The 109,324-nt window shown below is 40.7% G+C and carries 100 protein-coding genes, 1 tRNA gene, 4 pseudogenes and 1 riboswitch; of the genes and pseudogenes, 12 read left to right on the plus strand and 93 right to left on the minus strand.

Features of this window, described 5'->3' with window-relative positions:
* Nucleotides 1-300: 300 nt before the first annotated feature.
* From csn2-St to HMPREF2780_RS09845, 14 genes and pseudogenes are all read right to left on the minus strand, one after another.
* Nucleotides 301-1,344, minus strand: a pseudogene (gene csn2-St, locus HMPREF2780_RS09775) (CRISPR-associated protein Csn2-St).
* Complete coding sequence (gene cas2, locus HMPREF2780_RS09780) at nucleotides 1,341-1,664, minus strand: CRISPR-associated endonuclease Cas2 (RefSeq protein WP_001268300.1); 324 nt, start codon at nucleotides 1,662-1,664, stop codon at nucleotides 1,341-1,343. Before cas2 ends, csn2-St begins: the two are co-directional and overlap by 4 nt.
* Before the next feature lie 4 nt (nucleotides 1,665-1,668).
* Nucleotides 1,669-2,577 carry a type II CRISPR-associated endonuclease Cas1 gene (gene cas1 / locus HMPREF2780_RS09785; RefSeq protein WP_061596597.1) on the minus strand — a complete coding sequence of 303 codons (909 nt, stop codon included), beginning with the start codon at nucleotides 2,575-2,577 and terminating at the stop codon, nucleotides 1,669-1,671.
* 171 nt (nucleotides 2,578-2,748) lie between these two features.
* Nucleotides 2,749-6,159, minus strand: a complete 3,411-nt coding sequence (gene cas9, locus HMPREF2780_RS09795; protein ID WP_061598894.1) for a type II CRISPR RNA-guided endonuclease Cas9 — start codon at nucleotides 6,157-6,159, stop codon at nucleotides 2,749-2,751.
* Between the two features lie 295 nt (nucleotides 6,160-6,454).
* Nucleotides 6,455-6,526: transfer RNA gene (locus HMPREF2780_RS09800), tRNA-Arg, on the minus strand.
* A 39-nt stretch (nucleotides 6,527-6,565) separates the two neighbouring features.
* The gene (gene rplS, locus HMPREF2780_RS09805; RefSeq protein WP_008809321.1) at nucleotides 6,566-6,913 is read right to left on the minus strand and encodes a 50S ribosomal protein L19; all 348 of its coding nucleotides are present in this window, start codon (nucleotides 6,911-6,913) and stop codon (nucleotides 6,566-6,568) included.
* Nucleotides 6,914-7,028: 115 nt separating this feature from the next.
* Nucleotides 7,029-7,355: a fluoride efflux transporter CrcB gene (gene crcB, locus HMPREF2780_RS09810; RefSeq protein WP_061596604.1), complete on the minus strand. Its 327-nt coding sequence runs from the start codon at nucleotides 7,353-7,355 to the stop codon at nucleotides 7,029-7,031.
* On the minus strand, nucleotides 7,352-7,726 hold the full coding sequence (crcB, locus tag HMPREF2780_RS09815; protein WP_061596606.1) for a fluoride efflux transporter CrcB: 375 nt from the start codon (nucleotides 7,724-7,726) through the stop codon (nucleotides 7,352-7,354). The genes crcB (HMPREF2780_RS09810) and crcB (HMPREF2780_RS09815) overlap by 4 nt, the downstream gene beginning before the upstream one ends.
* A complete protein-coding gene (locus HMPREF2780_RS09820) occupies nucleotides 7,723-7,989 on the minus strand; it encodes a chorismate mutase (RefSeq protein ID WP_045503606.1) in 267 nt (88 codons plus the stop codon). Before HMPREF2780_RS09820 ends, crcB (HMPREF2780_RS09815) begins: the two co-directional genes overlap by 4 nt.
* A 549-nt stretch (nucleotides 7,990-8,538) precedes the next feature.
* On the minus strand, nucleotides 8,539-9,921 hold the full coding sequence (sufB, locus tag HMPREF2780_RS09825) for a Fe-S cluster assembly protein SufB (protein WP_061596608.1): 1,383 nt from the start codon (nucleotides 9,919-9,921) through the stop codon (nucleotides 8,539-8,541).
* Nucleotides 9,922-10,111: 190 nt separating this feature from the next.
* On the minus strand, nucleotides 10,112-12,409 hold the full coding sequence (pulA, locus tag HMPREF2780_RS09830; RefSeq protein ID WP_061596609.1) for a type I pullulanase: 2,298 nt from the start codon (nucleotides 12,407-12,409) through the stop codon (nucleotides 10,112-10,114).
* 18 nt (nucleotides 12,410-12,427) lie between these two features.
* The gene (locus HMPREF2780_RS09835; RefSeq protein ID WP_012130475.1) at nucleotides 12,428-13,384 is read right to left on the minus strand and encodes a diacylglycerol kinase family lipid kinase; all 957 of its coding nucleotides are present in this window, start codon (nucleotides 13,382-13,384) and stop codon (nucleotides 12,428-12,430) included.
* 9 nt (nucleotides 13,385-13,393) lie between these two features.
* Nucleotides 13,394-15,352 (minus strand): NAD-dependent DNA ligase LigA, encoded by a 1,959-nt coding sequence (gene ligA / locus HMPREF2780_RS09840; protein ID WP_060970174.1) that lies wholly within the window; start codon nucleotides 15,350-15,352, stop codon nucleotides 13,394-13,396.
* 146 nt (nucleotides 15,353-15,498) lie between these two features.
* Nucleotides 15,499-16,008, minus strand: a complete 510-nt coding sequence (locus HMPREF2780_RS09845) for a QueT transporter family protein (protein WP_060970173.1) — start codon at nucleotides 16,006-16,008, stop codon at nucleotides 15,499-15,501.
* A riboswitch (PreQ1 riboswitch) is annotated at nucleotides 16,006-16,140 on the minus strand. Its footprint overlaps the gene before it by 3 nt.
* Nucleotides 16,141-16,168: 28 nt before the next feature.
* Between HMPREF2780_RS09845 and HMPREF2780_RS09850 the strand changes: the two genes are divergently transcribed.
* Both HMPREF2780_RS09850 and HMPREF2780_RS09855 read left to right on the plus strand, forming a co-directional pair.
* Nucleotides 16,169-16,606, plus strand: coding sequence for a GtrA family protein (locus HMPREF2780_RS09850; protein ID WP_060970172.1), 438 nt, complete (start codon nucleotides 16,169-16,171; stop codon nucleotides 16,604-16,606).
* A 31-nt stretch (nucleotides 16,607-16,637) separates the two neighbouring features.
* Entirely contained in the window at nucleotides 16,638-17,060 is a 423-nt protein-coding gene (locus tag HMPREF2780_RS09855) for a GNAT family N-acetyltransferase (protein WP_060970171.1), read from the plus strand.
* A 97-nt stretch (nucleotides 17,061-17,157) separates the two neighbouring features.
* Here the strand turns inward: HMPREF2780_RS09855 and HMPREF2780_RS09860 are convergent, their stop codons facing one another.
* From HMPREF2780_RS09860 to HMPREF2780_RS09995, 28 genes and pseudogenes are all read right to left on the minus strand, one after another.
* Entirely contained in the window at nucleotides 17,158-17,865 is a 708-nt protein-coding gene (locus HMPREF2780_RS09860; RefSeq protein ID WP_060970170.1) for a B3/B4 domain-containing protein, read from the minus strand.
* 17 nt (nucleotides 17,866-17,882) lie between these two features.
* Nucleotides 17,883-18,332: a MarR family winged helix-turn-helix transcriptional regulator gene (locus HMPREF2780_RS09865; protein ID WP_048779905.1), complete on the minus strand. Its 450-nt coding sequence runs from the start codon at nucleotides 18,330-18,332 to the stop codon at nucleotides 17,883-17,885.
* Nucleotides 18,333-18,549: 217 nt separating this feature from the next.
* Nucleotides 18,550-19,443, minus strand: a complete 894-nt coding sequence (locus HMPREF2780_RS09870) for a YihY/virulence factor BrkB family protein (RefSeq protein WP_048779904.1) — start codon at nucleotides 19,441-19,443, stop codon at nucleotides 18,550-18,552.
* A 148-nt stretch (nucleotides 19,444-19,591) separates the two neighbouring features.
* Entirely contained in the window at nucleotides 19,592-20,449 is an 858-nt protein-coding gene (locus tag HMPREF2780_RS09875) for a methionyl aminopeptidase (protein WP_008809335.1), read from the minus strand.
* Between the two features lie 21 nt (nucleotides 20,450-20,470).
* Nucleotides 20,471-21,748, minus strand: coding sequence for a CBS-HotDog domain-containing transcription factor SpxR (gene spxR / locus HMPREF2780_RS09880; RefSeq protein WP_008809336.1), 1,278 nt, complete (start codon nucleotides 21,746-21,748; stop codon nucleotides 20,471-20,473).
* Nucleotides 21,741-22,292 carry a GNAT family N-acetyltransferase gene (locus HMPREF2780_RS09885; RefSeq protein WP_048779896.1) on the minus strand — a complete coding sequence of 184 codons (552 nt, stop codon included), beginning with the start codon at nucleotides 22,290-22,292 and terminating at the stop codon, nucleotides 21,741-21,743. The genes spxR and HMPREF2780_RS09885 overlap by 8 nt, the downstream gene beginning before the upstream one ends.
* 47 nt (nucleotides 22,293-22,339) lie before the next feature.
* Nucleotides 22,340-23,602: a UDP-N-acetylglucosamine 1-carboxyvinyltransferase gene (locus tag HMPREF2780_RS09890; RefSeq protein WP_045773250.1), complete on the minus strand. Its 1,263-nt coding sequence runs from the start codon at nucleotides 23,600-23,602 to the stop codon at nucleotides 22,340-22,342.
* A gap of 212 nt (nucleotides 23,603-23,814) precedes the next feature.
* The gene (locus HMPREF2780_RS09895) at nucleotides 23,815-24,564 is read right to left on the minus strand and encodes a PHP domain-containing protein (protein ID WP_061596611.1); all 750 of its coding nucleotides are present in this window, start codon (nucleotides 24,562-24,564) and stop codon (nucleotides 23,815-23,817) included.
* Between the two features lie 33 nt (nucleotides 24,565-24,597).
* Complete coding sequence (gene hisE, locus HMPREF2780_RS09900) at nucleotides 24,598-24,912, minus strand: phosphoribosyl-ATP diphosphatase (RefSeq protein ID WP_061596613.1); 315 nt, start codon at nucleotides 24,910-24,912, stop codon at nucleotides 24,598-24,600.
* 112 nt (nucleotides 24,913-25,024) lie between these two features.
* The gene (gene hisI, locus HMPREF2780_RS09905) at nucleotides 25,025-25,369 is read right to left on the minus strand and encodes a phosphoribosyl-AMP cyclohydrolase (protein ID WP_061596615.1); all 345 of its coding nucleotides are present in this window, start codon (nucleotides 25,367-25,369) and stop codon (nucleotides 25,025-25,027) included.
* A complete protein-coding gene (hisF, locus tag HMPREF2780_RS09910; protein ID WP_061596616.1) occupies nucleotides 25,369-26,127 on the minus strand; it encodes an imidazole glycerol phosphate synthase subunit HisF in 759 nt (252 codons plus the stop codon). Before hisF ends, hisI begins: the two co-directional genes overlap by 1 nt.
* 2 nt (nucleotides 26,128-26,129) lie before the next feature.
* Nucleotides 26,130-26,852, minus strand: coding sequence for a 1-(5-phosphoribosyl)-5-[(5-phosphoribosylamino)methylideneamino]imidazole-4-carboxamide isomerase (gene hisA, locus HMPREF2780_RS09915; RefSeq protein WP_061596618.1), 723 nt, complete (start codon nucleotides 26,850-26,852; stop codon nucleotides 26,130-26,132).
* Nucleotides 26,830-27,453 (minus strand): imidazole glycerol phosphate synthase subunit HisH, encoded by a 624-nt coding sequence (hisH, locus tag HMPREF2780_RS09920; protein ID WP_061596620.1) that lies wholly within the window; start codon nucleotides 27,451-27,453, stop codon nucleotides 26,830-26,832. The genes hisA and hisH overlap by 23 nt, the downstream gene beginning before the upstream one ends.
* A gap of 34 nt (nucleotides 27,454-27,487) precedes the next feature.
* Complete coding sequence (gene hisB, locus HMPREF2780_RS09925; RefSeq protein WP_061596622.1) at nucleotides 27,488-28,072, minus strand: imidazoleglycerol-phosphate dehydratase HisB; 585 nt, start codon at nucleotides 28,070-28,072, stop codon at nucleotides 27,488-27,490.
* 11 nt (nucleotides 28,073-28,083) lie between these two features.
* On the minus strand, nucleotides 28,084-29,376 hold the full coding sequence (gene hisD, locus HMPREF2780_RS09930; RefSeq protein ID WP_081102633.1) for a histidinol dehydrogenase: 1,293 nt from the start codon (nucleotides 29,374-29,376) through the stop codon (nucleotides 28,084-28,086).
* Nucleotides 29,373-30,017 carry an ATP phosphoribosyltransferase gene (hisG, locus tag HMPREF2780_RS09935; RefSeq protein ID WP_048779877.1) on the minus strand — a complete coding sequence of 215 codons (645 nt, stop codon included), beginning with the start codon at nucleotides 30,015-30,017 and terminating at the stop codon, nucleotides 29,373-29,375. The genes hisD and hisG overlap by 4 nt, the downstream gene beginning before the upstream one ends.
* A complete protein-coding gene (locus tag HMPREF2780_RS09940; RefSeq protein ID WP_048779874.1) occupies nucleotides 30,014-31,003 on the minus strand; it encodes an ATP phosphoribosyltransferase regulatory subunit in 990 nt (329 codons plus the stop codon). Before HMPREF2780_RS09940 ends, hisG begins: the two co-directional genes overlap by 4 nt.
* A gap of 55 nt (nucleotides 31,004-31,058) precedes the next feature.
* Entirely contained in the window at nucleotides 31,059-32,117 is a 1,059-nt protein-coding gene (hisC, locus tag HMPREF2780_RS09945) for a histidinol-phosphate transaminase (protein WP_061596624.1), read from the minus strand.
* Nucleotides 32,118-32,590: 473 nt separating this feature from the next.
* On the minus strand, nucleotides 32,591-32,896 hold the full coding sequence (locus tag HMPREF2780_RS09950; protein ID WP_061596626.1) for a DUF4298 domain-containing protein: 306 nt from the start codon (nucleotides 32,894-32,896) through the stop codon (nucleotides 32,591-32,593).
* Between the two features lie 33 nt (nucleotides 32,897-32,929).
* Nucleotides 32,930-36,580 carry a helicase-exonuclease AddAB subunit AddA gene (gene addA / locus HMPREF2780_RS09955; protein ID WP_061596628.1) on the minus strand — a complete coding sequence of 1,217 codons (3,651 nt, stop codon included), beginning with the start codon at nucleotides 36,578-36,580 and terminating at the stop codon, nucleotides 32,930-32,932.
* Entirely contained in the window at nucleotides 36,577-39,858 is a 3,282-nt protein-coding gene (gene rexB / locus HMPREF2780_RS09960) for an ATP-dependent nuclease subunit B (RefSeq protein WP_061596630.1), read from the minus strand. The genes addA and rexB overlap by 4 nt, the downstream gene beginning before the upstream one ends.
* 392 nt (nucleotides 39,859-40,250) lie before the next feature.
* A complete protein-coding gene (locus HMPREF2780_RS09965; RefSeq protein WP_061596632.1) occupies nucleotides 40,251-43,424 on the minus strand; it encodes a CocE/NonD family hydrolase in 3,174 nt (1,057 codons plus the stop codon).
* 644 nt (nucleotides 43,425-44,068) lie between these two features.
* A pseudogene (locus HMPREF2780_RS09970) lies at nucleotides 44,069-45,430 on the minus strand (HAMP domain-containing sensor histidine kinase).
* On the minus strand, nucleotides 45,427-46,083 hold the full coding sequence (locus tag HMPREF2780_RS09975; protein ID WP_008809355.1) for a response regulator transcription factor: 657 nt from the start codon (nucleotides 46,081-46,083) through the stop codon (nucleotides 45,427-45,429). The pseudogene HMPREF2780_RS09970 and the gene HMPREF2780_RS09975 overlap by 4 nt, the downstream one beginning before the upstream one ends.
* Nucleotides 46,084-46,101: 18 nt before the next feature.
* Nucleotides 46,102-47,319: an ABC transporter permease gene (locus tag HMPREF2780_RS09980; RefSeq protein ID WP_008809356.1), complete on the minus strand. Its 1,218-nt coding sequence runs from the start codon at nucleotides 47,317-47,319 to the stop codon at nucleotides 46,102-46,104.
* Nucleotides 47,320-47,326: 7 nt separating this feature from the next.
* Nucleotides 47,327-48,007, minus strand: a complete 681-nt coding sequence (locus HMPREF2780_RS09985; RefSeq protein ID WP_061596636.1) for an ABC transporter ATP-binding protein — start codon at nucleotides 48,005-48,007, stop codon at nucleotides 47,327-47,329.
* Nucleotides 47,994-49,247, minus strand: coding sequence for an efflux RND transporter periplasmic adaptor subunit (locus tag HMPREF2780_RS09990; protein ID WP_061596638.1), 1,254 nt, complete (start codon nucleotides 49,245-49,247; stop codon nucleotides 47,994-47,996). The genes HMPREF2780_RS09985 and HMPREF2780_RS09990 overlap by 14 nt, the downstream gene beginning before the upstream one ends.
* A gap of 30 nt (nucleotides 49,248-49,277) precedes the next feature.
* The gene (locus HMPREF2780_RS09995) at nucleotides 49,278-49,541 is read right to left on the minus strand and encodes a hypothetical protein (RefSeq protein WP_053794510.1); all 264 of its coding nucleotides are present in this window, start codon (nucleotides 49,539-49,541) and stop codon (nucleotides 49,278-49,280) included.
* 275 nt (nucleotides 49,542-49,816) lie between these two features.
* On the opposite strand from HMPREF2780_RS09995, the gene HMPREF2780_RS10000 reads away from it, so the two are divergent.
* Both HMPREF2780_RS10000 and HMPREF2780_RS10005 read left to right on the plus strand, forming a co-directional pair.
* Nucleotides 49,817-50,827, plus strand: a complete 1,011-nt coding sequence (locus HMPREF2780_RS10000; protein ID WP_105026561.1) for a lactonase family protein — start codon at nucleotides 49,817-49,819, stop codon at nucleotides 50,825-50,827.
* Between the two features lie 73 nt (nucleotides 50,828-50,900).
* Complete coding sequence (locus tag HMPREF2780_RS10005) at nucleotides 50,901-51,086, plus strand: hypothetical protein (RefSeq protein ID WP_045503673.1); 186 nt, start codon at nucleotides 50,901-50,903, stop codon at nucleotides 51,084-51,086.
* Between the two features lie 121 nt (nucleotides 51,087-51,207).
* Here the strand turns inward: HMPREF2780_RS10005 and HMPREF2780_RS10010 are convergent, their stop codons facing one another.
* The 3 genes from HMPREF2780_RS10010 to eno all read right to left on the minus strand — a co-directional run bounded on the left by HMPREF2780_RS10010 (nucleotide 51,208) and on the right by eno (nucleotide 53,687).
* Nucleotides 51,208-51,612 carry a PaaI family thioesterase gene (locus tag HMPREF2780_RS10010; protein WP_061596642.1) on the minus strand — a complete coding sequence of 135 codons (405 nt, stop codon included), beginning with the start codon at nucleotides 51,610-51,612 and terminating at the stop codon, nucleotides 51,208-51,210.
* 99 nt (nucleotides 51,613-51,711) lie between these two features.
* Complete coding sequence (locus HMPREF2780_RS10015) at nucleotides 51,712-52,302, minus strand: hypothetical protein (protein WP_061596644.1); 591 nt, start codon at nucleotides 52,300-52,302, stop codon at nucleotides 51,712-51,714.
* Between the two features lie 80 nt (nucleotides 52,303-52,382).
* Nucleotides 52,383-53,687, minus strand: a complete 1,305-nt coding sequence (gene eno / locus HMPREF2780_RS10020; protein ID WP_045503682.1) for a surface-displayed alpha-enolase — start codon at nucleotides 53,685-53,687, stop codon at nucleotides 52,383-52,385.
* 205 nt (nucleotides 53,688-53,892) lie between these two features.
* On the opposite strand from eno, the gene HMPREF2780_RS10025 reads away from it, so the two are divergent.
* Together HMPREF2780_RS10025 and HMPREF2780_RS10030 are read left to right on the plus strand one after the other, a co-directional pair.
* Entirely contained in the window at nucleotides 53,893-54,342 is a 450-nt protein-coding gene (locus HMPREF2780_RS10025; protein ID WP_082307791.1) for a DUF1694 domain-containing protein, read from the plus strand.
* 1 nt (nucleotide 54,343) lies between these two features.
* Nucleotides 54,344-54,682, plus strand: coding sequence for a nuclear transport factor 2-like protein (locus tag HMPREF2780_RS10030; RefSeq protein WP_082307792.1), 339 nt, complete (start codon nucleotides 54,344-54,346; stop codon nucleotides 54,680-54,682).
* On the opposite strand, the gene HMPREF2780_RS10035 is transcribed toward HMPREF2780_RS10030, so the two are convergent.
* The 10 genes from HMPREF2780_RS10035 to HMPREF2780_RS10080 all read right to left on the minus strand — a co-directional run bounded on the left by HMPREF2780_RS10035 (nucleotide 54,679) and on the right by HMPREF2780_RS10080 (nucleotide 67,115).
* On the minus strand, nucleotides 54,679-55,797 hold the full coding sequence (locus tag HMPREF2780_RS10035) for a glycerate kinase (RefSeq protein ID WP_105026562.1): 1,119 nt from the start codon (nucleotides 55,795-55,797) through the stop codon (nucleotides 54,679-54,681). The genes HMPREF2780_RS10030 and HMPREF2780_RS10035 overlap by 4 nt on opposite strands.
* A gap of 9 nt (nucleotides 55,798-55,806) precedes the next feature.
* Nucleotides 55,807-56,454: a phosphoserine phosphatase SerB gene (gene serB, locus HMPREF2780_RS10040; protein ID WP_082307534.1), complete on the minus strand. Its 648-nt coding sequence runs from the start codon at nucleotides 56,452-56,454 to the stop codon at nucleotides 55,807-55,809.
* Between the two features lie 33 nt (nucleotides 56,455-56,487).
* On the minus strand, nucleotides 56,488-57,156 hold the full coding sequence (locus tag HMPREF2780_RS10045; protein ID WP_082307533.1) for a hypothetical protein: 669 nt from the start codon (nucleotides 57,154-57,156) through the stop codon (nucleotides 56,488-56,490).
* Nucleotides 57,157-57,249: 93 nt separating this feature from the next.
* A complete protein-coding gene (ezrA, locus tag HMPREF2780_RS10050; protein WP_105026563.1) occupies nucleotides 57,250-58,974 on the minus strand; it encodes a septation ring formation regulator EzrA in 1,725 nt (574 codons plus the stop codon).
* Nucleotides 58,975-59,059: 85 nt separating this feature from the next.
* On the minus strand, nucleotides 59,060-61,009 hold the full coding sequence (gene gyrB, locus HMPREF2780_RS10055; protein WP_008809371.1) for a DNA topoisomerase (ATP-hydrolyzing) subunit B: 1,950 nt from the start codon (nucleotides 61,007-61,009) through the stop codon (nucleotides 59,060-59,062).
* A 1-nt stretch (nucleotide 61,010) separates the two neighbouring features.
* On the minus strand, nucleotides 61,011-61,589 hold the full coding sequence (locus HMPREF2780_RS10060; RefSeq protein WP_045773226.1) for an HAD family hydrolase: 579 nt from the start codon (nucleotides 61,587-61,589) through the stop codon (nucleotides 61,011-61,013).
* Nucleotides 61,590-61,742: 153 nt separating this feature from the next.
* The gene (locus HMPREF2780_RS10065; protein WP_105026564.1) at nucleotides 61,743-62,291 is read right to left on the minus strand and encodes a DJ-1 family glyoxalase III; all 549 of its coding nucleotides are present in this window, start codon (nucleotides 62,289-62,291) and stop codon (nucleotides 61,743-61,745) included.
* A 13-nt stretch (nucleotides 62,292-62,304) separates the two neighbouring features.
* Nucleotides 62,305-63,537 carry an FtsW/RodA/SpoVE family cell cycle protein gene (locus tag HMPREF2780_RS10070; protein WP_045503701.1) on the minus strand — a complete coding sequence of 411 codons (1,233 nt, stop codon included), beginning with the start codon at nucleotides 63,535-63,537 and terminating at the stop codon, nucleotides 62,305-62,307.
* 12 nt (nucleotides 63,538-63,549) lie between these two features.
* Nucleotides 63,550-64,527, minus strand: coding sequence for a YeiH family protein (locus HMPREF2780_RS10075; RefSeq protein WP_061596647.1), 978 nt, complete (start codon nucleotides 64,525-64,527; stop codon nucleotides 63,550-63,552).
* 116 nt (nucleotides 64,528-64,643) lie between these two features.
* The gene (locus HMPREF2780_RS10080; RefSeq protein WP_061596649.1) at nucleotides 64,644-67,115 is read right to left on the minus strand and encodes a bifunctional DnaQ family exonuclease/ATP-dependent helicase; all 2,472 of its coding nucleotides are present in this window, start codon (nucleotides 67,113-67,115) and stop codon (nucleotides 64,644-64,646) included.
* Nucleotides 67,116-67,303: 188 nt separating this feature from the next.
* Between HMPREF2780_RS10080 and HMPREF2780_RS10085 the strand changes: the two genes are divergently transcribed.
* Nucleotides 67,304-67,939 (plus strand): MBL fold metallo-hydrolase, encoded by a 636-nt coding sequence (locus tag HMPREF2780_RS10085; protein WP_061582996.1) that lies wholly within the window; start codon nucleotides 67,304-67,306, stop codon nucleotides 67,937-67,939.
* A gap of 41 nt (nucleotides 67,940-67,980) precedes the next feature.
* Here the strand turns inward: HMPREF2780_RS10085 and ftsX are convergent, their stop codons facing one another.
* The 3 genes from ftsX to prfB all read right to left on the minus strand — a co-directional run bounded on the left by ftsX (nucleotide 67,981) and on the right by prfB (nucleotide 70,710).
* Nucleotides 67,981-68,907: a permease-like cell division protein FtsX gene (gene ftsX, locus HMPREF2780_RS10090; RefSeq protein ID WP_020992596.1), complete on the minus strand. Its 927-nt coding sequence runs from the start codon at nucleotides 68,905-68,907 to the stop codon at nucleotides 67,981-67,983.
* Nucleotides 68,900-69,592, minus strand: a complete 693-nt coding sequence (ftsE, locus tag HMPREF2780_RS10095; protein WP_008809379.1) for a cell division ATP-binding protein FtsE — start codon at nucleotides 69,590-69,592, stop codon at nucleotides 68,900-68,902. Before ftsE ends, ftsX begins: the two co-directional genes overlap by 8 nt.
* A gap of 22 nt (nucleotides 69,593-69,614) precedes the next feature.
* Nucleotides 69,615-70,710 (minus strand): peptide chain release factor 2 gene (gene prfB, locus HMPREF2780_RS10100; RefSeq protein ID WP_105026565.1). Its coding sequence is split into 2 segments (ribosomal slippage): nucleotides 69,615-70,637 and nucleotides 70,639-70,710, totalling 1,095 coding nucleotides; the frame shifts between segments, so codons are not numbered across the junction.
* Between the two features lie 294 nt (nucleotides 70,711-71,004).
* Here prfB and HMPREF2780_RS10105 point away from each other — a divergent pair.
* Nucleotides 71,005-71,868: a metallophosphoesterase gene (locus HMPREF2780_RS10105; RefSeq protein WP_060970148.1), complete on the plus strand. Its 864-nt coding sequence runs from the start codon at nucleotides 71,005-71,007 to the stop codon at nucleotides 71,866-71,868.
* A gap of 79 nt (nucleotides 71,869-71,947) precedes the next feature.
* On the opposite strand, the gene HMPREF2780_RS10110 is transcribed toward HMPREF2780_RS10105, so the two are convergent.
* From HMPREF2780_RS10110 to rplK, 14 genes and pseudogenes are all read right to left on the minus strand, one after another.
* Nucleotides 71,948-72,643, minus strand: a complete 696-nt coding sequence (locus tag HMPREF2780_RS10110; protein ID WP_061596651.1) for a YwaF family protein — start codon at nucleotides 72,641-72,643, stop codon at nucleotides 71,948-71,950.
* Nucleotide 72,644: 1 nt separating this feature from the next.
* Complete coding sequence (locus HMPREF2780_RS10115) at nucleotides 72,645-73,355, minus strand: YwaF family protein (RefSeq protein WP_061596653.1); 711 nt, start codon at nucleotides 73,353-73,355, stop codon at nucleotides 72,645-72,647.
* Between the two features lie 65 nt (nucleotides 73,356-73,420).
* Nucleotides 73,421-73,909 (minus strand): annotated as a pseudogene (locus HMPREF2780_RS10120) (NUDIX hydrolase); the annotation flags it as partial.
* Entirely contained in the window at nucleotides 73,899-75,269 is a 1,371-nt protein-coding gene (locus tag HMPREF2780_RS10125) for a UDP-N-acetylmuramoyl-tripeptide--D-alanyl-D-alanine ligase (protein WP_061596655.1), read from the minus strand. The gene HMPREF2780_RS10125 and the pseudogene HMPREF2780_RS10120, both read right to left, overlap by 11 nt.
* Before the next feature lie 75 nt (nucleotides 75,270-75,344).
* Nucleotides 75,345-76,391, minus strand: a complete 1,047-nt coding sequence (locus HMPREF2780_RS10130; RefSeq protein ID WP_061596657.1) for a D-alanine--D-alanine ligase — start codon at nucleotides 76,389-76,391, stop codon at nucleotides 75,345-75,347.
* Between the two features lie 128 nt (nucleotides 76,392-76,519).
* Nucleotides 76,520-77,116: a recombination mediator RecR gene (gene recR / locus HMPREF2780_RS10135; RefSeq protein ID WP_008809387.1), complete on the minus strand. Its 597-nt coding sequence runs from the start codon at nucleotides 77,114-77,116 to the stop codon at nucleotides 76,520-76,522.
* 10 nt (nucleotides 77,117-77,126) lie between these two features.
* Nucleotides 77,127-79,193, minus strand: a complete 2,067-nt coding sequence (gene pbp2b / locus HMPREF2780_RS10140) for a penicillin-binding protein PBP2B (RefSeq protein WP_061593301.1) — start codon at nucleotides 79,191-79,193, stop codon at nucleotides 77,127-77,129.
* A gap of 164 nt (nucleotides 79,194-79,357) precedes the next feature.
* Complete coding sequence (gene cvfB / locus HMPREF2780_RS10145; protein WP_061596659.1) at nucleotides 79,358-80,212, minus strand: RNA-binding virulence regulatory protein CvfB; 855 nt, start codon at nucleotides 80,210-80,212, stop codon at nucleotides 79,358-79,360.
* Nucleotides 80,213-80,312: 100 nt separating this feature from the next.
* Nucleotides 80,313-80,870 carry a ribosome recycling factor gene (gene frr / locus HMPREF2780_RS10150; RefSeq protein WP_008809390.1) on the minus strand — a complete coding sequence of 186 codons (558 nt, stop codon included), beginning with the start codon at nucleotides 80,868-80,870 and terminating at the stop codon, nucleotides 80,313-80,315.
* A gap of 21 nt (nucleotides 80,871-80,891) precedes the next feature.
* A complete protein-coding gene (gene pyrH, locus HMPREF2780_RS10155) occupies nucleotides 80,892-81,617 on the minus strand; it encodes a UMP kinase (protein WP_008809391.1) in 726 nt (241 codons plus the stop codon).
* 190 nt (nucleotides 81,618-81,807) lie between these two features.
* Nucleotides 81,808-83,022, minus strand: coding sequence for a glycosyltransferase family 8 protein (locus HMPREF2780_RS10160; RefSeq protein ID WP_061596661.1), 1,215 nt, complete (start codon nucleotides 83,020-83,022; stop codon nucleotides 81,808-81,810).
* A gap of 259 nt (nucleotides 83,023-83,281) precedes the next feature.
* Complete coding sequence (locus tag HMPREF2780_RS10165; protein WP_060553342.1) at nucleotides 83,282-84,748, minus strand: APC family permease; 1,467 nt, start codon at nucleotides 84,746-84,748, stop codon at nucleotides 83,282-83,284.
* Nucleotides 84,749-84,985: 237 nt separating this feature from the next.
* On the minus strand, nucleotides 84,986-85,675 hold the full coding sequence (gene rplA, locus HMPREF2780_RS10170) for a 50S ribosomal protein L1 (RefSeq protein WP_008809394.1): 690 nt from the start codon (nucleotides 85,673-85,675) through the stop codon (nucleotides 84,986-84,988).
* Between the two features lie 97 nt (nucleotides 85,676-85,772).
* The gene (rplK, locus tag HMPREF2780_RS10175) at nucleotides 85,773-86,198 is read right to left on the minus strand and encodes a 50S ribosomal protein L11 (protein ID WP_008809395.1); all 426 of its coding nucleotides are present in this window, start codon (nucleotides 86,196-86,198) and stop codon (nucleotides 85,773-85,775) included.
* 164 nt (nucleotides 86,199-86,362) lie between these two features.
* On the opposite strand from rplK, the gene HMPREF2780_RS10180 reads away from it, so the two are divergent.
* Nucleotides 86,363-86,716 (plus strand): DUF3397 domain-containing protein, encoded by a 354-nt coding sequence (locus tag HMPREF2780_RS10180; RefSeq protein ID WP_061596663.1) that lies wholly within the window; start codon nucleotides 86,363-86,365, stop codon nucleotides 86,714-86,716.
* A gap of 31 nt (nucleotides 86,717-86,747) precedes the next feature.
* Here the strand turns inward: HMPREF2780_RS10180 and HMPREF2780_RS10185 are convergent, their stop codons facing one another.
* The 4 genes from HMPREF2780_RS10185 to HMPREF2780_RS10200 form a co-directional block, all read right to left on the minus strand.
* Nucleotides 86,748-89,087: an HAD-IC family P-type ATPase gene (locus HMPREF2780_RS10185; RefSeq protein WP_061594467.1), complete on the minus strand. Its 2,340-nt coding sequence runs from the start codon at nucleotides 89,085-89,087 to the stop codon at nucleotides 86,748-86,750.
* Between the two features lie 118 nt (nucleotides 89,088-89,205).
* The gene (gene gloA2 / locus HMPREF2780_RS10190; RefSeq protein ID WP_061594466.1) at nucleotides 89,206-89,592 is read right to left on the minus strand and encodes an SMU1112c/YaeR family gloxylase I-like metalloprotein; all 387 of its coding nucleotides are present in this window, start codon (nucleotides 89,590-89,592) and stop codon (nucleotides 89,206-89,208) included.
* A 110-nt stretch (nucleotides 89,593-89,702) separates the two neighbouring features.
* Complete coding sequence (locus HMPREF2780_RS10195) at nucleotides 89,703-92,006, minus strand: DNA translocase FtsK (protein ID WP_061598871.1); 2,304 nt, start codon at nucleotides 92,004-92,006, stop codon at nucleotides 89,703-89,705.
* 143 nt (nucleotides 92,007-92,149) lie between these two features.
* Nucleotides 92,150-92,347: a PspC domain-containing protein gene (locus tag HMPREF2780_RS10200; RefSeq protein ID WP_061410546.1), complete on the minus strand. Its 198-nt coding sequence runs from the start codon at nucleotides 92,345-92,347 to the stop codon at nucleotides 92,150-92,152.
* A 334-nt stretch (nucleotides 92,348-92,681) separates the two neighbouring features.
* Here HMPREF2780_RS10200 and HMPREF2780_RS10205 point away from each other — a divergent pair, with 334 nt between their 5' ends.
* Genes HMPREF2780_RS10205 through HMPREF2780_RS10215 form a run of 3 tightly spaced genes read left to right on the plus strand, consistent with a single transcriptional unit; the run spans nucleotide 92,682 to nucleotide 94,219 of the window.
* Entirely contained in the window at nucleotides 92,682-93,098 is a 417-nt protein-coding gene (locus tag HMPREF2780_RS10205) for an NUDIX domain-containing protein (RefSeq protein WP_061584934.1), read from the plus strand.
* A 46-nt stretch (nucleotides 93,099-93,144) separates the two neighbouring features.
* Nucleotides 93,145-93,948: a peptidylprolyl isomerase gene (locus HMPREF2780_RS10210; protein ID WP_061584935.1), complete on the plus strand. Its 804-nt coding sequence runs from the start codon at nucleotides 93,145-93,147 to the stop codon at nucleotides 93,946-93,948.
* A 34-nt stretch (nucleotides 93,949-93,982) separates the two neighbouring features.
* A complete protein-coding gene (locus tag HMPREF2780_RS10215) occupies nucleotides 93,983-94,219 on the plus strand; it encodes a zinc-ribbon domain-containing protein (RefSeq protein WP_008809403.1) in 237 nt (78 codons plus the stop codon).
* Between the two features lie 84 nt (nucleotides 94,220-94,303).
* Here HMPREF2780_RS10215 and HMPREF2780_RS10220 read toward each other — a convergent pair whose 3' ends face one another.
* The 17 genes and pseudogenes from HMPREF2780_RS10220 to HMPREF2780_RS10300 form a co-directional block, all read right to left on the minus strand.
* Nucleotides 94,304-95,845 (minus strand): ABC-F family ATP-binding cassette domain-containing protein, encoded by a 1,542-nt coding sequence (locus HMPREF2780_RS10220; RefSeq protein WP_060553335.1) that lies wholly within the window; start codon nucleotides 95,843-95,845, stop codon nucleotides 94,304-94,306.
* A 97-nt stretch (nucleotides 95,846-95,942) separates the two neighbouring features.
* Nucleotides 95,943-96,635 carry a 5'-methylthioadenosine/adenosylhomocysteine nucleosidase gene (locus HMPREF2780_RS10225; protein ID WP_060553334.1) on the minus strand — a complete coding sequence of 231 codons (693 nt, stop codon included), beginning with the start codon at nucleotides 96,633-96,635 and terminating at the stop codon, nucleotides 95,943-95,945.
* 51 nt (nucleotides 96,636-96,686) lie between these two features.
* The gene (gene macP / locus HMPREF2780_RS10230) at nucleotides 96,687-96,995 is read right to left on the minus strand and encodes a cell wall synthase accessory phosphoprotein MacP (RefSeq protein WP_020992595.1); all 309 of its coding nucleotides are present in this window, start codon (nucleotides 96,993-96,995) and stop codon (nucleotides 96,687-96,689) included.
* Nucleotides 96,996-97,006: 11 nt separating this feature from the next.
* Nucleotides 97,007-97,558: an NUDIX hydrolase gene (locus HMPREF2780_RS10235; protein ID WP_060553333.1), complete on the minus strand. Its 552-nt coding sequence runs from the start codon at nucleotides 97,556-97,558 to the stop codon at nucleotides 97,007-97,009.
* An 8-nt stretch (nucleotides 97,559-97,566) separates the two neighbouring features.
* Nucleotides 97,567-98,946, minus strand: coding sequence for a bifunctional UDP-N-acetylglucosamine diphosphorylase/glucosamine-1-phosphate N-acetyltransferase GlmU (gene glmU / locus HMPREF2780_RS10240; protein ID WP_060553332.1), 1,380 nt, complete (start codon nucleotides 98,944-98,946; stop codon nucleotides 97,567-97,569).
* An 86-nt stretch (nucleotides 98,947-99,032) separates the two neighbouring features.
* Complete coding sequence (locus tag HMPREF2780_RS10245; RefSeq protein ID WP_046165337.1) at nucleotides 99,033-99,482, minus strand: ASCH domain-containing protein; 450 nt, start codon at nucleotides 99,480-99,482, stop codon at nucleotides 99,033-99,035.
* A gap of 50 nt (nucleotides 99,483-99,532) precedes the next feature.
* Nucleotides 99,533-99,880, minus strand: coding sequence for a DUF7716 domain-containing protein (locus HMPREF2780_RS10250; protein ID WP_061584936.1), 348 nt, complete (start codon nucleotides 99,878-99,880; stop codon nucleotides 99,533-99,535).
* The gene (locus HMPREF2780_RS10255; RefSeq protein WP_061584937.1) at nucleotides 99,877-100,635 is read right to left on the minus strand and encodes a GNAT family N-acetyltransferase; all 759 of its coding nucleotides are present in this window, start codon (nucleotides 100,633-100,635) and stop codon (nucleotides 99,877-99,879) included. Before HMPREF2780_RS10255 ends, HMPREF2780_RS10250 begins: the two co-directional genes overlap by 4 nt.
* Before the next feature lie 4 nt (nucleotides 100,636-100,639).
* On the minus strand, nucleotides 100,640-101,338 hold the full coding sequence (locus HMPREF2780_RS10260; RefSeq protein ID WP_061596677.1) for a 3-oxoacyl-ACP reductase: 699 nt from the start codon (nucleotides 101,336-101,338) through the stop codon (nucleotides 100,640-100,642).
* Nucleotides 101,331-101,567 carry a DUF2829 domain-containing protein gene (locus HMPREF2780_RS10265; protein ID WP_002899859.1) on the minus strand — a complete coding sequence of 79 codons (237 nt, stop codon included), beginning with the start codon at nucleotides 101,565-101,567 and terminating at the stop codon, nucleotides 101,331-101,333. The genes HMPREF2780_RS10260 and HMPREF2780_RS10265 overlap by 8 nt, the downstream gene beginning before the upstream one ends.
* A 134-nt stretch (nucleotides 101,568-101,701) precedes the next feature.
* Complete coding sequence (locus tag HMPREF2780_RS10270; protein ID WP_061596709.1) at nucleotides 101,702-102,667, minus strand: hypothetical protein; 966 nt, start codon at nucleotides 102,665-102,667, stop codon at nucleotides 101,702-101,704.
* Nucleotides 102,668-103,136: 469 nt separating this feature from the next.
* Nucleotides 103,137-103,835, minus strand: a complete 699-nt coding sequence (locus tag HMPREF2780_RS10275) for a TipC family immunity protein (RefSeq protein WP_061598869.1) — start codon at nucleotides 103,833-103,835, stop codon at nucleotides 103,137-103,139.
* A 106-nt stretch (nucleotides 103,836-103,941) separates the two neighbouring features.
* Nucleotides 103,942-104,601, minus strand: a pseudogene (locus tag HMPREF2780_RS10280) (hypothetical protein).
* 76 nt (nucleotides 104,602-104,677) lie between these two features.
* On the minus strand, nucleotides 104,678-105,142 hold the full coding sequence (locus HMPREF2780_RS10285; protein ID WP_061598867.1) for a GNAT family N-acetyltransferase: 465 nt from the start codon (nucleotides 105,140-105,142) through the stop codon (nucleotides 104,678-104,680).
* A 15-nt stretch (nucleotides 105,143-105,157) separates the two neighbouring features.
* Nucleotides 105,158-105,583, minus strand: a complete 426-nt coding sequence (locus HMPREF2780_RS10290; RefSeq protein WP_061598866.1) for a GNAT family N-acetyltransferase — start codon at nucleotides 105,581-105,583, stop codon at nucleotides 105,158-105,160.
* Between the two features lie 195 nt (nucleotides 105,584-105,778).
* Nucleotides 105,779-107,176 carry an amino acid permease gene (locus tag HMPREF2780_RS10295; protein ID WP_061598864.1) on the minus strand — a complete coding sequence of 466 codons (1,398 nt, stop codon included), beginning with the start codon at nucleotides 107,174-107,176 and terminating at the stop codon, nucleotides 105,779-105,781.
* Between the two features lie 122 nt (nucleotides 107,177-107,298).
* Nucleotides 107,299-109,287 carry an ABC transporter permease gene (locus HMPREF2780_RS10300; RefSeq protein ID WP_105026566.1) on the minus strand — a complete coding sequence of 663 codons (1,989 nt, stop codon included), beginning with the start codon at nucleotides 109,285-109,287 and terminating at the stop codon, nucleotides 107,299-107,301.
* Nucleotides 109,288-109,324: the final 37 nt, after the last annotated feature.

A 109,324-nucleotide genomic window follows, 5' to 3' on the forward strand; every position in this document is an offset into this window, starting at 1 on the left:
GTACAGTTACTTAAATCTTGAGAGTACAAAAACTATAACTCAATATCGTACAGCCCAGGGGAAGTTGTACAGTTACTTAAATCTTGAGAGTACAAAAACTTTTAACAGTACAATGAAATCACTATTAGAGTTGTACAGTTACTTAAATCTTGAGAGTACAAAAACTGACCGTGTTGTCCAGTTGCTGACCAATGCGTTGTACAGTTACTTAAATCTTGAGAGTACAAAAACCTCAAATTCGTCAATTTTGGTTTCTGTACCTCAAAAATATTATAAATCCTTACATCACACTCGTCAATACTATTCTTCCAAATATTTCAATAACATTGGATTGACTGCTCCAATACGGAATTTTGTTTTCATTTCATACTGATACAATTTGTTTAAAATCTTTAATACCACTTGATCCTCTATTGATAAACTCATATGAAGAATGTCTGAACTAAATAAATAGGGGCCAACCTTTCTTAAAGAAGTTAAAAATTCTTGTTCATCAGGTATTTGATTTATTGGATACTGATTAGTAAAGCGATCATACATAAATTCTAACGAATAAAAATGATCCACATAATCTGAGACAATATTGATTTCCTATAACACCTCTTTAGTGACGTGGATATAGCCCTCATTGGATGGAAACGAAACAATATATAGTGAGTTACTATGATTAGTAAGAAGTTCCATTTTTTCGCAACACTTAACAAATTCACTGTAGGATAGATAATCATCCATATTTCGTAGCACAAGCAAAAACTTTTCATCACTATCCTTCACCATAGCTTCTAGCATAGAAAGAAATAATAAAAACTTTGTCTTATTATCTACAAATTCAAATGAAATATTTTTATCGTTTTGTCCAAAATAAGGCAAAAAATTCTTTTGAATCAATTGATCTGTGTTAAAGTATTTTGCTTCTGTATGATAGACAATATCATCTATCTGAAGATTCAACTTCTGATTCAATAGTAATGAAATTCTATCCAGATTATCATTGATATTTTCGATTTGCTCTATCATCTTTATGGAATTAATCTTTTTCTTTATATAATGATAAGCTACTGTTCCTTTTTTATACTCCATTTGTTCAATTAAATCATTGATATTCGATATTTGAATAACAATGAACTCTGAACGGGAAGTCACTGTATCATCTATTAATATTCTAGGTTCATTTTGTTCAAACAGAACTAAATCTTCCTCGCTATATTTTTTACCTCCAAAATACCACAATAATATTTGCCAAATATAGTACTTTAATTGCTGATCTTGTCCTACAACTTGAGTAAATTGCCCAAAGCTTAATGAAATATTATCCTTGTATGGATGACTTATGCTCATTTTCATATAACTACCAACTTATTATCACTGACTACTTCTTCTTGTTTTGTTTTTCCACCAATTATTAAAACCATTTCAGAAAATTGCTTCTCAGTCACTGCTAGCAAACGGACATTCCCACTTGGTAAATTACTTTGACTTAATTTTTTGTAGAATTTGCTCGCAAAACTTCGATTAGGACAGGTTCTATAATAGACAGAAAACTGTAACATCTCAAAACCATTTGCTATTAAGTCTTTTCGAAAATTACGATAGACTCTCTTTTCTTGATTAGTTTCCATTGGTAAATCAAAAAAACACAATAATCTCAATGCTTCATACCTCATTTCCTTAGCTCCATTCTACACTCGAAACCATAGGACAGTAAAATTTACTAGTATCCTTATCCGAGATGCATTTTAGAAAACCTTTAACATATTTATCCATTGCTACTGTCACCGAACAAGTTTCTTTCCCATAACGAATCCTTGCGTTCAGTATATCCGTCAAGGCTAATCGGAACTCATATTTCAAATATTCCTCATCTCGTAAATTTTGATATACCCAAACATCCACAATCTGCCTAAAAGGTTCCATTAAGTCATCAACCAAGTTAAATTGGTTATATTCATTCTTATGGAAAATTCCTATTAAGGGATTTAAACCATATCCAGAAACAATACGTGCCATCTGGGCCCTCATGATGGCATAACCATAATTTAGACCAGCATTGATGACATCCGTTTCCTGTTGAGTAAGTCGTACAAATTTCTTACCAAACAGTTCATTAAAATAAACTTTGGCAGCATGACCCTCACGATTCGTTTTATCTCCATATTCAATATGATCTTTATAGTCTGCTAATAACTGAATACAATCAATATTCTTCTCAAACATTGAAAGAACATCTTGCTGATTATTTATTTTGAAATAGGTAACTATCTGCCATAATTTGTCTTTTTGTTCCTGCGTCCACAATAATTGTTCTTGTAATTTTTTATAAGCTCTAAAATGGCCATTTTGTGAATGGTAAATTCCTGTAGGTAAGTGCTCATTATCACATACAATCAAAGCAATATTATACTTACTTAAGGCACTTAACAATCTTAAGGTTACAACTGTCTCCCCTCCCTCTGCTACAATTATCGAAATATCACTCAACGGGATAACATAGTCTTCACCCATTTTCTTAATTAAAAGGTTATCCAACTTTAATTGCATTTTTTCACTCTGACAAACATGCACAATTCTCCAAGTCATAATCTTTTCCTCTTTACAAATCGAAAACACCCCGCCATAAATGACAGGGTGTTGAATTCGGCATGAAGCCTTATCTTTGTAGCTTCTGCAAGATTTAAGTAACTGTGTAAGGCGTCCCTTACAGTTACTATTATAATACTTTGTAAAAGCGTTTGCAACTCTTTTTTAAATTTATTTTTTAAATTTGAGTTTTGGTTCATCACCCTCTTTTTTGATGAAATGTTTATTACCCAAAACATCTGTTTTGACTTTGTAAATAGAAAGATTTTCTATTTGCATATTTTTTTGGAATTGATTAGAGGAAGGTGGTACCTTTCCTAATACTTCAAGTTCTTCTCCTTTCTCAAATTTTGCTTTTTCATAAGGTTTCAATTCTATTTTATGTTTTTCAAAACTTTTTGGATTATCTTTTCCAGTACGAGACCAAAATCTAAAGAATTGTTGACAATTCGTTTCAGTATCCTTAATTAAAATAAGATCATTCTTATACAGTGTAAATTTAAATTCAGATTCCTTACCGATTCCTTCTTTCTCTCTTATTTTATTATATTTAACTTCTGAAATACCGTAAGAACCTCCTTTCCCAAAACACAAATCTGCATACTTCAATCCCAAGAATTCATATTTTCTTGTTTCTGGATTATAGTATACATCTGTTCTCCAAGGATTTAAAGAAAGCAAAGCTACTGGATTTTTACTTTCTGAAGGAGTTATATCAACAAATTTTCCTAGTAGATTATCGTAGTACTTCATACTTTTAATTACTGAACCATTGCCTTTTCGACTATATTTGCGAATAGGCCCATTTTCAATTCTATATTTTTCAAAAGGATTGAAATCAACCTCTTTTCCATTTTTGTCATATTCTTTAAATGGTCGATATTGTTCAATTATCTTCTCTATTACTTCATCCCAAGTTTTCCTATCCTTCTGATACATTAAGAATTGAGATTTATCCGTCTTGTATAAATCTAAAAACTTATAGAATCCTGTTTTAGACGGAGTTTTTGTCCCTAAAGCATAGATATCTTTGATTTTCCCTAAAGTATAAGTATACTCTTTTTTATCTTTGTCTAATTTTGCTTTTCTTGTTGCGTAAATGGTTGCGTCTGAAATTTTTCGGTTATATTTTGAATCCACTTGATATGAAAACAGAATGCTATCCTCAAACTTCTTGCTACGTAATGTATCAACAAAATGGTCATATGGTGCTTTAAATACTAACTCTTTGTATTCTTCATTACTTAATGAAACGATTTCTCCAGTCTCTGAATCAACGAATTGCCCATCTTTATAAGAAATCAAAGGATTATTATGTTTTTTCCATAATCTTAATTGACTGGAAGCAGCAATAATTAATGCATCCACAGCATGATGGTGGTAAGTATCGCGAGATTTTTCAAGTTTCCACTTTCTTCTTAGCTGAGAAGTAAATTGTCCACGCACCACCGAAATAGTTGTATCAAATTGATGTTTCTTATAAAAATCTTGCAAGGCATTTAAAACAACTCGAGAAGAATATCGAGTATCAACTAAATTCTTTTCGATAAACTTCTGCTTCACTTCAATTTTACTAATGTCTTCTTCTGTTAAAAGATAATCTTTCTTTTTATTACCTAATAATTTAGACTCTTTTACATATGATTTAAACTCACGGTAGGACCAGGCATCATCCATACTATCTAAAGCCTGAAACGGTGTACGTTGTCCCTTTTCTTGGTTTGCAGTAGCTAGAACTAATACTTTATTAGATAGACTATCATCAAACGATAAAGAAAGAGGTAAAATATGGTCAATTTCGTACTTGTACTGATTGTGGATTAAATCTGAAATTTGAATATTCTTCCCAGTATAAAGACATTTTTCTCCCTGTTGATGCCATAAGCGAATCTTAGTTGCCAATTCCATATGGCCATGAAAAATGTTATCTGGTAACTCTTTTTTACCATTGTATTGAAACGCTGCTTTTTCCATAGCAGCATTTTTCTCATCTTGGTTTGCTTTTTGTTGCTTGATATAATTTTTCTTCGCATCTTCTTCGTTATTTTCACGGGCCATTTCGATAACGATATTATCAAAGATACCATATTTTTTAGTTGCTTCGTTGATTATCTTTATGGCCTGTCTAACAGATTTTGCTACTACAGGATTATAGATTTCTTCTGTTAATTCTTTTTCATCAATATACTTAGTTCGTTTTGATGTCTCTTTAGATCTTTGTTTTCCCAATCGTGTGAGAATTGTCATTTGCTCTTCTGAAGTTTCATAAAGTTCTGGTATCAACTCCATCATGAGTTTAAGAGAAAAATTATGCCATCCCTTACTAAATAGACTGCTATTATTTTTTCTAAATTGAACCAATTCAAGTACTTGATCTCGATTAAATGTATCCTTTAACTTCGAGTTAATCGCTTCTTCTATACCTTCTCGCTCTGTATTCAAAGTTAGAATATGAGCAAGCTCATCTAGAACTTTTCTAGGCAATTCTTCAACTTTTATCGTTTCTAAAGATTGCATTTTCCGATAAACTTCAAAAGTATGCATTTCAGGTTTATTATTTACATCAACTCGGTAACCACGTATCTGATCTACTGAAGCATCAATCATTTTAGCAATGTACTTCAATAAGGTTGAAGCTCCTAATGTTTTCGCCGACTTCGCATATTCAATGATTGTTTTCTTTTGTTCCTCACTAAGTTTCTTGGTCTCTGTAGGGACTGTTAAATTATTTAAATCATTTAGTAAATTAAACTCTTGAGCAGTATAGGAAGCTTTTGAAGCTCTATACTCCTCAGGATAAAATGTACATTTGCCAATTAAAATACCAAAAATATTATCTAAGGTAGTACCATCTGTTCGAAAACGTCCATAATCTGTCCGAGATTTTTCATTACCTGGTCCATGATAGTATTTTCTTTTACCGGTAAGAATTGTTAAATAATCCTCTATAAACTCATCAGTAATTTTATTATTAAATTCTTGCTGTTTTCTAAGAATTCTTTCAGCTTCTTTTCTATAAGCAGATGTTGAAAAAACATTAATCAATCGACGTTTTTCACCATTTTCTTCAACAGTAAAATCTCCCCTTAATTGACCATATTTTTCAAAACGCTCTAGTTGGATTTGACCAGGTGTCTTTTCAGTAAGTAACCTTCTATTTTCTTCAACTGCCTTACCATAATCAGACGATACTGTACCCCCATCCTCAGAAGCATCATCTAAATAGCTAATACCACGCCTTTTAACAATATTCTTCAATGCAATAAACAACTCTTCGTTTGTGAGTTGATTCTCCATTCCTTGTACACGAAGTTGATAAGGATTAAGATTAATAGACAACTTAGAAAAATCAGTTAACAAACCATAGCTTTCAAATAGATCCTGAAGCCTAACACTACGGTGTTTTTTCCTGCGATTTAAGCGTCTTCCCTGTCTATTACTCCTTCTTTCGACATTATTGTCGGCAGTTGCAGCAGGAAAAAGCCGAGAACTAGCATGAATGATCTTCCCCGTATCTTTTTCTAGAATCCCCACCCCTACAGAGGCAATACCAATATCTAAACCTAAAACTAAACCGTTCATTATATCTCCCTTCTTTTATTTACATATTAACCATATTTTATACCTAATTCTGAAAAAACTCAATAAAAAATGTAAGGGGTTTCTGTTTTTAATCTGTCTATTATTAATTTTTTTCCTGAGCTAATCATTTAGATAGCTTCGTCTTATTCTCATATGTTTTTATCTTATTTCATACCTATTCTTTTTATAACTTTTACAAATATTTACGATAGGATTAAGTAAAAGTTTTTTGGGCGGATTTGGGGCAAACATAACAAAAAACCCTTGGTTTACAAGGGTTCTCTGTTTGATTTTATGTCCCCTGCCGGAATCGAACCAGCAACTACTCCTTAGGAGGGAGTTGTTATATCCATTGAACTAAGGGGACCTAGAGAAAAACTCTGCCATGTGACAGAGCTTTCTAAGATTAACGACGGATTTCTTTAATACGAGCCGCTTTACCTTGCAATGCACGAAGGTAGTACAATTTAGCGCGACGCACTTTACCGTAACGAACGACTTCAATCTTATCAACACGTGGAGTGTGGATTGGGAAAGTACGTTCAACACCTACACCGTTAGAGATTTTACGAACTGTGTAGTTTTCTGAGATGCCAGCACCTTTACGAGCGATAACGACACCTTCAAAGATCTGGATACGTTCGCGAGTTCCTTCGACAACTTTCGCGTGAACGCGGACAGTGTCACCAGGACGGAATGCAGGGATATCAGTACGAAGTTGACCTTCAGTCAAGCTTTGGATTAATGGATTCATTTTTTACTCCTATCTTACTAATCTTATGATTCATGACCAAAGCGGATTAGTCGTTTTTTTGTGCTCCATTTGCACAAAGAATATTATATCAAAATTCCGGTAAATGTAAAGATTTTTAGATAAAAATTCCTAAAATAATAGCTAAAAATCCTAAAAGATAAGTCAGCATCAGATAATGGATGAATTTCTTCTTATTAGAAAAAAGACCTACCAGCTCAGCATTAAAAGTAGACAGGGTCGTCAATCCACCGCAAAAGCCAGTTGCTAGGATAGTATAAAGTTGCTTGTCTTGAACATGGTTATAGAAATACCCAATCAAAAAAGCTCCTAGTAAATTGGCCATCAAAGTCCCTACTGGCAAAACAGCTCTGCTATTGACCTTAGAAAGAAAATAACGGACGAGAGCCCCACCCCCGCAAGCTGTAAGAATAAGCCAAATCATAGGCCCACCTTCTTTCCAGCCCACAAGGCAATCCACAAACTACCGCCAATGCTCAAGACTAGATAGAGGATAAAGTCCGTGTATAGCCCTAGATCCAGCAGTTTAATAGAGTCTAAAAGGAGACTTGAAAATGTAGTCAAGCCACCACAAAACCCTGTCGATATAGCCAGGATAAAACGTTTAGACACTTGCTTATTTGCTAAGTAACCCTTTACCAAATAAACCAGGATGAAGGTCCCCAGATAGTTGACCAAGAGTGTGGCAAAGGGAAAATGTCCAGTGAAGGTGACGAAGGAAGAGATTAAGTAACGAAGCCAGCCACCAAGCATGGCAGCTAAGCAGATGGCGAGAGAATTTTTCACTTCCTTCATGCTTTTTTCTGTTCCTGATAAGCACGGGAGTTTTTCAAGATATCCTTAAAGGTGGCAAGAATCGTATCTTTGTAGACTGGATTTTCAACATGATCAGCCACTCGTCCTAAAATGACTTCTTCTCTCTTTGTGTCCAGCACTGCCTTGCCTGTCTCCTGCTTATAAGTAGCCACTTGGTTAACGAGTTTCATCCGTTTTTCCAGCAAGACTACTAGTTCATCGTCTATTTGATTGATTTCTTGTCTCAGTTCTTCTAGATTCATTCGTTACCTCCTTGTATTTTACCTATCATATCAAAATTCTGGATGATTTTCTAGTTTTCTTGGAAAGTGAGTCCAGTTTGATAGTATTTTGTAAGAAAGAGGACCCTTAGCACGAGCCCTCTTTTATCATCACAATTGATTCTTGTCTACAGATTTCAAGGTTGCCCCGGACCTTATTAAAGAGAACTCGCAAAGGCGAGTTTTTATCTGCAACCTAAAAATACCCGTTAGGTTTGTCTCAGGGTAAACCGACTAACGTCGGTTCTTATCTACAGATTTCAAGGTTCCCCGAACCTTAGATTAAGGGGAACTCGCAAGGGCGAGTTTTTATCTGCAACCTAAAAATCCTTGTTAGGGTATTCTCTAGGTAAACCGACTGCTGTCAGCTTTTATCCGCAACCTAAAACAGTCCGCTGGACCTTAGATTAAAGGGAACTCGCTGGGGCGAGTTTTTATCTGCAACCTAAAACAGTCCCCCGGACCTTAGATTAAAGGTAACTCGCCAGGGCGAGTTTTTATCCGCAGATTAAAAGGGTCCACTGGACCTTTTTAACCAACTGAGCCTTCCATGCTCATGTTGATGAGTTGGTTGAGTTCGACGGCGTATTCCATTGGAAGTTCTTTGGTGATGGGTTCCATAAAACCATTGATAATCATAGCTGTGGCTTCTTCTTCGCTGATACCGCGACTCATCAGATAGTAGAGCTGGTCCTCAGACACTTTGGAAACCTTGGCTTCATGCTCTAGAGCGACATTGGAATTATGGATTTCATTAAAGGGAATGGTGTCGGAACTGGACTCACCATCCATGAGAATGGTATCGCACTCGATATGCGACTTGGAGCCCGCACTATTCTTACCAAAGCGAACCTGGCCACGATAGTCCGTCTTACCTCCGTCCTTGGCCACTGATTTAGAAATCAAGGTACTGGATGTCTTGGGTGCATTATGAAAGACCTTGCATCCTGCATCCAAGTGCTGGCCATAATTTGCAAAAGACATAGAGAGGACAGAGGTTCTGGCATTTCGACCATTGAGGACGCTACAAGGATATTTCATATTGACCTTGCTTCCTAGATTGCCATCAATCCACTCCAAGGTACCGCCCTCTTCGACAGTGCCCCGCTCCGTTACTAGATTATAGACATTGTCCGACCAATTTTGGATGGTCGTATAGCGGAAAAAAGCATCCTTTTTGACTATGATCTCAACAGTCGCGGCATGAAGACTATTGGTCGTATAGGTCGGTGCTGTACAACCCTCGATGTACTGAATGGAGCCACCCTCCTCGATAATCATGAGGGAGCGCTCAAACTGGCCTGCGTTTTCTCCATTGATACGAAAATAGGTCTGAACAGGAATTTGACAGTGCACGTTTTTAGGAACATATATAAAGGTTCCACCTGACCAGACTGCTCCATTTAAGGCTGCAAACTTATGTTCAGCATTTGACACGACTGTCCCAAAATATTGCTTGACTAGCTCTGGATACTCTTGAACTGCTGTATCCGTGTCAGTAAAAATAATTCCTAACTTTTCGAATTCTTCCTTCATATTGTGGTAGACAACCTCAGATTCGTACTGGGCAACAGCACCAGATAGGAATTGCTTTTCCGCCTCGGGGATTCCCAAACGATCAAAGGTCCTTTTTATCTCTTCAGGAACGTCATCCCAACTACGAGCTGGCTCACCGCTTAGTTTCTGGTAATAGATGACATCTTCAAAGCGAATGCCTGACAAATCAGGACCAAAGTCCGGCATAGGCAGTTTGTTAAATAGCTCTAAGGAGCGCAAACGATAGTCTAGCATCCACTGGGGTTCCTTTTTGATGGCAGATATTTCACGAACAACTGCTTCTGTCAATCCTTTTCCAGTCGAATAAAGTGGTGCTATATCATCATGAAAACCGAAAGCATAATCACGTTGTGGCATAAAAGCCTCCTTTCTCCATACAGAAAGAATCACATGGGTTCCTACCCTTATTATACTCCTCTAGATTAGAATTGTCAGAAAATAAGAGACGATTATTCCATTTGATCTAGCAAAAAAAGCAGAAGGGATCTGATTGTTCCCATTCTGCTTCAATGATTTTATAAAGTAAGGTCATCTAAAATGAATCGACTCAAGCTAAGATCTCAAAAACGCTGGCAGTTAAGTTCTCAACTTCTGTATTAATTTTGCTACGGTTATTGCTGACGACTAGTTTGAGCTTGTCCGCATTCTCCAAGCGATAAGGTGTGCCACTAGCATTAAAGACGACTAGATAATGCTTCTTGTCCTTGACTTCAAAAATGATAAGACCACTATTTGTCTGTGCATGACGAACATAGACATGTTGGTAAATTTCTTCATATGTCGAGTAAGAAAATTCTTTCCTGGTCGTTTTTAGCTGAATAATCTTGCGGATAAAATTGACACTATCTTGATGTTTCGAAAGTAGATTCCAATCCACCTGGTTGACTTGGTCTGGCGCATTGTAGCTATTCATAGCTCTTTCTTTATCTGCTTGAGTCACCTGGCCATTTGGTCCTGTTCCCACCAACTTAGTTCGAGAAAACTCCTGCCCCAGCTCCATAAAGGCTAAGCCTTGCATGAGAATATTCATGGCAGTTGCCAGTTCAATCCGCTTGGTAAGCGTTTCTAGATCATCATGTGGATGGAATTCTCTTAGTAAATCATGCAGATTATAATTATCATGAGCCTCAACATAATTGACGACCTGATTTGGCATGAGGTAGCTACCTAACTCACTACTTCCTAAAATAGCCTTGGCAATGATATTTTCAGTCCCCTGACCACTGACAAATCCAGCTTTCAAGGTTCCAAATACCTCAGCACCTTTAATAGCATCTCGCTCATTGTCATTAAAAAATCCAATGTCTAGAAGCTGATAGGCATTGTCTTTCTTGGCTTTATCTTGAGGCAGGAGGCCTATCCCCATATCCCATCCTTCTCCGTAAGTCAGGATACGTGGGTCTACCTTGTCCAATTCATCTCGAATGATCTGCATGGTCTCTACATCGTGGATACCCATCAAATCAAACCGGAAACCATCCACATTATACTCTTTGACCCAATACAAGAGTGAATCAATCATATACTTACGGAACATCTCATGCTCGCTAGCGGTTTCACTCCCGACTCCGGTTCCATTCTGGAAAGAGCCATCTGGATTCATTCGATAGTAATAATCGGGAACACTGGCTTGAAAAGGGGAGTCAAAGGTAGAGTAACTGTGATTATAGACTACATCAAGAATCACTCCGATACCAGCATCATGATAGGCTTGAATCAAGGTTTTTAAATCACGAATAGCCTGAGCTGGATCAGATGAGTTACTAGAAAGGCTAGTTTCTGGGGCATTATAGTTCTGCGGATCGTAGCCCCAATTATAGGTTACCTGCCCATTTTCATCATAGTCTTTATGGCGGTCTGAAATGGGCTGGAGCTGGACATAATTCACACCCAAGTCACGAATATGATCAAAGGTTGTCGCTTGGCCAGTGCGATTTGTCGTACCTGTTTGACAAGCACCGAGGAAGGTTCCGCGGTAAGCTGGTGTGATACCTGAACTTTCTGACTGGCTTAGGTCACGGATATGCATCTCATAGATAACTGCTTGACAGGCATTCTTCACGCGCCAGTGGGCTTCTTGTCCCTGCTTAACTTGAAATCCAAGTGGATTTCGTTCTTGGTCTGTCACGATAGCTGTTCGTTTACCATCAGGACTAGTAGCCTGACTATATGGATCCCGAGTCAAGTATTCTTCATGATCAAAGATCACCCGATATTGGTAGGCACGCTTGGCTAGATCTTCAGAAATGCTCCCTTGCCACACTCCAATTGTATTCTTTGTGTGGTCTGTCGAAAAATCTCGGCCTCTCTTTAGAGAAATAGTTTTCCAAATGCTGGCTTGGTTGCTGGCATCTTTATAGATGACCACTTCAACCGCTTTTGCTGTCGGTGCCCAAAGTTTAAACTCAGTCTTGTCAGCTTGGTAAAAGACACCTAAACTTCCCTGATAGCCCCAATGACGGTCAAATTCCTTGGAAGAAACCGCCATATCAAAAGCGTGAGGATTTCTGTATTTGTAATAGTGGCTAGTGATTGCCGCCTGCCTAGAATAATAGACTTGATGGTCTCCCTCAAGAATCCAAACTTCTGTAACCAGGTGAACCGGCAAGAGACGAATGGTATAATCAATGGTCTGGCTTGACCAGTCTGCTTTTTTTATAATCAAATGGACATAATCCAAGTTTGTCTCACTTTGGTAAGTAACAAGTCCACTTCGCCCAAAATAATCAAAATTAGAAAATGAAGCTTCCTTTCCGATTTGGTTTTCCTGCCACTGCCATATATTGTACGAAAGGTAATCATCAGTGGGGTTATGGTAATGGACTAAGACCTGGTAGTCTGACATTTTTATCTCCTAGGTTCATCATGATTTTTCTGAACAAAGAGCATCGTCGCTGATTTCATCGATATTGGCAAAAAATTCTAAGTGATTGTGGAAGACTTCTAATTCAACTGGGGTGTCTCCACCATATTCGCCATCAAGATTAAGCATAAATGGTTCTTTGCTGTCTAAAACTTCTAGTTTTAGTTTGCTTGTTTTTAAGTATTCGACATTGACATCTGTCACGTGTTGGCCACCATTAATGGCCTGAATCAGTAGGGCTAACATTTCAAAAAGTTTGGCTGTTTTGACCAAAATCAAGGTAAAGTTTCCATCGTCTAATTTGGCATCTGGAGCAACTTGCTCAAAGCCTCCTATAGAATTGGTCAGTGCTGCAAACATGAGTGAAATCTTACCTTCAAAAACACCATGATCATGTGTAATGCGCACCTTGCGGAATTTAGAACGTGGCAACATTTCCGCACCTTTGGCAACATAGGCAAAGTAGCCCAAGCGAGATTTAGCTTCACTTGGAACACGATAGGTTAGCTCACTCAAAGTACCAGCCGCTGCTATGTTAATGAAATATTTTTGTCCAAAGGCTCGGCCGATATCCATTTTGATGGTCTGATTCTTAGCAATGATTCTCGCAGCTTCGACAGGTTTTCCCATAGGAATCTTCAGCGCACGCGCGTAGTCATTGGTCGTACCTGTCGGGATGAAGGCCAAACGGGGCCGATTTTCCAAGGGGGCTACTCCATTTACGACTTCATTGATGGTGCCGTCCCCTCCTGCCGCGATAATCAAATCAAAACCAGCCTTAGCTGCCCGCTCTGCTTCTTTTTGCGCAGAAAGAGGCTCTGGCGTCGTTTGATAAGCACTGGTTTCATAGCCTACGTCCTCTAAAACGTCCAGCACTTCCGCAATATTCTTTTTGATAATTTCCTGACCAGATGTCGGGTTATAAATGAGTCTTGCTCTTTTTATTACATCTTTCATACAGCGCCTCTATAACTGTTCAAGCCATGCTTCATCTTGGATTTCGATTCCCAATTCTTGGGCCTTGGCCAACTTGCTACCTGCATCCGCTCCAGCAATAACCAAGTCCGTTTTCTTGGAAACACTGCCAGCAACATTGGCTCCTAGACGAAGAAGTTTTTCTTTAGCTTGTGTTCGTGTTAATGTTTCTAATTTCCCTGTTAAAACAACTGTTTTACCCGATAGGACTGCATCTGCCGCCACCTTTTCACCAAGGTAGGCCAGATTAACTCCTGCTTCTTCTAGTTCCTTCAGCAGGATCTGTGTCCCTTCTTGGGCAAAATAGCTGTGCAGGCTTTTAGCAATCACCATGCCAAGACTATCAATGCTGGCAATCTCTTCTTGCTCTGCCTGAGCAAGGCTTGGTATATCATGGAATTTCTCCAGTAAAATCCGACTGGCCTTGCTACCAACATGGCGAATACCTAAGCCAAACAAGAGTTTTTCGGCTGAGTTTGACTTAGAAGCCTGAATAGCATTATATAATTTATTAGCTGATTTTTCCTTAAAGTTCTCTAACTGGAGTAAATCTTCGATGCTTAAGCGGTAAATGCCTGCCACATCTCGAACCAAATCCTTAGCAAAGAGCTTTTCAACCACTGCCGGCCCCAGGCCACTAATATTCATAGCATCACGACTGGCAAAGTGAGCCAATCCTTCCATGATTTGGGCGGGGCAGAGCGGATTGATACATCGCAAGGCGACCTCATCTTCAAAATGGAGCAAGTCGCTCTGGCAACTCGGGCACTGGCTAGGTACATCCAAGTGTTCATCTGAAACACGCTTGCTTTCTACCACACGCAAGACGGCTGGAATGATATCTCCAGCTTTATAGACAATAACTGTATCATCTTTGCGAATGTCCTTTTCCCTGATGTAATCAACATTGTGTAGAGTCGCACGGCTAACAGTTGTCCCTGCCAACTGAACTGGTGTTAGATTAGCTGTAGGTGTTACCACTCCGGTCCGACCCACTGTCCAGTCTACAGATAAAAGCTGGGCTTCCTTTTCCTCAGCTGGAAACTTATAAGCGATGGCCCACTTAGGCGCCTTAACAGTAAAGCCTAGCTCCTCTTGCACAGCTAGGTCATTGACCTTTATGACAATACCGTCAATCTCATAAGGAAGACTGTCCCGCTCCTGACCAATCTTTTCGATAAAGTCCCAGACTTGGTCTATAGTACTAGCCAGTACCCGTTTTTCATTAACAGAAAAGCCAAGTTGACTCAGTTTTTCAAGGACATCTTCCTGAGTCGCTTCAGTTGTCGGGTTTGCTTCTTGGTAAAGGAATGTCGCTAGATTACGCTTGGCCACAACTGATGTATCCAGCTGTCTCAAGGTTCCTGCTGCAGCATTTCTTGGATTGGCAAATTCTGCCTCCCCATTTTCCTGACGAAGCTGGTTTACCGCATCAAAAGATGCCTTTGGCATATAGCATTCCCCACGTACTGTAATAGTCAAGGGTTTTGGTAAGGTCAAAGGAATATCCTTGACACGCTTGAGATTCTCCGTAATGTTCTCACCAATGGATCCGTCACCACGAGTCGCTCCTGCTACCAAAATACCATTTTCATATGCCAGGGAAATAGATAGACCATCAATTTTCAGTTCACAAAGGTAGGACGCATCTGGAAATTCTTTTCTTACTCGTTCATCAAAGGCAACTAATTCTGCACGCGAAAAAGCATCCTGCAAACTATAGAGAGGATACTGGTGTTGGTATTTTTCAAAACCATCTAAAACTTTTCCACCCACTCGGTGAGTTGGGCTTTCTGGTAAAATCTCGTTTGGATATTGCTCTTCCAATGAAACCAGTTCCCTGTATAGCTGATCATACTCACTATCTGACACACTTGGCGCATCTTTTGTATAATATTCATGAGCATAACGATTGAGCAGGGAAACTAACTCAGACATTCTATCTTTCATACTCTTATTTTATCATAAATATCTCTATTCGCCCTATTTTTTCCCTTAAAAAGCGAAGAAAAAGGCCTATCAATCAAAGTTTCTCTTAGCCTTAACGGCAACAAAAAAGGCCTCAGATTTCACAAACCTAATAAGCCTTTTCGTTTTTATTGGGTTAGGTCAATGCGCTTACTGATTTTATCAATCAAGATAGCTCCGACAAGTAGAGATGCACATTCTCCAATAGCTGTTGTAAACCATGTAAGTAAGAATGGTGCTCCAGTAACAATATTCAATTCAATAGCAATTGTCACCATTGAAATCGAAAAGAAAATTGAAAATAGAAAGAAGTCTTTTCGAAGCCAACCGTTGAGCAGATAGCCCGGCTTAACTTTGCTAAATAGGACAACCCCAAGAGTTAGAAAAACTAAAGTTGACCCCCCTCCGACAAAAACATCAATCCAAAGTGGACTAAATAGATTCGCAATCATACATCCGATTGTCACACCAATAATGTATTTACGATTATAAAAGGCCATAAAGTTCATCATTTCAGAAATTCTAAACTGATAAGCGCCAAAGCTAATCACATTGAAGGGTGGTATGATTGTAAGAGCAATGTAAATAGCTGCTACAAGAGCAATTTGCACCATATCACGGGCAGTTAATTTTTTCATCAAATTCTCCTTTAGCGGTTTTACCGCGTGTAATATGCTTGGCGAAAGAAGCTAAGCGCCAAGGGTTGCTAGGAAAAAGAAGAAAGACAAGCCTCTCCCTTACAAACTCGGCAACTCAACTAGTATAGCATAAATATTTGAAATATGATAGACTATCTTTATGAAATCCTTAATAAAAAAATTCTTTGATAATGAGATTCTATCCTATCTCTTCTTTGGTGTGGCAACAACTATCGTTTCTGTTGCCAGCAGGATGATCTGTTATGAATTAACTAGCAATGAAATCTTGGCAACCGTCATTGGTGATGTTCTTGGTATTCTCTTTGCCTTTGCAACCAATGACACCATCGTTTTTAAGCAAAAAAGAAAGGGCTGGCCTGCTAGATTAGTCAAGTTTTTCACAGCTCGATTGGCTACGATGGGTTTAAATTTACTCTTGACCTTTATCTTTGTGACTAGTTTTCCGCAGATTATTGGCCAGTTTGTTAATCATAATATCAAATTGGTCAATACTATTGAAACCCTTACCGCTCAGGTGCTTATTATTGTTCTCAACTACGTTTTCAGCAAACTCTTTGTCTTTGAGAAAAAGAACTAAAGACCTCGGAAAGAGCTCCATGGAGGCAGAAATGAACTTAAAATTTGAAAATGGTGACTCAGCTAAAAGAGAAGAACTGAGAAACTTACTCAGAACCTATAACCGCTCAAAAAGAGAACCATCAGAAAGCCAAGCTCTGGACATTTATTTAGAGGATGAAGAAGGAAATCTCATAGCTGGCTTGACCGGAGAAACTTTTGGAAATTGGCTTGAAATCGAATATCTATTTGTCAAAGAAGACCTTCGTGGGCAAGGTATTGGATCAAAAATTTTGGAGCAAGCTGAAAAAGAGGCTCGAGTCAGAAACTGTACCTATTCATTCGTCAATACCTATCAGTTTCAGGCGCCTGATTTTTATAAAAGACATGGATACCAAGAAGTATTTACCCTGAAAGAATATCCTTATAGCGGAAAGAGGTACTATTTTACGAAAGACTTAGGACCTGAGAACTGATGATAAGGGCGACATTCTGGCAACTATTTATAAAAAAAGGATCCACCCTACATAAATTAATCTGGACCAGATAATTCTGATCCAGATTTTTTTATTTTTAAATTTCCAGATTGTAATGTTCAGCAGTCAGATGGGTGATTTCACCTTTAACGCCAAAATAGTCCTCAATCAAGGTCTGGAGTTCTGACATCGCTGCTCGAGCACGCACTGCTTGCTCTTTATTGATGGCCTCAATGACCAAGATAGCATCCTTGGTCTCCTCTGTTAGCATGGTACGCTGGGCTTCTCGCCAGTTAAGACAACGACAGACAGCTCCCTCTTCATCGTAGTAGATGATTTCTTCTGGCAGTGCCGGTGCGTCACTCTCAGCGCCCAATGGGAAAAAGGCTTCCCCACCCTTGGCTTTTCCTAGATGAAGACCTCCGACAATCTTATCCAAATCCTCTCCGCCACATGGAACCGCATAAGAGAGCGAGACACTGTTGTAGATATCAACCAAAGGATTGATTGGCTGGAACCCTCGTCCCTGACTAACCCGCTTGAGCAGAGCTTCGATAGAGGAACGCGCTCCTTTCTTGGTCTTGAATTTGCTGAAGGCCTGCCGCCACTCTTGAATGACTTCATTTTGAGTGAAGTTCTCATCTAAAATAAAGTCCTCAGCTCGTTTCGCTCCCTTATCTAGTAAGGATTTGAAATATGGATCCTTACTTTCATCCACTCGATTATCCAGTCCTTTGACTACTAAAACACTAATCTGAGCTTCTGGAAATACTTGCCAAAATGCTTTTTCAACTGTAACTTTCATGATGCACCTCTTTAATCTTAATAGTTTCTTTTTTGTCCTTTTTTGACTGCTTCCCAGTCACCTGTGATATTTTCACGCACTCGTACCAGCATTTTCTCCAAGGCTTTAACTTCCGCCTGAGAAAAGCCCTGCAGGGATGTCTCTTCAGAATAGTTATTCTCTGCTAGGATAAAAGGATAAAGTTTTTCTCCTTTTTCCGTCACAAACCATTCCTTGTTCTTCTTGTTGCCCTTGGCTGCCTTCTGCTGAACCAAGCCCTTGGACTCTAGCTTCTTGACAGAACGGGCGACCGTTGAGCGATCCACCTTGAGCAGCTCCGATAGCTCCTCTTGGATAATTCCTGGATTCTCCGCGATTCTTACCAAATAAAGATATTGCCCCCGCGCCAGCTCTATGTCACGGAACTCAATATTAGCAATGGAATCCAAAGCTCGTGCGATAATCCCAATTTCCCGCAATACTGACATATCCCCTCCTTTAAACTTTTATTTGAATCTATTATACCACATTTTATTGCAAATGCAATAAAATAGAATGAAAAAGAAAAGAGGAAAATTCCTCTTTAAGAAATCAATATCAAAATCCTTACAAGTAAAGGAGTTTCTTATTCTTATTAAGATTAGTAATGATACTAGAGAAAAATGCAGAATTCAGTTCTTGACCATCCGTTAGGTTGCCATTTAGCTAGTTCTTCTTTTTAAAGGAAAAACTTCCTATTCTGTCTAGTTGGAACTCCGACTCAGAACAACTTTGAATACTCGCATTGAGAATAGCACCGATAATCAATATTTTAGAAACAATGATAAACCATAACATAATGATGATCACAACTACTGATCCGAAAAAACGGACATTAATAAAGTGGTGCATATACGCTTCTAAATAGGCACTAAATAAATTCAGTAGGCCAAAGAGAATTCCCACTACAAAGATGGTTCCTGGCAAGACGTACCGAAGTTTGTTTATCTTAACATTAGGCAAAAGATAATAGAGGGCAACTAAGGTTAGAAAGAGAACCAGGAAAACAAGTCCCTCAGTTATAGTAGTGATTTGTCTATAGAAAGAGACATCTAAATCAAAAACATTGTAAACCACAGTTAGGATACTTCGACCAAAAACAGATAGAATCATAGAAAGAATCAAGAGGATCTGTAAACCGATACTCACCACAAAACTAAACAGACGGTTTCGAAGCAGGCCATGCCCTTTTGTAACACCATAAGCCTTATTAAAAGCTTTTTGCAAAAATGAGATACATTTGGAAAAAGCCCAGAGAGCTGATAAGATGGAGAAACCTAGTAAACCAGAAGACGGCTGACCAAAAACGGCTCTCACAGCTTTAGCCACCATGGGGTAAAGCGAATCTGGTAGTATTTCGCTTAACAAATTCAAGAGAGCGTCCGTTTGGACTTGAAAATAGGGTAAAATATTGGCTAAAACCAGCAATAAAGGAAGGGCCGAAATCAAAAAATAGTAGGCTACAGCTATACTGGTCATACCTATTTCAGACTTATCATAAAATTCTATAAAAGCCCGTAAAAACTGCTGTTGTTTTAGTTTTTCGACTATTTTTTTCATGAGCTTCCTTTCTAAAACTAGGGCAAAGGCCCATCATTTATTTCTTTTTTATTTTCTAATAGCAAGAAGTCTTTTTTGCTACGGTTCTCAGTCTCTACCGGACAAAGTTAAGAGGCTAGGAACGCCTTATCCCAACCTCCTATGTTTTTTAATAAGTTCCTTCTTCACCCTGACTGGTCAAAATCACTGGGCCATCTTTTGTAATCACAAACTGATGTTCGTATTGGCAAGATAAGCCACCATCTAAGGTTTTATGAGCCCAGCCAGTTTTAAAATCAGTGTCAATTTCCCAAGTACCGGTATTGATCATTGGTTCAATGGTTAATACCATTCCTTCTCTTAAGCGCAAGCCACGTCCTGCACGTCCATAGTGGGGTACCATTGGTTCCTCGTGCATAGTTGGACCAACTCCGTGACCAACCAAATCTCGCACAACGCCATAACCGTGACTTTCAGCATATTCTTGAATCGCTGCACCAATATCGCCAATACGATTACCAACTTGTGCTGCTTCAATTCCTCGGTAAAGACATTCTTTGGTCACATCCATGAGTTGCTGTGCTTCTGGACTGACTTTCCCAACTGCATAAGCCCAGCAAGAATCCGCAACACCGCCACGAAAACTTTCTGTGTATTTTTTAACTTCTGAGACCTTATTAAAATCCAGTTTTGAAACATCTAATTCAGCCTTATCAACCAATCCGACAACCATATCTACACAGATAATGTCACCTTCTACCAGCTTTTGATGACGGGGAAAAGCATGAGCCACTTCATCATTTAGAGAGCAGCAAGTAGCATACGGATAGTCCATGATGCTGCCTTCTACACCAATCTGCAAGGGCAAAGCATTTGCTTCTTTACAGCGTTTGCGGACGTATTCTTCAATATCCCACATATCGATCCCTGGCTTAATCAAGTCTCTCAAACCTCGATGAATAGAAGCGAGAAACTCCCCACTTTTTGCCATTAAATCAATTTCGCGTTGCGATTTTATTGTAATCATTCTTAGATTTTATTCCTCTTCTTAGTTTATTTTCACTGTCATAGTTGCCTTAGCTACTAATTGATGGTCTAAATAGACATCGTAATCTATAATTGCTGAACGTCTTGTTTCATGCACCACACGGGAAGTCAAAGTCAAGTAGTCATCCAATTGAACAGCCTGTAAAAAGTATATCATCATCTGTTCAATAATTAAACTTCGTCCATTAGAAGCTACCAGCTGATGAGTTGCAGTATTTAAGATTTCTGTTAGAACTCCATGCGATAAAACCCCGTTATTTTCCAGCATAAAAGGCTCTACTGTAAAGGAGAAACCATTAGCGTTCTGGACTAACTTCTGAGCAATCTGGTCACTAAAGGTTGGCAGACTCGATACCTGCTCCCGACTCATTTTTTCCAAAATATCCCGCCGAGTAATGACTCCTAGCAAGGTTTGATTGCTTCGTATAACAGGAATCATCTCAAAATCTTCTGCAATCATCCTTTGACTAATATTGGCAATATTCGTCTTCAAGCCTGTCATAAAAGGATTTTTTGTCATGATTTTATCAAGATTTGTATGGGGCGATTTATCTCCAGCGTCACGCATTGTCACTACTCCAACTACCATTTGATGTTGGTTAATGACCGGAAAGCGACTGAAACGATTTTTACGCACCAGCTCCAAATAATCACGAACTGTATCCGTTTCCCTTAAAAAGCCATATTCATGACTAGAACGATAGACCTGTTCAACTGTTAAAATATCTGTTTTTATTTGAATATTGGAAAGCGCACGATTAATGATTGTCGCTACTGTATAGGTATCATGCTGGGTCCGCATGACCGGGATTCCCATCTGATCTGCAAGAGTTAAAATATCCTCTTCAACTCGAAATCCCCCTGTAACCAAGACAGCATTTTCATTCTTTAGAGCTAAGCGTTGAATCTCTGTCCGATCTCCGACAATCAAGAGACCTCCTTCAGTCAGATAACGCATAATATTTTGCTCTGTCATAGCCCCAATAGAGAACTTACTGAATTCCTTATCTAAACCAGCCTGTCCAGCTAATACTTCTGAACGAGTAATTTCAGCGATTTCATGATAGGTCAGATGCTCTAGAACAACTTTTTTAGATTTCACTCGAACAGTACCGCTACGAGGACGAGTCTCAACCAATCCTCTGTTTTCAGCTTCCTTAATCGCTCGGTAAGCCGTTCCATCACTGACTCCTAGATAGTTCGAAATACTACGAACACTGACTCTTTTACCAATAGGAAGTTTCTCCAAATAAGCGATAATTTCCTGGTGTTTACTCATAAAAATCACCTCTTTCATAGCGAAATTCGATATAGTCTCTCATCTTGCGTGTATAGCGGTCACTTCCTTTAAATTGTCGACACATTTTAAAACCCGCCTTTTGAGCAACACGCTGACTAGCCAGATTTTCCAAATGAGTGACAACGCTTAGCCTTTTTAGGTCAAATTCGCTAAAAGATAGAAAGAGAATCTCTTTGACACATTCAGTCATTAGTCCTCTTCCCCAATAATCCTTTTTTAAAAAATAGCCCAGCTCAGCTTCTTGCTTAATTTCATCTAACTTTTCAAACTTGATAGAACCGATCATTTGCTGGCTCTCTTTATCACAGATTGCCCAAACACCAAGAGGATTCTTCATAAAAAAGTTAGCCACTACATACTGGCTCTCCTGCAGACTGGATTGACTTGGAAAGATAAACTCCAGATTCTGTGGATTAGAGGCTATAGCATAGAAATCTTCTGCATCCTGGTAAGAGAAGGGTCTTAGTAGCAGGCGGTCTGTTTCAATAAAAGCAAATTCAGCTAGTTTTGTCCAAATATTCATAAGCTACCTTTAGACAATACTTTCGTATATATCCTATTCTTGTATCCTTACGCTTCCTCAACCAACTCAATATCGGCACCCAAATTTTTCAGCTTCTCAATAATATTAGAATAGCCACGAAGGATAAACTCAATATTGGTAATCTCTGTCCGGCCTTTAGCCATCAAACCTGCAATAACCAATGCCGCTCCCGCGCGTAAGTCAGTAGCTTTTACGGCAGCACCATGTAGCTGATTTGGTCCTTCATAGATAATTTGATGACTGGTTGATGAGATTTTAGCTGTCATTTTAGCAAGCTCAGGCACATGATTAATTCTCTTCTCATAAATCGTATCCATTATCATGCCCCGTCCTTTGGCTTTCAACAAAAGCGGAGTGATTGGTTGCTGTAAGTCAGTAGCAAACCCTGGATATGGAGCAGTTTTAATATTGATAGCTCTGAGTTCTCTTTGCTCTTCAACATAGATACTGTCTTCTGAGACAGTCATTCTAACACCCATTTCTTCTAGCTTAGCGATAAAACCTTCCAAGTGCTCATACAAGACATTATTAATCTGAACCCCTTGGCCGACTGCTGCTGCCAGTGAAATGTAAGTCCCTGCTTCGATTCGATCTGGAATAACCTGATGACGAGTCCCATGAAGCTTATCTACACCTTCGATTGTGATAATATCTGTACCAGCACCACGAATATGGGCACCCATATTATTCAAAAGAGTAGCAACATCAATAATTTCAGGTTCACGGGCTGCATTTTCAATAACTGTCCGACCGGATGCTCGAACAGCAGCTAACATAGTATTAATCGTCGCACCGACACTTACTGTATCCATGTAAATGCTTGCTCCTCGCATGCGTCCAGTCTCGGCTTCCAGATGCATGGCATTGCCTTCTTGAGTCATCTGAGCTCCCATAGCTTCGAAAGCTTTCAAATGAAGGTCAATCGGACGCGGTCCAAGGTCACATCCACCTGGAAGACCGACTGTTGCTTTTCCAAAGCGCCCTAAAAGACTTCCGTAGAAATAATAGGAAGCGCGGAGGCTATTGATTTTACCATAAGGCATCGCCATACTTTGAACCTGGCGCGGATCAATCTCAAGACTGTCTCCATCCCGCTTCACACTAGCTCCCATGGTTACCATGATGTCAATCAAGCTATCAACGTCTGAAATAGCTGGCACTCCATCTAAAGTCACAATGCCATCTGCCAAAATAATAGCTGGAATTAAAGCTACAACACTATTTTTTGCACCACTAATCGTAACCTCACCTTTTAAAGGACGGCCACCATTTATCACTATTTTTCTCATTTTATTTCTCTCTCAAGCTTTTTCATACATAGAATTCCTATCTATTATATCACAGATACCTGTTTTTGCCTATTCTTTTCATAAGCTAGAGATTTTAAAAAGAGAGAAGACTCTTTCTTCTCTCTTGAATAACAGTTAGGTAAACTGGCACTTTTTAGAATGACCTATTTCATATTTTGTTTCTTTATTAGCATAGGCAGGTCTAACAGATGTCAGATAAGCTCATCTTCCCCAATTTCAAAGGCTTCCAAGATTTTCTGGATCTGATTGAAACCCAGCCTAAAATGCTCCAGCTTGTGGCCATCTGATCCCACTGAAAAGCGCTGGCCACCCAGCTCCTTGACTAGAGAAAGAGCGTAGATATAGAGTTCCTCATGACCGTAAAGATACATGGACTTGCAGTTGAGCTCAAAAGCCAGATCATAATCAATCATCTTTTGAAAAAGCCGTCGCAACTCTGGTTCAAAAGTTTTTAACTCCTCTACGGTAAGCGCAAATTTTCGGAAACCATAGTCAAAGTGAGCTAGTACATCTGCTGGAACAGCCTCAATAGCCTCCTCTAACTCTCTCAGATAGGAGGGAATTAGCTCCATCTTATCCAGCTGCAAGACTGGCTCTTCCAGATAGTCAAAACTGCCATTGTGGTGGACAGATAGGAGTTTCAAATCGTAGTCCTTGTCCGCTAGGAAAGCTAGGATATCGTCTTTGCGCGGAGCGTAATAGCCAATTTCAATGCCCTTTTTGATGCGGTTGCCATATTGCTGGTTCAGCTCTGCTATTTTTGCTGAATAGGCCGCATAGTCAGGCACATCATCGTGGGGAGAGGCAGCTTCGTAAGGGTAGGGATTGGACAAATCATAGTGCTCAGTGGTGACAATCTCGCCCGCGTAATGGTCCAGATAGTCACAGAAATCTGCCTCAGAATCATAGGAAAAATAGGTATGAAGATGGTTGTCGCGCATGCTGGACCGCCTTTCTGCAAATCTTGTGTCACTTTAGTATTGGTCAATTTCAGGTCGGTCATGAATCCGGCTCTGCTTGCCCTGACGGGCCTGGAGGACGGCCTCTACCTCTTCCAGACTGACGCCAGTCTCGACGAGAGCGACCGCCAAATGGTAGAGCAGATCAGCTGTCTCATTTGCCATCTCGTCCTTGTCAGCATTTTTAGCCGCAATAACCACTTCTGTCGCTTCTTCACCGACTTTTTTGAGAATCTTGTCCAGCCCCTTGTCATAGAGATAGCTGGTATAGGAGCCTTCCTTGGGCTTTTTTTTGCGTTTGAGGGCTTCTTGATAGAGGGTTTCTAGCATAGTATCTCCTTGTTACTGTCCTTATTTTACTATAAAAAGCAATTCTTTCCAATGGCAGGCTGACTTCTTAGTTTTATTTTTGCATTAACCAAGTAATAAAGCAAGGGAGCTTTTAGTCAGTTTTGTTGTCTTCTTCATCCCAGATTGTATGAAAAAAGCAGGATTTAGCACCGGTGTGGCAGGCTGCTCCCAGCTGGTCTACCTCGATCAGCAGGGTATCTAGGTCGCAGTCAGTTGTGATTTTTTTGACAGTCTGGTAGTGGCCGCTGGTGGCTCCCTTATGCCAAAGTTCCTGACGTGACCGGCTCCAGTACCACATCTGACCGCTAGTGCGGGTCAGATGGTAGGCTTCTTCATTGAGATAGGCCAACATGAGAACTTCTTTGCTGGTGTGGTCTAGGATAATGGCAGGTATAAGACCGCCTTGTTTTTGAAAATCTAACTTTACTTCTGTCATCAGATGCGAACCTCCAATCCAGCTGCCTGCATGGCTTTTTTGGTCTCTGAGATGGAGACCTGACCATAATGGAAAATTGAAGCTGCCAAGGCACCTGTCGCTGCAGTCTTTTCAAAAACTTCTAGGATATGCTGGCTACTGCCAGCGCCACCAGAAGCGATGATAGGAACGGAAACTACTTGAGAAACAGCTTCCAACATTGGCAAGTCAAAACCAGACTTGGTCCCGTCCTTGTCCATACTGGTCAGAAGAATTTCCCCCGCTCCGAGACCAACGGCTTCCTGCACCCAGTCTAACAGGTCACGACCGCTGTCCTTGCGGCCACCAGCCAGATAGACGTGCCAGCTGCCATCCGCTTCTTTCTTAGCATCTACGGCCAGCACCACACATTGGCTGCCGAATTTCTCAGCGCAGTCAGCTAAAAGTTGAGGATTTGCCAGTGCTGATGAATTAACGGCGACCTTATCCGCCCCAGCCTGGAGCATCCGCTTCATGTCCTCAACCGTGCGAATGCCGCCCCCGACGGTAAATGGAATGAAAACCTGCTCTGCCACGCGCCGGACCATCTCAACCGTCGTGTCCCGCTCCTCATGGGTAGCTGTGATGTCCAAAAAGACCAACTCATCGCAACCAGCTTCATAGTAGGCCTTGGCCGCATCGACTGGATCTCCCACATCAGTCAGATTGACAAAGTTGATGCCCTTGACCACCCGGCCGTCCTTGACATCCAGACAGGGAATAATTCGTTTTTTCAGCATGGCTAACCCCTTTCTGCTTCCTTGATCTGCTCTAGGCTAATTCGTCCACTGTAATAGGCCTTGCCTACAATGGCTCCAGCCAAGCCCAGTTTTTTCAGTTCATCTAAGTCATCCGCTGACTGGATACCGCCAGAGGCAATGACTTGAGCTTGCTTGAGAGACGCCAGCAATTTTTGATAATGCTGGATATTGGGGCCAGTCAGAGTCCCGTCTCGATCCACATCCGTATAGACAAAGAGACGGACGCCAATCCTTTCCATGGCCAGCGCCAGACTGATATAGTCTTGATTGCTGGTTTCCAGCCACCCCTCAGTTGCAACCAGACCTTCTTTCGCATCAATGCCAATCACGATTTTGCTACTTCCAAAGCGCTCCAGCGCAGCCTCAACAAATTCAGGATTCTTAACAGCCATAGAGCCAATAATGACACGATCAATACCGACCGCCAGGTAATCTTCAATCTGATCCAGACTGCGAATGCCGCCCCCTACTTGGATAGCTAGACCAGTCTCCGACTTAATCTGGGCAATCAAATCTCGATTGGCCGCACGACCTTCTAAGGCTCCGTCCAAGTCAACCACATGAATCATGGTAACCCCGGCTTCTTTGAAAACTCGAGCTTGCTCCAAAACATCAGGATTGACTACCGTCTTCTGGCTAAAATCCCCTTTAAAAAGGCGGACGGCCTGACCGTCTTTGATATCAATAGCAGGCAGTATTTTCATAGACATACTCCTTAAACTTTTCTAGGATACCGAGGCCAACTGCACCTGACTTTTCTGGGTGAAACTGGCAGCCAAAGACCGATCCTCGGTGAATCATGGCAGGGATAGGTCGCCCATAATCAGACGTCACATCCAAGTACTCCTCCGGAACATCTGTATAGTAGCTATGGACGAAATAGACTGACTGGCCCTCAAGATCAGCTGTCAAAGCAGACGACTGCTGGATCTGTAAGTCATTCCAGCCCATGTGAGGAACAGGCAGACCAGCCTGGTCCGGAATCCGGCGGCAAACACCCGGAATCAAGCCCAGTCCAGAGTTTTGACCATTCTCCAATCCAGACTCCAGCAGGAGCTGCATGCCTAAGCAAATGCCCAAGAGAGGCTTGCCATCGGCCACAGCCTGCTGAATAACTGAAACCAGCCCTCGCTTTTCCAACTCCTGCATGGCAGTAGGAAAAGCACCGACACCTGGTAAAATCAAGCCATCGGCAGCTAAAATTTCCTGCGGATCAGCTGACAGGCGCGCTTCTACTCCGACCTGAGCCAGAGCACGGAGAACATTGGCAGTATTTCCCGCGTCATAATCAATGACAATCATCATCTCTACATCAACTCCTTTCACTCAGAAAGACAAGCTAGAGCAAGCCCTTGGTGGAGTTGACTCCATGAATCTCTGGATTTATGGTAATAGCCTCTCGCAGAGCTCGTCCAGTCGCCTTAAAGAGACTTTCCGCCTTGTGGTGGCTATTCTTACCATGAAGGATTTTCAAGTGCAGGTTCATCTGCAGATTAAAGGCTAGGGCTTGAAAAAATTCCTCTACCAGCTCGGTATCAAAATTCCCAAGCTTGGGATTGTCAAAATCCGCCTCAAAGACCAGATAGGAGCGACCGGATAAGTCCAGACTAGCCATGCCTAACGTTTCGTCCATAGGCACAAAACTAGTACCGTAGCGGTTGATACCTGCCTTGTCTCCCAAAGCCTGATGCAGAGCCTGCCCTAATACGATGCCCACATCCTCGACCGTATGGTGGCTGTCCACCCAAAGGTCGCCTTCAGCCTTAACCGTCAGAGAAATTCGACTGTGGCGGGCAAAAAGGGTCAGCATGTGGTCAAAGAATCCGACACCAGTCTCAATAGCTACCGGCTCCTGTTGATCAAGATTGACAGCCAGTTCAATATCGGTCTCCTGTGTTTTACGCTTGATTTCAGCTTGTCTCATGGCAACTCCTTTTATTTTTCCTGTCTGCGGGCTTCGATGGCCTTGGCATGTCCCTGCAGGCCTTCTGCATAGGCCAGACTGGTAATATCCTTGTCAGCCGCTCCTACAGCAGTACGGCTGTACTGGGTGTACTGGATGCGCTTGATGAAGTCATAGACTCCCAGAGCTGATGAAAAGCGGCTAGTGCTGGTAGTCGGCAAAACGTGATTGGCTCCCGCATAGTAGTCACCGATTGGCTCGCTAGTATAATGCCCCAGAAAGACAGAGCCAGCATTTTCAACCTGATCCAGATAGCTATAAGCATCATCCATGGCAATTTCCAAATGCTCCGGTGCCACCTGATTCATGAGCTCGAACATAGCTTCCTTAGAAGGCGCAAGGATGATACGGCCGTTGTTCTCAATCGAAGCACGCGCGATTTTCTCTCGCGGCAGCTCTTTCAGCTGTCTGTCCAGCTCTGCTTCGACTTGGTCCGCCAACAAGTCCGAGTCGGTCACCAGAATAGCCCGAGCTAGCTTGTCGTGCTCGGCTTGCGACAGAAGATCGGCCGCCACATAGACTGGACTGGCTGAACGATCCGCAATGACCCCAATCTCCGAAGGCCCAGCAATCATATCAATTCCCACGATGCCATAGACCATTTTCTTGGCAGTAGCCACAAAGATATTGCCCGGACCAGTTATTTTATCCACCTTGGGAATGGTCTCCGTTCCATAAGCCAGGGCTGCTACACCTTGGGCTCCGCCAATTTGGAAAATCCGATCCACACCAGCCAGCTTGGCAGCGACCAAAATCGCTGGAGTAAAATGCTCCTGAGGTGGTGTAATCATGATGATTTCTTTGACACCAGCAATCTTGGCTGGAATGACATTCATGAGAACGGAGGATGGATAGGCTGCGGTGCCGCCAGGTACATAGGTGCCGACCCGCTCAATCGGCCGAATCAACTGACCACGGACAACGCCCTCGCTGGGACTGTCCTCAAAACCAGTCTCCAACTGCTGGCGGTGGTAGGATTCGATATTGGCTTGGGCATTTTTCAGGGCGGCCAAGACCTCTGGATCAATCTCCTCAAAAGCCTGATCAATCAGCTCCTGCCCAATCTCAAAATCTGTCACCTCAACCTTGTCAAAGAGCATGGTATAGTCTCTTAAAGCTTGGTCACCGTCCTGTTTGACCCTTTCAATAATCTCAGACACCGCTTCTTCCACATCTAAGTTCTGCTGGCTGAGCTGCAGTTGCTCTTCGTATAAAATCCGTGAAATTTCTTCGTTACTTCCGCTTAAACGCTTGATGATTGTCATTTAAAAGCCACCTCTCTTCTTCCTACTAGGGATTCAATCTTTGCCACAAAAGGCATGATATCCGGGTTATTTTTCAGGGAAGCCTGATTAGCAATGAGCCGGGCAGATACCCGACAAATGTCTTCAAAAACCAGCAGGCCGTTAGCTGACAGGGTATGCCCCGTTTCCACAATATCAACAATGGCATCCGCCAGACCCAGCACCGGTGAAATCTCCACACTGCCTTGGATGGAGATGATTTCCACATCTTCCCCTTTTTGATTAAAATAATCAGTCGCCACCGTCGGGTACTTGGTCGCAATCCGCTTACGCTTGTGATCATGAGGGTTATAGCTGGGAACCGAGGCCAGTGAGAATTTACAAAGGCCAAAGTTCAGATCCAGCAGTTCTAGATAGCCGGTCGGATGCTCAAAGAGAATGTCCTTACCTACAATACCCAGATCAGCGACTCCATGGCGCACATAAGTTGTCACGTCAGGCCCCTTGACCAAGAGAAAGCGAAAGCGACTGTCAGGACTTTCAAAAATCAAGCTGCGTCCCTTGTCTGCCATGAAGGACATATCAAAGCCAGCCTGGGTCAAGAGCTTGACCGTATCTTCCTCAATCCGCCCCTTAGTCAGGGCAATGGTAATCTGACTCATCTGCTGTCACCTTCCTTTCCGCCCTCGTCTGGTAGGTCATCATGAATAGCCTGATAGACACTATCAATATCTAAAGACCAGCCGATAGCTGTCAGTTCTGCTGCCCCGAAGCGCTTGAAAAGCTGATCATAGCGACCACCTGATAGAAAAGCATCTGGCACTCGGTCACCAAAGACCTTGAAGGTCAGGCCGGTATAGTAAGGCATGGATGCTACCTGCCCCAAGTCCATAGTTGTCTGCTCCAGCAAGCCTGATAGGCTCTGCAGAACCTGCTCTATATCATCTAGAGCCGTCAATATCCGCTCGTTGTCAACTATCTCTCTAGCCCTAGCTAAAACCTGTTGGCTAGGACCAAACAGATAGGGCAGTTCTTGTAAAAAATCATCAAACTCACTCGATCTAGCCTGGGTGAATTCAAAGAGCCCTGTCCTGTTTTTCTTGCGAATATAATCTAGCAACTGGGCCTCCTCCTGCGAATCCAAGGTCAAACTCTCTAGGATTGTCTGCAGGATTGCTGCATGGGAAAACTCAAACTGATAAGACTTAACCTGCGCCAAATCCAGCGACTGCTTGGCTGTCTTGATAGCCTCAAGCACTGCCTCGCGAGCTGGATAGCCGATAATCTCAATACCAGCTTGGCTGAGCTCGTTGGCAAGACCGCGCAGCTCTTCTTGATAGTGAAAGACCTTGCCCGAATAGGAAAACTTGGTCGGCGTATGCACCCTGGTCGAAGCAATAACCCGACCAATCTGGCTGGTCACATCCGGTCGTAGCACCAATAGCTCGCCTTTTTTATCGAAAAGATGATAATGATGGGGCTCCACATGGTCACTGAAGACCTCGAAGTGCTCCAAAGTCGGTGTATCAATCCGATTGAAACCCTGAGCCATCAGAAAATCACTGATGTCCCGCTCAATCTCATAAGTCACACGCGCCCTCTTGAAAAGCTTGTCGTGCATGCCAATCGGAAGGGTGATTTTATTCATAGGCTGCTTTCCTTTCTAGATCTATTTTTACACTGTATGGCTTTGAGTCTAACTCTCAGCTACTGCAAATGTCCTTGATAGCTGCTAAGACTGTTTCCATCTCCTCTCGCCGTCCGATAGAGATGCGCAGGAAGTCCTTGATTCGTTCTGCTTTTGGAAAATATCGCACATAAATCCGACGCTCCTCTAACTGCTGAAAAAGCTCTGCTGCAGAGATTCTAGTAGGCTGGGCTAAGACAAAGTTGGTCTGACTAGGCAGGACTTGGAAATCCAGCCCAGCCAATTCTCCAGCAAACCAATCTCGGGTCTCTTGGATGGCTCTGCCGGTCTCCAAATAATAATCCCAATCTTGCACCGCAGCAAGAGCCAAGCGCTCTGCCAACAGATCCACCGAGTAAGGATTAATGGAATCCTTGACAGCTTTCATGACAGCTATTAAGTCTGGATGACCGATACCGTAGCCCACTCGCAGACCAGCTAAGGCAGCATCCTTGGAAAAGGTCCGTGTGATAAAGAGGTTGGGATAGGTGTCTAGCAGAGGCAGGGCAGATTGACCGCCAAAGTGAATGTAAGCCTCATCCACAACCACTACTACATCCTGATTGGACGCCAGAATTTCCTCCAACTGATTCAGTGGCAGATAAATCCCCGTCGGGGCATTGGGATTGGCTAAGATAATGCCACCATTATCTCCAAAATAATCTGACGGATGGACCTCAAAATCATCTGTCAGAGAAATTTCTCGAAAAGGCACTTGGTAGAGGTCTGCCCAGACCTTGTAAAAACCATAGGTCAAGTCTGGAAATAAGACCGACTCGCCACTGTTAAAGAAAGCCCGGAAAGCCATGGACAAGATGTCGTCACTCCCGTTACCGATAATGAGCTGGTCAGGTGATACACCCAAATTTGTAGCCAAAGCCTGACAGAGCTCCGCCTGATCCAAACTGGAATACTTGCGCAACTCCTGGGCATCAAAGTTCTGCAGGGCCCCTGCCACCTTAGGACTTGGCCCATAAGCATTTTCATTGGTATTGAGCTTAATCATGTCTGGCTCATTGGGCTGCTTCCCCGCTACATAAGGATTGATCTGCCTGAGACCTTTTAGCTTAACCATCTTGCCACCTCTCTTTCACACACTAGCCATTATCTGACTCTGATTATCTTTTAGATCTTCCAATAAATGAAAGACGAAATTTACCGCTTTGCTAAAGGAAAATAGGGGAATCTTCTGGTTTAAATATAATAAAAAGCCCTCGCAAAAAAACTTTGCAAGGACGTTGACACGTGGTTCCACCTTTATTCGGACCCCAGTCGCCTGAGGACCCTCTGGGAGTACGAGACTCCAGATTGATAACGGTAATCAGCCGTCGGATACTAGTCTCGGTCTACTGACAAATTTCGCACCCGCACTCAAGAATGTGTCGTCTAAGGATTGGATGCCGTCTCACCAATAGGCACTCTCTGTTTCTTGTCTTAGACTTTTTCTCTCATCGCTTTCAATTTATTGTTGAATATTCTACATGAATTTTAAATAAAAAGCAAGAGAAAAATGAAAATTATTAATTTTATTTGTATTTTTAAAACATACTATCGTTCTTTTAGCATGGAACTGGACAAATCCAGCAGACTAATCGCTGTTTCAAAATGCTCCCCCATTAGGTCATAGACAGCATCTTCGCTTAAGACACCGCAAGCTATATTTTCAGGGAAATCTGGACTATTTGAGTATTCTAAATCATCAAAAAATTTCTGACCAGTATAGTAGTCCCTCAGCTGGATATAATCTGACTGGCAGCGCTCCAGTTGATCTAGAGCTTTCTGAGCATCTGCTAGGACTTGAGCATATTTATTCAGATGTTCTTCCATTTTTTGAATTCGTTCTAACTGCTCCATCTAATTCTTTCCTTTCTGAAATTAACCAACCAATCAGTCCACCTGAAGCAACTGAAGCTTCTCACCGCCCAGCAGAATTAAATATTTTTCAATCTGAGAAATACCGTAAGAACGACTGAGAGCTTGAGCGTATAAGTCTAGCTGGCTTCGGTAGCGAGCAATCAACTCAGATGGCTCTTTGTATTTATCCGTCTTGTAGTCAAAGAGGATAATCCGATCCTCAAAGAGCAGATAGCCATCCAGAATCCCCCGAAGAACAAATTCCTGACCGCTGGTTTCGTCCTTCTTAAGCATGGCAAAAGGCGCTTCTCGATGCAACTTATCTGAGTTAGCTAGCAAGATTTCACCAAGCTGAGTCTCAAAGAAACTTGCAATCTTGTTGAGGTCAATCTGTTTTTTCACAGACTCTTCTGCTTGGACCTGTTTTAGACTTGATTTTAAAACAGACAAGTCCGGCTTCTGATCTAAAGGAATCCTTTGCATAAGTTCATGAACAGCGCTACCGACTTGGGCTCCGGTCACCTTGGTTTTCCGGCTAAAATCAGGTAAGTCGAAGTTAGGCTGAGGCCGAAAAGCTACTCGCTCATCAATGATATCCAGGCCTTCTGTGTCCATAATCGGCTCATAGAACTTCTTAATTTGGCTTGGCGTTCGCACACTAGGTAGCTCAATAGCAGAGCGGTATTGGCTATTTAGTCGATCTACACTTTCTAAGATATCCAGAGCCCTGCCGATATCATCGGACTGACGGTTGTCTGTCAAATCATCCGCATCAAAGGGATTTGAATGGTGGATCTGGCCAATCTTGTCAGCAGTCAAATCTTCGTCACTGACAAATCTCAAATCAAAAGCAAGGTGATCTTCTGAAAAAACAGCCTGTATAGCATAGATCCAATCTTGGAAAGAAGTTAGCTGACTACGGATAGAAGCTGATAAACGCCCCTCTTCGACCTGTCCCCAGCTTCGTTTCTCAAGTTTTTCTTGACTACCTTTTCCAACTAAGTAAAGCTTGGTTTCAGCCCGTGTCATAGCTACATAAAGTAAGCGCATCTGCTCAGAAAGACTTGCTAGCTTGATCTCTTCTAAATTTTGCTGGTAGGGTAGCGTGTCCATTGACAAACGGATTGATCTTGTTTTTACTTCTTCTGGATATTCAACCTCTACATCAGCGATATATTTAATCCCAATCCCATTTTTACGACTCAAGATAATGCTAGAACTGGTATCTTGGCGGTTAAAGGCCTTGTCCATATTAAGCAGAAAGACATACTTGAACTCTAGTCCCTTACTCTTGTGGACTGTCATCAAATGAACCGCATCTTGCGGTGCAGCATAAGGAACGCTAGCCAAATCGTGCTGGTTCTCTAAAATTTTATCAATCATGCTAATGAATCGAGACAGGCCTTTAAAACTTGATTTCTCGTAGTCATTAGCTCTGAGTGAGAGGGCATAGAGATTGGCTTGACGCTGGGCTCCATTGGGCAAGGCACCAACATAGTCATAATAAAAGCGGTCTTGATAAATCTTCCAAATCAAATCGTACAGAGAATGAGTTTTAGCAAAGGTTCTCCACGATAAGAGTGTCTTTTGAAAGAGCACTAGTTTCTTTTTAAGGTCTGGCAAGATTAAGTCTGGATGCAATCCTTGATTAGTCAAGGCATTTTCTAACTTCTCATAGAGATTTTCCTGCGATTTTTCCTGACTTTTCTGTAGCGCTATTCGAGCCAGCTCATCTTCTCCAAAGTCAAACATTGCTGATTTGAGTAAGGCTGTCAAGGCATAATCATTTAGAGGATTATTGATAGTCCTCAAGGTGTCCAACATAACCATGACTTCGACAGACTGGAGGTAATTGTCTTCTCCTCCATCTGGTACAAGAGGGATATTATACTTGTCAAACTCAGCCAAGATTATATCATTTCGAGTCCGAGAAGCCGTTAAAAGAGTAATGTCCTTAAAGGCAACCGCTTCTTCCTCATGCAGGCGAATGATTTCCTTAATAACTAGAGACACTTCTCCAGCAGAGATACTTTCCTCACTTAGTTCCTCGCTTGCTACCGTCGAATCATAAAGGAGGAATTCAGCCCTATTTTTTGGATTAGGTGATGCTTTCGTCGGATTTCCCGCCACCAAATAATGGGTCTCATCATAGTTAATTTCCCCGACCTGCTCATCCATCAGTCTCTTAAAGACATCATTGGTTGCTTCCAGTACCTCTACATGACTACGGAAATTCTCCTTGAGGACAATCAGTTTCCCTTGGCTTGGATCTGCTTGATAAAGCCGAAACTTATCATTGAAAATCTGAGGATCTGCTTGACGAAAACGATAGATGGATTGTTTGATATCCCCCACCATAAATCGATTATGGCCGTTAGATAAGAGCTCCAACATTCGCTCCTGAGTGTGGTTTGTGTCCTGGTACTCATCAACCATGACCTCATGGTAACGCTCTTGATAAAAGCTTCTTACCTGTGGGAAGTCCTCTAAAATCTGTATCGCAAAATGGCTGATATCCCCAAACTCAAAAGCATTCTCAGTTTTTTTACGTTCTAGATAAGTTCGAGTAAAGTCACTCATGAAATCACGTAGCAAATCTAAGAGAGGCAGACTGTCATCCTGGTACTTCTCAAGGAACTCAAATTGATAAAGGCTGGACTCAAGACCTCGCAAATGCTCGATTCTTTCTTTACGTCCTTGGTTAAAGGTATCAGCTAACTCTTTTAATTCTTCCTTGCGAGTAGTGATGGTCAAGGCTCGGCCACCGCTAGCCCGTGATAGAAGAACCACGTCTTTTAAGACACGGAAATAGTCCTGCTCAGAGGACGATTCCTGCAAACTCCCCAATTTATCTAGCGCAAGCAACACATTTTCTTGGTATTTAGCTCCCGCAAATTCACGTCCCTCATGATCCAAGTGAAAACGGAAAAAATCTTCAAGGTCAAAAAGAGCACCTTTCACTTGCTGTAAAATTTTGTCTCTCTCGCGAGAAAAATCTGTCTCTTCATAGCCTTTAAGGAAAAAGTCCTGCAACCATCTCTGAGGATTGCTGGTTGATTGGAGAAACTGGTAAATGGCGTAAACTTGCTGGCGAAAACCAGAGGTGTTCTTTTTCTTGCCCGTGAAATTTTTGACTAACTTTTCAAAAATATCCTTCTGATCACCAGTATAATATTGTTCAAAAAGCTGCTGAAAGACTTCATTTTGTAGCATAGTTTGCTCACTAGCTGACTGGAGAATACGAAAATTTGGGGCCAGGCCCAGGAGATAACCATACTTGTTGAGAAGCTTTTGTGTAAAAGAGTCCATGGTCCCAATATCAGCCGTGGCAATAGCCGCTAACTGCTGGGCTAGGTGTTGTTTAAGTTCTTCATCCTGACTTTCTTTGAGGACTTTACTTAACTCTTTTTCTAGACGCTCCTTGAGTTCTCCAGCCGCTTTTACGGTAAAGGTTGAGATGAAGAGTTCCTGGACGGACACTCCACGGAGAATCTGGTCAATAATCCTCTGAACCATGACAAAGGTTTTCCCTGACCCAGCTGATGCAGAGACTAGGATGTTTTGACCTGAGGAATAAATAGCCTCAATCTGCTCAGCAGTTCGTTTTTGTTCCTTATTAGAAGTGGCTTCAAAATGCTGTAGCTGACTGATTTCTTCTGGGCTTAAAAAAGACTTCTTCCTCATTTTTTCAACTCCTCCCTCATCTTTTCTATCCATGCTTGGCGCAGTTTCTCACCAACTGGACGTTTTTCAAATTTACTCAAATCTAATTTATCTAACTGTCTGGCTTGGCCTAGGTGGCGATTGGCTTCAAAGCCGGTAATAGCCTTAAACTGATCGACATAAGGTGCTATATTCCGGCCATTTTCTGTATAGGGATTAACCTCAAAGTGACCAGCCAGAATGCCTTTAGCTACTTTTTTATAGAGAATTTCATTATAAGCTAGTAAAATAGCCAGTTCTTCTTGACTGAGACTATTAACCTTGCTCTTTTCATAAACAGGACCCAAAGAGGCCAGCTTATCTGCTAAAAAGAGTCCCTTGTACTGCATGGTTTTCGCAACTTCCTTGACCGCATCTCCTAGCTCTTTGGTATCTTTAAGGGCAACAATAGGCTCTGTCATTTGCAAGTACATGGCACCGAAAAGATCTCTACCTTCCTGCTGACCTTGGAGTTCCTGGATAGCCTCTAGATAAGTCGGAAGCTGAGAATTCAGACCATTAAAGAATTTTTCATAGCTAAACTTAGTCTCGCTAGACTTATAGTCCACGACTCCCATACTCCCATCAGCTAGCAATCGGTCAATTCTATCCACCTTGCCTCGAACACTAACAGCTCTGCCATCTTCCAAGATAAGGAAAGGCTCTTTACTGTTCCCAAAGACTGTTTCTTCTCCAATCGTTTCAATCCCAGCTGACTGAGCCAGAACTTGACCAGTTGACTTAGCAGTATCTAGTAGCAATTGACGAGTAAAGAGACTCTCGCTAGATTCATTGTATAGACTTTCAAATTCAGTCTCCCGCATGGTTTCGTCTATTGCCACTTCTAGTCGCTGGTCAAAGTCTCGACTAGTATTCTCCTGAAGTACTTTCTCAAAAATTCGATGCAGAAAATTTCCGTGGCTTCTAGCATCTGGATGAATAGTCCACTCTTCCTGTAATCCTAAAATATATTTGATGAAATAGCCATATTGATTTTTGAAGTATTCGTTTAAAGCAGAGGCTGAAAGTCGGAGAGGCTGATCTTTTGGATAAAGAGCTTGCAGAGTTTCCGGTTGCAGAGACTCCGTTTTCAGTTCCTTGCTGATTTGCGGAATACTGATGCCTTCTGCTGCTAACTTCTTGCGGAGAACCCGCACAGCCACCGCCCAAAAAGTTTTCTCCTCTGCTGTCCACTCTCGGTCAATCTCCTCTTGATGAAGCTCGATGATCTGAGACAAGAGAGCTCGGTAGCTACCAATATCGTCACTGGAAGCCTGAGGCTTTTTGACAATGATGGGCAAGGACAGCGGTGCTGCAGTCAATTCCAATAGATAGGTCGACATGCTGTCCTCTACTTCATTGACTAAGGCCGGCGCAGACAAGACCAGCTCTTTGGTAGCAGAATTCATCAGCGACAGCGCTGTGTAGCGATTCTTCTTGAGATTTTCTGAGCTAGCAATCTGCAGTTCCGCCTGAGAATCCGTTGCGTCATTGAGCCGAGCCCGATCTTCATCACTGAGCAAACTCTTGTTTTGCGCGATTTTCGGAAAACGCTCTTGAGTCAGTCCGATTGCATAGACGTAAGGAGCGGCTAAAGGTTCTATCAGGTCATAAGACTGGACCTTGACCACATCTACCGTCGCCGGTACTGTCCGATAGTTGGACAAAAGCATGCCTGAGAGGACCAAGGCCAGAAAGTCGTCTAGTTTGACCTTACTATCTGCAAAAACCTGAGCAAACTGCTCTAAGACATGGCTGAAAGCCTTCCAGACTTCCTCATGACGCTCCTGCTCCTGCTGACTTTCTCCCTGCAGCAGAGCTGTCAAATTGTCAGACAAACGAGCTGCTTGTACGAACTCCGTAAACTTAGCTAAGAGTCCCGATGCCGTCTGGCTGCGGGATTTGAAAAAGTCTTGCAGCGGAGTCATGACTCGGCGACGAATATGATTGAGACAGTCTAGGTCAAATTTCCCTTGGCTATTGGCCGTGAAATCCTTGGCTAGCTTGCCTGCCCCCTTAATGTCCGCAAAGCGCAGATATTGCTCAAAATGATCCAGCTCTTCTTGAGTCAAATCGCCATAGAGCCCCGTCTTTAAGAGATTGAGCAGGTCTTCCAGTTGGAAATTATAGCGTTTTAGCCGCTCCAAAGATTCGACAAACTGGACCAGCGGATGCTGCGCCATCGACTCACTCCGACCCAGATAGTAGGGAATCTGATATTGGTCAAAAATAGTCTTGAGCTGAAGCTGGTAGGCTTCCACATCTCCCAAAAGCAGGCGAATATCCTTATAACGCGCCCCATCATGAACCCGCTGTCGGATGGACTTAGCCACATACTCCAGCTCTTCTTTCTGATTCATAGTAGCCCAGATTTGAAGCTGGGAGCGGTCTAGATCACTCAGACTCACCGTTGATTCTGAAAAGTCATAACGACTCTCCAAGATATTGGAAATCCGTCCAAAGGCATCTTCTGCTTCCGCATGAGGGATATAGTCAGGCTTGACCTGATAGTCCTCGGCCAGCTTTCTCAGAAAATCCACGCTGGCCTGATAGAGATTGCCCTCACGAAAGGCTGCTCGATAGGCTTTTTGGCTAGCATAGGTCCCGATAACAATCTCCACACCTTTCCGATGTAGGAGACCGACCAGGTATTCCTCTTCAGCAGAAAAACGCGTAAAGCCATCAATGACCAGAGCTAGATTCTCCAATTCCTCATCTGTATCACCTGACAGAATATGCTGGGCAAAAGTCGCAATCTGAGAGGATGAATCAAAATCACCCTTATTTAGAGCCGTAGCCACAGCTGTAAAAATCTTGACCAGATCCTCCCCCTTCTCAGGCTCCTCAAGAAATTCCAAATCCTCAAAGGACATCTGGGCTGTCTGCAGTTCATGGTAAAGATCCATCAGCTGCTGGATAAACTGGGGATCCTTCTTAATCCTACCATAGACCTTAAGCTCTCCATCATCTAACTCTGTCAAGGTCCGATAAATTAGCATTCCCAGACCAATATCGTCCAAACTCTGCCCTTTCCGGACATCATTGAGGACAAAATACCGAGCCATCTGGGCAAAGCGCGTCACCGTAATAGCAAAGGATGCCTTGTTCTTCAGGCACTCCAAAACCGCCCGCTCCTTCTCAAAAGAAAGCGAATTTGGCGCAATATAAAAGACTCGCTTACCAGCCACCACCAAACTCTCAGCCTCAGCCACTAAAACCTTGGTCAAAGAATGGCGAATATCTGTATAAAGTAATTTCATAGCCTGCCTTTTCCTCTAGAAAATATAGGTTTATTATATCATTTTTGAAGGGATTTGACTCTTAGCTATACACATTCAACTAATCCTTTTTCATCCCCTAACAACTAGATGAGACGTTTTGCATCTACTTATTTTTCCTACTTTTTTAAACAGCAGAAACTTCAACCAGCTTAGAATATTTCAAATGAAAACACCCCGAAGGTTAGATTATTTCTAACTTTCAGGGTGCGATTTATCAACTAGATTGCAAAACCAGTCTTTTTTCTATAAGAAACGGTTTGCTCCAAACTACTGAAGATTCTCTAGAGTTCGGTATTTCCTATTTAGGCTTAGAATTTAATCTAGTAAGCAAGAAGTGAAAAGCCAAGTGTAAATAAAATGATTCAATCCTATTATTTCTCTTCTTTACGTCCACTAATCACTTTCCACAAGCCGGCTAAAAGTAAGCTTAGCATACCATAGATTGACCAAGAATTTTCTTTTTGACCAGTTTCAGGAAGTCTTGCTTCTCTTGAAAGAGCCACTTCTTTTGAAGAAGCATCATTTTCTTTGTGTTCAAGATTAGCGATTTCAACCTTTTGTTCCTTACGGAATTCCATAGAGTCCCGTCCTACTGGTGGTTGTTGATCCATTTGTCCTCCTGGCTTAAGATCAGAGCCACTTCCCTTGTCCTGCTGATTGTCCTTTTCTACTGCAGGGTTCTTTTTAGCAATTGCTAGAATACGGTCTGCTAACTTAGCGTACTCGGTATCTTTCTCATTTGGCTGATAACGAAGTAAGAGAGATTGACTTTCTTCTACAATTGGTATCGTTGCAGAAATAGAATCTGTCTTAAACTTGACTTCGTACGGATCAGCATAATAAATGTAGTCTGGATCAAAAGCATGTAAGGTTAGGACCAGACGGTGACCCTTTTTAACAGTATACAAGTTTGGCTGCAAGTACATAGTGTAGTTGTGGTACTCATTTTCTTTTAGATCGATTGAATGACTAGAACTTGCAGAATTAAAACCTGAATCTGGGTTAGCCAAGTTCATCCAGCCTCTAGAAATAACCACACTTTTCACTTTATGCGTCTTGTATTCTTTAACCGGAAGACTGTCTAGATTGCTACCATGCCAATCTCCTTTTTCATCAACCGTTTCTTTTTCTAGTGTACGAGTACTATAACCGTTCTTATCATAAGTGATTTCTTCTTTGACAACATCAAATTCCTCATCAGATACATCCATCAAAGTCGCGCTGACATGGGCATGCTTCTTATCACCTTTCAAGAAGGCCGCACTAAAATGAAGAGGAATATGGCCTTTAATGGTAATATCACGATCGACAGGAGCTGCATATGAAGCACTGACGGCGGATGAATGAAAGGCTGCGTCTTGGTTTCTCGTAGTCCAATTTTCACCTGTGCCATAAAAATCACTAGATACGGTCACATCTTCTCTCTTGGAATAGGCACGAGCAGTGATTTTATTGTCTGTTTCCCATTTATCAAATCGACGCCACTTGGTTGGATCTAGGTTGTCCTGAGCAGTCACCTGTGGAAGATGTTCGATGCCATTTTGAAGACCGAATAAATAATGACTATACCATTGATTCATTAAATCATTAAATGCTTGACCAGCCACTGTAGTTCCTGCCCAGCGAGTAGATGGATAAACGTGATTTCCTTGGTGGAGCAATACTTTTGGATCTATACCTGCCTTCTTATATGCTTCTAGCATTAATTCAAAATGTTTTGGTTTGACATTATCATCATTAAGCCCTTGGATCAGCAAGGGAGCAGCTTTTAGATTGGCTGCATTTAAGGTATAGTCACGCTTAGCATATTCTCCATTATAATTATGACCATCCTTGTGTTGCAGCTCGTTGAGTTTTGTGATATAAGCAGCATAGTAGTCTTTAATTTTATCCCAGTCATCCTTGTCTAAGATCCTACCAGAGGTATAAACAGACAACCAAGATAGATCATTTGAAGCACCTGTATCAAGAGGAGAACCTTGACTATTAAAGTGATCATACCAACTGGCAATTCCCGCTGCAGGTACTATTGTTTTAAGACCTTCTACACCAGTAGACGCAACTCCAAAAGTAGTTGTTCCAGCCCAAGACAAACCAGTCATGGCAACATTGCCACTCGACCAATCCGCCTTGACCTCACGATTGCTTGTTTTATCTGCATAAGCCTTGCGTTTGCCATTCAACCATTCGATAATACTCTTGTAGGCAGCAACTTCCAAATCAGAGCCTGTTGTATTGATTCCATCTGAACCTTTTGAGCCCAGTCCACTACTTGTTACAACCGCATAACCACGGACTAGGTAATAATTGTACCAGTTCAGGTTTTCATAATCATAATGAGTATAATCATCAGAACTTTCACGTGGATTGACATAGTACCAATCCTTAGGTTTAGTCGCTTTTGCAACCTCTTCTGTCGAAACTTCTTTGACTGCTTTTCTCTTGTCTGGCTTGGTATAGAGCTTAGCCATATCAAATTTGCCACCTTCTTTGAGACCCAGCCCTTCTAGGGTACGTTCTTCTGTCGTACCTGCAACGTATGGGCTAGCTTCAAAGATTGTCGGAGCTTTATAATCACCTTTAACAGCAGCCTTTGGAACTTGGACGAAAGTCTTTACCAAGTCTGGTTTCCCATCTCCATCTGTATCATAGTCCGTTTCAACATAAACAACATAACGGACAATATCACTATTCTCATATGAATAATGTTCAGGATCATCACCACGAGTAAATGGGAAAATAGGCTGTGCTCTACCATTCATAAAGAGAGGTGTCTTGCGCTCTGCTCTGTAAGCAGCATGGAGTTTTTTCGCTGCAGCAACCATAGTAACAAGGTCTGTAACTGGATCGGATCCTTTCGCCTTTTGGTCAATCATTCCTAGACTCTTAGCGAAGGCTAAACGATCCTGGTCAGTTGAACCAACTTGTCCTTCTTTTGTCGATGCCCATTTCAAAAGTTGATTAACAGCTTCGCTGATTGTTGCTTCCTTCTTAGAATCTTCCTCAGTCCTTGCTTGACCAGTTACTTCTGACAAGTCTGCTAAGGTCGTCTTAGGTGGATTAGACACTCTAGTAGCACTTCTATCATTTCCTGGCTCTTTATTCGAAGTTACAGTTGCTGAATTGTTCTCTTCTCTTGGATCAACTTTCTTTTCAGTATCACTACCAGTATCTGCTACTGGCTTTTCAGGAACCGCTCCCTTGTCCGTAGCTGATTTATCCGACACATTTGAAGACTCAGGGACTGCTTTATCGAAATGATTTTCCTTCTCACCTATAGATTGATTGGAATCGATTGCTTCCTCAACGACCGCTTTTTGCCCTACACCTTCAGTAGAGCTTTCCTTATTAACTTCAGCATTCTCACTTGACGCTACTTGCTCAGATACCGATTTATCGGGACTAGACTCTTGATCCGTACTGGTCGCTAACACTGGCTCAACACTATTTGAGCCAACTTCATCTGCTTGAACGTGACGCGCCAAAACAAGAGGACTAATCAATAAACTTGCAGCTACAATCGAAACAATGGTTGATTTTTTCATAAAATGACTCCTTATACCATGTTTTCAAAATCAGCAGTCAAGGCTAGTAGATACAATTTCCTTCACTGCCGTTTGATAAACAAATAACGAAAAAATTTTTAAATACATTCAGGACTTTCAAAAGCTTGAAGCGCTCCACCCCTCTTTCACTTTATAAAACGCCTTTTTTAAAAAGGCAAGATGACTCCCCCTCCTTATTGGAAATATCTGCTCTATTTCTTAAAATTAAAAAGAAAGCAAGATCATTGAAGAGGAGAAACAATTAGTAAATTAAACTGTAATACACTATTTTAAAAGCCAGTTAGTTCCGCGATGCAAAAGATTGGCTAGGAAGGCTACTGATGAATGGAGCCAAACTGCTAATCGGATTCTCATATGGCTGACTTTTTACTGAAAAATATTTCTTAATCAAATATATCCCAATGACATAAATTTAACTACAGTCAAAGAGGCTTTCTAAGGGCCTCTTACTATTATTCTTCAGCAAAGTACAGCTTCATTCTAACACTATATGTAAGCGCTGTCAATGTATTTTTGTCTATTTTTGCACATAATAAAAAAAATTAAAACACCACATTGTTTGTGGTGTTCTTATTAGATTGTAAAGTTTCTTCCTGCTTGTCTGAGACTTTGATAGGCTTCATTTAAAAGGAAATGCTAAATCGCATCCATTTGCCATCAACAGCTTCAAATTTATATGCAAACTGATGCTTATCCAAAATTTGCTGAACGATAAAGAGTCCCAGACCAGTCCCTCCATCTTTCCGGTTTCGGCTATAATCCGGCCTGTAAAATGGTTGAAAGATCTGCTGGATCTGAGTCTCATCTAAAACACGCTCAGCCTGGTTTTCAATGAACAAGAGGTGTTCTTCAAGGCGGATTGATATTTTCCCATTTTGAACAGTATAGTTAAAAGCATTATCAATGAGATTTTTGATCGCCTTGACCAAGTAGATCTTATTGCCCTTCATCTCAGCCTCTTCTAAACTAACTTGGCACTATCAGTTCCTCATGTCTGCCATCAGTTTGTAGGCGCCGAGATTTTCTTCTAGAACCTGCTTCAATGAAAAGACTTCCTCAGTCACCTCTGTTCCCATCTCCATTTTAGAGATAGCTAAGATGGACTGAACCAGAGCGGATTGCTCTTCTAAAATTTCTCGACATTTATGAAGGTAGGTATCTCGATCCTTGAATTCCCCTACGCCGTATATCATACCGTCAATCATTCCCATCATACTGGTTATTGGCGTCTTCAGCTCATGGGAAGTCATACGAAGGAACTCAGCCTTCTCCCTTTCACTCTCAGCAACCTTTTCATTTTCCACTTTCAACGCTTCCATACTTGTCAGCAAGTTAGCATAAAGGTGATTGATATCCTGAGCGAGTTCAGCGATTTCATCCTTTCCTTTAGCTACACAAACAACATCTGGCGCTAAACTGGTCATCTGACGAGTTGCAGCCGATATATCCTTTATCCGCTGACTAGAGGTCCGGCTGTAAAGATAGGCAGAAAGTCCTCCTAGGCTAAGGGATACGACTAAAACAAAAGGATATAGATTGAGCAAAATATGACTGGCATCACTGACGGGCTGCAGAGAATATTCTCCCTGCAGGGTCAAGATTTTTCCATCAGATGTTTTAAGCTTCTTACTGATACTTTTATGCTTAGCTGTTCCATCAGCCATGGTAGGAAGGATTGTTAGTTGTAAGGAATCTTGGGTCTCACTTACTTCAACAGTCGGGTAAACGACCTGGTCTTTGGCATCTGTCAAATTAAACCAGATACGATTATTTTTATGACTATAATCAGTGAGAAGAGATTTCATTTCGTCAATCGACTTCCCCTTCATTTGCTGAGTTACTTGTTCAAATTCATGATTAGCTTCTCTACTCTTTACTTGCTCATAATAGATTGGCATAGCAAAATAGAGACTAGCAAGCACTACTGTGACAACAACAAAGATAATCGAACTGGTCAGCAGGAAATTCTTTTTTACAATCTTCACGCCTGATCTCCACCCAATTGATAGCCCATACCAGTAATGGTTGACAAAGGAATTCCAGGAACTTTCTTGCGAATATTCTTGATATGATTGTCCAAGACACGACTATCTAGCTCACTATAGCCCCAAATAGTATTCATAAGCTGGTCTCTTGTCACTAAATGGCCCTTACGTTTAGCAAGAACTTCTAGAATTTCGTACTCCTTCTTGGTCAGAGCTAGCTTTTCTCCTTGCCAGAAAATCGTACAATCTTCTAAAACCACGCGCAAGTCACCGATGACAATTTCAGAATAAACAGCAGTCCGACGTAAAATATTTTCTATTCTTTTCACCAAAATGAGGGGTGAAAAAGGCTTAGTCACGTAATCGCTAATCAAGTGATTAAAACTCACTAGCTGGGTATATTCATCATCTAGAGCAGTTAAAATCATGACTGGGATCTGCGATGTCTTACGGATTTCCTTGAGAACATCTAAACCACTAACGGATGGCAACATCATATCTAAAATGACTAAATCAAAAGTCTCTTCTTCAAACTGACGTAGAGCCTCTGCGCCATCATAAACCGGCGTAACACTGTAGTTACTTTCTTTTAAAAATTCACATATGACTTGGTTGATAGTAGTATCATCTTCTACGACCAAAATCTTATACATAACGACTCCTTATTACTTCTATTCAAAGCGCAAAGCTTCGATTGGATCAAGCTTGGACGCCTTGACGGCTGGTAGCAATCCAAATACTACCCCTATTATACAACAAAATAGCAAACTTACAAAGACTGAGAAGAGGGAAAGAATGTAAGGATAAGCCAATGACTGGGTAATAGCAAAACCAGATAGGATTCCAGCCACTACTCCTATAAATCCACCCATCAAGGTCAAGATAACTGCTTCAATCAAAAACTGCTTGAGAATGATTTTTCGTCTTGCTCCCAAAGCCTTCTTAATACCAATTTCACGAGTCCTTTCTGTAACAGAGACTAGCATGATGTTCATAACACCAATCCCTCCAACCAGAAGGGAAATACTGGCAATCCCTGCCAAAAGTACAAAGTTTGATTGGTTCAAATTATCCAATTGACGTTCAAATTCCTGTAAATTTAGCACCCCAAACATATAATCAGAACTAGGAACTTGTTGATTGAGATAATCTCCAACTTTTTTTGCCACCTTCTTCAGGTCATCTGCTTTATAGGTTTGAACTGTCACCTCTGGATTAACATTCAACTCCTCAAAAAGTCTGTGCCATTGTTGGAGTGGAATATAGGCAACCCGATCAGCTCCCGCTGTCAAGCCACTTTGTTCCGTAGACTCAAAAACACCAATTACCTTGAAAGGACTTCCCTTGACTTCAATGTATTTTCCAATACCATTTCCATTTGGAAAGAGACTATCATAGAGAGATTTTTCCAGATAAGTAACCTGCTCTTGGTTTTGAAAAGCAGGATCCGAAAAATCTGCACCCTCTACGGTCCGCATTTTCTTGATTTCTGCAATATTTTGAGAAACAGCCTGTACCTTACCAGATGTTTTTTGTTCCAGATGATAAATCTTGTCATCCGTTCCATAGGTTAAAAGAGCATTTTTAACACCAGGAATTTCTCGAATCTTATTCAGTATATCTTCACCCATGAAAGGGATGTAACCAGGTTTTTTTGCCTGAGCCTTTTCAGGAATACTAGGGTCAATCACATTCTTCTTGTCATAGACCACTTTGATGGTATTATTACTGCCACCGATCAACTGTCTCTTGGTATTTTCTGTATTTCCTTCGATAATTGAAAAGATAGCAATGATGGCACCGATCCCAATGATAATTCCCAGCATGGTCAGCATTGAGCGCATTTTATGCGATAAAATGGAATTTAGAGCTACAAAAATATCTTCCATAAATGTCTTAATTCCTTTCTACCTCTTTGTGTTCAATATTTCCATCTCGTAAAACAACTGTTTTCTTGCACATTTGAGCCACTTCTGGTTCATGGGTAATAATCACGATTGTTTTTCCAGCTTCATTAAACTGCTTAAAAAGTTCCATGATTTGTACGCTGGTCTTGGTATCCAAGGCACCGGTCGGTTCATCACCTAGAATAAAACTTGGGTTAGTAACCAAAGCGCGGGCAATGGCTACCCGCTGCTTTTGTCCCCCTGATAATTCCATTGGCTTAAATTCGCTCCGCTCTTCTAAGCCTACCAAACGTAACATTTCCATTGCCCGTTCCCGTCTTTCCTTTTTGGGAACCTTCATATAAGTTAAAGGCAATTCCACATTTTGACAAGCCGTTAATTTTGGCATCAGATTGAAGTTCTGAAATACGAAACCAATCTTTTGATTTCGTAAATCTGACAATTGATTATCTGATAGATTGGATACATCTGTACCTTCAATATGATAACTTCCAGCATTAGCCTTGTCCAAGCACCCTATGATATTCATCAGAGTTGATTTACCGGATCCTGACGGACCCATAATAGCTAGAAAATCACCTTCTTTTACATGAAGATCGATTCCTTTTAGAATAGGAAATTCCTGACTGCCCTGTTGGTAAGATTTATGAATTTCTTTAAGCTTTAACATCTGCTCCTACCTCCATGCCCTCTTTCATGCCGTTCTTAACACTAGAGATACTGTCTTCCATCTTCAAACCTTCTGTGATTTCAATAAGCGAACCTTTAAGAGCCTTGGTCTTGACTTCTTGTTTTTTGATCTTTTTGTTTTCTACTTTCCAAACATAAGATTTACCGTTTTCTGTGAACACATAAGATTTATTCACAACAACCTTGCCAGCTTCAGGCGCATTTTCAATAACATTGACATAAGTATGAGAACCAATCAAAGGCATATTTTCGGCTTGGTCTAACTCTACTTTATATGGGTATTTAGCTTGATTTGGATTTTCCTGTTGTTGTTTGTTACCATTTGCCGCTGCATCCGCTGTAAGAGTACCGACTTGAGTTACTGTACCTGTCCATTTTTTCTTAGGGCTCTTACGGTCAACTACTTCAACTTTTTGTCCTACTTGTAATTTCTCGCGATCAAATTCACTAACGTTCCCTTTTACAAAAGTCTTGGACTTGTCCATGATTTCGATAAAGTTTTCTTCTTCTTTCTTAGCTTTTGATTGAGTCGGTAAGTCTTCATTCATAGAAGTGATAGTGCCCGCTGTATCTGCTGTTACTGTATCATATTTCATTCGGTCTGATTCAGTTTGAGCAGTTGCCTGAGCTTTTTCCGCTTCAATCTGAGCATTTTTTACTTCATTATCAGCTGAATTCGCATCGCTTAAACTTTGTGCAACTTCATCTTCCGCAGATTTGATCTGATCTAGTAGGGACTCATCGTTATTCGCATTATATTTTTCACGCAAGCTGTTCAAATTTGCTAATTTACGATTATAAGTCTCCCACTTAATTGAGGCATTACTTTGCGCCGTACTAATACTATTAGACTTAGCCTGAGCATCATATTGAGCTGATTGAGCCGTCAGCTCTTGGGAAGTTACATAGGAAAAGAGAGGCTGTCCCTGTGTGACAGTGTCGCCATTTTTGACGAATACTTCCTTGACCTCACCTTTTGATGGATCGATCTTAACCTTACTGCTATTATTCGGTGCAACTTCACCAGATAAAACCAAGCTTTTCTTCTTAGCTTCATCCACAGCTTCTTGAACTGTTTTAGAGTCAACTTTGTTGTTAACAACAACAGATTGATTTTGACCTGGCTGCAAAAGGAAGTACCCTCCCACAGCTGCACAAGTCAATAAAGCTACACTACTGATTAAAATAATTTTAGAATTTTTCTTTTTTCCTCGTAACATACTGCCTCCAAGTCTCACGACCACTCATTATTATTCTGCACTTGAATCTGCTGTATCTGTATCTTCTTCATTATCAACTGGAATTTGAACAATATTACCATCTGGCATAGTATATTCTGTCACTTCTTTCCCATCAACCACTTTGTTTTTCTTATCTACAGCATCCTTCTTGTAATCAATTGGCTTGCCATCTAAGGTCTCTGTTTTTTGCTTATCCTTATTTCCACAAGCTGCCAAAAATAAAATTGAGAGTCCTAAGACTGCGATAAGAGTAGCTAATTTTTTAAAGTTCATGATGTTCTCCTTTTTAGTAAGTTATTGGGTTAAAATCTGTTGTAAATGTTTTTATCAACAAAGATAAACAGCTTTTTAACCTTTTTGTTTTGTTTGAACAAATCTATTCTAACAAAGCTATCTAAGACCCTCCTACCTGCCATCTGTTTTTTTTGTGTTTTTTAAACTGATACTATTCTTTTGAATTTTTTGCATATCCTATCATGAAAACCAATCCAAGCTATTTTATGATATAATGACAATATCTTTAATAAACACCAATACGAGGTAAGATTATGACACAAACAGTTTACTTTGGTACCTATACCCGACGGGAGTCAAAAGGTCTTTACAAGGCCGATTTTGACTCAAATAATGGAATTTTGTCAAACTTAGCGCTAGTGGCCGAAGAAGCCAGTCCAACCTATCTTGCATTTGACGCTGCTGATCATCTCTATACTGTGGGGGCTGAAAATGGGCAAGGAGGAATTGCTGCATATGATAAGGATTTCAAGCTTTTAAATCATGTCGTTGAAGAAGGAGCTCCACTCTGTTATGTTGCAGTAGATGAAAAGCGTGATTTGGTATATGGAGCCAACTACCATAAGGGCCAAGTCTTAGTCTACAAGCGTTTATCTGATGGCAGTTTGGAGCTAGCAGATTCAGATACACATGAAGGATCTGGTCCACATGAGAATCAAGCTTCTGCTCATGTTCACTTCACTGACTTAACACCTGATCAATACCTAGTTACATGCGATTTAGGAACTGACCAAGTGGTAACCTATGACCTTTCAGAAGATGGGAAACTGGAAAAATTAGATACTTACACTTGCGCGCCTGGTGCTGGAGCACGCCATCTAGTCTTCCATAATTATTACAAAATGGCATATCTCATTTGTGAACTAAACTCAACGATTGAAGTTCTTATCTATGATGGTGTTGGCCAATTTGACCACCTACAAACTATCTCGACCCTACCTGAAGACTTCACTGGAGCAAATGGTACTGCTGCTATTAGACTTTCTGCAGATGGCAAGTTTCTCTATGGATCAAATCGCGGACATGATTCAATCGCTGTCTATAAAATTCTCAAGGATGGCAGCTTGGAATTAGTCGAAATTACACCAACCAATGGAAAGAATCCACGAGATTTTAATATCACACCTGATCAAAACTACATTATTGCTGTTCACCAAGATTCTGACAATGCGACAGTTTTCAAACGTGATATAGAAAGCGGTAAATTAACAGAAGTCTCTCATGACTTTTATGTTCCTGAATCTGTCTGTGTCACCTTTAAATAAGCAGATTCCTTGCTTTCTATTTAAAAGTTTGATTAAATTATTACCGTATGAAAAAATGACTAAGGAGCCTATTATGAATCCCCTAGATTTATTTAACCAAGTAAAAGAAATGATCGAAAAGAAAGATTTCGATGCAGCTAAAAAGTTTGTTGAAGATAATAAAGACAAACTTGGCGAATACCTAGACCAAGCCAAAAAATTAGTAGCTGGAAATGAAATGGCCAGTGACGCTATCGATAAAATCAAAGGTTTGTTTTAAGCAAACTATAAAAAGCATCCTCATTGAGAGATGCTTTTTTATATATACACAAATTTCAGATACTGGCTAGGCATTTTAAAAAATAGATCCCAGTTTCTATTTAAAAACAGGGACTTAAGTACTAAATATTAATCTGACTTTCTTCTTTTCTTTGCCCTGTAACAAACATGGTAAATGTTGCCTTGCAGACATTTTCTTTTTCTTGATTGCTAATAACCACATCTACTACTCTCGTTTTACGTCCTGGATGAACACAGGTCCCTGAGATAGTAAGCTTATCACCAGCATGTCCTGCTCGCAGGTAGTTAATTGAAGACTGGAGCGTTACTCCATCTAAACCTTGTGATATCAAGACTAGACCAGAAATCTGATCACAGAGAGTAAAAAGGTAGCCACCGTGAGCACTACCATAATAGTTTAGAGAAGACGTCACCACTTCGGTCGTGACAATGACTTGGCCATCCTCCATTTTTTCAATTTCGTAGTTCTCAAATGCTGAAATCGCATCAAAGTGAAAATCTTTCATTTATTTCTCCTCACAATCTGTGTCTTATCATACTACTTTTCATCGATTCAAGCAAGGAAAGTTCCCAAGAAATCGATAAATACTCTGATTCTAGCTAATCTATTGTCTTTGCTGATTTCTTTTATTAATAAAGTCTTTTAATTCTTCTAATCGTTCTCTTGTTAGCGATTGAGCAAGAAAAGCATCTTCGTTAACATCTTTGCCTTCATTAAATTCATGCATAGGAACATTATCATACTGCTTTACATTTACTGGTATAAGCTTCCCTTCGCCATAAGTTATAATCTCTATATTACTATCACTAAAAAAAGCTCCATAGTAGTCTTCTCGAACTACTACTGTCTGCCCTTTTTCCTCAAGATAGGCATAATGGCTTACTGGAACATAAATTGTAAAAAGAAAGCCAATTATAGGAGAAACTGCCAACAGCAACAAACCTAAAGCAAGAGCAGGATAAAGAACCCATTTATATCTTTCAATCAATAAATAGAAAGCGAGGAATAAAAAGAGAAAAGCAAGCCACGGACTCAACTGAGGTTTCCACAATATACTGGTGACCAAAAAGAATAAAAGAACCGCTAAAAGTGCCAGATTCCTAGACTTCCATCGATGAGCTACAAGAAGTCCAACAATCAAGAGAATAAGAGCTGGCCACTCTCTACTTAGAATATATAGAAGAAAATAAATCATCTCCCGAGTCTCCCTTTACTTTATTCAAAAATCCCTCAAGTCAAGCTTGAGGGATCCTTACTTCATTCAATCTGAATGAATTATTTTTTCAAGTTGTAGAAAGATTGAAGACCTTTGTATTGAGCAACTTCACCAAGTTGATCTTCGATACGAAGCAATTGGTTGTATTTAGCAATACGGTCTGTACGTGAAAGTGAACCAGTCTTGATTTGACCTGCGTTAGTTGCAACTGCGATGTCAGCGATTGTTGAATCTTCAGTTTCACCTGAACGGTGTGATACAACTGCAGTGTATCCAGCTTCTTTAGCCATTTCAATCGCTTCAAAAGTTTCAGTAAGAGTACCGATTTGGTTAACTTTGATAAGGATTGAGTTAGCAGCACCTTCTTTGATACCACGTGCAAGGTAGTCAGTGTTTGTTACGAAGAAGTCGTCACCAACAAGTTGTACTTTCTTACCAAGACGTTCAGTAAGAGCTTTCCAACCATCCCAGTCATTTTCATCCATACCATCTTCGATAGTGATGATTGGATATTTGTTAACCAACTCTTCAAGGTAGTCGATTTGTTCTGCAGATGTACGAACAGCAGCGCCTTCACCTTCAAATTTAGTGTAGTCGTATACTTTACGTTCTTTATCGTAGAATTCTGATGATGCACAGTCAAATCCGATAAATACGTCTTTACCTGGAACATAACCAGCAGCTTCGATAGCAGCGATGATAGTTTCTACACCATCTTCAGTTCCTTCAAAACGAGGAGCGAATCCACCTTCGTCACCAACGGCAGTTTCCAAACCACGAGATTTAAGAATTTTCTTAAGAGCGTGGAAGATTTCAGCACCGTAACGAAGAGCTTCTTTGAATGTTGGAGCACCAACTGGCAAGATCATGAACTCTTGGAATGCGATTGGAGCATCTGAGTGAGATCCACCATTGATGATGTTCATCATTGGAGTTGGAAGAACTTTAGTGTTGAATCCACCAAGGTAGCTGTAAAGAGGGATTTCAAGGTAGTCAGCAGCAGCACGAGCTACAGCGATAGACACACCAAGGATTGCGTTTGCACCCAATTTACCTTTGTTAGGAGTACCGTCAAGAGCGATCATTGCACGGTCGATAGCTTGTTGGTCACGAACATCGTAACCGATGATAGCTTCAGCGATAACATTGTTTACGTTATCAACTGCTTTTTGTGTACCAAGACCACCGTAACGAGATTTGTCGCCATCACGAAGTTCAACTGCTTCGTGTTCACCTGTAGAAGCTCCTGAAGGAACCATTCCACGTCCGAATGCACCTGATTCAGTATAAACTTCTACTTCAAGTGTTGGGTTACCGCGTGAGTCTAGGACTTCGCGAGCGTAAACATCAGTAATAATTGACATTTCTTACTCTCCTTTGAGTTTTTTTATTTACTCTTCTATCATACTCTAAATAAGCGTTTTTTTCAAGAAAAAATCGTCTCTTAACCTTAAAAAATCTAGATTTATCAAGCAACCGCTTACACTTTGCATGCTTTTTCTATTTTTATGAAATATTATGAAAATAAGTATTTTTGCAGCCCCTACGACTTTATGCTATACTAAACCTATGACAGATATTAATAAAGTAATCATGGAGAAAGCCCAAGGGGGTGCCAAACTTAACCCTGATGAGCAACGTAAATTTTTAGGAACTTTTGAGGAACGAGTACTGGCCTCTTGCTCTATTGAGCAAGCAAACACTTCTCTCGTTCGTAGTCACTTCAAAGAAGTACTCAGCAAAATTGTAGAAGAATATCAGCCTGTCCTAGTCAAAATTTCACCAGAAGTGGAGTCTAGCAATCAAATCTTTTATTTGAAAATATCTAAAGATCTTTGTTGTGAGGCAACAATTGTTTCTGGTGATTACCAAACTTCTCCATTTGGACTCATTATCCACAGTGACCATCTTGTCCAGGTAGATGAGAAAGATATGTACCAACAGTTTGCTAGCTTGTTTCAACCAGTAGAAGAACCTGTAAAGGAAAAGCGAACTATCTGGAAAAAGTGGTTTGGATAAGATGACTAATATAGAGAAACTTTTTGCTTTTTTTGATGCAGAAAATCGGCGAGATTGGCAAACCTATCAGACTTTTCTTTCTGATCAAGTTAGCTGGGAATTACATGGTGACACAATCGAAATCATAAGAGGTAAGGCGGACTACCTAACTAAGATTCAAAAAGTCTACCAAAACAATCCCGTCCAGTTTCGTTGCATTTATTATCAGCTTAATCCCGATCTGAATCAGATTGTGACCATCTTAAAAAATGATTTTGGTGACCTGTCTTGTGACATCTTTTTCTTTGAAAATGGCATGATTGTTAAAGAAATTGAATACCTACTAAAAAAAGCGGACTAGCCGCTTTTTTTCATCTTCAGTAGATTCCCAATATTTCTGGCTGTTCGAATCAAATTTTGCTCCGCCTGCTCTAGTATCTTATCTAAACTATCTGCTCGCGCAATAATCGGAAAAGCTGCCTGGATATTCCCAACTGGGAAATCCGGTAAATCATCTTCCAGACTTCCGCAAATCGCCAGTACAGGGATACCTTCAGGTGTTCGTCTTGCGACCCCAACAGGTGCCTTACCCGCCAAAGACTGACGGTCCATTCGTCCTTCGCCAACGACGACCAAGTCCGCTTTTTTAACTCTGTCATCAAAATCCAGTAAATCTAAACAGGTTTCTATACCCGAAACGATTTTTCCTCCAGCAAAAGCAACCAGTCCTGCAGCCATTCCGCCTCCGGCTCCAGCTCCAGCCATATCAATCACCTGAGGATCAACCAACTGATAGAAATCTGCCATAGCTTGATCCACTTGAGAGAATAATAAGGGTGCTAGACCTTTCTGACCTCCGAAAACAATTGTCGCACCACGCTCACCGCAAAGAGGATTGTCAACATCAGTCAAAATCTCAATCTCAACTTCTTTCAAGAAAGCAGGAACCTGCTTAGCTGATATTCGAGCGACCTTTCCCAAAGACGAGCCAATGGGGCGCAATCTATGATTGCCCACATCGAAAAATTCATAGCCCAATCCAGCTGCCAATCCAATTCCACCGTCGTTACTGGCCGAACCTCCAACACCCACTAAAATTTTTCTGACACCGTCTTCAGCTAGGTACAAAATCAATTCTCCCAATCCTTTGGTCTCTATGGCCAAGGGATTTCGTTTTTCATGAGGAATAGAGGCGAGTCCGACCAAGTCAGCCATCTCAAATAGTGCTTGCTGACCGTTCCTAGCATAAGGCATTTTTACTGGCTGGCCAAAAGGGCCAGTCACAGTGTGGTAAAATTCAGTCCAGCCCAAGGCTGATGTCAGCGCAGCCATTGTCCCCTCGCCCCCGTCACCGACCGGCAGCAAGTCAAAGCTAGCATCTGGCAAGGCCTGAGAAAATCCGTTCTGCAGAGCCTGAGCAACCTGAGCAGCTGATAAACTTTCCTTAAAAGAATCTGGTGCAATTAGGATATGCATACTTCTCTCCTATTCTTTTCTATTGTCTAAAAGATCAATAACCCGATAGAGGTTGCGTTCTTGAATCTGGTAAGGAGCCTGCTCGCGCACGATTGGCTTGGCCATAAAGGCAATTCCCATCCCCGCCGCCTGAATCATAGGCAGATCATTGGCACCATCCCCCATAGCAATCGTTTGATTTAATTCTAAATTGTTTTCAGCTGCCCATGCTTTTAGCATGGCAAGCTTGGTATCCTTAGTGACAATCTCTCCTAAGACTCGGCCTGTCAAAAGACCCTGTTGAATTTCCAAACGATTTGCCTTGACATAGTCAATTCCAAGCTGCTCAGCCAGTCTGTCCACCGTCTCATGAAAACCACCTGACACCAAGCCTACTTTATAACCACGTTTATGCAGCTCCTTGACCAAGTCCTCGGCTCCTGGTGTGAAGTGGATCCTTTCAGCAATTCGAGCAAAAATATCCTCTGGCAGACCTTTTAAAAGGGCGACCCGCTCACGTAAGGCAGCTTCAAAGTCCAACTCTCCTCGCATGGCACGCTCGGTAATGGCCGCAACCTGAGCTCCTACACCCGCTTCCTCTCCTAGCAGGTCAATCCCCTCTTCCATGATTAAGGTGCTGTCTACATCCATGACTAACAAGCCTTTGACTGTTTTCATCTCTTACTCCTTCCGACTTATTAATTATCCTCCCTATTGTTTAAATATCATTAAATCTATTTGAACAGCCTTATCTTTCGATTTCATTAGTATTGAAATCCCATAGATTGTTCCACTAGAGTGTTTTAATCTTATTCGACAGGTAGTATCCTCTGGTAGATCATACTTGTTTTTGAGATGTTTGAAGAGCTCAGAGTGATTTTCTGGCTTGTAGATGATATCACGAAGCTCTGTTTCTGCACTCTTAAAAGTCTCTTTCACATCTAAAGATTCAAAATAATTTCTTTGAACAACTAAGTTAAGAATCTCTTCATCAAATAAAGGACTTATCTCTGAGCTGTAAGTTAGTTTGCCGTTAGAATAAGTAACAGGAACACTCTCTTTATTATCCCCTATCTTTATTATATAGTCACCTTTAATGTCAGATTGGGTAGTATCTAATCTAATCTCATAATCTTTCACTTCGTCTCCGTCTTTAATATAAACACTACTTGTATAAAGTTTTAATCCAGTAAAATCCTTTTTCTCTTGTTCTAAAAACTTAAACATCGGTTCAAAAGTGCCTTCAAAATCATACTGTTCTCTTGTTCTGTTTTTTGGAATAGTATAATCATCCAAACGCCAACCATTCATCAATGCTATCGATAAAACGGCTACACCTCCGAGAATAATGAGAGTAATATATTTTTTAATCTTTTTCATTTCTTTTATAGACTTTCCACTTTCATTTGTCCCTCTATTATAACATAAGAGCCTTTTTGCTGAGAATGAAAAAAGTTCCCGAAGGAACTTCTTTTAAAAACGAATATTTTCACGGGTTTTCTCATAAGATGTAACAAAACGGCTTGTTACGCCAGGCTCAACAACTTCGAGAGCTTGAGAAATCACTTCGAATGAACTTTCGTAATCGAATTGATTTTCAAAGATATCCAAAGCTTTATTAAAAGCTTCCTGAATACTTTGATCAAAGGAACGATAACGATTAGAATACTGAAGAAGCTGTTCTGTCAAAGTTGCGTACTGAACAATCTGATAGGTTTCAGTTTCCAAATCATGAATGTCATTTGTAACATTTTCAAGTAACAAATTAACATTGTCAATATTTACTCGCAATTGCTCCAACTCTGTAAGCAAGGCCTCTGTATGATCACTGGCTGTAAAGAAGAGACTTAAGAAACTCTTTGGAATTCCTGGTAAATTGCGTTTTTCCATATAGCGCTTAATTGTGTGAAGCTTATTGATGTAGATGTTGACTTTTTGACGAGCATTGTCATCATCTTTTTCAATTCTCTCTAGACGCTCACCAAGAGTGATTTGTTCGTCTTCAATTTCTTTCAAGCGCTCTTGAGTTGCTTCAAGTGCTTCCTGAGTTAACGAATAAGCTTGTTTATTTTCAGCTGAGTCCTCTACAGTAGCTAAAACAACTGCCTCTAATCCAGACAATTCACTTTGTAAATCACGAACCTTCTCATCTTCTTCATCAGATAGAAGATACATCTTAGACAAACGATCCAACTCACTTTGAAGGTGTTGGTTGTTTTCTTTTGTATGTTTCAAATAAGCTGGTAAGTTTTCTTGTAATTTTTCAACAACTTTTTGAGCAGCAATCTCTCGCGTAAAGATGTCATACAAAGCATTGATTTCTTCTTGAATTTGAGTATTTTCATATTGGGCATTATCCAACTCCAAAGCAGCAATATTCTCATAGTTTTGAGTGATATTAGAATGGAGTTGTGAGAAGCGAGACTCGATATCCGTTTCAACAAAATGATATCCAGCTTCCACCAATTTCCGATAACCAGATTCAAGATCTTCCAGCTGGTCTGGTAAAACTTCTCTTAGTTCAGTGACAATACTTGGCACCTTATCAACAATATGAGTTAAAGCAAGGATATGGTTCTCAGTTTTATCCAAAATATCCGCAGCTTCTACTGGGTCCCCAGAAGAATTAAGGGTAACAAATTGGGAGAACTCTGATTCAATATTTTGCAATTGCTTTTGAATCTCTTGAACTGCTGGTCCATACTTTTCAGTGTCTTCAGCTACTTTAACTTGTAGATTTTCAAACAATTCCAAAGCATGGAGAACACGTCCGCTATTTTTAGCTTCTTGCTTTTCTAAGTCAGCTAAGGCCTCACGGATTAACTCAATATCTTCTTCAACCAGATTAATCTGACTTTCAATGTTATCAATCGCATGCTTTGCCTTTAGAAAGCGAAAGGAATTGTTATAACCTTCTGCTTCAAAGATATTATTTTCAATATCTGCAAAAGAATTAAGGGAAAGATCAACCCATTTTTGATTCCACTCACGGAAAGTCACCTGACTTTGACCGATGAGATGCATATTCTTAATCGCCTCTACTTCATCATTCACAGGAAGATTATATAGTTTCTCTTTGCGTTCTTCCAAACTATCAAGTAGAGTCTCATTTCTCTTTCTTAGGACAACAGCAGCTACATAAGCAAGAATTAAAGCTACTGCAATCACTATGATTAGAATAATTAGTCCGTTAGACATATAAAACTCCTTCGTATTATTACTTGAGAATAAACATAATGATTATATCATAATTTCATTAGTCTTGTATATAATTTCTTCATTTCTATACATCTAATGTACTGTAAACAGCATTTTCTTCGATAAATTCGCGACGTGGTTCTACCCTATCTCCCATCAGCATATCAAAGATCTTGTCTGCTTCTGCAGCATCGTCAACTGAAACACGCGCCATCAAGCGGTGTTCTGGATCCATGGTTGTTTCCCATAGTTGGTGATCATCCATTTCTCCCAAACCTTTATAACGTTGAATTGAAGGCTTAGAGCGACCTTCACTATACCTAGCTAAGGCTTCTTGAAGTTTTATTTCTTGATCAGCACCTGGCTGAATATATTCTTTTACTTCACTTCCGACCTTAACACCATAGATAGGGGGCTGAGCGATGTAAACATAGCCTGCTTCCAAAACTGGCTTCATATAGCGATAAATCAAAGTCAAAAGCAAGGTACGAATATGAGCTCCATCGACATCGGCATCAGTCATGATAACCAATTTTTGATAACGACACTTGCTAATATCAAAATCAGCACCAAAACCAGTTCCCATAGCTGTGAAAAGGCTCCGGATTTCCTCATTGGCCAATATTTTATCCATGCTGGCCTTCTCAACATTGAGAATCTTACCTCGAATAGGCAAGATTGCCTGAAATTCACGGTTCCGTCCTGACTTAGCTGAACCTCCAGCCGAGTCTCCCTCTACGATAAAGAGTTCTGTTTCAGCAGGATTATTTGACGAACAATCCGCCAGTTTACCTGGCAAATTCGAAATTTCTAGACCAGATTTCTTACGGGTTACTTCTCTCGCTCTTTTTGCAGCTATTCTAGCTTTTGAAGCTAAAATTCCTTTTTCGACAATCTTCTTAGCAACTGCAGGATTTTCTAAAAGAAAATCTGAGAACGCTTCGCTAAATAGACGGTTGGTAATTTTAACAACTTCGCTATTTCCCAGTTTGGTCTTGGTTTGTCCTTCAAACTGAGGATTTGGGTGTTTAACAGAGATAACTGCTGTCAAGCCTTCTCGAACGTCTTCACCTGTGAGATTATCTTCGTTTTCTTTGAGAAGTTTATTCTTCTTAGCGTAATCATTGATGACTCGAGTTAGGGCTGTACGGAAACCTTGCTCATGTGTCCCACCTTCATGTGTGTGGATATTATTAGCAAAACTCATCACCGTTTCATGGTAGCCTGTCGTATACTGCATAGCTACTTCCACGGTTATATCTTCCATTTCTCCATCTGTATAAATAGGATTGTCGAAGATTACTTCCTTATTTTCATTGATGTACTGGACATAACTAGCAATCCCACCTTCGTAATGATAGTCTTTGCTTTGTTCCATACCATCTCGTTTATCGGTAATTGAGATAGACAAGCCTCGATTGAGAAAGGCAAGTTCTTGGATCCGTTTATTGAGTTTTTCAAAATCAAATTCAACAGTCTCGGTGAAGATTTCTGGGTCTGGCGTAAAATGAACCGTTGTACCTGTACGATCTGTATCACCGATCACTTTCAAATCAGCCACGACCTGGCCACGAGTGTATTCTTGGAAGTGAATTTGACCATTTTTATATACTTTAACATCTAGTTGGGTGGATAAAGCATTTACAACAGAAGAACCTACACCGTGAAGACCTCCTGAAACCTTGTAGCCGCCACCGCCAAATTTCCCTCCAGCGTGAAGGACCGTAAAGACAGTTTCAACAGCAGGACGACCAGTTTTTTCCTGGATATCAACTGGAATACCACGTCCATCATCGACAACTGTAATAGAATTGTCTTTTTCGATAAAGACTTGAATATGACTAGCAAAACCAGCCAAGGCTTCGTCGATAGAGTTATCAACGATTTCCCATACCAAATGGTGCAGACCTTCTTTAGAAGTTGATCCAATATACATACCCGGACGCATACGAACTGCTTCAAGTCCTTCAAGGACCTGAATCTGGCTGGCATCATATTCTTGAGATTGGATGTCTTGTTGCTTTTCTTCTGTCATTTTATTCCTTTTCTGTATTTAAATGTAAATAATTCTTTAGATTTTCCATGCTATCAAAAAGATAAGTAGCAAAACCTGCAGCTTGACCAGCCTCTATATCTAATGGGCGATCACCAATAACTAAGCAGGAGCTAATCTGGTACTTTTCCTTAAGATAATTCATGGATTCTGGGTCTGGTTTCCTCTTAAAACCATTATCAGCTGTGACAATTTCTGTAAAGAGGGATTCAATTCCTGTTTTAGAGATAATTTCTAAAACCTGATTGTCCCGGTGGGAGACTAAAAAGTTTCTGCCACCTTGCTCAATTATAGTCTCTAGTAGCTCTTTTGCTCCGTCAAATAAAACAGGATGCTGAAGTTCCTTAGCTTCATTGGCCTTGTAAGACCTCAAAAAATCGTTCACTCCCGGTGCAAACTGTTGTACTGCATAATCCGTTGACACTTTTAAAGCTTGATATACTTCATCATGGCTGGATTCTATGCCTAATGACGCTAAGGTTCGTACAAAAGCAGCTGTGGAAGTTTCATAATTATCGAGAAGCGTACCGCCTAAATCCCAGATATAATCTTGATAATCCATAGCTTTTATTATACCATATTTTTCCTGAAAAAGCGCTAATATTGGTCAAATATACTGTTAAGAATCCTTTTAATCCAAATAAAAATAAAGAATCAATTTCGCATTTATTTTTTAAACACAAAAACCCACTTATTGATAAATGGGTTTTCTAGTTTATTTTCCAAAAACATCTGTATATAGCATACCCTGGCGTAAAGAATCCGCATCACCACCTAGCTTCTCCACTATGACATAAGCAAAAGCAAGCGCAGTTGAGGGACCTCGACTTGTAATAAGTTTGCCATCAGTGACCACTGTCTCCTTCAGGTAATTCCCGCTCTTAATGCTCTCCTCAACGCCATCATAACAGGTGAATTTTTTATTCTCCAGTACTCCTGCTTTTTCAAGTGCTATGGGAGCGGCACAGATTGCAGCAATCCACTTATCTTCTACCTGCATCTTAGCTAGAGCTTTCATTAGGTCCTGATCATCTCTAAGATTAGCAGATCCAGGCATTCCACCCGGCAAAACAACCATGTCATAATCATCTAAATCTCCTTGCCACAATCGGTCAGCTTGAACACTGATTCCATGAGAACCTGTCACTGCTTGCTCAAATCCAAGCATATGACAGGTAATATTGGCCCGACGCAAAACATCCACAACCGTGAGAGCTTCTATTTCTTCAAAACCATTAGCTAGTATAACAGCAACTTTCGTCATGTATTCTATCCTCCTATTTTAATTTTTTCAAAATAATTTTCTTTCGTCTTCTAGAATATCCTGTCTGTTGCTCTTCTAAAAGATTATTTTGATAACTAACAGAAAGCAAGAGACCTACTCCAATTAGGTTACTGATAATAGAGGAGCCTCCTTGGGAAATAAAGGGCAGGGGAATTCCTGTTAAAGGAAGTAAGCCCGTCACAGCTCCAATATTTTCAAAAATATGAAAAATCAGCATCATAGTGAGACCAGTAGAAATGTAGGTATAAAATTGATTATTCGATTTCAGAGTAATCCTTAACATGCGATAAATAAGCAAAAGGTAGAGGGCAATCAGGAAGATCGAGCCCATAAAACCAAAGTCTTCCGCAATGACCGTAAAGATCATATCACTTTCTCGCACCGGCACTAATAAATTGGATACATTAAAACCTTGCCCCCAGATTCCACCGCTACCAATAGCAATCTGGCCCTGAGCTTGTTGATAAGTAGTTGTTTGGGCATATTCAAAAGGATGAAGCCATGCTAAAATCCGATTAATTTGGTAAGTCGGCATGCCTAGATTGTGAAGAAATGCCCTACCACCTTCCCAGGTAAAAATTAGCATAAAAGCTAGAAAAAGTGAAACGCCCGTTAGAAAGATAGGAAGAATAATTTTCCAAGAGACTCCAGATAAGAGTACAATTCCTGAAAAAATAGCCATAAAAACAAGAGCCGTCCCCAAGTCACTCTGTAAGGTCAGCAAAATCAAGACTGGCACTGTATAGAGAAAGAGCTCTAAAATCAATAGCCAATCCATTTTAATCGTCCTAATCTTGTCTTTATTTCGTTGACTGAATTGAACAACTGAACGCGATAAGATCAGAATATAAGAGATTTTCATAAACTCCGACGGCTGGAAGAGAGTCGTACCACCAATAGTTACCCAGTTTTTAGCTCCTGTCGAAGCAACAAGAGACGGGCTATAAAAGACCAAGGGTAGAACCATGAGACCTAAACCAAAAACGTAGAGAAGGGGAGTTATCTTCCAAAGAAATTTGGTGTTAAAAAACATGACGACAAAACTAATCACAATCCCTAAAGCTATCCAAGCAATTTGCTGTCCAACTATTGCCCAGGCACTAGCAGGGTAGTCATGATTCACTGCTATATAAATGGCCATGATCCCAAAAATCAATAAACAAATAACTGGTAAAATTAAACTATAATCCACTCGCGAATCAATCGAGGGTTTAAAATAAGACATACTCACTCCTATCTAGAAAAAATACTGAATAATCAAGCTAGATACTGCAACAACAAACCAAGCAAAGGCACCAGTTAAAAGTGGAGCTGCTCCCGCTTGTTTAAACTGGGCAAAAGAGACCCGAGAGCCTATCCCTGCCAAAGCCATTGCCATCAACCATTGAGATAGAATTTTTGTAAAGGAAATAAAGGAAGCAGGTAAAACACCCGTACTACTAATCAGAGATGCACAGACAAACCATAAAATAAACCAAGGGAAAATTTTCTTTAAATCTACTTTTTGTTTAGATGACTGGGACTTAATATAGCGAACACCTGCAAAAATGAGACAAGCTGGCACAATCATTAGAGCTCGACTTAATTTAACAATAGTTGCCAAATCACCAGCAGTCTGTCCATAGGTATAGCCAGCAGCTACTACAGACGAAGTATCATTGATAGCTGTTCCTGCCCAGGTTCCAAAAGTCTCGGCTGACATCTGCATAAGATGTCCAAGAAAAGGGAAAATGAAAACTGCCAAAATATTGAAGAAGAAAATAGTTGAAATCGAAAGAGCAATTTCTTCTTCTTTAGCCTCCAAAATCGGTGAAGCCGCCGCAATAGCAGAACCACCACAAATAGCTGTTCCAAAACCAATCAACAAGGTCAAGACTCGTCCCATTCCCAAAAAACGCCCAATAAGATAAGCGGATAAAAAGGCTAGTAAAATCGTAAGAATACTGATTTTTAAAGATGATAAGCCTGTTGCAGAAACTTTTGAAATAGAGAGACTAAAACCCAGTAAGATAATGGAATACTGCAAGAGTTTCTTACCCGAAAAAGCCAAACCAGGATGAAATTTCTGAGGAATTTTCCAAAAATGATTCAACAGAATACCAAGTAAAATTGCAAATACACTGGAGCCAAACAAAGGAAAAGCTTTGCCTAAACAGGTAGCAATCGTAGCTATGACTAATGATAAACCCAAACCTGGAATGTATTTTTTAAACATGATTAATCAGAACCTTCTTCTTTTTTCAATGTTTCTATTATAGCAAAATTTAAGTACTTGAGTCAGAGGATTATTTGGAGAAATTTTATCTTTCTTCAAAATTTTGCACCCATTCACTAGTTCTTCTTTTTAACAGTTTTATTTTTAAAATAAAATCTCATATCTTGCAGAATCTGCTCAAAAGAAGACTGCTCAATTGGTGCTGTCTTCGTCAAGACTCCTCTAATCTGGCGACTATATCGCTTGGTATAGACACGATTATCCAAGATAAGAACAGCAGACTGCTGTTTGCGATGTCGTACTGTTCGCCCCAAAGCTTGTTTCAAGCGTAAAATCGCAACTGGCAAGCCATAATCATAAAAGGGGTTTTTCCCTTCAAGACGAAGCCGACGATTCATCTTTTGCGTGAAAACATTTTGCGGATTGTCAAAAGGTAGACGTGTAATGATTTGAATCATTTTATCCTGACTAGAAAAGTCCGTTCCTTCCCAGAAACTACCTGTCCCCAGTAATATTGGAGCTTCTCCTCGATCAAAGCGACGTTTAATGTTACTAGCATCTCCATTCTTATACTGAGCTAAATGCTGCAAAGACAAGTTTTCTGATACTTCTAACAAGAGCTCCTTAGAAGTAAACAGAACCAAAATCGGAAGGTTTAAGCTGGATAAACTTTCAATCCTCTCAGCAATCAATCGGGCATGCTGAGAAAGTGGCAAATCAACCAAGTCCGGAAAGTCTTTATCCACCCAAATTCTCTGCTGGTGATAATTCTTAGCTGGCAAATGATAAAATTGATAGGCTTGAAAGCCAAGTAGCTGAGCTAGATTCACCTTTCGGCTGATTTCCAAGGTTGCAGATATGAAAAAGAGCTGGACCCTTTCAGGCAGAAAATCCTGAAAATTCATTAAAGATAATCTAGCAGCATGAAGACTAGTTACTCGATGTTGTTCAAAATATTCATCTTCCAACCAAAATTGTTCATACCTTTGATCCAAAATCTCACGCAATTCTGGAAGATAGTGAGCTGGAAGCTCAGACAGATCCTGTCTTAGCTTAAGCAAGGTTTTCTCCCTTACTTCACTCACTCTTTCGTTATGAAAAACTTCCACTAACTGTGCTAACTCAAACTGCAGACTTTCAAGTAGACGTTGTTCCAGCAGGAAATCGGCATGAGGAATTTCTTGCTGAATTGTCTGCAGTAGCTGATTCATCTTGAGAGCTTTCTGAGAAAAGCTTTCTAAAGCCAAAAAGAGCTTCTGAGCTTCATCTACTACTAAAATACGTCCCTCAATCAAACTTTTATCATCTTCTAATCGAGTGAGCAGGTAGGCATGATTAGTCAATAATACTCTGCTCTCCCGCGCTTTTTCCTGACCAATTTGCCAAAAATCCACACCGTAAAACAAAGATTTTTTGCTCAATTGGCCGTCATGTCCTATCTCCTCAAAAAAAGCTTGGTAACGATGAGCTTGACCAATTTCTTCTAAGTCTCCTGTTTTAGTTTCAGTAAGCCAAACTAAAAGTTGCATCTTGCAACGGTTAAGCAAGCGATTATCATCCAATCGCTCTAAACTCAGGTAAAAAGTATCCAACTTGATATAGGATTTTGGACTTTTCAAACTATGAAAGGCCACTTGAAAAACTTCTTCAATCGCTCTTCCTTCTCCAATTGCAATTTGATCCTGCAAAATCTTAGTCGGTACACTGACTACGATCTTTTCCTGACAATGTGCTAAAAGAGGTAGCAGATAACCATAGGTCTTTCCTAAGCCAGCCTGGGCTTGCAAGAAATTAGGTAAAGGATTTTTTATGGCCTCTTCTATGAGAGAAGCAAACTTTTGCTGTTCAGGTCTCTCTTCTAATCCAAGCAAAGAAATATTCTTAGCAAAATCATTGGATAAATACCTTTCTTTGCCAACCTTAGCCTGCTTTTTTAGATAAATACCGTGACAATCAAGCCAGTCACAAGCTCTTCCATCTGGCATCTTCTCAAAACAGTCTTCCAGCACCAAGCGGGACTCATAAATCAAGCTGTCAGACAAGACAAGAAGGCGTTCTAGTAAGGGCTTGGGTAGACTTTGAATTTTTTCTTGGATTTTTAAAAATAGTAGGGCTGTCGCCATAGCATCTGAAATAGCCGTATGGGCTTGTTCCAAAGGAATTTCCAGCAGTTCACAGAGACTGGAGAGTCCATATTTTTCATAAGTTGGAAACACGACTTGAGCCAACTCTACAGTATCGACACGAGGAGACAATAAGTCAAAACCTTCCCAAAAAAGCGATTCTGCTAATAAATTTGCATCGAATTTAACATTATGGGCTACAAAGACAGCATCTTCAATCAATTCATAGATCTCACGAGCCACTTGCGAAAAGTCTGGAGCTTGACTCAAGCGCTGATCAGACAAACCTGTCAGCTGTTTGATATGTTCTTCTAAAGCCTCATGAGGATTAATATCTGTTTGATAGGTCTGCTTAATCTCTCCATTTTCTAGAATGACAATTCCTACTTGAATAATTTTTGCGGTGCTACCTGTTCCTGTCGCTTCTAAATCGACAATAGCATACTTCATATTTTTTCGTTTCATCTTATCAAAATTATACCATGTTTGCAGTCAAGATGCGAGGCTAGAATAATGAAAGCCAGAGAGTACTTAGATGATTTCTAGATTAGATAATCTAGCTTTAACAAGAGATAGATATTCCATTATTGAGCTTCATTTCTGCTAAAACTTAATTTTTTTGATACACTCATCATAGATAGAGAGGAAAAATCATGAAAGTACATAAAACATTAAATCCTTTAGCTTACGAAAATACCTATTATATAGAAAATGATAGTCATCTGATCCTAGTTGATCCCGGTAGTAACTTTCAAGCAATCCAAAAGAAAATCACTGAAATCGGAAAGCCTATTTCAGCAATTTTACTAACCCATACCCATTATGACCATATCATGAGCCTAGATTTGGTTCGAGAATCATTTGGATATCCTCCAGTCTATGTAGCTGAAAGCGAAGCCAGCTGGCTCTATACACCTGAGTTGAATCTTTCTGGACTCGATCGCCATAACGATATCGAAACACTTGTCTTGAAACCAGCTGAGCATTTCTTTAGTTATCATCAAAATTATGAATTAGATGGTTTTAAATTTTATGTCCTCCCCACTCCGGGGCACTCTATCGGAGGGGTCTCACTTGTTTTCCCTGAAGGTCATTTTGTTCTGTCCGGAGATGCTCTCTTTAGAGAATCTATTGGACGCACAGACCTTCCAACTGGAAATTTTGACCAGCTGATTACTGGTATCAAACAAGAATTGCTTCATTTGCCGAAAGAATATGATGTCTATCCAGGACACGGACCTGCTACAACAATCGCCCATGAAAAAATGTTCAATCCATTTTTAAAATAAAAGGACAGAATGAAAAGGATTAGCTAAGCTAATCCTTTTGTTTATATCTTCAAGAAACGTCTCATTGAGAAGACAGATCCAATTGAGCCAATAATGATTCCCAAAACAAAGAGAGAGGCAATCATGATCGGAATAAAGAGTTTAGGTGCAATCATTGAGAGATTTTGCGCCACTAAACCTTTATTGACTGATCGATAGGCAATATTATATGCAAAATAAACTAGGGCTGCCGGCATAACAGCTCCAAGTAGACCAATCCAAGCACCTTCTAACAAGAAAGGTCCGCGGATATAACTATTTTTTGCTCCTACCAATCGCATAATTTGAATCTCCCGACTCCGAGAAATAATGGTAATCCGAATAGTATTGGAAATCAAGAAGATAGCAATGAATATCAACATACCAGCCAAGATTAAGCCCCAAGTCTGAATAAAGTCAGCCAAAGAGAAAATCCGCTTGGTGTTTGCTCCACCATCTTGTACATCTGAGACCCCGTCGATTTTCTGGGCTTCTTCCTTCACTGAAGAAACATATTTTGGATCGGTTGTCTCAACGATGTAGGCATCATATAGGGGATTGGCGTCACCATCAAAGATTTTCCAATCGCTTCCCATAGTCTCTGTCAATTTTTCGTATTGCTCTTGCTTACTTGAAAAAGTGATTTTTTCAATATGGTCAATTTTTTTCAAAGCATCATAGACTTTATGGTAATTTTCATTATCAACAGTCTGACCTTCTTTAACAACCGTCATACTATTGTCTTCAATATCCTTGCGAACATAAACCATCACTCGAACATTGTTTTTCAAGTCATTGGCTAATTTTGTCGTATTCAAAATAACCGAAACAAAAATAGCAACCAAACTAAGAGTAATCATTACCGTACTGATTGCGGCTACCGTCATCCAACCATTTCGCTTCAAACTTTTTAGCGACTCTATCAAATGACGGAAAAATCTACTAATCATCGTATCCGTATTCTCCTTCCGCTTCATCACGTACCACACGGCCATTTTCAATCGCAATGACGCGATGGCGTAAAGTATTTACAATTTGGCTATTGTGGGTCGCCATTAGAACAGTTGTACCTTGCAGGTTAATCCGCTCTAACAAGTTCATAATTTCCCAAGAGTTATCTGGGTCCAAGTTCCCAGTTGGCTCGTCAGCAATCAAAACTTTAGGGTTATTGACAATTGCACGAGCGATAGCAATCCGCTGTTGCTCTCCCCCAGAAAGTTCGTTAGGGAAAGAACGGACCTTGTGCTTAAGTCCTACTAGGTCTAATACTTCCATAACCCGTTTCTTAATGTGACTTCTGCGTTCACCAATTACTTCCATGGCATAAGCAATATTTTCATATACTGTCTTCTTTGGAAGCAGTTTATAGTCTTGGAAGACTACTCCTACTTTACGGCGAAGCATTGGTACGTCACGTTTTTTTATCTTAGCCAAATTGAAGCCTGCTACTGTTAACGCACCCTTATCAAGTGCAACTTCACGGTAGAGCAAGCGAATAAAGGTAGATTTACCTGCCCCTGAGGGTCCTACAATATAGGCAAACTCCCCTGGCTCTACTTTTACCGTCACACCTCGCAAGGCTGTTGTTCCGTTGTCGTATTTTTTGACAACATCTCTCATTTCAATAATAGACATTTATTACTAAAATTCCCTTCTGTTAGTTGAGACGCCATTTTAAATAAGCATCGATAAAGCCATCTAAATCGCCGTCCATTACCTTATCAACCTGGGCCACTTCATAACTGGTCCGATGGTCTTTAACCATAGTATAAGGTGTAAAGACGTAAGAGCGAATTTGACTTCCCCACGAAATTTCTTTTTTATCGCCCTTTAATGAGTCAACCTCAGCTGCTTTTTTCTCTTGTTCAAGTTGATACAGCTTAGCCTGAAGCATCTTCATTGCACGATCACGGTTCCCATACTGAGTCCGATCAACAGTAGACTGCACCACAATTCCAGTAGGAATATGCGTCAGTCGCACACCAGTAGAAACCTTATTGACGTTCTGACCACCAGCTCCGCCCGAACGGAAGGTGTCCATCTTAATATCGTCTTCTCGAATTTCTACTTCAATGGTATCATCCAATTCAGGCATAACCTCTACGGAAGTAAAGGACGTATGGCGACGTTTAGCTGAGTCAAATGGAGAAATTCGAACTAAACGGTGAACTCCCATTTCCGACTTAAGCAGACCATAGGCATGCGGCCCCTCAAAAGAAAGAGTGACTGATTTAATACCAGCTTCATCACCTGCCTGATAGTCTAGAACCTCTACCTTGAAGCCCTTGGCATTGCCAAAACGTGTATACATACGGAGCAGCATGTCTCCCCAATCCTGAGCCTCTGTACCTCCAGAGCCTGGATGAATCTCGAGAATCGCATTATTATTATCATATGGTTCAGACAAAAGCAAAGTCATTTCATAGCTGGTCATCATTTTCTCGAGTTCTGCCAGCTTTTCCTCTAACTCCTCTTGAACCGAATCGTCCTCAGCTAGAAAATCAAGCAAAATCTCCGATTCATCAAAAAGATCCGTCATCTGGTGGAAATTTTCATAGGTTTGTTTGAGTTCATTTAATTCCTGAGATGTCTTTTGAGCGGCAATATTATCATCCCAAAAGTCAGGTTCTGTCATCTTATTTTCTAAGATGGCGATTTCTTCTTCCATACCTTCTAAGTCAAAGAGACCCCCTGAAAGAAGCTAATTTTTCACGATTTGCGTCAATCTTTTGACGAATTTCTGAAATATCCATAACTACCTCTTTTCACATATCGTTTAATTATACCATACTTATACACGTTTGACTATTTTTTGAAATAAAATTCAAGAAGTCCAGAATCCAGTGTATGATACTTTTTAATGAATAGCAAGTCAAGGGACTCCTTGTTACAAAATTGTTAGAAAAGTAAATTTTACGACATGAAAAAGGTCTATTCTTTTCCTAATATCTTAACCACTCTACTTTGAATATCCCTTAAAATCAGCTCTGCAAAACTAATTAAACTTATATATGTTCATGTAACCAATTTTGTGCTAGACTAAAACCATGACAAGAATCGGATTTATGAGCGACCTCCATCTGGACTCCAATCAGTTTGGACACTTTGAACTAGAGACACTTAAGGAGGTTTTAAAAAAAGAGAGAATTGACCATCTTCACATTGCAGGGGATTTATCTAATGATCTAGCCCATATTAGTTTGCCCTTTATTGAAGACTTGATGCAAGAACTTCCCACCTCTTTTAATCTCGGCAACCACGATATGCTGGGACTTTCTGAGCAAGAGATTTCTAACTATGATTTTCAGGTCCAACAGTTTGGTCAGACCAAACTCGTTAGCTTTTCTGGCTGGTATGATTACAGCTTTGTTCCAGAAAAAAGCAAGGAAGAGCACCTGAGAACAAAAAATAACTTCTGGTTTGATCGTAGATTAGATAGGAAACTAGACGATCCCAGCATTACAGCTCACAGCCTCCTTCAGTTAGAAAAACTGCTGGCTTCTTTGGATGGTCCCATTATTATTGCTCTACATTTTGTCCCCCATCAAGAATTTCTTTATGACCACCCATATTTCCAACGCTTCAACGCCTTCCTAGGTAGCCAAGCTTTTCACCAGCTCTTTGTCAAATATGGGGTGAAAGATGTCGTTTTTGGCCATCTTCATCATCGTCACCATAGCCGAGTCATTGATGGTGTTCGCTATCACATGCGTCCTTTGGGCTATGTTCGTGAATGGAAACTGACTCAAAACTTTTTTAATGACTTTCCTCAGTATAAGATTTCACAGATGTATCGTCTTCACAAGCGTTATAACACAATTAAAGATTTAGAAGAATTTCTTGACTATAAGAAAAAACACCTGGCAGATGAACTGCGAGATGCCTTGACAATTCTTGATACCAAATCATAAAGACTTAAACAAAAGCAGCCCTTGAAGAGCTGCTTTTAATATTTAAATTCTAAAGAAACCCACTTCTTTTCAAGCCCTCTTAAGCCGACCTTTTTCTTCTAAAAAGTTTTCTTTTGAAAATATTTCTTTTAAATAATTCGTCAAAGAGAAGCAAGGCCAGAATCAGAATAAAAGAGACCAAAGAATAGTTTATCAAGAGGTTGTCCCCACTGATAAAAGGAGGTCTAGCTAGAAGGCCATAATTTCCTCCTGTCATTTGATTGACCCCTATCAAGAAGAGATTTAACATCAAGGTATAGGCAATAATCTCGGACTTTTTTAGTAAACGTTTATCATAATGATTAAATAGATAAATCAAAGAATTAACTAAAAGTGCATAATGACCAATCAAAAATGAAAAGCTTGTAATATGTGGAAAGTCATAAGGATCAAATACAGGGTAACCCAAGGCAAAAATAGCACCACTAGCTCCAAGTAAAGCAAAATACTGCTTTATCTTCCATTTATCTGGTAAGAAAATCATGGCAAACATGGCTAGTCTACAATGATAAAGAGGAAGACTGTTGGCCAAAGGAAGACGGAAACCGATATACCAAGCATAAAGAGCCAAAAGCTGAACAAACTGAATCCACTTAAACGCCTTAACAAAGCCTGGATTGTCGTGATATTTTACTGCACCATAAATGGATAAGGCGACAAGAGAAATCATCAAAGCATAGGCAAGAGCCGAGATCAAAGGCGGAGCTGTCTGATTTGTCGTTAAAAATGGAAGCATCTCATTCTCTCCAATCTTTTAAAAGGAATATTCTGTTTTCCTGAGCTTCTTTCAAGCGTTTAAAAAGAAGGGAAAAACCACATAAAGCTACAACTAATACTGAAGATACTAAAAGGAAATTTCCTAACATACCATAGTCACCAACTAAAGGAGGATTTTTGAGGAATCCATAGTCTCCACCAGTTAGCTGATTCACAAGGAAAATGACAGCATTCATGCCAAAGGTTATTTCAATAATCCGACGATTGGATAAAATTTTATAGTCGTACTCATTCATCAAATAAACAATGGAGTTTCCCAAAAGAGCCAAATGCCCAACTAAATAAGAAAATAAGGTAATATGCGGAAGCGGGTAAGGATCAAAAATTGGATGAAGCAAGGCACAAATCGGTCCAAACACCCCCAACAAGGCAAAGTATTGTTTATAAGATGTTCTCCTTGGCAAGAGCAAGACTGCAAACATAGCAATCCGGCAATGATAAAAAGGCAAACTCTCAGTCAAGGGAGCCTGAGTGGCCATGTACCAACCATACAAAAGAACCAATTGGACAATCTGCAGTCCTTGAAAAATTCTTTGAAAGCTTTTTTGTTTGTAAAATCTACTTGCGCTATAGATCACAATAAATAAAGCAAGTAGCATGAGCACTAATCCTAGGGGTGTTAATACGGGCGGTTCTGTTTTTTGACTTGTAAAAAAATCTCCCATTCTCATCTCCTATTTTTAAAATTAATAATAAAGTATTTAATAGTCTTTGACTAATTTTTCAACTAATCCAATATTTCTGTATTAGGCTGAAAATCTCCATCCTCTATCTGACACTCGAAGACCAGTTTAGCATATTGCTTACTCTGAAATTGAAATTTATTAGTATCAAAAATTGCAAGCAGACGAGAAACTGAAACATTAAATCCCGTTTCTTCTTGGACTTCCTTGACGATATTTTCCTTAGGAGATAGGCCGACTTCACAAAAGCCACCAGGTAAAGCCCAAGTTTTCTCATTTTTACCCTTAACCAAACAGATTTTTCCGTCTCGAACCAGTACAGCTCGGACATCAATCAAGGGAGTGGCATAAAAATCTGTTGGGCGCAACAGCTCTGTCAATTCTTTCCCATCCAAATCTGACCAATCAGCCAGGAGGTGTCCCAAAAGCTGACGGAGTTCTAAGTAACGCTCTCGATCAAATTCATCACGACTAAATGCCAGTCCTGTCTCTGTAATAGAAAGGAGGCGTTGAATGGTTTTTGTAGTTTCTTTAGTTTCCATCTTCCAAGTCCTCTACCAGCTTCGCCAGATTCATGGAATTGCTGCCTTTGAGAAGGATTTGGTCGGCAGGAGTCAGCTTCTCTCTGACAGCTTTGGTCAGCTGTTCAAACTGGTCTTTCTCGTCATTTTTGATAAAGTAATGGACTCTTCCTGGCGGGTAGATTTCCTTGGCATAGTCATAGAGGGCTTCCATATCCTGTCCATAGAGGAAAAGTTCGGTCACAATTTCTGGATTGAGGCTAGTAATCATCGAGCCGTGCATAGACTTAGAGTCCGCTCCCAGCTCTTTCATATCCGCCAGCACTGCCAATTTTCGTCCGCCTGGATTAGCCGGAATGGTCGAGAAAGTCTCAAGAATCAAGCGCATAGCTGTTGGATTGGCATTGTAGACATCCGATAAAATATCTGCGCCATTAGCAGCTTTCTTCCATTCTGTTCGATTGCGGGTCAGCTCCAGCTTAGAAAAAGCCTGAGCAATAGCTGTCTCAGATACACCCTCCTGCAGAGCTGCATAGGCCGCAATCATGGCGTTAGTTGCATTGTACTTACCGGTCACAGGCAAGTCAATTCTTTGTTCTAAAAAGTTACATTCAAAGCTCAAACTATCCTTGCGCTCTTCCAGACGCGTCAGGAAGATATCCGCATCAGGACCAAAGCGAACCAGTTTGCAATCTGCTGGCAGAAATTCATTGACAATCTTATCAACTGGAACAATCAAGAGACCATTTTCTCTTAGACCGTCCGCAATCTGCATCTTGCCTTGGGCAATCTCAGCTCGACTGCCGAAGAATTCCAGATGGGCTTCTCCAACCAGAGTTACAATAGCCGTCTTAGGTTTGGCCAGTTCAGACAGGAGATGGATATCGCCCAAGTGGTCCTGCCCCATTTCCAAGACAAGTTTCTCTGTATCTTCAGGCATATGAAGAACCGTATAAGGCAGGCCGATTTCGTTATTGTAATTACCTTGTGTCTTATAGGTCTTGTAGCTGGTTGCTAGTAGCTGAGCCAGCATGTCCTTGGTCGTCGTTTTACCATTGGAACCTGTCACTGCCAGCACGTCCACCTGCATCTTTTCCAGATAATATTGGGCCAAGCGCTGAAAGGCTGTTAGGACATCGTCAACTAAGATATACGGACCCTCTGCCACTGGACGCTCAGATAGGGTGGCAACAGCTCCCTGAGCAAAGGCTGTTGCGATAAAGTCATGGCCGTCACGTGCTCCCTTGAGGGGCACAAAAAGGTCACCTGACTCAATCAAACGGCTGTCAAACTCAGCATTTCTAAGTGCGACATTTTCAAACTGAGTCACATCATTTTTCGCAGATAGGACTTCTGCGATTTCATATAAATCTAATTTCATACTTCTTCCTCGTTTTTCGGTTTGCTCGCAAAAAGAAAGGACCGAAAATTTTCAGCCCCTCTATTATATCATATTTTAGAGAAGATGCGCCTCTCTCTTGGCAAACGCCTCTTCAGCAAGTCTGACTAACTTCTCAATCAAGTCAGGATAGGCTAACCCCATATTTTCCCAGAGTAGTGGATACATTGACCACTGGGTAAAACCTGGCATAGTGTTGAGCTCGTTGAGAAAGACCTGACCATCTTCTGTGTAGAAAAAATCACAGCGAGATAGTCCTAAACCACCAATAGCACGAAAAGCTGTCTCGGCATTTTGACGCATAGTATTCACAACACCTTCAGGAAGCTGAGCTGGGATTGCCATGGTGATTTTATTGTCAATATATTTGGCTTGATAATCATAGAAAGCCACATCCTTAACAACTTCCCCTGGAAGACTGCTTTTGACATCAGCGTTACCAAGAAGTCCGACCTCAATCTCACGAGCTGTTACACCTTGCTCGACTAGTACCCGACTATCATATTTGAAAGCCAGTTCCAGAGAAGAACGCAGTTCTTCCTGATTATCAGATTTTGAAATGCCGACACTGGAGCCCATATTAGAAGGTTTGGTGAAGACGGGATAGGACAGTTTCTCTTCGATTTCCTGGATTTTTTGCTCTAAATCCTCACCATCAACCACCGCTACATAAGGTACTTGAGCAATACCTGCTGATTCCAGAACTCGCTTGGTCGTAATTTTATCCATGGCCAGGCTAGAAGATAGAATATTACAGCCGACATAAGGCATTTTGAGTACTTCTAGGAAGCCTTGAATTGAGCCATCTTCGCCCATGGGACCATGCATGACTGGAAAGACCACTGCTCCATCTTCGTAAATATCGCTAGGTTTAATCTTCCGAGTCATGTCCACTGTGGCATTGGTCATCAGCTTTTCATCAGCAACTGGCTTTGCTTCAAATTCCTGAGTCTTGATAAAGTCGCCCTCTTTCGTGATGAAGTATGTTTTTACAGAAAATAGATCATAATTGATAGCCCGCATAACACTTTCTGCCGACAAGACTGATACTTCCCGCTCTGCACTACGACCACCGTACAACAAAATTAAACTTTTCTTTGCCATCTCGTCTATCCTATTCTTTAAAGATTTTATACTTGAGATTGATTCTCTTTAGACCGTTTTAGTATATCATAATTCCGTTTTTTTTTGAATAGAAAAAAGATTCTTCAAAAATAGAAGAATCCTTATTTTTATAATTCTGTACGATTTTCGATAGCGCGAATCAGCGTAACCTCATCCGCATACTCAATGTCGGAGCCAACTGCTAAACCACGCGCTAGTCGAGTAACTTTAATACCAGCAGGTTTCAAGACCCTTGAGATATACATAGAGGTTGCCTCTCCGTCTGCTGTCGCATTGGTCGCAACAATAACTTCTGTCACCTCACTATCCATCAGACGAGTAATCAAGCTTTTAAGATTGATATCATCCGGTCCAATACCGTTCATAGGTGAAATCAAGCCATGCAGGACATGATAAAGCCCGTGGTATTCTTGAATATTTTCCATGGCTGAGACATCTCTACTATCCTCAACAATTAAGATTGTAGATTGATCACGCGATTCGTCTCGACAAATAGCGCAAGGATCTTCATCCGTCAGATTACCACAAATTGAGCAGTAACTTAGTTCACGCTTAGCTGCCAAAAGATTTTTAGCAAATTCGTTGACATCATCATCACTCATTCCAATGGTGTAAAAGGCTAAACGTGTAGCTGTCTTGATACCGATACCAGGCAGTTTTGAGAAACTATCAATGAGCTTAGCGATAGGGGTTGGATATAACATAGCATCCTTTCTAATTCATAGGGTGTAGTTGATTATATAGATTGATAATATCCCGAGTAACGCTGTGGCTAACCGTTGATGATAGATTAGTATTATGTGGGAAAACAACCGCCACTGCGATCTTGGGATTATCACTTGGTGCATAAGCTACAACATTAGTGTTTATAGCCTGCTGACCATTATTAACAAAGGTTTCAGCCGTTCCTGTCTTAGCACTGATTGGAACTGACTCACCTTGAGAAATGGTTCTTCCTGTCGTAAAACCACTTCCCCCGTGAACCACTTGGTAGAAACCTTCCTTGATCAATTTCATATTCTCTTCAGAAATGTTCACTTGATTCAAAACCTTTGTTTCTTTCTTTTCAATCAAGTCTCCTAGGCCACCATTTTTGTCGTTAGCATAAATACCTTCAACTAAATGCGGGGCAACCCGTTTACCATTATTCGCGACTGTAGCTGCATACTGGGCTAATTGCAAAGGTGTGTAGTTATCAAACTGACCAAAAGCATTGGTCAAGTAATTAGCAAAAGTGAACTCTTTAGGAGTATAACCTTGAGATTCTGTCGGAAGGTCCACTCCCGTTTTAGCACCCAAGCCATATTCTGCAAAAGTCTCTCTCAATTTTTCCATGGAAGAGTCTAAATTCTTCAAATCCACTCCCATATTCGGAGTATAAGGTGTTCCCATCATCTTGAGGGCAACTTGCACCATATAAGTATTTGACGAATACTCTAAGGCTTCCACAGCTGTAATATCACGATTCCCATAACTAGTAAACCATGATGTAATTGATGACGAATCCTGACCGAAGACTATTGGTTGGTCCGTCAAGGTCTGATTGCCTGAGATAGCATTATTAGCCCAACCTGCTGTCAAAGTGGCTGCCTTAACTACTGATCCTGGTACCACGATATCTGTCACAGTTCCCAAAGAGTTCGAGCTAACATTTCCTGATTTCAAATCATGCTTAACTCCGGCCATAGCAAGAATAGCTCCAGTTTCTGGGTTCATGACAACAGCATAGGCTCCTTCAGAATAAGTGGCATTCCCTGCTGTTAATTCCGCGACAAAAGCGTTTTTTAGAATCTCATCTACACCATTTTGAAAAGCCATTTCCACAGTCAGCTTGAGATTTTTTCCCTTGCTTCCTTCAGAAATTGTGTCGATACTTTCCATATTCCCGTTCTTGTCCAGGTGGATTTCCTTAATCGCCCGTTCTCCTTGCAGGACTGACTCATATTCTTTTTCGAGATAGGAGGTCCCCACACGGTCTTTCAAAGAATAGCCCTTCTTCAAATAGGCATCTACTTCCTCAGCGGGAATACCTGCTTTTTCACTTGAAACACTACCAATAATAGAAGCCAAGGGAGTATCCAAGACCTTGCGCTCCCAGGCAGTTGAAATACTAATTCCAGTTAATTCCTTGCCACTAGACGCAATTAGAGCCACTTGTTCTGTTGATAAATCGTCCGTACGAATATTTCCCGTCTCGAAATTAGCAATCTCATTCATCTGACTAAAGAGAAAAATAGCCTTTTTTTCCTGATCACTATAGTTAAGACTAGACACATCCACGCTCTCTACAGCGTTGTTGTAAATCTTTGATTCAGACAAGCGATTTCCATCTGAGTCAAACTTCTTCTTCTTCGGTAGCTTGGCAACTACTTCTTGGTAAACCTCTGGATCTGCTAGATAATAATCAGCAATCTGGCGCTTTCTTAAGTCTACATCTGTCACATCCACATAATCAAGTAACTTATTGGCAGTCTCTTTGATATCGGCAGCAGTCATCTTATTACTGCGAGTAAAGGAAACAACTTGTTTGGTTGCATTTTCAACCAAAGGCTTCCCAGATGCGTCATAAATTTGCCCACGAACCGAGCTTAGTTTTATCTTTGTTTGGCTAGCAGTTGCTAATTTTTTAGTATAAAAATCTTGGTTGAAGACTTGCATATAAGCCAGACGGCCAATCAAAGTCACAAATAATATAATCACCATTCCAAATAGGAGATTTAAGCGTCTCGGAATAGAATGGCTATCAAATTTTCTTTCTTTCTTAGACATATTTTCTCTCATTCTAGTAAAAGTTTCTTCTATTCTACCACAAAAAGATAAAAAATAATCTGGGAAAGAAGCCCAGATTATAAGAGGAATGTCTCCTGATGGAGGAGAATCTTATCATTGGAAAAGGGGTAAATTCGCTTGGCTTCTTTCCAATTTTATAAGTTTTAAATGATTCCTCAAAGTAGCTCAGTGCCAGTCGGATCTTGCTTAATTTTTCCTGCCTTCATCAGACCACCCAGAGCTTTTTTGAACTGTCCCTTAGAAATACCAAAAGTGGCCTTGATATCTTCTGGGGAGGATTTATCGTTTAAGGTCATAAAGCCACCGTTGCTTTCTAGGTAGGTCAGAATCATCTGAGCATCATTTTCAAGCATCTCAAAAGAGCGGGGTTTAAGAGAAAGATTAAGAGTACGGTCTACTTCACGGAAACCAATGACCCGCGCATCTAAGACCTGCCCCAAACGTGGCTCTGTATAACGCTCACTTGGATGGATAAAACCCAGCATATTATTCTCCGGAAGGTAAACAAAGGTACCTGAAAGCTTGAGGCGATAGACAATAGCTGGCCAATTTTGATTTTGCATATTGTTATAGGCCGGACGAGCCAAACGTTGAAAGTCTTCCTGATAGGCCAGATTCCCCCAGATTCGGTCTTTCTTGTCTACACTCAGGCGTACATAGAGCTTATCACCCTTTTTGGGCCAAAGCTCCTTCAACTCAGGTAAAATATCCAGCGATACGACAATTTCCTTATCAGGAAGTCCAGTATCGACAAAGACACCCAAGTCCTTACGCACTTCAGTCACTGTTCCCCAGCCAAAGCTTTCTTGGGTTGCTGTTACATCTAGAGTCGTCAGGCGTAATTTTTGTTTCATATCAGTGTAGGCAAATCCCTTAACGGACTCGCCCAGCTGATGCTCGCCTTCTTCCTTAGCTAGGGCGTAGGTCTGACCATTCTTCTGGACAAAGTAAAAACGATCATTTTCATCTGTAACCAAACCCACAATAAAATTAGCAAGATTTGTATTCATTGATTCCTTCTTCTACCTTGCTTTTTTTGAAGGGCAAGGATGTTTATGTTAAAACAACTCAGTCAGCAGTGCCAACTGAGTGTTCATTTTGATAAAAATTTTAAACTTCTAAGAGTTCTTTTTCTTTGTGCGCAGTCATTTCATCAATATGCTTGACAGCGTCATCTGTTACTTTTTGAATATCTTTTTCTAAAGTCTTCAATTCGTCTTCAGTGATTTCTTTTGCTTTTTCTTGCTTCTTAGCTTCGTCCATAGCATCACGACGGATATTTCGAATCGCAATCTTAGCGTTTTCGCCAATTTTTTTCACTTCTTTAGCTAGGTCGCGACGAGTTTCCTCAGTCAAAGCCGGGATAACCAAACGGATAACAGATCCATCGCTGGCTGGCGTAATACCAAGATCAGACGCATTGATAGCACGTTCGATATCTTTAAGAGAAGACTTATCAAAAGGTGTCACCAAAAGAACACGTGCTTCAGGAATAGTAATAGAAGCAATTTGATTGAGCGGAGTCTCTACACCATAGTATTCAACACTGATACGGTCTAACAAACTTGCATTCGCACGACCCGCACGGACAGCTCCAAATTCACGCGCCAAACTTTGATGCGAATGACTCATTCTTTCTTTTGCTTTTTCTACAATTGCATTTGCCATAAGTTTTTTATCTCCAATTTCTTATAAATTATTTGATACTGTTGTCCCGATTTGCTCTCCAAAGACAACACGTTTGATATTTCCAGCTTCATTCATGTTAAAGACAACCAAATCGATATCGTTGTCCATAGAAAGAGTAGAAGCTGTAGAATCCATGATTCGCAATCCCTTGCTGATGACATCACGGTGAGTTAATTCGTCAAACTTAACAGCAGTCTTATCTTTCTTAGGATCCGCATTGTAGACCCCATCAACACCATTCTTAGCCATCAAAATTGCATCTGCTTCAATTTCTGCAGCACGAAGGGCGGCTGTTGTATCGGTTGAAAAGTAGGGTGACCCAATACCAGCTCCAAAAATAACAATACGTCCTTTTTGTAAATGACGGAGTGCACGACCTCGAATGTACGGCTCTGCAACTTGTTGCATAGCAATTGCAGTCTGAACGCGGGTATCAACCCCAACTCTCTGTAGAGAATCAGCCATGACCAAAGCATTCATAACAGTCCCCAACATACCAGTATAGTCAGCTTGTACACGATCCATTCCAGCTTCGGCAGCCGGTTCTCCACGCCAGAGATTACCACCACCGATAACAAGAGCAATTTCGATTCCTAAATCGTGAACTTCCTTGATCTCTTCAGCCATTTTTTGAACGGTTTGAATATTGATACCAACACCTTTATCACCAGCAAGGGCTTCGCCGGACAACTTGATTAGAATACGTTTATACTTGGGTTCTACCATTTTTACACTCCTTATTTTATCTGTACTATTTTACCACATTTTATGATTTTTATATAGTTAAATCTTTCAAAATTTTCTTTTTTGATAAATCGGTATCCTGCTCAATCAGTAGCAAAGAAAAAGCAGCCTTGTCAGAGGATAAGACTAGCTTCATTCAAGAGATAAACAAATATATTGGATGATTTTTTTCTTAAGAAGGATATCGGCGAATTGCTTCTACCATTTCTTGGTACTTGTCAGTGGCAAAAATTCTTTCCGTAATTCCTTCTGTCTGAGTAGTCTCAAAAGCAAAAATCGGCTTTCCTTGCTTTTCGATCATCTCTAAAAAATCTAGAAACTTGTGGTCATGATTAATGTCTAGATAAAAATCGCAAGCCACAGCTAACTGCTTCAACGGAATCGGTAGAACCAAACGATGCAGGCGAACATTCTCGTAAGACAAAAGACTGATCAATCGATCTGACATATCTGAGTAAGCAGCGATATGGAAAAGACAATCTGGTAAAGCTTGAATCAATTCTTTGATGCACTCCAAAGAGTCACTGTTGGTCAAGGTCAATAATTCTTTCTTGTAGACTTGGATCTGGTCTTGACCTTGATTTTCTACACCTTTCAGTGCCTTGCTCGCAATGATCGCTGTCCAATCAAGGTCATTATAAAACCACCAAACTTCCCTCAGTCTCATATTTGTTAGAAGATTCCATGGTTTTAGAGCGGAAATATAGTGAACAATAGCTGGCAGAGGAGACAGAGGGATGTCGAAGACAAAATCATGACCATACTGAGCAGCTCCCATATCAAAACCGATTTGGAAATTATAGCTATCCTCTAGCTCTAAGTACTGTCCCACAAAGAGCATATTTAAAATACTCTGATCTCCTTCTAAGACCCTTTCAATTTCCCTGTCAGTCAACTCAACTAATTGCTGAGAAATATTTTCCCTCCGCCAACGTTCGTTATTTATAAGCATGACTCCAGAATTAAATCCAATCCCCAAACCAAAGGTAGCTCTTACTGCTGCAATATAGTAATCTTCCAGATCCAAATCAAATAAGTGATCCAAGTTCTGAGTGACAACCAAGTCGCAATCAAGGTAAAGAGCTCGATCAGCCTTCACATATTCTGGAATAAAATAGCGAGCATAGGCCATGTAGTTAATATGAGAGTAGGTTGATTCTTCCCACTTCATCCTTAAATCATCTCGTAAAAGCTTGATATCAAGCAGATCATTTCCTGTCCCTTTTACTTTTTTTCGAGTATTGATGAACCATTCTTGTGGTATATCTTGGTTAAAAACATAGATCAGCAGACCTTCATGATAGCAACATAAAGACTTGATAGTTGTCTCAATTTGACGAATATAACCATAATCTCCTGCTAAAACAATACTTTTCATCTGATTCATCTTTCCTCTATTTGCTAGTCTTATTATAGTATCTTCATTATAGCGAATTCGCTTGTTTAATTCAAACAATCCATAAGTAAACAGAGCTTTCATCAGTTTTTGCTTTGATTGCAATAAGATACCTTAACATCTTTTCTACTCATCCAAATTTAAGTATAAAATATTCACTACTCTGCTGCTCATCTTGATTATGAGCTATCTGACTCTATTAAAATCAGCCCTATCATCAGATAGGACCGATTTATATATATTACTTAATTTATTTCTCAGCGATTTCTTGTCGACGGGCTTGTCTTTTCTCACGCTTAGCTAGTAAAGGTAAAATAATTCCCAAACTAATCAGAACAAGAGGAGTCAAAACATTAGTCAAGAGAGAGAATTTCCAACCAGCTGGATCTTGAGCATAATCCACTTTTGGAACCATCCCCAGAATACAAGCGAAAGCTGTAAAGAGGAAGCACCAAGCTCCAATAACAAAGCCAACTTTAGGATTTTTTGTTAATTTATACTCCGCATTTTTGTACTTCTTCCAAGCCTTGTTTAACAACATATAGGCAAGGAAAACCCAGAGATAACGCATCGGCATAACGATAGAGTTAAGATTGGTCATCCATTTAACCAAACCATCAATTTCTTTTATTCCAAAGATTGGCAGGATAATCAAGAGACTCACCAAAATACCTGTTAAGATATAACCATTAATCAACACACCTTTTGAAGTGCGCTTACGCAACCAGCTTGGAACAAATTCAGCATCAGCATTATTAAGTAAAATTTGCAGAGGCGCATCGATGGAGAAAGCCAGGGCGGCAATTTGTCCTACCATATTTGTCAAGGCGTAGATTACAACCAAAAGATTACCGACACCCCAGTAATTACCAAGTTTTTGGAAAGCTTGGTAAGCACCATTACGCATCAAATCGTCTGGAATATTACTTCCATCAAAAAGCATTCCCATAGCTAGAGACCCCAAAATAGCAGAAGCTCCAACCATAACAGCCATGACAATCATCCCTTTTGGAAATTCCTTTGCGGGATTGCGGGTTTGGTTAACATAAGGGGAAATTTTCTCAGCTCCACCAACCGCAAAGACCAAGAGGGAAATTGTAGTAAAATATGAAAAGTCAAAATTAGGAATATAGGTACTAAGCTTATCCATATTAGCCGTTGCAAATTGCATATCAGGCTTGATAAAAGGCGCACCTACAGCTAAAAGAACAAAAAGGATAGACATGATGAGCATAGCACTTCCTGCTAGACCACCAATTACCTTGAGGGTAGAAAGTCCCTTAGTAGACAAGTAGAGAAAGGCTCCGAAAATTAGCAAACTCAAAATCACAATCCAATGAATGTCGAGGCTACTTAAAAAATCACCATTCCCTTGAAGAGCCCAACCAAGCGGAATCAAAACTCCTTGAGGTTTTTGCGCCAAGTAGGGAATATGCACTACCCAATAGGTCCAGGCAGCAAAATAAGCCAAGCGCTTGGTAGAAGTCTTCTCAACCCAGTCACTGACACCTCCCCCACTTTCCTTAAATGTAGAACCAAGTTGTCCTACAATCAGTGCATAAGGAATGAAGTATAGAGCTAGGATAAGAATCCAGGAAACAATAACAGAGATTCCCTGCTGGGAATAGTTATTGACGACATTTCCAAGCCCCCAAACCATATTAAAGGCAATCAGGGACACCATCAGCCAAGTAAGCTGATTCTGATCTTTTTTCATCGCATCGTCTCCTTTTTATATAAATAAATTGTTTCACCATATTATATCATGTTTATCTGGACTTGTAACTAGGCTTATTGGAGGAACAGCCAGTTTTAGCATGATATTTCTTAGCCTCTCTTATACACTTAGTCTGCTAACATTGTTAAAATTTGAATAAACTTTCATGCACCAAGTAAAATATTTTGATTTTTCTCCAGAAAAAAACTCTGGTAAAACCAGAGTCATTTATTATTTTTAAAGTGAGTTTACGTCAACCTTGATACCAGGTCCTTGAGTAGTTGTGATTGTCAAGCTAGTTACATAAGTTCCTTTAGCTGTAGCAGGTTTTGCTTTTTGGATAACTTCGTTGAAAGCTTTGAAGTTTTCAGCCAATTTGTCAGCGTCAAATGAAACTTTACCGATGATAGCTTGTACGATACCTGCACGGTCTGCACGGTAAGTGATTTTACCACCTTTAGACTCTTCAACTGCTTTAGCAACATCCATAGTTACAGTACCAGTTTTAGGGTTTGGCATCAAGTTACGTGGTCCAAGGACACGTCCAAGACGTCCAACAAGAGCCATCATGTCAGGTGTAGCGATAACTACATCGAAGTCCAACCAACCGTCGTTGATTTTAGCAACGAGGTCATCTTCACCAACGAAGTCTGCACCAGCAGCTTTTGCTTCTTCTGCTTTCGCACCACGCGCGAAAACAAGAACGCGAGCTGTCTTACCAGTACCGTTTGGCAATACCATTGCACCACGGATTTGTTGGTCAGCTTTTTTAACGTCGATGTTCAAGTTGTATGCAACTTCTACAGTTGCGTCAAATTTTGCAAAGTTAGTTTCTTTTGCAAGAGCTACAGCTTCTTCTACGCTGTATGCTTTTGTGCTGTCGATTTTTTCAAGAGCAGCACGAAGTTGTTTGCTTTTTTTAGCCATTTTATCTTTCTCCTTGTAATGTGGTCATATCGATTTTCATCTCCCACGTCACTCGTCTCATGATCAAGTGTATTGCGGGCAAATAGGATTGTTACAATTAGTCAGTAACAGTGAATCCCATAGAACGAGCAGTACCTTCGATCATACGCATTGCAGACTCAATGTTTGCTGCGTTCAAATCTGGCATCTTAGTTTCAGCAATTTGTTGTACTTGTGCACGAGTAACAGTTGCAACTTTCGTTTTGTTAGGTGTACCTGAACCTTTTTCAACACCTGCAGCTTTTTTCAAAAGAACAGCAGCTGGTGGTGTTTTTGTAACGAAAGTAAATGATTTGTCTTCGTATACTGAGATAACAACTGGAATGATCATACCAGCTTGATCAGCTGTACGAGCGTTGAACTCTTTAGTGAATCCCATGATGTTGATACCGGCTTGACCAAGCGCAGGACCAACTGGTGGAGCTGGAGTAGCTTTACCAGCAGGGATTTGCAATTTTACAAGTTTTTCGACTTTTTTAGCCATTTTAAATCCTCCTTTGTGGTTAGGCGGTAGAATTTACTCAATAAAACTTGAGCATTACCTCCCACAAGCATGCTTATCGCATACCTTTCTATTATACACTAAAGAATTGAAAATGCAAGGATAATTCTCTTCTTTTTTGACTTTTTTTGTGATAAAATAAAGCTATGATATTATTAAGAATTGCTTCCGTTTTATTTATTTTTTTAACTATTGCTTTATCTATCATTTTAATAAAATTTTTACGTTTAAAACGCTTTGGTCTTAACTTTGCAGATCTAGCCTTCCCAATGTTCTTTTTGGAATTCTATCTTATTTCTGATCGAGCATACTACCATAGTATGTTGCCACAGCTGGTACTGGCTTTATCTGCCTTGGCAATCGGAATTACGGTCTATTTTCTCAAGAAAAAACAGACTTTCTACTATCCAAAATTTTTAAAATTTTTTTGGCGGGCTGGCTTTATGTTGACTTTCTTTTTATACCTGGCAATGGTCATTGGCCTCTTTTTAGCAAAATAAATGAAGTTGGGATTTTCCAACTTCATTTTATTTACGTTTTTTTGTACAGAGCTACTGCCTTGTTAGTTAAAAATTGGAAGAACCATATCAGTCTTTCCAAAAGTAACGAAAGTAAGACAGTCATTAGGATTGCTGCGATTGACAGGCCACTTAAATTGAAGATGCGAGGTAAGAGCAAAGCAGCGAGACTTATCCCTGTAATATTCAGGAGCATAATTGCAATCTTAATGCGGTTAAGCGGTCGAATAAGCTTATACATTATTATAAAGCCTACCACTGCAAGAAGAATAATCGAACTTGTACTGATTTCCTTAGGAGAGAGTCCAAGCCAATGACCACAATATACTGCCACTAAAACCGCTAGATAATCTACAATTGCAGCAGGCAAGGCATTTTTCAAAACCGTCTCTAAAAAACGTCCTCTAATCCGTGCCTTATTGGGCTCTAAAGCCAGCAAAAATCCAGGTATCCCGATTGTAAAACCACTGATCAAGGACATCTGCGAAGCTTGCAAAGGATAAGTGAAGGCAAATATGGTCGAAGTCAGGGCTAGTAAGATAGAAAATATATTTTTAACGAGAAAAAGACTAGCCGATCTCTGAATATTATTAACTACACGCCGTCCTTCTGCAACGATGTGGGGCATATGTGAGAAATCTGAGTCCAGCAAGACTACTTGCGCTATCTGCTTGGTTGCGTCATTTCCAGATTCCATCGCGATACTACAATCAGCCTTTTTCATGGCAAGAATGTCATTGACACCGTCGCCTGTCATGGCAACATTATGCCCATGGCCTTGTAATGCCTGAATCAATTTTTGCTTCTGCTCTGGACTGACCCGACCAAAGACGGTATACGTTTCTGCAGCTTGAATAATCTTTTGATCCGAATCCAAACTTCTAGCATCGACATAGTTTTCTGCATGAGGAATCTTTGCCTTCTTAGCAACTGCGGCTACTGTAATAGGATTATCTCCTGAGATCACCTTAACTGTCACACCTTGTCTTTCAAAATACGAAAAAGTTTCAGCAGCATTCTCTCGGACAGGATTTTCCAAAAAGATAAACAGAAGTGGACTAACAGGGGCCTCCAAGCTAGCTTCCAAGTTTGAGCCCTCATAGAGACCAAACACTAGCACTCGGCTCCCTTCTTCCGCTGCATCCTGAAAATATGATTGATAATGTTCTAAATCTTGTCGAAGGACATACTCTGGAGCTCCTAAAACAAAGATCCCTTGGTCAAACGATACCGCTGCATATTTATTTTTAGAGCTAAACGGGTACTGCCTTTTTATAGACCAAGCTTGTCCACTTTTTTCAATCCCAGGATAAGTTCGCAAGGTCTCAATTGTATCATTGGCGTCCTGACTAGCCTCAAGATAGTGACTCAGTGCTTCTAATGCAAACTCTTTCTGATCTGCTACTGGAAGCAACTGGCGAACAGCCATTTTATTTTCTGTAATAGTCCCTGTCTTATCTACACAAAGGACATCAACACGCGACAGAGTCTCAATGCCCTTCATACTGTTGAGAAGGACCTGCTGTTTAGCTAGGCGAACAGCCCCCAGAACTAAGGCAAGCGTCATCAGGAGATAGAGTCCCTCCGGAATCATTCCCACAATAGCTCCGACTGTTGAAGTCACACTGACTTGCAGAGTTTCTTGATTACTGATAAAACTGCGGAAGAAAAGCAAGAGTCCTAAAGGAATAATCAATATCCCAATGATCTGCACTAGGCGATTGACAGCATGAACCATCTTGGATTCTTCTACACCGCTTATTTCTTTAGCTTCTTTAGCTAGCTGGTTAATGTAAGCCTGGTCTCCTACTTTGTCCAGACGAGCATAGGCTTGGCCAGCAACCACGAAGCTACCAGATAGGACCTCATCTCCCGAATTTTTTTCAATCTCATCAGCCTCACCAGTCAACTGGGATTCATTTACTTTCAAGCTTCCTAAGAGAATCTGTCCATCGGCATAAATCTGATTCCCAGCAGAAAATTTAACCACATCATCCTGAACAAGTTCTTCGACAGAAAGCACCTGCTCTTCTCCATCTCGAATCACATTGGCTGAGAAAGTGTGTAAGAGTTTCATTTGGTTGAGAACTTTTCTAGCCCTAAATTCCTGAAAAATCCCAATCAAGGAATTAATGACAACGATGGGAACAAAGAGGAGATTATTCCATGACTGAACTAGGACCAAGAGAATGGCCAGTACAAGAAAAATAAAATTAAAATAGGTAAAAATATTGGACCGAACAATCTGCCAGGTCGTTCTTTCTGTAGAGATGGTAACCTGATTAGTCAGACCTTTTTGGCGACGTTCTTCAACTTGTGCTTGACTAAGTCCTTGAAATTGATTCTGATGCATAGAGTTTTCCTTATTGAATTCGCTTTACTTATTGTAGCAAAAACAGGGCAACATTTCTTCAGACTTTAGGCTGAAGTATGGATATTTGAAATTGCCCTTGTAAAATAGAATTACATTTTCATTCGTGAATTTCCAGAGGTAGGCCATCCGGATCAAAGAAGAAAGCCATCTTACGACCGTCGAAGTCGTCATAGCGCAACTCTGTATGAGGAATCTCCAAACGGTCAAATTCCGCTAAGTATTCTTCGACATTTGTCACTCGGAAGGCCAGGTGCCGTAGCCCGGTATGTTCTGGATTAGGAAGAACTGGTCTTTTGGGAGCGTCTGGTTTGATAAAAATTTCCAAAGTTAGATTTCCCTTGCGGACATTAAAGAGAATATCCTGTTTATCAGGCCGGTGGTGCTCATCTAGCATATCGAAGCCCAGCTTATCCACATAAAACTCCCTAGTCTTGGCATAATCATGCCCTATGATGGCGATATGGTGAACGGTGTCTAATTTCATACTTTTTTCTTTCCTTGGTAATGTGTAAGTAGAGAAAATCTGCCGGCTGGTTGCTGGCAGATTTATTTTTATAGAATGATTTTTTTGCCAGCAGACTAGTGAAATTAGAATCAATTCGTCTGCAAAACCTTTCGAGGCTTGGTGCCTTCGGCTGGTCCGATAACACCTGCCACTTCCAACTCTTCCATGAGACGTGTAGCTCGGTTAAAGCCGACCGAGAGGCGCCGCTGAATCATAGATGCGCTAGCTTTCTGAGTCTCGATAACCAAGGCCTTGGCTTCTTCAAAGAGCGGATCTCCTCCATCATCGCCTCCGCCAGACTCCATATCGCTTTCAGATACTTCGCCCGGATCAAAGCTATCGTCATAGTCAGCTTCAGCTTGATTCTTGACAAAGGCTACGATTCGCTCCACATCTTCATCTGAAATAAAGGAGCCCTGCAGACGAACAGGATGGTTTTCATCAATTGGCTTAAAGAGCATATCCCCTCGACCCAAGAGCTTTTCTGCTCCATTTTCATCCAGAATGGTCCGGCTGTCTGTCCCGCTGGACACTGCAAAGGCAATCCGAGAGGGCACATTAGCCTTGATCAGACCCGAAATAACGTCTACTGATGGTCGCTGGGTAGCCAAAATCATGTGAATACCAGCCGCACGCGCCTTTTGTCCTAGACGGATAATGGCGTCCTCTACTTCCTTACTAGCCACCATCATAAGGTCAGCCAACTCGTCCACGATGACGACGATTAAAGGCAGGGGCACTTGCTTGTACTCTGACTGAGCATTGTACTCAGCAACCTTAGCATTGTAGCCGGCAATGTTACGGGCACCAACCTTGGAGAAGAGTTCATAGCGGTTTTCCATCTCGTCTACAACCTTCTGAAGCGCACGGCTGGCCTTGCGAGGATTGGTTACGACTGGGATAAGCAAGTGGGGAATATCATTATAAACAGACAGCTCCACCATCTTAGGATCCACCATCATAAACTTGACTTCATCGGGTCTAGCCTTCATGAGGATACTAGCTATAATACCATTGACAGCCACAGATTTACCGGATCCAGTAGAACCCGCTACTAAGAGGTGAGGCATCTTAGCCAAGTCAAAGGAGCGAACAGATCCGTTGACAGCCTTACCAAGTGGGATTTCCAGGAGCTTGCTGGCATCCGTCTTCGACTGTTCCCATAGTTCTCGGAAGGTTACAGTTGCAATTTCAGAGTTGGGCACTTCGATTCCGACAAGAGATTTTCCAGGAATCGGCGCTTCAATCCGTACATCCTTAGCAGCCAAAGCTAGAGCTAAGTCATCTGCCAGATTGGAAATCCGATTGACCCTGACACCGACAGCTGGCTTAACCTCGTACTTTGTGACAGAAGGGCCGATTTCAGCCCGCTCAACAGTGGCCTTGATGCCAAAACTCGCAAAAGTTTCTTCCAAGATCTTGATATTTTCACGAACAATCCGCTTCTCTTTAGACTGGTTTTTAGGTTTATCGGGCGCAAAGAGGTTGATGGTCGGTAGCTTATAATCCAAACTTTCTTTGGCTGTGAAGTCTACCTCAACATCTGTGTCAGCATCCGCTTCTTCTGACTCCTGCTGAATTTTGAAATCTTGAGCATCTTCAAGTTCAAATTCTCCCAAATCTTCATATTCCTCTGTTTCAATGGCAACAGGAGTTCTTGCCTGATTTTCATCATCCAAAATTTCCCCTGTTTCCAGATCGATTTCAGGTCCTTCTTGCTCCACTTCAATCGCCTGCATTGCTTCCAAAGCAGCCTGTTCTTCTTTTTCAATAAAACGCTGTTGCCGCTTTTCTTCACGTTTTTCACTAAGACGGTGGAATGCTTCAACCAGCTTTTCAGAAATATCGTAAATGGTCCAAGGACTGATTAGCAGCGCACCTACTAAAATGAAGAGGATACCAATAAAGTAGGAACCGAAATTAGAAAAAAGAAAGGAAATTGGTAAGTGCAGAATGGATCCTAATAAACCACCCCCTGCAAAGGAACTGACTTTAAAAGCAGTTAAATCAGCAAAGATTCTCGCTAGAGTGCTGGACAAGACTTGACCTTTGAGTGATAAGACATCTACAAAGTAAGCTTGATAGATTAGAAGTAAACCAACAAAAATGCTGATAAAACCTGAAATCAGACCTTCGTGCTTGCTTAACCATTTGAAAAAGAAAAGATAGATCAAAGTCGCTATAATTGCTAAGTATGCTAAGCTACCAACAACTAATCGAATCAGATTGTAAATAGTCACCCCAAAAACACCTAGTTTTAAGGCGGCAAAAAGAAGGATGAAGGCCAAACCAAAGCTCAATAACATCCTTTTAATAGCTCTTTGTCTTTCTAATTCTGCTTTTGTTGGCCGACGAGTTGTTCGGCCTTTTTTCTTATTTTTACTATTTGCCATAACTTGTATTATACCACAATAACTATAGACAAGAAACGATAATTTTTACTCTTTGACACACTTAATCTTCACCTTTAATACTTCTTACGAAAAGAAAAAAACCAGCTTAGCTGGCTTTGGATTTTAAAAGATCAAGTCTTCCTTTAGTCTTGGGTTGCTCCCTCTTCTGGCATAACGAACCAGCAAACTGCATAAGCAAGGATCCCTGTTCCAAGAGCACACACTGAAATAATCCACAGTACGCGAACAAGTGTAGGATCTATGTTAAAGTATTTAGCTAAACCAGCACAAACACCAGCAATTTTTTGATTCTTAGTATCTCTTGTAAGTCTTTTCTCCATGGAAAGTGCTCCTATTAATTTTTATTTTTTTCATTTTACCATAATCTTCTTGTATGCACAACCTTTCAGGTAAAGATAAGAACTAGGATCTCATCACCTTACATTAGATTCTAATTAGACTCTTGTCGCTTTCATCAAATTTCTCACCTTGTCCTTCCCTAGATAGCGTCAGAATGATTTTAGGAATAAAACAAAAATTATGACTAACTAAATAAAAACCCTAGTGATTAGCTAGATTTCACAATCGCAACTTTTTTCGTTAATACGATTCCATTCTAGTATTCTAAACATTATTTTGTTAAACTTGATGAATAGAAAAATTAAGGAGTTGCTTATGAGAGCTGGCATACTTATCTATCATCCCAAACTAAAGAGCATTCTGACCGTTTATCGATATAAAAACGGGCAACACTACTATGTTCTTCCAGGCGGGCAAATTGAGGAGAGTGAGAGTCCAATCGAAGCAGCCATAAGAGAAATCAAAGAAGAAGTCCAGCTTATTTTTAAGCCAGAATACCTAAAACCTGCCTTCACTTATGATTCTGACGATAATCAACACATTTATTTCTGGACAAGCTATACGGGCTTAGAAAACTTAACGATAGGTGGTGAGGAAAAGGAACGAAGTCATTCTCAAAACCTATATGAAGCTAGGTGGATCAGTCTTTCTGACTTCCCCCATCTCCCATTCAGACCAAAAGACTTGCAAATAAGAATTCTCTCTTTTTTTACAAGATTTGAAAATCGTTGATCTTTATAGTAAAATGTGAGTAGTTTCTATTTCAGAAAGGATCATGATGAAAAAATTATTAATTTTGGGTCTTTCAGCTAGCCTTTTGTTAGCAGGATGTACTAGTATCCAACGCGTCTTGCGGGGCGATGAATATGTAGACTCTAGTCTAGCAGCTAGTGCAAGCAGTGCTGAAGCTAGCAAAAAAGAAGCTGAAACCAAGGAAGCATTGACAAATAAGAATGCCAACTTCCCTCAACTATCAACCAAAGTTGCCAAAGATGAAGCGAAAGTTAAAATCGTAACGACAGCTGGTGACATCACTCTCAAACTCTTTCCCAAATATGCACCTCTAGCAGTTGAAAATTTTCTAACTCATGCCAAAGAAGGCTATTATGATGGAGTTATCTTCCACCGCGTCATCAAAGGCTTCATGATTCAAGGTGGTGACCCTAAAGGAAACGGTACAGGTGGGGAGTCAATATGGTATGGAAAGAATCAAAAAATTGACACAGGAAAAGGCTTTAAGAATGAAACTTCTGCCTACCTATATAACCTCCGCGGGGCTCTATCTATGGCCAATGCAGCATCTGATAATACTAACGGCAGTCAATTCTTTATCAACCAAAACCAGACAGACAGCTCAAGCAAATTATCTGAAAGCAAATATCCAGCTCAGATTATTAAGGCATACAAGAAAGGTGGAAATCCTTCTTTAGATGGTGATTATACAGTCTTCGGCCAAGTCATAGACGGCATGGATATTGTTGATAAGATTGCCGAAAGCGAAACTGATGAAAACAATAAACCTAAAAACGAGATCAAGATTCAAAAGATCGAAGTGATCAAGGATTACAACTTTAAAAAATAATCCTCTAGTTTAACTAAGAAAGGAATAAATTCATATGATTATTTGGGGTTACAAAGGCTATAAAAAAGAACTAGGACATACTCAGTCTGCTATCCAATGTGGAAACTGTCAACAAACTGCTCCTTGGGATCTTATTGAAACAGGTCGGAAATTTTCCCTCTACTGGATTCCTCTCATCCCTTATGGTAGAAAATATTATGTACTCTGCCCTGTCTGCGAATATGGCAAAGAGATTGAAAAACAAGATATTAATGAATATTTAAATTATTAAGTTCAAAAAGAGGTTGGTCAGTATATGACCAGCCTCTTTCTCTTTTATCTAAAAAACAAAATACTTTTTCTACAGAAAAAATCTTTATGTCAATTGATTGAAGTCCCAAATCTGATCCATCCAACCTTCGTAGAAATCAGGCTCATGGCAGACCATGAGAATGCTACCCTTGTATTCTTTCAGAGCTCGCTTGAGCTCCTCTTTGGCATCGACATCCAGGTGGTTGGTCGGCTCGTCCAGCACCAGAACATTATTTTCTCGGTTCATGAGAAGACACAGGCGGACTTTGGCCTGCTCTCCACCTGAAAGGACTTGAATCTGGCTCTCGATGTGCTTAGAAGTCAAGCCACATCTAGCTAGAGCCGCTCGCACTTCAGCCTGATTGAGGGACGGAAAGGCGTTCCAGACTGCTTCCAGCGGTGTCTGACGATTGCCACCTTCAACTTCCTGCTCGAAATAGCCCAACTCCAGATAGTCCCCGCGCTCAACTTGACCTGCGATAGGTGGGATAATACCAAGCAGACTCTTGAGTAGGGTTGTTTTCCCAATCCCGTTTGCCCCGATAATCGCTACCTTCTGATTGCGTTCAAAAGTCAGATTAAGGGGCTGGGTCAGCGGTCGATCATAACCAATCTGCAAATCCTTGGCTTGGAAGATAAAGCGACCAGGTGTCCGGGCAGGCTTGAAGTCAAAGGAAGGCTTAGGCTTTTCACTTTGCAGCTCAATAATGTCCATTTTATCCAGCTTTTTCTGGCGGGACATAGCCATATTACGGGTCGCCACTCGGGCTTTGTTGCGAGCCACAAAGTCCTTGAGATCCGCAATTTCCTTCTGCTGGCGCTCGTAGGCTGCTTCCAGCTGAGATTTTTTCATCTCATAGACCTCTAGGAACTGGTAATAATCACCAGAATAACGGGTCAGTTGCTGATTTTCTACATGATAGACGATATTGATCACGTCATTCAGGAAAGGAATATCATGCGAGATGAGAACAAAGGCATTTTCATAGTTCTGTAGGTAGCGCTTAAGCCAGTCAATATGTTCGGCATCCAGATAGTTGGTTGGCTCGTCCAAAAGCAGGATATCAGGTTTTTCCAGAAGTAGCTTAGCCAAGAGAACCTTGGTCCGTTGCCCACCAGATAGCTCCGTCACATCGCTTTCCATACCATAGTCCATAACACCTAGTGCCCGCGCAACTTCGTCAATCTTAGCATCTAGGGTATAGAAATCTCGGCTCTCCAAGCGGTCCTGCAGCTCACCCACTTCTTCCATAAGGGCATCAACATCGGCTCCTTCTTCAGCCATGCTCATATAGATGTCGTTGATGCGGCTTTCTGTCTTGAAAAGTTCGTCAAAGGCTGTGCGCAAAACATCACGGACAGTTTGGCCCTGCTCCAACACAGCATGCTGGTCCAGATAGCCAGCCGTCACATACTTGGACCACTCGACTTTACCTTCGTCCGGTAGCATTTTACCTGTCACAATGCTCATAAAGGTTGATTTCCCCTCGCCATTAGCACCAACAAGGCCAATGTGCTCACCCTTGAGCAAGCGGAAAGATACATCCTCAAAAATAGCCCGGTCACCAAAACCGTGGCTAAGATTTTTTACTTCTAAAATACTCATCTTTTTCTCCTCTATCATTGATTGCAGTCCCTTGATTATACCATCAAAAGGGATTTTTTGGCAAGAATAGAAAAAGACCGACTAGGTCGATCTTACTCTAGATTAACTCTTTTAAAAACTGAATCAGGGTTTCTGCCGAGCGTTTACCAGCTTCAATAATAAATTCATCAAAAGTGACATTTGCATCATGACTAGCTGTGTCGCTCATTGCCCGTATGACCATAAAAGGCAGGCCAATCGAATGTGTGGCTTGAGCAATAGCTGCACCTTCCATCTCGACAGCCAAGACATCTGGAAAATGTTCCTTGATACGATCAATCTTTTCTTGACCAGCAACAAAGCTATCGCCTGTCGCAATCAAACCTACCCTTGCCTTTTGATGGGTCTTGTCTAAAATTTTCTTCATTTCAGAGACCAGATAGCGACTAGCCTCAAAATAGAGTGGCTGGCGAGCCATCTGACCATAGTCATAGCCGAAGGCTGTCACGTCCACATCATGGTAGACCAGACGATCTGCGACCACCACATCACCGATAGCCAGACCTTCAGCCACCGCTCCAGCTGAGCCTGTATTAATGACAGCAGTAACCTTGAAATCATTGACCAGAACAGCCACACTCATCGCAGACATGACCTTTCCAATTCCGCTCTCAACCAAGACTACTTCATGACGGCCAATAGAACCCGTATGATAGACATGTCCCAATCGAAGATGCTTTTCTGGATTTTCTAAATGCTCCAGCAATACTTTTAACTCTTCGGGCATAGCCGCGATAATTCCAATTTTCATTATTTCCAACCTTTTCTAAAAAAGCGAAAGCCTTAGGCTTATCGCTTATTTTTATAGCCAAATAATGGCTGCAATCAAAACCACCAACAGGAGAATAATCCACAACAAAATTTTATTGAGTTTAGCTTGAAAGACCCCTCGCTTCTGATTTTCAATGCGTCGGCTTTTCACAACTTCCCGATCAACTTCAATTTGCATGGTGTCCTGATTAAACTCTCCTTGCGGTGTAGCATAACCAAATCTTCCTTGATCAGTTCTAATAATCTTAGTTTCCTCATCATCCACGAGAGGAGGATCCGATATGACTTCACCACGGTTAGCCCGCTCGATGATTTCATCAGTTAATAAAGGTCTTCCCATAGGTTTTCCCCCTATCTTTGATTTTCCTGCATTTCCCAATATTGAAGAGCCATGATGGTCTTGGCATCGCAGATGTCACCGTTTTGCAGCAACTGATGTGCCTCCTCCAGACTGACTTCAAAAAGTTGCAAGGTTTCATCTTCGTCCTGAGGACGAGGATTTTCTACTTTTGTCAATTGGCTAGCTTTATATAGCTTAATCTTTTCATTGCAAAAACCAATAGCAGAATAAAAATCATAAACTAGCTCTAGCTGACCTGTGTAACCAGTTTCTTCTTCTAATTCTCGAAGGGCAGCTGCATGCGGATCTGCATTTTCTCCCACTTCTAGCTTACCAGCTGGAATTTCATAAGAAGTTGCCTCAATAGCCTTGCGGTACTGCTTAACGAGGATCATCTTATTTTCAGGAGTAATAGCAATCACAGCCACCGCTCCATTATGAAAAATCAAATCTCGTTGTGCCTGGCCTTTCCCTTCTGGCAGCTCTACCTGGTCCTGAACCACTTTAAAAATCGGTCCCTGATAAATCTCCGTCCGTTGGACGGTTTTTTCTTCAAATTCCATGATTAAACCTACTTATTTTGAGGGTGATGAGGAAGACGCTTAGCATAATCTTCCTTGTTAATCTGACGGCCACGTCCCAGAGCAATTGCATCTGCTGGCACATCCTTCGTAATAGTAGAACCTGCACCGACCAATGAGTTGTCACCTAGCTCAACTGGAGCAATAATGGTCGAGTTGGAACCGACAAAGACATTGTCGCCAATGATAGTCTTGTATTTCTTCTGACCATCATAATTAACCGTAATCGTACCTGCACCAAAGTTTACATTAGCACCAACTTCAGAGTTTCCAATATAGGTCAAATGACCAGCCTTGGTATTTTCTCCAATTGACGATCCTTTAACTTCTACAAAGTTGCCAACATGGACATCCTTGGCCAGACTAGAACCTGGACGAATGTGAGCGTAAGGCCCGACCGTCACTCCATCTGCCACACTTGACTCTTCAATCATAGAGTTGTTGATAATAGTCCGCTCTCCAATGACAGAGTCCACGATATAGGTACCATTGGTCAGGATCGTCTCTGACCCAATTTTGGTTTGACCTTTCAGGGTCACATTTGCTTCAACTTGAACTTCAGGCGCAATTTCCACATCCACATCGATATAGGTCGCATCTGGATTGACAAAGCTGACACCGTTGACCATATGCTGCTGGTTAATCCGACGACGCATGACACTCTCAGCTGTAGCCAAAGCTACCCGGTCATTAACCCCCAGACTTTCATCAAAGTCTTTGAGCGTATAAGCGCCGACTTTTTCTCCATTTTCGCGGAAAATGCCAATCACATCCGTAATATAGTATTCACCTTGGGCATTATTGGTATTGATATTTTTGAGGGCTTCAAAGAGTCGAGCATTGTCAAAGACGTAAGTCCCAGTATTGATTTCCTTGATCTGCTGCTCAAAGTCAGAAGCATCCTTCTGCTCAACAATTTTCAAAACTTCTCCGTGCTGGTTGCGAACGATACGGCCGTAGCCAAAAGGATTGTCTGCTTCTGCTGTCAAAATGGTCGCAACATTCTTGTGGTTGATATGGAAGTCAATCAGGTTTTTCAAGCTTTCTCCTGTAATCAGGGGAGTGTCGCCAGCAATGACTAGCGTCTGACCCGTCAGATTTTCCAAAACAGGCTCTGCCATCATAACGGCATGTCCCGTTCCCAGTTGCTCAGTCTGACGAACAAACTCAGTCTGACCTGCCAAGACTTGCTCCACCAGCTCGGCCTTGTGACCGATAACTGTCACGGTCTTTTCTGGATTAATGGCATTGACACTGCGGAAAACATGCTCTAGCATAGAAATTCCTGCCACCTTGTGCAGTACCTTTGGTAAATCCGACTTCATGCGAGTACCTTTACCCGCAGCCAAAATAATCGCGTAATTTGTCATAAAACAACTCTTTTCTGTAAGATAGTACCATTATTATACCACTAAAAGAAAATTTTTAAAAATACTATGCGAATTCAAAATAAACACTACTCTTCATTCAAGGGATAGACCTTGCGAAATTCTTCTAAGACGACACCCATTTCTTGGGAAAACTCCAAACCAGCTTCCGCTAGACACTCTGTGAAGAATGCCTGATGGACCTGCTGCCAATATGCCAAGGATTTATCTCCTTCTCCTTCCTTAAAGGCATGATCAGCTGAAACCTCATTAAAAGGTAAAACAGAGACTTTGGTGATTTCAACGATACAAACAGCCTTTTCCTGACTGTCTAAAATGACATCAAAGCTTCCTGCCTGAGGCAAGGGCTCATTTTCAAGCTTATAGAGCTCATAGGCCGAAGACGTCGCTGTCTTCTCACCACATAGCACTAAGTCGGCAAGCTCATCTGCCGAAGCACCGAAAGCCCAGGCGTCAATCTCGTCGCCAATCTCTGGATTGATTTTCTTGTATGCCTGCCACATTTCTTTTGGAGTCATCACTTCTCCTGTCTTTCTAAAATGAAAATTATTGTTTATAAAAAATCTTCCTACAAAACTGTATCTTTATCAAAATCCATAAAGTCATCATGCTCATAATAGTAAAGCAGAGCCTGTAAACACTCTTGATCAGTCGCTTCTGCTTTCTGCTCCATGACTGACAAGAGAACATCCGCAAAATCTTCACCGTAATAAATCAGCTCCAGCTCTTGCTCCCTTACTTGTCTAGGATAAACATCCTTATTGTCCACTACTTGAGGATAATCAGCAAGCAAGTAGCTGTCCTGAAAATTCAGTTCTCCATTTTCCTTAGCATACAAACAGAAATCATCATCTAGCTTTTCTGATTTCACAGCCTCCATGATATCTTTTAAGTTATAGGTTTGGTTTTTCTTCATTGGTCAAAAGTCCCTTTCCATTCATAAGCCGGATAAGCTCCTAGACACTGATAGCCCAAGCTTTCTGCAACCTTCTTGGAAGCTTCATTGTGCGCATCCCAGAGAGGAAAGAGTGAGCGTTTTTGAGCTTCTAGAATCATCTGGGCACCCAAGATTTTGGCCAAGCCCTGCCTTTGGTAGGCTGGCTTGGTAGCAATTTCAATCTCAAGGGCTCCACGATAGACTAATCCTGTCGATACAGCAGCGATGATTTCCTCTCCTGAATATACTAAAAAACCAAAGCCACCCGACACTTGAAAATGGTCAAAATCGGAAAAGGTACCCTGCAAATCCTGAGACCAGACTTCCTCAGCCAAACGCTCATAACTCATCACATCGATTAGACAAAGTTGGTAGTTTACTGGTAGACTGCTCTGCCATTTCTCCAAGGGCTCTGTGTCAAAGGAAGCCCTGTCCGCAAAAGCGTAGCGAGTAAACTGCTGCAACTCACTCTTACTATCCAGAAACTCTTGCCAACTGGGCTCCTCAGAGATAATGACCTTGTCAGCTAAACTATATTTTTTACTAAATTCCTGCCACAAATTCGGATCCACCTGACCAGCCGGAAAGAGGAAATTTCCTAGTTGGTAAAGGCAGGATGTCTCAGGCGCGTTCATAAAGAACTGCCCTAGACCAGCAGATAAGCCATAGTGAACCATGTTTTTGGTCCAGGATTGGAAAAGATTCTTCGCATTTTCATTGTTCGCATTCTTCATTTACTTACTTCAAACTCCAGCCGCCGTCAATTTTGATAATCTCGCCCTGCATAGCAGCTGCCTTACCACTAGCTAGAAAGAGACTAACGTCAGCCACTTCTTGGGGGTCTAGCCAGCGCTTGATCGGCGTTTCATCAGCAACCCAGTCAGCTAGTCCGCCTGGTTCAAAATCTGCGGCAGTCATGGCTGTCTTAACAGCGCCTGGTGCCAAGCCAAAGACTTGGATATTTTTATCCGCATAGTCTAAGGCTATCTGCTTGGTCAGGCCTGCCAGAGCATGCTTAGAGGCCGTATAGACAGCACCGCCTCCGCCAGCCAAAAAGCTAGCAATCGAACACATATTAATGATGATACCGGACTTTTTCTCCAGCATTTTCTGCAGGTAAAAGCGGGTGATTTTCATGGTAGCGGTCAGATTAAGCGCAAAAATCTGATCCCAGTCCTCATCGCTGGTCTCGTGCAGAGGACGATAATCGTCCAAGATTCCTGCTGTATTGCAGAGGATGTCTACCTCGGGAAAGCTGGTGAAGAGTGGCGTCAAATCACCTGTCAAATCCAACTTGACAAAACGAAGCTCATTTAGAAAGCCAGGATTTTCATCCTTATCCACCCCGTAAACCCGGTAGCCATTTTCCAAAAAGCTCTGGGCTTGAGCTCTACCAATACCAGAGCTAACCCCCGTCACTAGTACTGTCTTAGTCATCTACTTCCACCCAATCTGTCGCAAGAACATCACAAGGAGTCGGACTCCACATGGAGAAGCCCTCCCCCTCACCTGAAACATTGATGAGAAAATATGGTGTCACTTCAAGAGCCACCCCATTCTGCTCAATCGTGTCAAAGAGCTGGACGTAGTTTTCCGCCCCGCCCCAGCCTGTACGCACATATTTTTTCTTGGCCTTAAGGCCTGGTAAAATTTCTTCAAATGTCATGGTTTTCTCCTTTGTTTTATTGATATTTACTTACAAATTTACTACTTAGCATTAGTAATTATATTAGACGATGATTGCTCTTGGCAATTTGGTTCTCTGGTTGAGATATGAAATTTTGCCCAAGATTGTGCTCATTATTCTGCTCCAAACTTGCCATTATAATATTTCTGAATATCTTCATAGCTCATGATTTTTGTGTCCTGCCCTTCAGTGCTCCACTTACCCGGCAAGTATAATTCATCATAAACAGATACTCCTGTTTTCAAAAATTCTGTTTCGAGTTCAATGAGCTCCTTACCATTTGTAATGGCCCCATTCTCTGATTGAATTACCTTATAAGCGAAGCTGTCCTTTTTGGAAAATAGTTTGAAGGCTGACGAGTTAGAATTTCTTAAATTGATATCCCCCTTATAATCTTCAGATTTCCAAAATCCATTATCAAAAGGTTCCACACCTGCTCTAAGAGCCTCTTTCGTGTCCAACATGAGATCTATTTTATTTTTCTCATTCAACTCTTGCTCAGTTTTCTCAGCATCTATTTTAAGGTTTTTTAAATTTAGTAAAAAATATCGATATTTTTTCTGTTCAGTTATTGAAAGTACAACATAGTCGTTGTCACCTATTCTTCTAAGGGTTGGTAAGGTCCCATGCAACTCAATATTGTCATTTTTTAAATAGTTGACCATCAATTTCCAAACGTCAACTTCTTTTTTAGTAGCTTTTTTATTGGTTAAATCAAAGATATCTAGATAGGCGTATTCATCTGACTTCATTTTTTTAGACGGAACAACCCCTCTCACTCGCTCCCTGTGCCTAACCAAATAATTTGAATTCACCCTAACCCAATCTGATGAATCTGGAGACGCAATTGATTCTTTACGTTCGTTTTCATCAAATTTCCATTCAACAACGATGCCGTTTTTATTATTAATAAATTCAACATTTTGAATATCTGCATTAGCATTATAAATTGTATATTGATAAGATTCTTTTTTATTACTTGATTTCTCATTTTTCTCTTTTGAAGAACAAGCTGAAATAAACAATATAGATATTAAACAAATAATAAATTTACATATCTTATTCAGATTTTTTGTCATCTAGTGTACCTCTTCTGCTTAACAAATTATTTTCCTCATATCAAACACTACAGTTACAAACTTCTTTATAATCAGAAAGTTCAATTTCATCATGTCTGATCTCATCATAGATGTTGATAAGAAATTCCCAATTACATTAGCAAAATAGGGAGTAGAAAGTGTTTCAATGTCTCTACAGATATTATACCAGTCTTGAGAGAGAAAACTATCAGATCAAAATCTCTTACGCATTCGAGTTCCCCAAAAATTACCACTCTGTCAATCAGTAAATCATTTTGATTGTAAACCAATTCAAACAAGGGGAAAATAGCATACCGATTCTAACTGAAATATAGCGATAGCCGATCTATTTCAATTTCGTATTAATATCCTCTAAGAGCTACACTGTCTTATGATAATTCAACTTTGCATCGAAAAACTGTATAACTTTTTTTAGTTAAAGGAACTTATTAAATTCTGTATGGCATACTCACTCTTTCCCTATGGTATCCGAGTATTTCACTTTCAAATTCCCCATATTTTCTTTGGAATAACGCTGACTTCCCTCTTTAAACCAAATATCTAGAAAATAGGTGTAGAGAATTTGATCAGATTTTGTTGCCAACCAAGCCTGATCAATATCGTAATCCTTCAGATAGTCCAATATTTCCTCTTTTGACACTAGACTCTTACGCGGGGGCTCTTCCATTCCATTAAAGCGATATATCTCACTAGCAGTTTCAACATATCCCATTTTTTTCGCTTGGTCAATTAACTCTTGAACAGTAAAATCCGAAACTTTGGAGAAAGCAATGGAAACATTTTGTTTAACGAAGTTGTCCTCATATACATAGTCAACATTGAGATAAGTATCTCCTGATAACTTTTTACTATACAGAACAGCAAGCAGGCCATCGGAATTAACATATAATCGTAACTTTTCTCCATTAGCTAGTCTAGGTTTTTCCCGATGATAATTTATCCAGGCCGGCTCACCCACATAAGCCGTATTACTTCTTATAATCTTACTCATATCTGGTAATCCCAGAATATTTTTATAATGAACACTCGCATAATAGATTTCATCAATTGGGTTTTTTAGGGGGTCATAGTCTCGATATCTCAGAAAACCAAAGACACTGAGACCTGCTACAAGGAGGGCGAAGAGACTTAGGATAATTTTTTTCATATTAGTTTACTCCTTCTGTGATCAAATCATTGTATTGTATCTCCTAATACCATTAGGGCCGGAAGAAGCAGAAAAATAAGTATCTATCTTTCATCCTATCCTCCTCTCACTTCTCTTCCTTAAATATCACTTTCCCCTGTTCATACTTTCGCACAGCTAAGAACCAGCGGATAGGGTTGTTTTAGAACAGAGCAATTACGACCACAGCTGGAAGCACCCCTGCTATTGGTGAAAATAATAATGAAAGATCAAACCATTTATGTTCATAATAGGGAATGAGCATTCCTGGTATTCCAAATAGACTCACAATTCCTAAACAAAACAGAAGAACCAAGATAACAAACAAGAAAAAGAAAATTTTACCTAATGTTGCTTTCTTATCGGAAAATCCTTCCCAAAATAAATTTCCATTCACCGCATCTTTAAACTGTTCCTCGCTTGCTAAAACTGTGGAACGAACATTTTTATACAAGGCTTTTTCTAACATATAAATACTTCCAACAAAAACTAAAAATATAGCTAGTAAAATAATTGGAATCATCCTCTCGTTTAATCTAAATGGAGAAGTAAAGGAAAAAATAGCAAGTCCAACCCCTCCACCAAATAACGCAAAAACCAACATCAAAGGAATAATGGCCTTATTAGTCTTTCTAGCCCCTTCCGTATTCAACAAAACACTCTTATCGGCTACCAGAGCCTGTTTTGTTCGCGTGTTATAGTAAACGGCCTTATCACCGCTCTGTCCAATAAAAATTATTTTTCTCATATAAAATCACCACAGTTTAAAACATCTTTATAATCAGAAAGTTCAATTTTATCTTATCTTGCTTCTGAAAGATGATCTAAGAATCGGCGTTTTTCTCCATCTCCACAAATAGATGAATATCGCCATTGCTTTCTTGCGGAATGCGCCTCACCACTTCAAAGCCCATGTTGAGATAAAGCTGCTGGGCTCGGTGATTGAAGTCAGCCACTGATAGACTTATGACTTGGGGCTCAAAATTTTCTATGATAAAGTCCAGAATTTCCTGCAAAAATGTAGCGCCCTGACCTTTTCCACAATGCTCCGGCTTCATGCCCAAACCAAGCTCCAAATTTCGCTCTCCTTTCTGCTCCAAGCAGAAAAATCCATAAAGTTCTCCTTCTCTCAGGACTTGATAATAACGGTCTCCACGCGCTTCTGGGGAGACTATTTCTTCATAATCTTCCAAATCATTTTTCATATCATAAAAATCATAGGGCGCCTCGTAATGCCAGTCATTAGCAATTTCTAAAGCATGCTGCTGGGTTAGTGGTTCAATCATCATCTACTCCTCTTTTCTCTAAAACTCCCAATAAAATCGTTTCTGATCTGCTTTTTCGCTACAGCCAAGACTACGATAAAATTTATGGGCTGATGTGCGGGAAATGCCTGAATTAATCCGAATTCCTGTGTAGCCTGCTGCTTTTCCCTCTTCACGCAAAGCTTGCATCAGCGCTCTGCCATGTCCCTTCCCTTGAAAATCCTGAGCGACGGCCAAAGCTAAGAGATTGAGCAAGGACGGGAAATAGAGACAGTCGTAGCTAGCCGCATGAGCGTAACCTATGACCTGTCCATCTTCTTCAGCTACCAAAATCAAATGCTGGTCAGTCTCTAGCAGTCTCTTCAGTTGAGCCTCCGTCTCTTCCCTATCAAAATCATATCCTAGACTCTCAGCATTAAGTCGCTGAATGGCTGCGGCGTCACTTAGTTTTACTTTACGAATCATTTGTCACCTCGTTTTACATTTTATTATATCAGAAAAGTAGCCTTCCCTGCTGTCTTCAGGTGACCGTTCTTCTTCCGATTTTCTTTAGACGAAAGATTCTATTTGGAAAACTTTTGCTTTCTCATATCAATCTGATTTTTCTGTCAAAAAAGACAGAGCTACAAACGGCTCTGTCTAATATTTCTGTGATAAAAATTAATGATCTGCATAAATCTCAGAATGCTTGTAGCCATATGCAAAATAAATCAGACTCCCCACCAGTAAAGCAATACCGAAAGCTTGCCAGGTTTCCCTAGTATACTGGGTCATAAAGGACAGGCAGATGATAATAGATAAAAATGGCAATACCGGAACAAAAGGAGTCTTGAACTCACCTGCTTGGGGCATCCCTTTATCTTTGCGTAATTTCAAAATGGCAAGAGCCAATAAAATTAGATAGGCCAAGGTACAGATATTGAGGAAAGATGCGATACTAGCCAAGGGGAAAATACCCGCACAAACAGCTGACGCAATCCCTACTAAAATCGTTGCATTCTTTGGTACCCGACTTGTCTCGGTCAACTGTCTAAATGATCGAGGTAAGAGACCATCACGCGCAATACTGTAGATCATTCGAGACAGGGCAAAGGTCATGGAAATGCAAACGGTAATCAAGGTCAGAATCGCCACAACTGAAACGTAATTTGCCGCCCAGCCAAGGCCAACACTGCGAAGAGCAAAGGCTACCGCATCTGAAACATTAAGCTTAGTATAGTGAACAATCCCTGTCAGGACCAAGGTCACCAAAATATAAAGAATGGTCACAATGGTTAAGGACAGGACAATCCCACGCGGAACATTCTTTTGAGGTTCCTTGATTTCGTCGACCGCCATAGAAATGGACTCAAAGCCTAGAAAGGCAAAGAACATGAGCGAAGCCCCAGCCATAATACCGACCTTCCCGCCATAAATCTCACCAAAACCAAAAGGAGCAAAGTTAGACCAATTTTCTGGCTTGATAAAGAAAAGACCTGCAATAACAAAAAGTGCTAAAGCTGAAAATTTCAGAACTACCAAGGCTGAGTTAAAGCGCAGAGCAGCTTTAGAATTTAACAAGACAACTGCGGTGACAAAAAGTAAAACCAAGATAGGCAAGAGATCTACATAAGTCCCCTCTTTAGGATTAAAGGTGCCATTTAAGGCAGTAGGGAGCTGGATGCCAAAGCCACTCAATAGCCCCTTTAAATAGGATCCCCAGCCAGAAGCAACACCTGAGATAGCAGTCATAAATTCCATAATAGTCAGCCAGCCAGCAATCCATGCCGGAAACTCACCGAAGACAGCATAGATATAGCTATAAGCCCCACCATTGGCCGGAATGCGAGAAGCAAATTCAGCGTAAAAAAGAGCTGACATGCTCACACAAAGCGCTGAAATGATAATCGAAATAATCAAGGACGGACCAGCATAATTGGCTGCTCCAATCCCTGTGATAGTGAAAATCCCTGTTCCCACCATAGCTCCAATTCCTAATAAAATCAAATCGTGAATCTTTAGATGTCTTTTCATCCCAGTCCTAGACTTGCTGACATCTTTTTTACGAAAAATATCCATCACCATCTCCTCCAAAATATAGACGGTTCATTATATCACAAGTTTCCGTATTTAGAAATAGCAACATCACTTTTGACTTTGCTTCCATCCATAAAAATAGAAGTTGGGAAATTCCCAACTTCTTACATTGAAATGATTTTGCGATAGCTACGTGATGTAATCGCAAAGACAATAATATAGCTGATAAAGAAGATTGCACAGACTCCCAAGGTTACTGCCAACATTAAGCTAGCATTGAGTACTCCAAGAGCTGATAAGATGAGGCTTAGCATATGGTAAGCAAAGGCTAGATGGATAAAGGCAAAGGCCAAAGGTAGGAAGAAAACTATCAAGATCTGTCTACGAATGGTTTGCTTGATTTGTTTTTCATCTAAACCGACCTTTTGCAGGATCACAAAGCGATCTCGATCTTCATAACCTTCAGATATCTGCTTGTAATAGATAATGAGTACAGTTCCAAGCATAAAGACGACAGATAAGAAGATTCCGATAAAGAACATACCTCCCAGCATCCCCTTGATTTCTTGCTTATCAGAGGTTGAAATTGATCCATAGACAGCATGATTTTCAGGCAGGGTTGTATTATAGGTGCTGAGCTTTTCTTGATAGGCGTCTCTCAATTTACTTTGCTGGTCTTTTGGCAGATCCAGATTCAGACCTCCGTAATAGTTGCTATTGACAGCATATTTTTCCATCAAGCCAGCGAAGATCTTACTTGGATCTTTCACCACCATATAGATTTTCCCGGGAACAATCATATTCATCTGATCTGGTAAATGACCAAAAATAAAGTCTTCTTTTAATACTTTCTTGATTTTCAAAGTTTGGTCAGCGATTGTCAGCGTTTCTTGATCTTGCAGTTTCAAACCTTGTTGGAATACTGCCACTTCATTTTCTCCAAGATTAAGTGACTTTCCAGTCATGTCTTGATAAACCGCTTCAGAGACAGCCAAGATATAGATATTGGGCGCTACTGCTTTTTGAGTACTTGGGTATAAGTCCAGCTGATTGCCATTTAGACTTTTGACTCCCATAGTATAGTACTGATAGACAGCTTTTTTAGTCACTGATAAGTTCTGCTCTTGAGCAAACTCTGTCAAGACTTGATCTATTTGCTGACCATTCACACCCTTTCCTTGTAGGCTGATATCATGAGGGAACATGGCATTTTGCATATATTCTCCACCAGCATAGATATTAGCACCGCCAGACAAGGTCACCAGAACCATGGTTGACAAGATTGTAATTGTTGCCAGACCAACAGCATTTTTTTTCATTCGGAAGATCAAGTTGGACACCGAAATCATATTATTGGGCTGATAATAATAGTTTTTTCTCTTTTGTAAGAAATGTAAAAATTTCGTGATTCCAGCATTGAAGAGAAGATACGTTCCTAAAATGACAAAGAGAACTGCAACAAAGAACACAAGGATTGCTGCTATGGGATTGGTTACTCCTGATGCCAAGTAATAACCATAAATAAGAGATGCTAAACCTAAAATGGTTTGCAGTCCTAGGAAGCGACTTTTCTTTTCACCACTATTTTTTTCCTTGACGAGCTGGAGGGCATCTAATTTTCTCAAATACAAGCCATTTTTAATCATCAAGAAGAAAAATACAAAGCCATAGAAGAAAGTGACTAGGAATAGTACTAGAGGTTGAAAAGTTGAAGTCAAAACAACCTTCAGATCCATGATTTTCAGCAATAAAGCGTAAATCAACTGGTCAAACAAGAGACCTAGCCCAAGACCAATTATGAGTGTCACCAGCCCAAAGACTATCAACTCTATGATCATCATGATGAAGAGATGAAATCTATTCAGCCCCAGCATACTATAGAGCCCTAATTCTTTGGACCGATTTTTAATGAGAAAACTATTGGCATAAAAAACAATAATAGATGTGGTAATACTAACAATAATTAATCCTAGAGCCAAGACCATGGAAACGGCACTCGCTCCAGCCATTTCTGCCAAATGGGGATTAAAGGTCAGAGAGAAAAAGATGTAGGAAATAGCTACTGCCAGACAGGTCGCAAGGGCAAATGGATAATACAACTTGCGATTTTTTACAAGATTGGAAAGCGCAAGCTTACCGGTTAATCTAATCATGAGCACCCACCTCACTTGCCATGACAGTCAAAGTATC

This window comes from Streptococcus sp. HMSC062B01, assembly GCF_001811085.1.
Classification (GTDB): domain Bacteria; phylum Bacillota; class Bacilli; order Lactobacillales; family Streptococcaceae; genus Streptococcus; species Streptococcus gordonii.

Coding starts and splice junctions, on each gene's coding strand:
- cas2 (WP_001268300.1), bottom strand. CDS start 1,664: ATGAGGTATGAAGCATTGAGATTATTGTGTTTTTTTGATTTACCAATG.
- cas1 (WP_061596597.1), bottom strand. CDS start 2,577: ATGACTTGGAGAATTGTGCATGTTTGTCAGAGTGAAAAAATGCAATTA.
- cas9 (WP_061598894.1), bottom strand. CDS start 6,159: ATGAACGGTTTAGTTTTAGGTTTAGATATTGGTATTGCCTCTGTAGGG.
- rplS (WP_008809321.1), bottom strand. CDS start 6,913: ATGAATCCATTAATCCAAAGCTTGACTGAAGGTCAACTTCGTACTGAT.
- crcB (WP_061596604.1), bottom strand. CDS start 7,355: ATGATTTGGCTTATTCTTACAGCTTGCGGGGGTGGGGCTCTCGTCCGT.
- crcB (WP_061596606.1), bottom strand. CDS start 7,726: ATGAAGGAAGTGAAAAATTCTCTCGCCATCTGCTTAGCTGCCATGCTT.
- HMPREF2780_RS09820 (WP_045503606.1), bottom strand. CDS start 7,989: ATGAATCTAGAAGAACTGAGACAAGAAATCAATCAAATAGACGATGAA.
- sufB (WP_061596608.1), bottom strand. CDS start 9,921: ATGCCACAACGTGATTATGCTTTCGGTTTTCATGATGATATAGCACCA.
- pulA (WP_061596609.1), bottom strand. CDS start 12,409: ATGTCAGACTACCAGGTCTTAGTCCATTACCATAACCCCACTGATGAT.
- HMPREF2780_RS09835 (WP_012130475.1), bottom strand. CDS start 13,384: ATGAAAGATGTAATAAAAAGAGCAAGACTCATTTATAACCCGACATCT.
- ligA (WP_060970174.1), bottom strand. CDS start 15,352: ATGAAAGATAGAATGTCTGAGTTAGTTTCCCTGCTCAATCGTTATGCT.
- HMPREF2780_RS09845 (WP_060970173.1), bottom strand. CDS start 16,008: ATGAAAAAATTAACTGCCCGTGATATGGTGCAAATTGCTCTTGTAGCA.
- HMPREF2780_RS09850 (WP_060970172.1), top strand. CDS start 16,169: ATGAAATCCTTAATAAAAAAATTCTTTGATAATGAGATTCTATCCTAT.
- HMPREF2780_RS09855 (WP_060970171.1), top strand. CDS start 16,638: ATGAACTTAAAATTTGAAAATGGTGACTCAGCTAAAAGAGAAGAACTG.
- HMPREF2780_RS09860 (WP_060970170.1), bottom strand. CDS start 17,865: ATGAAAGTTACAGTTGAAAAAGCATTTTGGCAAGTATTTCCAGAAGCT.
- HMPREF2780_RS09865 (WP_048779905.1), bottom strand. CDS start 18,332: ATGTCAGTATTGCGGGAAATTGGGATTATCGCACGAGCTTTGGATTCC.
- HMPREF2780_RS09870 (WP_048779904.1), bottom strand. CDS start 19,443: ATGAAAAAAATAGTCGAAAAACTAAAACAACAGCAGTTTTTACGGGCT.
- HMPREF2780_RS09875 (WP_008809335.1), bottom strand. CDS start 20,449: ATGATTACAATAAAATCGCAACGCGAAATTGATTTAATGGCAAAAAGT.
- spxR (WP_008809336.1), bottom strand. CDS start 21,748: ATGAGTAAACACCAGGAAATTATCGCTTATTTGGAGAAACTTCCTATT.
- HMPREF2780_RS09885 (WP_048779896.1), bottom strand. CDS start 22,292: ATGAATATTTGGACAAAACTAGCTGAATTTGCTTTTATTGAAACAGAC.
- HMPREF2780_RS09890 (WP_045773250.1), bottom strand. CDS start 23,602: ATGAGAAAAATAGTGATAAATGGTGGCCGTCCTTTAAAAGGTGAGGTT.
- HMPREF2780_RS09895 (WP_061596611.1), bottom strand. CDS start 24,564: ATGCGCGACAACCATCTTCATACCTATTTTTCCTATGATTCTGAGGCA.
- hisE (WP_061596613.1), bottom strand. CDS start 24,912: ATGCTAGAAACCCTCTATCAAGAAGCCCTCAAACGCAAAAAAAAGCCC.
- hisI (WP_061596615.1), bottom strand. CDS start 25,369: ATGACAGAAGTAAAGTTAGATTTTCAAAAACAAGGCGGTCTTATACCT.
- hisF (WP_061596616.1), bottom strand. CDS start 26,127: ATGCTGAAAAAACGAATTATTCCCTGTCTGGATGTCAAGGACGGCCGG.
- hisA (WP_061596618.1), bottom strand. CDS start 26,852: ATGAAAATACTGCCTGCTATTGATATCAAAGACGGTCAGGCCGTCCGC.
- hisH (WP_061596620.1), bottom strand. CDS start 27,453: ATGATGATTGTCATTGATTATGACGCGGGAAATACTGCCAATGTTCTC.
- hisB (WP_061596622.1), bottom strand. CDS start 28,072: ATGAGACAAGCTGAAATCAAGCGTAAAACACAGGAGACCGATATTGAA.
- hisD (WP_081102633.1), bottom strand. CDS start 29,376: ATGACAATCATCAAGCGTTTAAGCGGAAGTAACGAAGAAATTTCACGG.
- hisG (WP_048779877.1), bottom strand. CDS start 30,017: ATGAGTCAGATTACCATTGCCCTGACTAAGGGGCGGATTGAGGAAGAT.
- HMPREF2780_RS09940 (WP_048779874.1), bottom strand. CDS start 31,003: ATGAATAAAATCACCCTTCCGATTGGCATGCACGACAAGCTTTTCAAG.
- hisC (WP_061596624.1), bottom strand. CDS start 32,117: ATGGTTAAGCTAAAAGGTCTCAGGCAGATCAATCCTTATGTAGCGGGG.
- HMPREF2780_RS09950 (WP_061596626.1), bottom strand. CDS start 32,896: ATGGAGCAGTTAGAACGAATTCAAAAAATGGAAGAACATCTGAATAAA.
- addA (WP_061596628.1), bottom strand. CDS start 36,580: ATGAGGAAGAAGTCTTTTTTAAGCCCAGAAGAAATCAGTCAGCTACAG.
- rexB (WP_061596630.1), bottom strand. CDS start 39,858: ATGAAATTACTTTATACAGATATTCGCCATTCTTTGACCAAGGTTTTA.
- HMPREF2780_RS09965 (WP_061596632.1), bottom strand. CDS start 43,424: ATGAAAAAATCAACCATTGTTTCGATTGTAGCTGCAAGTTTATTGATT.
- HMPREF2780_RS09975 (WP_008809355.1), bottom strand. CDS start 46,083: ATGTATAAGATTTTGGTCGTAGAAGATGATACTACTATCAACCAAGTC.
- HMPREF2780_RS09980 (WP_008809356.1), bottom strand. CDS start 47,319: ATGGAAGATATTTTTGTAGCTCTAAATTCCATTTTATCGCATAAAATG.
- HMPREF2780_RS09985 (WP_061596636.1), bottom strand. CDS start 48,007: ATGTTAAAGCTTAAAGAAATTCATAAATCTTACCAACAGGGCAGTCAG.
- HMPREF2780_RS09990 (WP_061596638.1), bottom strand. CDS start 49,247: ATGTTACGAGGAAAAAAGAAAAATTCTAAAATTATTTTAATCAGTAGT.
- HMPREF2780_RS09995 (WP_053794510.1), bottom strand. CDS start 49,541: ATGAACTTTAAAAAATTAGCTACTCTTATCGCAGTCTTAGGACTCTCA.
- HMPREF2780_RS10000 (WP_105026561.1), top strand. CDS start 49,817: ATGACACAAACAGTTTACTTTGGTACCTATACCCGACGGGAGTCAAAA.
- HMPREF2780_RS10005 (WP_045503673.1), top strand. CDS start 50,901: ATGAATCCCCTAGATTTATTTAACCAAGTAAAAGAAATGATCGAAAAG.
- HMPREF2780_RS10010 (WP_061596642.1), bottom strand. CDS start 51,612: ATGAAAGATTTTCACTTTGATGCGATTTCAGCATTTGAGAACTACGAA.
- HMPREF2780_RS10015 (WP_061596644.1), bottom strand. CDS start 52,302: ATGATTTATTTTCTTCTATATATTCTAAGTAGAGAGTGGCCAGCTCTT.
- eno (WP_045503682.1), bottom strand. CDS start 53,687: ATGTCAATTATTACTGATGTTTACGCTCGCGAAGTCCTAGACTCACGC.
- HMPREF2780_RS10025 (WP_082307791.1), top strand. CDS start 53,893: ATGACAGATATTAATAAAGTAATCATGGAGAAAGCCCAAGGGGGTGCC.
- HMPREF2780_RS10030 (WP_082307792.1), top strand. CDS start 54,344: ATGACTAATATAGAGAAACTTTTTGCTTTTTTTGATGCAGAAAATCGG.
- HMPREF2780_RS10035 (WP_105026562.1), bottom strand. CDS start 55,797: ATGCATATCCTAATTGCACCAGATTCTTTTAAGGAAAGTTTATCAGCT.
- serB (WP_082307534.1), bottom strand. CDS start 56,454: ATGAAAACAGTCAAAGGCTTGTTAGTCATGGATGTAGACAGCACCTTA.
- HMPREF2780_RS10045 (WP_082307533.1), bottom strand. CDS start 57,156: ATGAAAAAGATTAAAAAATATATTACTCTCATTATTCTCGGAGGTGTA.
- ezrA (WP_105026563.1), bottom strand. CDS start 58,974: ATGTCTAACGGACTAATTATTCTAATCATAGTGATTGCAGTAGCTTTA.
- gyrB (WP_008809371.1), bottom strand. CDS start 61,009: ATGACAGAAGAAAAGCAACAAGACATCCAATCTCAAGAATATGATGCC.
- HMPREF2780_RS10060 (WP_045773226.1), bottom strand. CDS start 61,589: ATGGATTATCAAGATTATATCTGGGATTTAGGCGGTACGCTTCTCGAT.
- HMPREF2780_RS10065 (WP_105026564.1), bottom strand. CDS start 62,291: ATGACGAAAGTTGCTGTTATACTAGCTAATGGTTTTGAAGAAATAGAA.
- HMPREF2780_RS10070 (WP_045503701.1), bottom strand. CDS start 63,537: ATGTCTTATTTTAAACCCTCGATTGATTCGCGAGTGGATTATAGTTTA.
- HMPREF2780_RS10075 (WP_061596647.1), bottom strand. CDS start 64,527: ATGTTTAAAAAATACATTCCAGGTTTGGGTTTATCATTAGTCATAGCT.
- HMPREF2780_RS10080 (WP_061596649.1), bottom strand. CDS start 67,115: ATGAAACGAAAAAATATGAAGTATGCTATTGTCGATTTAGAAGCGACA.
- HMPREF2780_RS10085 (WP_061582996.1), top strand. CDS start 67,304: ATGAAAGTACATAAAACATTAAATCCTTTAGCTTACGAAAATACCTAT.
- ftsX (WP_020992596.1), bottom strand. CDS start 68,907: ATGATTAGTAGATTTTTCCGTCATTTGATAGAGTCGCTAAAAAGTTTG.
- ftsE (WP_008809379.1), bottom strand. CDS start 69,592: ATGTCTATTATTGAAATGAGAGATGTTGTCAAAAAATACGACAACGGA.
- HMPREF2780_RS10105 (WP_060970148.1), top strand. CDS start 71,005: ATGACAAGAATCGGATTTATGAGCGACCTCCATCTGGACTCCAATCAG.
- HMPREF2780_RS10110 (WP_061596651.1), bottom strand. CDS start 72,643: ATGCTTCCATTTTTAACGACAAATCAGACAGCTCCGCCTTTGATCTCG.
- HMPREF2780_RS10115 (WP_061596653.1), bottom strand. CDS start 73,355: ATGAGAATGGGAGATTTTTTTACAAGTCAAAAAACAGAACCGCCCGTA.
- HMPREF2780_RS10125 (WP_061596655.1), bottom strand. CDS start 75,269: ATGAAATTAGATTTATATGAAATCGCAGAAGTCCTATCTGCGAAAAAT.
- HMPREF2780_RS10130 (WP_061596657.1), bottom strand. CDS start 76,391: ATGGCAAAGAAAAGTTTAATTTTGTTGTACGGTGGTCGTAGTGCAGAG.
- recR (WP_008809387.1), bottom strand. CDS start 77,116: ATGTTATATCCAACCCCTATCGCTAAGCTCATTGATAGTTTCTCAAAA.
- pbp2b (WP_061593301.1), bottom strand. CDS start 79,193: ATGAGAGAAAATATGTCTAAGAAAGAAAGAAAATTTGATAGCCATTCT.
- cvfB (WP_061596659.1), bottom strand. CDS start 80,212: ATGAATACAAATCTTGCTAATTTTATTGTGGGTTTGGTTACAGATGAA.
- frr (WP_008809390.1), bottom strand. CDS start 80,870: ATGGCAAATGCAATTGTAGAAAAAGCAAAAGAAAGAATGAGTCATTCG.
- pyrH (WP_008809391.1), bottom strand. CDS start 81,617: ATGGTAGAACCCAAGTATAAACGTATTCTAATCAAGTTGTCCGGCGAA.
- HMPREF2780_RS10160 (WP_061596661.1), bottom strand. CDS start 83,022: ATGAATCAGATGAAAAGTATTGTTTTAGCAGGAGATTATGGTTATATT.
- HMPREF2780_RS10165 (WP_060553342.1), bottom strand. CDS start 84,748: ATGAAAAAAGATCAGAATCAGCTTACTTGGCTGATGGTGTCCCTGATT.
- rplA (WP_008809394.1), bottom strand. CDS start 85,675: ATGGCTAAAAAAAGCAAACAACTTCGTGCTGCTCTTGAAAAAATCGAC.
- rplK (WP_008809395.1), bottom strand. CDS start 86,198: ATGGCTAAAAAAGTCGAAAAACTTGTAAAATTGCAAATCCCTGCTGGT.
- HMPREF2780_RS10180 (WP_061596663.1), top strand. CDS start 86,363: ATGATATTATTAAGAATTGCTTCCGTTTTATTTATTTTTTTAACTATT.
- HMPREF2780_RS10185 (WP_061594467.1), bottom strand. CDS start 89,087: ATGCATCAGAATCAATTTCAAGGACTTAGTCAAGCACAAGTTGAAGAA.
- gloA2 (WP_061594466.1), bottom strand. CDS start 89,592: ATGAAATTAGACACCGTTCACCATATCGCCATCATAGGGCATGATTAT.
- HMPREF2780_RS10195 (WP_061598871.1), bottom strand. CDS start 92,006: ATGGCAAATAGTAAAAATAAGAAAAAAGGCCGAACAACTCGTCGGCCA.
- HMPREF2780_RS10200 (WP_061410546.1), bottom strand. CDS start 92,347: ATGGAGAAAAGACTTACAAGAGATACTAAGAATCAAAAAATTGCTGGT.
- HMPREF2780_RS10205 (WP_061584934.1), top strand. CDS start 92,682: ATGAGAGCTGGCATACTTATCTATCATCCCAAACTAAAGAGCATTCTG.
- HMPREF2780_RS10210 (WP_061584935.1), top strand. CDS start 93,145: ATGAAAAAATTATTAATTTTGGGTCTTTCAGCTAGCCTTTTGTTAGCA.
- HMPREF2780_RS10215 (WP_008809403.1), top strand. CDS start 93,983: ATGATTATTTGGGGTTACAAAGGCTATAAAAAAGAACTAGGACATACT.
- HMPREF2780_RS10220 (WP_060553335.1), bottom strand. CDS start 95,845: ATGAGTATTTTAGAAGTAAAAAATCTTAGCCACGGTTTTGGTGACCGG.
- HMPREF2780_RS10225 (WP_060553334.1), bottom strand. CDS start 96,635: ATGAAAATTGGAATTATCGCGGCTATGCCCGAAGAGTTAAAAGTATTG.
- macP (WP_020992595.1), bottom strand. CDS start 96,995: ATGGGAAGACCTTTATTAACTGATGAAATCATCGAGCGGGCTAACCGT.
- HMPREF2780_RS10235 (WP_060553333.1), bottom strand. CDS start 97,558: ATGGAATTTGAAGAAAAAACCGTCCAACGGACGGAGATTTATCAGGGA.
- glmU (WP_060553332.1), bottom strand. CDS start 98,946: ATGACAAATTACGCGATTATTTTGGCTGCGGGTAAAGGTACTCGCATG.
- HMPREF2780_RS10245 (WP_046165337.1), bottom strand. CDS start 99,482: ATGACTCCAAAAGAAATGTGGCAGGCATACAAGAAAATCAATCCAGAG.
- HMPREF2780_RS10250 (WP_061584936.1), bottom strand. CDS start 99,880: ATGAAGAAAAACCAAACCTATAACTTAAAAGATATCATGGAGGCTGTG.
- HMPREF2780_RS10255 (WP_061584937.1), bottom strand. CDS start 100,635: ATGAAGAATGCGAACAATGAAAATGCGAAGAATCTTTTCCAATCCTGG.
- HMPREF2780_RS10260 (WP_061596677.1), bottom strand. CDS start 101,338: ATGACTAAGACAGTACTAGTGACGGGGGTTAGCTCTGGTATTGGTAGA.
- HMPREF2780_RS10265 (WP_002899859.1), bottom strand. CDS start 101,567: ATGACATTTGAAGAAATTTTACCAGGCCTTAAGGCCAAGAAAAAATAT.
- HMPREF2780_RS10270 (WP_061596709.1), bottom strand. CDS start 102,667: ATGACAAAAAATCTGAATAAGATATGTAAATTTATTATTTGTTTAATA.
- HMPREF2780_RS10275 (WP_061598869.1), bottom strand. CDS start 103,835: ATGAAAAAAATTATCCTAAGTCTCTTCGCCCTCCTTGTAGCAGGTCTC.
- HMPREF2780_RS10285 (WP_061598867.1), bottom strand. CDS start 105,142: ATGATGATTGAACCACTAACCCAGCAGCATGCTTTAGAAATTGCTAAT.
- HMPREF2780_RS10290 (WP_061598866.1), bottom strand. CDS start 105,583: ATGATTCGTAAAGTAAAACTAAGTGACGCCGCAGCCATTCAGCGACTT.
- HMPREF2780_RS10295 (WP_061598864.1), bottom strand. CDS start 107,176: ATGGATATTTTTCGTAAAAAAGATGTCAGCAAGTCTAGGACTGGGATG.
- HMPREF2780_RS10300 (WP_105026566.1), bottom strand. CDS start 109,287: ATGATTAGATTAACCGGTAAGCTTGCGCTTTCCAATCTTGTAAAAAAT.